The 115343-nt window shown below is 48.0% G+C and carries 88 protein-coding genes (2 of these 88 running past the window's edge); 40 read left to right on the forward strand and 48 right to left on the reverse strand.

The window, feature by feature from the left end; all coding sequences use genetic code 11:
* The 6 genes from ACJJIR_RS01980 to ACJJIR_RS02005 form a co-directional block, all read right to left on the reverse strand.
* Nucleotides 1–202 carry the 5' portion of a hypothetical protein gene (locus ACJJIR_RS01980; protein WP_444907147.1) on the reverse strand. Its footprint begins 56 nt before the window's first position, so only the first 202 of its 258 coding nucleotides appear in the window; its start codon is at nt 200–202; its stop codon lies off the left edge, out of view.
* Between the two features lie 494 nt (nt 203–696).
* Nucleotides 697–1260: a hypothetical protein gene (locus tag ACJJIR_RS01985; protein ID WP_444907148.1), complete on the reverse strand. Its 564-nt coding sequence runs from the start codon at nt 1258–1260 to the stop codon at nt 697–699.
* Between the two features lie 63 nt (nt 1261–1323).
* On the reverse strand, nt 1324–1734 hold the full coding sequence (locus ACJJIR_RS01990) for a hypothetical protein (protein ID WP_444907149.1): 411 nt from the start codon (nt 1732–1734) through the stop codon (nt 1324–1326).
* A gap of 93 nt (nt 1735–1827) precedes the next feature.
* Nucleotides 1828–2145 carry a DUF6968 family protein gene (locus tag ACJJIR_RS01995; RefSeq protein ID WP_444907150.1) on the reverse strand — a complete coding sequence of 106 codons (318 nt, stop codon included), beginning with the start codon at nt 2143–2145 and terminating at the stop codon, nt 1828–1830.
* A gap of 121 nt (nt 2146–2266) precedes the next feature.
* Nucleotides 2267–2488: a hypothetical protein gene (locus tag ACJJIR_RS02000; RefSeq protein ID WP_444907151.1), complete on the reverse strand. Its 222-nt coding sequence runs from the start codon at nt 2486–2488 to the stop codon at nt 2267–2269.
* Between the two features lie 199 nt (nt 2489–2687).
* Nucleotides 2688–3164, reverse strand: a complete 477-nt coding sequence (locus ACJJIR_RS02005; RefSeq protein ID WP_444907152.1) for a protein-tyrosine phosphatase family protein — start codon at nt 3162–3164, stop codon at nt 2688–2690.
* Nucleotides 3165–3512: 348 nt separating this feature from the next.
* Here ACJJIR_RS02005 and ACJJIR_RS02010 point away from each other — a divergent pair, with 348 nt between their 5' ends.
* Nucleotides 3513–4454, forward strand: coding sequence for an IS110 family RNA-guided transposase (locus ACJJIR_RS02010; protein WP_444907036.1), 942 nt, complete (start codon nt 3513–3515; stop codon nt 4452–4454).
* A 46-nt stretch (nt 4455–4500) separates the two neighbouring features.
* On the opposite strand, the gene ACJJIR_RS02015 is transcribed toward ACJJIR_RS02010, so the two are convergent.
* From ACJJIR_RS02015 to malT, 5 genes are all read right to left on the reverse strand, one after another.
* Nucleotides 4501–4737, reverse strand: a complete 237-nt coding sequence (locus ACJJIR_RS02015; RefSeq protein WP_444907153.1) for a hypothetical protein — start codon at nt 4735–4737, stop codon at nt 4501–4503.
* A 124-nt stretch (nt 4738–4861) separates the two neighbouring features.
* The gene (locus ACJJIR_RS02020; RefSeq protein WP_444895981.1) at nt 4862–5233 is read right to left on the reverse strand and encodes a hypothetical protein; all 372 of its coding nucleotides are present in this window, start codon (nt 5231–5233) and stop codon (nt 4862–4864) included.
* Between the two features lie 99 nt (nt 5234–5332).
* Nucleotides 5333–5593: a hypothetical protein gene (locus tag ACJJIR_RS02025; protein WP_444907154.1), complete on the reverse strand. Its 261-nt coding sequence runs from the start codon at nt 5591–5593 to the stop codon at nt 5333–5335.
* 1762 nt (nt 5594–7355) lie between these two features.
* Entirely contained in the window at nt 7356–8999 is a 1644-nt protein-coding gene (locus ACJJIR_RS02030) for an alpha-amylase family glycosyl hydrolase (RefSeq protein WP_444907155.1), read from the reverse strand.
* Between the two features lie 209 nt (nt 9000–9208).
* Nucleotides 9209–11923 (reverse strand): HTH-type transcriptional regulator MalT, encoded by a 2715-nt coding sequence (malT, locus tag ACJJIR_RS02035; RefSeq protein ID WP_444907156.1) that lies wholly within the window; start codon nt 11921–11923, stop codon nt 9209–9211.
* A 434-nt stretch (nt 11924–12357) separates the two neighbouring features.
* Between malT and ACJJIR_RS02040 the strand changes: the two genes are divergently transcribed.
* From ACJJIR_RS02040 to ACJJIR_RS02080, 9 genes are all read left to right on the forward strand, one after another.
* Nucleotides 12358–13251, forward strand: coding sequence for a hypothetical protein (locus tag ACJJIR_RS02040; protein ID WP_444907157.1), 894 nt, complete (start codon nt 12358–12360; stop codon nt 13249–13251).
* A 50-nt stretch (nt 13252–13301) separates the two neighbouring features.
* The gene (locus ACJJIR_RS02045) at nt 13302–13952 is read left to right on the forward strand and encodes an MBL fold metallo-hydrolase (protein WP_444907158.1); all 651 of its coding nucleotides are present in this window, start codon (nt 13302–13304) and stop codon (nt 13950–13952) included.
* A 55-nt stretch (nt 13953–14007) separates the two neighbouring features.
* Nucleotides 14008–14622 carry a DUF2799 domain-containing protein gene (locus tag ACJJIR_RS02050; RefSeq protein WP_444907159.1) on the forward strand — a complete coding sequence of 205 codons (615 nt, stop codon included), beginning with the start codon at nt 14008–14010 and terminating at the stop codon, nt 14620–14622.
* Nucleotides 14623–14705: 83 nt separating this feature from the next.
* Nucleotides 14706–15134, forward strand: a complete 429-nt coding sequence (locus ACJJIR_RS02055) for a hotdog fold thioesterase (protein ID WP_444892114.1) — start codon at nt 14706–14708, stop codon at nt 15132–15134.
* A 33-nt stretch (nt 15135–15167) separates the two neighbouring features.
* Nucleotides 15168–15875, forward strand: a complete 708-nt coding sequence (locus ACJJIR_RS02060; RefSeq protein ID WP_444907160.1) for a M48 family metallopeptidase — start codon at nt 15168–15170, stop codon at nt 15873–15875.
* A 41-nt stretch (nt 15876–15916) separates the two neighbouring features.
* Entirely contained in the window at nt 15917–17278 is a 1362-nt protein-coding gene (gene rlmD, locus ACJJIR_RS02065; RefSeq protein WP_444907161.1) for a 23S rRNA (uracil(1939)-C(5))-methyltransferase RlmD, read from the forward strand.
* Nucleotides 17279–17339: 61 nt separating this feature from the next.
* Nucleotides 17340–17708, forward strand: coding sequence for a DUF2750 domain-containing protein (locus ACJJIR_RS02070; RefSeq protein WP_444895989.1), 369 nt, complete (start codon nt 17340–17342; stop codon nt 17706–17708).
* 55 nt (nt 17709–17763) lie between these two features.
* Nucleotides 17764–18138: a VOC family protein gene (locus ACJJIR_RS02075; RefSeq protein ID WP_444907162.1), complete on the forward strand. Its 375-nt coding sequence runs from the start codon at nt 17764–17766 to the stop codon at nt 18136–18138.
* 23 nt (nt 18139–18161) lie between these two features.
* Nucleotides 18162–19091, forward strand: coding sequence for an SDR family oxidoreductase (locus tag ACJJIR_RS02080; protein ID WP_444907163.1), 930 nt, complete (start codon nt 18162–18164; stop codon nt 19089–19091).
* Nucleotides 19092–19097: 6 nt separating this feature from the next.
* Here ACJJIR_RS02080 and mnmH read toward each other — a convergent pair whose 3' ends face one another.
* Nucleotides 19098–20201: a tRNA 2-selenouridine(34) synthase MnmH gene (gene mnmH, locus ACJJIR_RS02085; protein WP_413663456.1), complete on the reverse strand. Its 1104-nt coding sequence runs from the start codon at nt 20199–20201 to the stop codon at nt 19098–19100.
* 351 nt (nt 20202–20552) lie between these two features.
* Between mnmH and ACJJIR_RS02090 the strand changes: the two genes are divergently transcribed.
* Complete coding sequence (locus ACJJIR_RS02090) at nt 20553–21143, forward strand: hypothetical protein (RefSeq protein ID WP_444907164.1); 591 nt, start codon at nt 20553–20555, stop codon at nt 21141–21143.
* A gap of 128 nt (nt 21144–21271) precedes the next feature.
* Nucleotides 21272–23113, forward strand: a complete 1842-nt coding sequence (locus ACJJIR_RS02095) for an SLC13 family permease (protein ID WP_444907165.1) — start codon at nt 21272–21274, stop codon at nt 23111–23113.
* Nucleotides 23114–23124: 11 nt separating this feature from the next.
* On the opposite strand, the gene ACJJIR_RS02100 is transcribed toward ACJJIR_RS02095, so the two are convergent.
* Nucleotides 23125–23571: a CBS domain-containing protein gene (locus tag ACJJIR_RS02100; RefSeq protein ID WP_282931120.1), complete on the reverse strand. Its 447-nt coding sequence runs from the start codon at nt 23569–23571 to the stop codon at nt 23125–23127.
* 550 nt (nt 23572–24121) lie between these two features.
* On the opposite strand from ACJJIR_RS02100, the gene ACJJIR_RS02105 reads away from it, so the two are divergent.
* Together ACJJIR_RS02105 and ACJJIR_RS02110 are read left to right on the forward strand one after the other, a co-directional pair.
* On the forward strand, nt 24122–24598 hold the full coding sequence (locus ACJJIR_RS02105; RefSeq protein WP_282931121.1) for a DNA binding protein: 477 nt from the start codon (nt 24122–24124) through the stop codon (nt 24596–24598).
* 169 nt (nt 24599–24767) lie between these two features.
* Nucleotides 24768–25331 carry a SixA phosphatase family protein gene (locus ACJJIR_RS02110; RefSeq protein WP_444907166.1) on the forward strand — a complete coding sequence of 188 codons (564 nt, stop codon included), beginning with the start codon at nt 24768–24770 and terminating at the stop codon, nt 25329–25331.
* On the opposite strand, the gene cobB is transcribed toward ACJJIR_RS02110, so the two are convergent.
* From cobB to ACJJIR_RS02125, 3 genes are all read right to left on the reverse strand, one after another.
* Nucleotides 25328–26038: a Sir2 family NAD+-dependent deacetylase gene (cobB, locus tag ACJJIR_RS02115; RefSeq protein ID WP_444907167.1), complete on the reverse strand. Its 711-nt coding sequence runs from the start codon at nt 26036–26038 to the stop codon at nt 25328–25330. The two genes, ACJJIR_RS02110 and cobB, sit on opposite strands and share 4 nt — an antisense overlap.
* A 196-nt stretch (nt 26039–26234) precedes the next feature.
* Nucleotides 26235–27542 (reverse strand): NAD(P)/FAD-dependent oxidoreductase, encoded by a 1308-nt coding sequence (locus tag ACJJIR_RS02120; protein WP_444892108.1) that lies wholly within the window; start codon nt 27540–27542, stop codon nt 26235–26237.
* 207 nt (nt 27543–27749) lie between these two features.
* Nucleotides 27750–30032 (reverse strand): slr1591 family oxidoreductase, encoded by a 2283-nt coding sequence (locus ACJJIR_RS02125; RefSeq protein ID WP_444907168.1) that lies wholly within the window; start codon nt 30030–30032, stop codon nt 27750–27752.
* A 258-nt stretch (nt 30033–30290) separates the two neighbouring features.
* Here ACJJIR_RS02125 and ACJJIR_RS02130 point away from each other — a divergent pair, with 258 nt between their 5' ends.
* The 3 genes from ACJJIR_RS02130 (at nt 30291) to ACJJIR_RS02140 (ending at nt 36886) form a co-directional block, all read left to right on the forward strand.
* Nucleotides 30291–35489 (forward strand): DUF748 domain-containing protein, encoded by a 5199-nt coding sequence (locus tag ACJJIR_RS02130; RefSeq protein WP_444907169.1) that lies wholly within the window; start codon nt 30291–30293, stop codon nt 35487–35489.
* 391 nt (nt 35490–35880) lie between these two features.
* Nucleotides 35881–36288 (forward strand): GFA family protein, encoded by a 408-nt coding sequence (locus tag ACJJIR_RS02135; RefSeq protein WP_413663447.1) that lies wholly within the window; start codon nt 35881–35883, stop codon nt 36286–36288.
* A 292-nt stretch (nt 36289–36580) separates the two neighbouring features.
* Complete coding sequence (locus tag ACJJIR_RS02140) at nt 36581–36886, forward strand: hypothetical protein (protein ID WP_282931129.1); 306 nt, start codon at nt 36581–36583, stop codon at nt 36884–36886.
* A 70-nt stretch (nt 36887–36956) separates the two neighbouring features.
* On the opposite strand, the gene ACJJIR_RS02145 is transcribed toward ACJJIR_RS02140, so the two are convergent.
* Nucleotides 36957–37757 (reverse strand): ABC transporter permease, encoded by an 801-nt coding sequence (locus tag ACJJIR_RS02145; RefSeq protein ID WP_444907170.1) that lies wholly within the window; start codon nt 37755–37757, stop codon nt 36957–36959.
* 528 nt (nt 37758–38285) lie between these two features.
* On the opposite strand from ACJJIR_RS02145, the gene ACJJIR_RS02150 reads away from it, so the two are divergent.
* Nucleotides 38286–40397, forward strand: a complete 2112-nt coding sequence (locus ACJJIR_RS02150; RefSeq protein WP_444907171.1) for an RHS repeat domain-containing protein — start codon at nt 38286–38288, stop codon at nt 40395–40397.
* Nucleotides 40398–41123: 726 nt separating this feature from the next.
* Here ACJJIR_RS02150 and ACJJIR_RS02155 read toward each other — a convergent pair.
* Nucleotides 41124–41726 (reverse strand): ABC transporter ATP-binding protein, encoded by a 603-nt coding sequence (locus ACJJIR_RS02155; RefSeq protein WP_444907172.1) that lies wholly within the window; start codon nt 41724–41726, stop codon nt 41124–41126.
* Between the two features lie 696 nt (nt 41727–42422).
* Between ACJJIR_RS02155 and ACJJIR_RS02160 the strand changes: the two genes are divergently transcribed.
* The 4 genes from ACJJIR_RS02160 (at nt 42423) to ACJJIR_RS02175 (ending at nt 49672) form a co-directional block, all read left to right on the forward strand.
* Entirely contained in the window at nt 42423–45470 is a 3048-nt protein-coding gene (locus ACJJIR_RS02160; protein WP_444907173.1) for a hypothetical protein, read from the forward strand.
* A gap of 293 nt (nt 45471–45763) precedes the next feature.
* Nucleotides 45764–48013 carry a DNA topoisomerase IV subunit A gene (gene parC, locus ACJJIR_RS02165; protein ID WP_282931134.1) on the forward strand — a complete coding sequence of 750 codons (2250 nt, stop codon included), beginning with the start codon at nt 45764–45766 and terminating at the stop codon, nt 48011–48013.
* 137 nt (nt 48014–48150) lie between these two features.
* A complete protein-coding gene (locus ACJJIR_RS02170) occupies nt 48151–48600 on the forward strand; it encodes a MarR family winged helix-turn-helix transcriptional regulator (protein WP_444907174.1) in 450 nt (149 codons plus the stop codon).
* Nucleotides 48593–49672, forward strand: coding sequence for an HlyD family secretion protein (locus ACJJIR_RS02175; protein WP_444907175.1), 1080 nt, complete (start codon nt 48593–48595; stop codon nt 49670–49672). Before ACJJIR_RS02170 ends, ACJJIR_RS02175 begins: the two co-directional genes overlap by 8 nt.
* Before the next feature lie 63 nt (nt 49673–49735).
* Here ACJJIR_RS02175 and ACJJIR_RS02180 read toward each other — a convergent pair whose 3' ends face one another.
* From ACJJIR_RS02180 to ACJJIR_RS02190, 3 genes are all read right to left on the reverse strand, one after another.
* Entirely contained in the window at nt 49736–50155 is a 420-nt protein-coding gene (locus ACJJIR_RS02180; protein ID WP_108734638.1) for a DUF2147 domain-containing protein, read from the reverse strand.
* Nucleotides 50156–50338: 183 nt separating this feature from the next.
* Nucleotides 50339–51862: a protein adenylyltransferase SelO gene (locus ACJJIR_RS02185; protein ID WP_444907176.1), complete on the reverse strand. Its 1524-nt coding sequence runs from the start codon at nt 51860–51862 to the stop codon at nt 50339–50341.
* A 15-nt stretch (nt 51863–51877) separates the two neighbouring features.
* On the reverse strand, nt 51878–53350 hold the full coding sequence (locus tag ACJJIR_RS02190; protein WP_444896005.1) for a Ppx/GppA phosphatase family protein: 1473 nt from the start codon (nt 53348–53350) through the stop codon (nt 51878–51880).
* A gap of 385 nt (nt 53351–53735) precedes the next feature.
* Here ACJJIR_RS02190 and ppk1 (ACJJIR_RS02195) point away from each other — a divergent pair, with 385 nt between their 5' ends.
* Both ppk1 (ACJJIR_RS02195) and ppk1 (ACJJIR_RS02200) read left to right on the forward strand, forming a co-directional pair.
* Complete coding sequence (ppk1, locus tag ACJJIR_RS02195; protein ID WP_444907177.1) at nt 53736–55784, forward strand: polyphosphate kinase 1; 2049 nt, start codon at nt 53736–53738, stop codon at nt 55782–55784.
* A 360-nt stretch (nt 55785–56144) separates the two neighbouring features.
* Nucleotides 56145–58196, forward strand: coding sequence for a polyphosphate kinase 1 (gene ppk1, locus ACJJIR_RS02200; RefSeq protein WP_444907178.1), 2052 nt, complete (start codon nt 56145–56147; stop codon nt 58194–58196).
* Nucleotides 58197–58320: 124 nt separating this feature from the next.
* On the opposite strand, the gene ACJJIR_RS02205 is transcribed toward ppk1 (ACJJIR_RS02200), so the two are convergent.
* Complete coding sequence (locus ACJJIR_RS02205; RefSeq protein WP_444907179.1) at nt 58321–58830, reverse strand: hypothetical protein; 510 nt, start codon at nt 58828–58830, stop codon at nt 58321–58323.
* A 56-nt stretch (nt 58831–58886) separates the two neighbouring features.
* The gene (gene aceK / locus ACJJIR_RS02210; protein ID WP_444907180.1) at nt 58887–60641 is read right to left on the reverse strand and encodes a bifunctional isocitrate dehydrogenase kinase/phosphatase; all 1755 of its coding nucleotides are present in this window, start codon (nt 60639–60641) and stop codon (nt 58887–58889) included.
* Nucleotides 60642–60797: 156 nt separating this feature from the next.
* Between aceK and ACJJIR_RS02215 the strand changes: the two genes are divergently transcribed.
* Nucleotides 60798–61406: a MarC family protein gene (locus ACJJIR_RS02215; protein WP_413663436.1), complete on the forward strand. Its 609-nt coding sequence runs from the start codon at nt 60798–60800 to the stop codon at nt 61404–61406.
* A 149-nt stretch (nt 61407–61555) separates the two neighbouring features.
* On the forward strand, nt 61556–62290 hold the full coding sequence (locus tag ACJJIR_RS02220; protein WP_444907181.1) for a sulfite exporter TauE/SafE family protein: 735 nt from the start codon (nt 61556–61558) through the stop codon (nt 62288–62290).
* 127 nt (nt 62291–62417) lie between these two features.
* Here the strand turns inward: ACJJIR_RS02220 and ACJJIR_RS02225 are convergent, their stop codons facing one another.
* Nucleotides 62418–62777, reverse strand: coding sequence for a putative quinol monooxygenase (locus tag ACJJIR_RS02225; RefSeq protein WP_444907182.1), 360 nt, complete (start codon nt 62775–62777; stop codon nt 62418–62420).
* A gap of 925 nt (nt 62778–63702) precedes the next feature.
* On the opposite strand from ACJJIR_RS02225, the gene ACJJIR_RS02230 reads away from it, so the two are divergent.
* Nucleotides 63703–65565 carry a sensor domain-containing diguanylate cyclase gene (locus tag ACJJIR_RS02230; protein WP_444907183.1) on the forward strand — a complete coding sequence of 621 codons (1863 nt, stop codon included), beginning with the start codon at nt 63703–63705 and terminating at the stop codon, nt 65563–65565.
* Between the two features lies 1 nt (nt 65566).
* On the opposite strand, the gene pstS is transcribed toward ACJJIR_RS02230, so the two are convergent.
* The gene (gene pstS / locus ACJJIR_RS02235) at nt 65567–66649 is read right to left on the reverse strand and encodes a phosphate ABC transporter substrate-binding protein PstS (protein ID WP_444896010.1); all 1083 of its coding nucleotides are present in this window, start codon (nt 66647–66649) and stop codon (nt 65567–65569) included.
* Nucleotides 66650–66760: 111 nt separating this feature from the next.
* Nucleotides 66761–68683: a PhoX family protein gene (locus tag ACJJIR_RS02240; protein ID WP_444907184.1), complete on the reverse strand. Its 1923-nt coding sequence runs from the start codon at nt 68681–68683 to the stop codon at nt 66761–66763.
* A 229-nt stretch (nt 68684–68912) separates the two neighbouring features.
* Here ACJJIR_RS02240 and ACJJIR_RS02245 point away from each other — a divergent pair, with 229 nt between their 5' ends.
* Entirely contained in the window at nt 68913–71516 is a 2604-nt protein-coding gene (locus ACJJIR_RS02245) for a TonB-dependent receptor (RefSeq protein ID WP_444907185.1), read from the forward strand.
* Between the two features lie 131 nt (nt 71517–71647).
* Nucleotides 71648–73528 carry a phytase gene (locus tag ACJJIR_RS02250; RefSeq protein ID WP_444907186.1) on the forward strand — a complete coding sequence of 627 codons (1881 nt, stop codon included), beginning with the start codon at nt 71648–71650 and terminating at the stop codon, nt 73526–73528.
* Here the strand turns inward: ACJJIR_RS02250 and ACJJIR_RS02255 are convergent.
* The 5 genes from ACJJIR_RS02255 to ACJJIR_RS02275 all read right to left on the reverse strand — a co-directional run bounded on the left by ACJJIR_RS02255 (nt 73506) and on the right by ACJJIR_RS02275 (nt 78200).
* On the reverse strand, nt 73506–73943 hold the full coding sequence (locus tag ACJJIR_RS02255; protein WP_444896014.1) for a VanZ family protein: 438 nt from the start codon (nt 73941–73943) through the stop codon (nt 73506–73508). The genes ACJJIR_RS02250 and ACJJIR_RS02255 overlap by 23 nt on opposite strands.
* Nucleotides 73944–74534: 591 nt before the next feature.
* Nucleotides 74535–75245: an outer membrane beta-barrel protein gene (locus ACJJIR_RS02260; RefSeq protein WP_444892092.1), complete on the reverse strand. Its 711-nt coding sequence runs from the start codon at nt 75243–75245 to the stop codon at nt 74535–74537.
* A 217-nt stretch (nt 75246–75462) separates the two neighbouring features.
* Nucleotides 75463–76173: an outer membrane beta-barrel protein gene (locus ACJJIR_RS02265; protein ID WP_444896016.1), complete on the reverse strand. Its 711-nt coding sequence runs from the start codon at nt 76171–76173 to the stop codon at nt 75463–75465.
* Between the two features lie 142 nt (nt 76174–76315).
* Nucleotides 76316–76981: a replication protein P gene (locus ACJJIR_RS02270; RefSeq protein WP_108734620.1), complete on the reverse strand. Its 666-nt coding sequence runs from the start codon at nt 76979–76981 to the stop codon at nt 76316–76318.
* Nucleotides 76893–78200, reverse strand: coding sequence for a DnaT-like ssDNA-binding domain-containing protein (locus tag ACJJIR_RS02275; protein WP_444907187.1), 1308 nt, complete (start codon nt 78198–78200; stop codon nt 76893–76895). Before ACJJIR_RS02275 ends, ACJJIR_RS02270 begins: the two co-directional genes overlap by 89 nt.
* Before the next feature lie 200 nt (nt 78201–78400).
* On the opposite strand from ACJJIR_RS02275, the gene ACJJIR_RS02280 reads away from it, so the two are divergent.
* The 4 genes from ACJJIR_RS02280 (at nt 78401) to gbpA (ending at nt 84450) form a co-directional block, all read left to right on the forward strand.
* Entirely contained in the window at nt 78401–80644 is a 2244-nt protein-coding gene (locus ACJJIR_RS02280; RefSeq protein ID WP_444892090.1) for a heavy metal translocating P-type ATPase, read from the forward strand.
* Nucleotides 80645–81013 (forward strand): cupredoxin domain-containing protein, encoded by a 369-nt coding sequence (locus ACJJIR_RS02285; protein WP_444896019.1) that lies wholly within the window; start codon nt 80645–80647, stop codon nt 81011–81013.
* Nucleotides 81014–81168: 155 nt separating this feature from the next.
* The gene (locus ACJJIR_RS02290) at nt 81169–81996 is read left to right on the forward strand and encodes a DUF417 family protein (RefSeq protein ID WP_444907188.1); all 828 of its coding nucleotides are present in this window, start codon (nt 81169–81171) and stop codon (nt 81994–81996) included.
* A 783-nt stretch (nt 81997–82779) separates the two neighbouring features.
* On the forward strand, nt 82780–84450 hold the full coding sequence (gene gbpA / locus ACJJIR_RS02295; protein WP_444907189.1) for an N-acetylglucosamine-binding protein GbpA: 1671 nt from the start codon (nt 82780–82782) through the stop codon (nt 84448–84450).
* Nucleotides 84451–84747: 297 nt separating this feature from the next.
* Here gbpA and ACJJIR_RS02300 read toward each other — a convergent pair whose 3' ends face one another.
* Together ACJJIR_RS02300 and ACJJIR_RS02305 are read right to left on the reverse strand one after the other, a co-directional pair.
* Entirely contained in the window at nt 84748–85473 is a 726-nt protein-coding gene (locus ACJJIR_RS02300; RefSeq protein ID WP_444907190.1) for a L,D-transpeptidase family protein, read from the reverse strand.
* 306 nt (nt 85474–85779) lie between these two features.
* Nucleotides 85780–86391, reverse strand: coding sequence for a TetR/AcrR family transcriptional regulator (locus ACJJIR_RS02305; RefSeq protein ID WP_444907191.1), 612 nt, complete (start codon nt 86389–86391; stop codon nt 85780–85782).
* A 134-nt stretch (nt 86392–86525) separates the two neighbouring features.
* On the opposite strand from ACJJIR_RS02305, the gene ACJJIR_RS02310 reads away from it, so the two are divergent.
* Nucleotides 86526–87596, forward strand: coding sequence for an MBL fold metallo-hydrolase (locus ACJJIR_RS02310; protein WP_444907192.1), 1071 nt, complete (start codon nt 86526–86528; stop codon nt 87594–87596).
* Between the two features lie 127 nt (nt 87597–87723).
* Here the strand turns inward: ACJJIR_RS02310 and ACJJIR_RS02315 are convergent, their stop codons facing one another.
* From ACJJIR_RS02315 to ACJJIR_RS02355, 9 genes are all read right to left on the reverse strand, one after another.
* A complete protein-coding gene (locus tag ACJJIR_RS02315; RefSeq protein ID WP_444907193.1) occupies nt 87724–88161 on the reverse strand; it encodes a hypothetical protein in 438 nt (145 codons plus the stop codon).
* Nucleotides 88162–88190: 29 nt separating this feature from the next.
* Nucleotides 88191–88811 carry a tetratricopeptide repeat protein gene (locus ACJJIR_RS02320; protein WP_444907194.1) on the reverse strand — a complete coding sequence of 207 codons (621 nt, stop codon included), beginning with the start codon at nt 88809–88811 and terminating at the stop codon, nt 88191–88193.
* A gap of 12 nt (nt 88812–88823) precedes the next feature.
* On the reverse strand, nt 88824–89300 hold the full coding sequence (locus ACJJIR_RS02325; RefSeq protein WP_444907195.1) for an alpha/beta hydrolase-fold protein: 477 nt from the start codon (nt 89298–89300) through the stop codon (nt 88824–88826).
* Between the two features lie 300 nt (nt 89301–89600).
* A complete protein-coding gene (locus ACJJIR_RS02330; protein ID WP_444907196.1) occupies nt 89601–90347 on the reverse strand; it encodes a copper resistance protein B in 747 nt (248 codons plus the stop codon).
* Nucleotides 90340–92130: a copper resistance system multicopper oxidase gene (locus ACJJIR_RS02335; protein WP_444907197.1), complete on the reverse strand. Its 1791-nt coding sequence runs from the start codon at nt 92128–92130 to the stop codon at nt 90340–90342. The genes ACJJIR_RS02330 and ACJJIR_RS02335 overlap by 8 nt, the downstream gene beginning before the upstream one ends.
* An 11-nt stretch (nt 92131–92141) precedes the next feature.
* The gene (locus ACJJIR_RS02340) at nt 92142–92630 is read right to left on the reverse strand and encodes a DUF411 domain-containing protein (protein WP_444907198.1); all 489 of its coding nucleotides are present in this window, start codon (nt 92628–92630) and stop codon (nt 92142–92144) included.
* A 108-nt stretch (nt 92631–92738) separates the two neighbouring features.
* Nucleotides 92739–93086, reverse strand: coding sequence for a hypothetical protein (locus ACJJIR_RS02345; RefSeq protein WP_444907199.1), 348 nt, complete (start codon nt 93084–93086; stop codon nt 92739–92741).
* A gap of 81 nt (nt 93087–93167) precedes the next feature.
* Nucleotides 93168–93965 (reverse strand): oxygen-binding di-iron domain-containing protein, encoded by a 798-nt coding sequence (locus ACJJIR_RS02350; protein ID WP_108734605.1) that lies wholly within the window; start codon nt 93963–93965, stop codon nt 93168–93170.
* A gap of 13 nt (nt 93966–93978) precedes the next feature.
* Nucleotides 93979–94422, reverse strand: a complete 444-nt coding sequence (locus tag ACJJIR_RS02355) for a pseudoazurin (protein ID WP_282931168.1) — start codon at nt 94420–94422, stop codon at nt 93979–93981.
* 261 nt (nt 94423–94683) lie between these two features.
* Between ACJJIR_RS02355 and radA the strand changes: the two genes are divergently transcribed.
* On the forward strand, nt 94684–96078 hold the full coding sequence (gene radA, locus ACJJIR_RS02360; protein WP_444907200.1) for a DNA repair protein RadA: 1395 nt from the start codon (nt 94684–94686) through the stop codon (nt 96076–96078).
* 83 nt (nt 96079–96161) lie between these two features.
* Here the strand turns inward: radA and ACJJIR_RS02365 are convergent, their stop codons facing one another.
* The 4 genes from ACJJIR_RS02365 to ACJJIR_RS02380 form a co-directional block, all read right to left on the reverse strand.
* Nucleotides 96162–97268: a YHYH protein gene (locus ACJJIR_RS02365; protein ID WP_444907201.1), complete on the reverse strand. Its 1107-nt coding sequence runs from the start codon at nt 97266–97268 to the stop codon at nt 96162–96164.
* A gap of 52 nt (nt 97269–97320) precedes the next feature.
* Nucleotides 97321–97575, reverse strand: coding sequence for a hypothetical protein (locus ACJJIR_RS02370; protein ID WP_413663408.1), 255 nt, complete (start codon nt 97573–97575; stop codon nt 97321–97323).
* A gap of 396 nt (nt 97576–97971) precedes the next feature.
* On the reverse strand, nt 97972–99030 hold the full coding sequence (locus ACJJIR_RS02375; protein WP_413663407.1) for an AraC family transcriptional regulator: 1059 nt from the start codon (nt 99028–99030) through the stop codon (nt 97972–97974).
* A gap of 736 nt (nt 99031–99766) precedes the next feature.
* Nucleotides 99767–101368 (reverse strand): AbgT family transporter, encoded by a 1602-nt coding sequence (locus tag ACJJIR_RS02380; protein WP_444896033.1) that lies wholly within the window; start codon nt 101366–101368, stop codon nt 99767–99769.
* 315 nt (nt 101369–101683) lie between these two features.
* Between ACJJIR_RS02380 and ACJJIR_RS02385 the strand changes: the two genes are divergently transcribed.
* Together ACJJIR_RS02385 and ACJJIR_RS02390 are read left to right on the forward strand one after the other, a co-directional pair.
* Nucleotides 101684–102385, forward strand: a complete 702-nt coding sequence (locus tag ACJJIR_RS02385) for a glutamine amidotransferase-related protein (RefSeq protein ID WP_444907202.1) — start codon at nt 101684–101686, stop codon at nt 102383–102385.
* Nucleotides 102386–102882: 497 nt separating this feature from the next.
* Entirely contained in the window at nt 102883–105756 is a 2874-nt protein-coding gene (locus tag ACJJIR_RS02390) for a TonB-dependent receptor (RefSeq protein WP_444907203.1), read from the forward strand.
* A 107-nt stretch (nt 105757–105863) separates the two neighbouring features.
* Here ACJJIR_RS02390 and ACJJIR_RS02395 read toward each other — a convergent pair whose 3' ends face one another.
* Nucleotides 105864–106181, reverse strand: a complete 318-nt coding sequence (locus ACJJIR_RS02395) for a hypothetical protein (RefSeq protein ID WP_444907204.1) — start codon at nt 106179–106181, stop codon at nt 105864–105866.
* 963 nt (nt 106182–107144) lie between these two features.
* Between ACJJIR_RS02395 and ACJJIR_RS02400 the strand changes: the two genes are divergently transcribed.
* Genes ACJJIR_RS02400 through ACJJIR_RS02410 form a run of 3 tightly spaced genes read left to right on the forward strand, consistent with a single transcriptional unit; the run spans nt 107145 to nt 113171 of the window.
* Nucleotides 107145–108329: an HlyD family secretion protein gene (locus tag ACJJIR_RS02400; protein WP_444907205.1), complete on the forward strand. Its 1185-nt coding sequence runs from the start codon at nt 107145–107147 to the stop codon at nt 108327–108329.
* A gap of 2 nt (nt 108330–108331) precedes the next feature.
* Nucleotides 108332–111064, forward strand: coding sequence for an ATP-binding cassette domain-containing protein (locus ACJJIR_RS02405; RefSeq protein WP_444907206.1), 2733 nt, complete (start codon nt 108332–108334; stop codon nt 111062–111064).
* A complete protein-coding gene (locus ACJJIR_RS02410; protein WP_444907207.1) occupies nt 111054–113171 on the forward strand; it encodes an ATP-binding cassette domain-containing protein in 2118 nt (705 codons plus the stop codon). The genes ACJJIR_RS02405 and ACJJIR_RS02410 overlap by 11 nt, the downstream gene beginning before the upstream one ends.
* A 1876-nt stretch (nt 113172–115047) precedes the next feature.
* On the opposite strand, the gene ettA is transcribed toward ACJJIR_RS02410, so the two are convergent.
* Nucleotides 115048–115343: the 3' end of an energy-dependent translational throttle protein EttA gene (ettA, locus tag ACJJIR_RS02415; RefSeq protein ID WP_444907208.1), read on the reverse strand. It continues 1369 nt past the right edge of the window; the window shows 296 of its 1665 coding nt (coding positions 1370–1665); the start codon falls outside the window, past its right edge — the gene reads right to left on this strand; its stop codon occupies nt 115048–115050.

Here is a 115343-nt window from a genome sequence, read left to right on the forward strand (position 1 = left end):
AAATCAGTATAAGTTGAATAAGTATTTCACAATAGGTTAAGTCATACGAGGCCTCACCATCCACGCTGATAAACCAATGTAAGAAAGGAATGGGGCCAACGAAGCCTTGGTAAAACCAAAGCCTCCACCAAACGATAGAAGCAACAAACAAGCCCAATAAGATCAGTAATTGTATTCCTGTATTCTTAATTCCTTTCTTCATTTAACGCCATCCATAGCGGCGCAGCCGCATTGATTTGTCCAGACAGCGAAGCTGGATTTACCACTGGGTTTTGTTATATTTCTGTGAAAGTGCCGCATGGAGTGCGCAATACACCAAAAATAAAATGCAACCAGCCACCACGCTTAGCCCCATTGCTAGTAGGATCCTGATACCAATCCAATCCAATCCCAGTCACCAGCCAAGTGCTCCGTACTCAGAATACCGGCATAGAAGTCATACACAGATAGAGCGACTCCGACTAGGAAGAGCATACAGCAAAGGATGTATCCTCCAACCTTGCTAAACAATCGAATAATAAGAAGAACGATGAGCGCCATAGCTGCCGGTGCAGCCAATATCATCCATGTCACCGCATCAATCTCCTAAAAACATAACGCCTGCATCACCAGCCGGAGGTAATTGGAGGCTTTTTTGCAGCTCTACCGCAAAAAAGGTGCAAATTGCCGGAGGTCGGGTGCATGCCCTGGTTATGTTTATTTCTCGTTCCATGCTAACCCCAATTGGGTTACCACTACAAAATCACTAAATTCTACAAAGAATAAAGTGTACTCATCACCGTCATCATCAAGAAATCTTAAAATCGTATGTTCTTGACTAATAAATCTATTCCAAGGGCCATCTTCTTGGTCTGATGTTGAGATAAGACCATAATACTCAATTAGATTCCAATCTAAATTATCCAAAGCCCTAGTTTTGGTATCCGATATTTTCTTATAAATATGATCGATGAATAATTGATAAGTAGTGTTGTAATCAGATTGTCTTTGTTCTATGAGTTTTCCAAACTCACCAATACTTTTTATTGTGTCTTCGACAATAGAGTTTAAATCAGCATTCTTTTCGACAAGTGTTGCACTAAATATCCTTTTCGGACAGTCGATCACACATCTTAATGCATTGAGGAAGCCATTCAACTCAATTACTGCAGGCTCTGCTCTATGAATTTCAAGATTATTTGTTTTAATGGAACGACCTCTCAAAAAACTTAACGCCAAGCTAAACGGCACAAAAAGTTGTGGCAAATTGAAATGTGCCATGGCTTTTTGTGTCCGGTGGAGCACCAACGGTGCAGAACGAATTTGAACGCCTTGTTATGTATATTAAGCTGAATAATTTTGATAAACCAAAAATACTAATGCACCTGCTAGAAAAACCCATGAAATATACTTACTAAAAATACCTTCTGCAGTTTGAATACTAACTTCTAAGAGTTTTTTAGATGTATTACTTGGGCTAAGCATAGGGATAGAAACAAATACACTTTCATTTGGCTTAACTAATGAAAGACTTCCATCTGAATCACACCCTATAAACTCGCCCTGAGCATCATAGTAAGAAAGATTGCAGTCAACAAAGGATAGAGCTTTTCCTCCTATGTTTTTTAGCTCAATCTGCATATCTTCTTCATATATAGTTTTTCCCTCTTCGGTTACTCCGCGAACAGGTTTAATTGCCATACCACACACTTTTATCTCAGGTGGTAATTTTTTAATCTCGATATCTTTATTCATGGTGATGCATAACGCAAAGCTTTGGGGCCGTAGTGTAGGAGCGAAGCGATGGAGCGGAGGTCCCAGCCGCAACGCGGCGACAACAGCGTATTGTTATGTATTTTTCTCTAGGCCTGTGCCCGGCTCACCCAAGAACTCAAAGGATCCACCTTTTTTGCTCACCCAATAAATAAGTTCTGACTCCATGGTTTTCATTGAAAGCTCTAATGCCTGGAAGGAATCAATGCCAACTGTGCCAAAAATATGCTCATAACTTTCTGAGCCAACCAGATAAGGACAGACATAGTCACCCTCCTCGACTTGGAAAGGCTTTCCTATTTCAACTTTTGCCACTTCACGCTTGCCTGTATTAGATATATAGATGAGTTCCCTCGTTGCTATAACTTCTTTAACATCCTTTATTTTTGTCATCACCGTGAATTTCTCTTATGCATAACGCCCAAAGTTACAGCGGGATGGTGTGGCGGCCGCTTTTCGGGTCTTTGCAAAGCGGATGACGCACCATGCCGTCTGCAACCTTTGATTGTTAAATTTAATCGCTGCCACTATCTCCGCCGCCAAAGCTAGAATTTTCGTAGGCTGTTGTCTTGCCGCCATTATCCCAGCCACTGTGCCCCTCTATATCCCCGGGCAAACCGGTACCTTTTTCGTACCTCCGATTCTCTTTCTCCGCGACATGGTCGAGGTATTTCTGAGTACAGAAAATAAACACGCCTAGAACAATAAGAATAAAAGACACAACATGTGCAATCATTGAGTACATCCAGCCTACTGGCTGGAGTCCGACACCTGCAAAAATCAAGGCTAGACCTATGTAATTTCTCGCTTCCAAGTGCAACCTCCCGGAAATTTAACGCCCTGGGTATGCGGCCGGAGCTGCGAAGCAGCGGAGGTCCGGTGGAAGCCACGCAGTGGCTGGAACGAACATCACCGACTTGTTACGTAGCGACACTTTAAACCAATCCTAACCACTCTATTTGTTCCTCTGTATCCGGTACGTGGACACCTCTGGCCTGAGATATGAGTGATAGCGCTTCTTGTGAAGTTAGGCCCGATCTTACCAGCACCGCACCGGCAATAATACCAGTGCGACCGATACCTGCTCGACAATGAATTGCGACATGTTTACCTGATGAAATCTCCTGTAGAAGTTGATCAGCTAGTTCTATCGCATCTTTTGTAATTGGAAGACCTCGATCAGGTATAGGAAAAGAAACATACTCTATCGAATTCTTTTGGCAAAGCTCTTCTTCTGATTCTAATCCAACTTCGCGCTGCTCGAATAATTCTAGAAGGCTCACAATTTTGTCAATGCCTAGACGGGCAAGCCCCTGGAATTCATCTTCGATCCATTCGCCAGACACAGGCTTTGCCATGACTGACAAAGCACCATTTCCAATATCTTTTACTTTATATGTAGTGGGTAGCATGATTTCCTTGAGCTACGTAACGCCGCCAGCAGGGGCAGCTTACCTTGTACGCGTTTAGCGCAAAAATGGGAGCGCAGCGACCAGCGCAAAACGTGTAGCCCGGAGCCATGCTGCCTGGCCTTGTATGGTTGTTCTTGATCGATTCTGATGTTGAAAATCCTTTTCGCTAACGGGTAAATTGAGACCCACCTTCGGCGGCCACCGAAGGCCTTGTTTATCACAGTTCGCTGCCTGGCCGGTTCGTAAAAGACCGATAACAAGTATGAACGCGATAAGCACTCACTAGGCATAACTCGGATAGTCATGTGGGCCTCGAGCCCGAATAGCAAGGCGGAGATAGCTTATCTTATGGAACCTCAAGAGATCAATGTCGGTATCGATACCAGCAGTAAACAACTCGATATTTATGTGAGACCTACTGGCCAATTCTTTAGTGTTGCCAATGATAAAAATGGCATTAAGGATGCCATTAAACAATTACAACCTCTTAAACCTCAAAGAGTATTAATAGAGTCTACAGGAAGACTTGAATTAGAGTTTGTTTGCGCCGCTGATAAAGCAGGATTACCTGTTGTTGTTTGCAACCCTTCACAGATAAGAAGCTTCGCTAAATCCACAGGGCGCCTCGCCAAAACTGACAAGCTAGATGCAATAGATATTGCACATTTTGGTGAGGCCATGAAGCCAAGGCTGTCGGTGCTAAAGCCAGAAAAGCTTAGGGAGATCAGTGACTTACTGGCGGTAAGAAGTCAGTGTTTAGAGATGAGTACAATGCAAAAGAATCGGCTTCAGAGAATGCCGAAATCAGTACACAAACCTATACGGACCATTCTAAACACCATCAAGAAAGAGCTACAAGGTATCGACAAGCAACTAGATAAACTGGTTAACAGTGTGTCTGAGTGGCAGCAAAGGCGCGACTTATTGTTGAGTGCTAAAGGGGTCGGAAATGTATTGGCTTATACGTTGATGAGTGAACTTCCCGAGCTAGGAAAATTGAACCGTAAAGAAATCGCTGCACTTGTCGGTATCGCCCCGATGAACCGTGATAGCGGCAGCTTCCAGGGAAAGAGATATATTCGGGGTGGAAGGCATCGTGTACGAACGGTTTTGTTTGTTTCCATCATGTCGGCCATACAGCATCATCCCAAACTAAAGCCGATGTACAAGCGATTAGTCGACGCTGGCAAACCTAAAAAGGTCGCTCTGATTGCCTGCATGAGAAAGCAGATTACGATACTGAATACGATGGTGAAAAATAACACCTACTGGGATGAAAGTATGGCTTAATAACTTGACGAACAACCATAGTCACTTGTTAGCAATTTGATAGCACTCAAGCTTCGGAACCTTGCACTAGATATGGTGTTTTAGGGAGCTTAGTACCACACCATGGGCAATACGAAATTAGATTTCCACCAATTGACCCATCCGGAACTTCAACATACCAAACGGACTTCCCCCTAAATGAACGAGTGTATTTAACTTTAACTTCGTCACCACCTTCCGCCTCTTCCACTGCATAGAAGAGGCCGATACAACAATAACTTTTTATTTTATCAATTCTTTTCATGCTACCTATTGCAAAGAAACGCCCGTCAACGCGTATTGCTAACGCCGCAATAAAAGGCGAGCGTTAGCGAGTCCAGTCCACGTTTTTTGTGGGCGATTTTTAATTGCCTTGCTAGCACTTTTCACTAGAACTCCTTGCTAAACTCTGGAAGGCCCAATTCAGTTTTCAGTTGCAAAAACCTAGCCTCCGAGAATGGCCCTTGAGTAATTTCATCCCAATTTAAGTATTTATCATCTTTTGCCCGGTCTATGTAGAAATATGAAATAGAGCCACCGCCAATTGGTTTTTGTTTTGCTACTACATACTTCTCGTTAATTCCGACAGCTATAACTTCAGCTTCAACTCGACCGATTGAGGCATTTTCACTTATCTCGTGATTAAGCGTTCGATTGTCACCCGTATCAATCCATATAACCTCATACGGCCTATCTTTCCATTCCACGCCTGAATCACAGGAACAAAGGAATGAAGTAATAATAAGTAATGCTCGTTTCATATTGAGTGCTAACGCCCGGCTCATCGGCGAGCGCAGCGAGTCCGGTGGAGGTCGAAGGCCGGAACGAAATGCAGCCGCTTGTTAGGCGAACAACCTATCTTAGCTACCATAGATGATTTCAGCATGATCCTGCTCAAGCTCTACTTGATGCAAATGGCAGTATTGAAACAACGACCATATTTCTTGGTATGTTTTGTAGCCTAGCCCATACTCACTAACGAATTTTTCCCATTCAAGTTCTTGTTTGAATTTAAGGCGACTATTTTCTTTGTTGGAGCAACAGATAGTAGCCAAAAAGTTCAAATATCTTTCTGTACCAACGAACTCTTCAAACGTTTTTCTAATATCGCTAATTTCCATTAGGGACTCAATCCTCTTGGACGCCTAACGAAAATAGATATGCGGAACCGTTAAGAAAGTTGGCAGTGCCTTTGTGCAAGCAAAGGGAATGACAACTTTTAGGTTTCCGCATAATCGGGTTGTTATTTGTTGCTCGTGGCACTGTGTACAAATCCACTACAAATATCTTTCTTTTATTGTCTACCACGATTCGGAGAGAGAAACTAGCAGCACTAGGTTCGCGGCCTTGCTTCGAAGCGGCTGCGCCGTCCGCATTAACTTCGTTATGCGAGCGTCGCTGAAGCTTCGAAGCTTACATGAAGGTCGAACCGTTGGCTATGGGCTTTCCCGCCAATACTGTTTTTTTATACAGCAACCTAATAATTACCTGCTATTCTTTATTGAACCCCCGCAAAACTGGAGCGAGCGACCAATAACGAAAATAGATATGCGGAACCGTTAAGAAAGTTGGCAGTGCCTTTGTGCAAGCAAAGGGAATGACAACTTTTAGGTTTCCGCATAATCGGGTTGTTATTTGTTGCTCGTGGCACTGTGTACAAATCCACTACAAATATCTTTCTTTTATTGTCTACCACGATTCGGAGAGAGAAACTAGCAGCACTAGGTTCGCGGCCTTGCTTCGAAGCGGCTGCGCCGTCCGCATTAACTTCGTTATGCGAGCGTCGCTGAAGCTTCGAAGCTTACATGAAGGTCGAACCGTTGGCTATGGGCTTTCCCGCCAATACTGTTTTTTTATACAGCAACCTAATAATTACCTGCTATTCTTTATTGAACCCCCGCAAAACTGGAGCGAGCGACCAATAACAGTTAATTCAAAAGAAGCGTCTTTATATCACCATTCTATATATTTCTGTTGCAGTCATCCAAGATTAACCAAAAAATATAACAATATCAGTAGGTTAGAGGCTCTGACGCAATCCTCAACAGGTAGATATATAACAGCGACTATATATCTACCTGCTTTTCTTGCTCGTGACAATAGTGTCACCCCCTTTAAAGTCAATGACTTAGCTCGCTCTATCCAGAAATAGGAGAAGCTTCTCTTGAATTCTGATATTGAAAGTAGAACAAGATATGAAATGCTGTATATAAGACAGTTTGAATAGCAATGTTATGGAAGATATTCGCGGTTAAGTACCAAGTAAGACTGAATGCTTCACGGGAGTCTCCTGGTAGCATATTTGAAATTAAGTACGGTTGTTTTAGAAAGAAGAGGTAAACTTATACTCACTGGGAGAAGCAATTCATATATTTTGTTAAGGAAACTAGTCTCACTGATAGGGTGGGAAGGTTGCGAGAAGCCTCTCTCACCTTGTACTTCAAGGAAGGACAGTCCCATTTCGAAGTAGCTAAAATATAAGTCCTATTATCGGTTTTATATAAACGTTTTGAATTTTTCAATTTTTAATTTGAAAAATCATATGACGTGACTCTCCAGTGGTAGTGCTTTAAATTGAGATTGAAGGATTCTTAACTCGATGAGTTGGTATTTTTCATTAGTTGATGATTTTGGCCTTGCATTTGGTTATTTCCAATAGCGAAGACTTACGTTGAGAGGGGAGTCACATCGAATATTTTTATCTGGCTTTTTGTATTGCAGGCAATAGATGATGAGTTATTGGAGTTAAGGAGAAAAAAGCCGGCATTGTGCCGGCGGGAAAGCAGACGTCGAAAGGAAGAGACGTTGCAGAGAGACTGTAATTCTTACTCGAATGCCCAGGCTCTAATATGAGCTGGGCATCACTTAAATATTGCTAATCAATCAGGCTTTTTTACGCAGTAGCACACAGGCATCTGCGGCAGCTAGCTCTAAGCTATTTCCTTCCGCATTGCCAGCAAACAGTGCAGGGGTAATATTGTGCGCACCGGAGAACTCGGCAGGTAATTCCAGGGTGCCACTGTTTTGCCCCAGGTTGAGAACAACCAGCATTTCTTCGCTGTTGCTGCGCCTTACAAAAGCAAATAAATCACTGCCGGTGTCGATCACTTCCTGCTCGGCTGTCGCCAACGACTGGGGTAGCTCCCGGTGCCAATCGATCAATGCGCGGAAGCGGTTGAGCATGGAGCGCTGAGTGTCTTGCTGCACGTCTACCGCTCGCAGCTGGTGCTCCGTTGAAACGGGCAGCCAGGGTTTTGCTGTAGAAAAGCCAGCGTTGTCTTCACTGGTATTGGTCCAGGGCATCGGTGTACGGCAGCCGTCGCGGCCTTTGAATTCCGGCCACAAATTAATGCCGTAGGGGTCTACCAGATCTTCATAGGCAATTTCCGCTTCCGGCAGGCCCAGTTCTTCCCCTTGATAGAGGCAGACACTGCCGCGCAGTGCCAATTGCATCAGCAGGAACAGCGGGGCTCTGGCATCGGCTTGATCGTCGTTAAAGCCTTTGTTCCAGCGGGTTATTGAGCGGGGTACATCGTGATTGCTGATCGACCAGCAGGGCCAGCCCTTGTCGATTACGTCGCGGTTTTTTTCCAGGGTTTCGCGCAGGAAGCCCGCACTGCAATCCTCGGTCAATAGATCGAAGGAATAAGCCATGTGCAGGCGTTTTTCCGTGGTGTACTCAGCCATGATCTTGTGGGTGTTGTCGTCGCCCACTTCACCCACGGTTACAGTGCCGGGATATTGATCCATTAACTGTCGTACCCGCTGGAGAAACACTAGGTTTTCCGGCTGGGATTTATCATTCTGGTGCCACTGGTAATCGTAGTGATTGACTGGTGGCAGGCCTTTCTCGTCGAGCTTGAGCGGGCGCGCCGGGTTATTGGCCAGGGCCTGCTGATGGAAAATAAAGTTGACCGCATCTAGTCGGAAACCATCTACACCCCGATCGAGCCAGAACTTCATATCGGCGAGCAACTGCTCCTGGACTTCCGGGTTGTGCACATTCAGGTCCGGCTGTTCTTTGAGGAAGTTGGCTAAATAGTACTGGCGGCGGCGGGTGCACCAGCGCCAGGAGCCTCCTCCGAATACGGAGACCCAATTGTTGGGAGGGGTGCCATCTTCTTGGGGATCAACCCAGACATACCAGTCCGCTTTGGGGTTGTCGCGGTTGGCACGACTCTCCTGGAACCAGGGGTGCTGGTCCGAGGTGTGGCTGAGGATTTGGTCGATAATCACTTTCAGACCGCGCTCGTGGGCCGCTTCGATCATCCGGTCGAAATCTTCCAGGTTGCCAAAAATAGGGTCTACATCGCGGTAGTCGGCAACGTCATAGCCAAAATCCACCATCGGCGATTTAAAAAAGGGTGAGATCCAGATGGCGTCTACGCCGAGGGATTTTACATAATCCAGTTTTTGCGTAATTCCGGGAATATCACCGATGCCATCTCCGTTGGCGTCGCAGAAGCTGCGTGGGTAAATCTGATAAATAACGCTATTGCGCCACCACTCATAGCTGTTGCCGCTCATGGATTACTGCCTTGTTTCATTATTTGAAATGTGGAGATAGTCCACCTTTAAAGGATAGGGTGAGTATGGAGCAGTCATTGGCGGGCTTCCTCCTCCCCGGCGAGGGGGGAGAGGGGGGTAAAGGGTGACCGGCCTGGGGTGGCTTGGTATCGGCGGGCGGGGATGAGGAGCATAGCGGGCACGTCCCTGTGCCGCTGGAGCAGGACTGTTTAAGGCTTGTCCTGGACTGAGCGAAGCATTTGCTCGGCCAGGGCGATGGCCTCCTGGCGATCCTTGACGTCCAGCTTTTGGTAGAGGCTGCGAATATGGGTCTTGATGGTGCTCGGCGCCACCTTAAAGTGACGGGCGATTTTCTCGTTCGACAGCCCCGAGTGAATCGCATTCAGTACCTGCCATTCCCTTGGGGTGAGTGGGGAGTGGCGCAGGAAGTCCGGCACGGCATCGCTGGCCAGTATCTCGCGGATAATGGTGTCATCCAGTTCGATGCGAATACCACCGTCCAACTCTGGCTGCTGTTGTGCCGCTTTGATCAGTAATTGAGCTTTGCTGGACTCCGCATCTCCCAGGCCATTTTCCAGGGCGGCTTTCAGGATAACGATTAAAGGTTTGCCGATCTGCAGGAAGCTGGCGCGAAAATCCCGTTCGTGGGAGAGAAGCAGGGCCTCACTAATAGCCTCCACAGATTGGGGGTATTGCTCCCGCAGCCACAGCAGGTGAGATTCCAGCACCCGGTTGCGCAGGCGATCCGTTTCCAGTCCGCACTCGTTGGCGACTTGTTTCAGGCGGCTCAATAGGCGATTGGCATCGGACCAGTGGTGCAGCTCAATCATCGCGCGCACATGGTTGCGCCCGTGGCACTGTTCAAAGTGATTGCTGGGCCTGTCGGCGACGGGAGTAGCCTGTTCCAACCAGCTGGCGATGGCCTGCTGATTGCCCAGGGCGCGCCAGGTGCGGATGCGGGTGGCATCGGCGTTGGCGATCCAGTCTCGGTGGTAGCGCCCGTCAGTGAGCAGCCGCTCGATACGCTCCAGCCACTCCAGGGACTCCTCTTTCTCTCCTCGGGCCTGGGCGATTTTTAACAGCAGGGTGTACTCCGGCAGCAGCCAGTGCTCGCCGACCCGGCGGTTGATTTGCATACCTCGGCGAGCGGATTGCTCGGCACCTTCCAGATCGCCGGACTCCCATTGCAGCTGGCCGCGCAGCCGGCACACAAATTCCGAGATGGGTAGTGTGGACAGGTGATTTTTCTGCACAAGGGTCTGCACCTTCTCCTGCAGCGTGGACGCTTTCTTCAGCAGGCCCTGGGCAAAGGCGATTTCAGTCTGTTGGCAAATGGCCCAGGCGGCGCTGGGAATATCCCGTTCGGCGATCGCCAGGGCTTCAACTTCCTGCATATAGCGGTTGGCCTCTTGCAGGGCACCCAGGCAGAAGCTGGTCTCACCGGTGACCAGCAGAGCAGAGATTCTCTCGCCCAGCTGGTCTGCGCGGAGTAGGGCCAAAGCTTCTTCGGCATACTCCTTGGCTTGCAGTGTCTGCCCTCGGGCAATGGCCACCTGGGCGCGCATGGTGGCAAAGGCGCCTTCAAAGTCGCGCCACTGTGCCGGGTCCTCCCGCTGCAGCCAGCTTTCGGAGGCCGCCAGGTTTTTCTCGCACAGGTCGTATTCAAAATTCTCCCGCGCCATTTTTGCGGACAGGAGGGTAAAGCGGGCGCTGTGTTGCAGGGCTTCGTCACCGAGCCAGTCGAGGCAGTCCCGCAGCAGGCGCGATTGCCCCGCGCGCAGAAGCTGTTCCCCCCGGTCGTTGAGCAGTTGCTTTAACCGCTCGCGGTCGCCGCCTGCCAGGGCGTGGCGCAGGGCCTCCACTGGCTGGTCTAATTCTTGCCAGGTATCACAGGCAGTGCTGTGCAGTTGCAGCAAGTGTTCGCGGTCATTGATTTGCCGCTGCAGGAAGCGGGCGAAGACCGGGTGGAAGCGGAACCACTGGCGACTTGAATCCTGCGCCTGCAGGAATAATCCGCGGCGCGCGGCTTCCTCCAGCAACTGCTGACCGTCCTGGCGACCGGTAAGGCGCTCCGCCAGTTGGGCGTTCACCCGGGTGAGGATCGATGTGCAGGAGAGGAGCTGGCGCAGTTGGGGTTCCAGCCGTTCCAGTACTTCCTCAGCCAGGTAGTCGAGAATATGGCTGTGGCCCTGCTCCAGCTCTGCCAGATAGCGATCCACTTCGTTGCTGTCGCGCACCGATAAAGTGAATAGCTGAACGGCGGGGGGCCAGCCCTCACTGAGATGATGCAGTTGGGCTGCGCGGTCGCCGTCGAGATTAAACGGCAGGCGCTGCTTGAGCAGGGTGGCGATTTCCTCAATGTTGAGGGCCAGCTCATTACTGCCCAATTCCAGTAATCGCCCTTGAACCCGCAGGGTGGCCAGGCCCAAAGGCGGTTGGCTGCGACTGGTGAGAACAATACCGACACCGGCGGGGGCGTGGCGCAACAAAAAGCGGGTGGTGTCGTGTACCTGCTGGTTGTCGATCTGGTGGTAGTCGTCCAGCACGATGCGCAGTTCGCTGGGCAGGCCGCGCAATTCCGACAGTAAGTGGCTCACCAGAGTTGAGGGGTCCGGGCGCTGGGGTGCGGACAATAGTTGGTGAGTTTGGGGGACACCATTGCCGGTCGCCCTGTGCACACTTTCCACCAGGTAGCGGCAGAATTGGCTCGGTTCATTATCGCTGGCATCCAGCGTATACCAGGCCACCGGGTTGTCCTGCTGTGAGGCCCAGGAGGTAACCAGCGTGGTCTTGCCGTATCCCGCAGGAGCTGTCACCAATAGCAGTTGATCGCTGTGGCATCGGTTCAGAACCGACAGCAGGCGCGGGCGCGATAGGGCGTGCTCGGGGCAATCCGGCAGGCTGTATTTAGAAGTTAAAAGCATCGCTGCGGGAGGGATTGTTATAAATGTTTGATTTTTATACAGCCACTATTATGCACCAGGACCCAGGTATTGTTACAGCACTGTAATAGGCCAGCTTTCTGGTGATTTGGCCTCTTGGGTGGAAAATTGGAGTGGCGCCGGTTTAGCTTTGGGCAGTATATTACTATTCGGGTTAAATCGGTCATCTCAACCCGTCGCAATGCAGTTTCTGCGGCTCACTAGTGGGTACGTTAGTTCATATTTACTGTGATGTATCCACACCGGCTCGTAAAGGGACGCATTATTGTGCAGCTTCCCCTCGCGCCACTTTCAGTATTTTTTCGATTTTTCTTTGGCAGTGAGAATGCCCCTTGTGCGGGTTTTCATCAATGTTCATTCATTTAAAAAAGCTGAGCGCTGTGAAGGCGCCGATAGAATAATAAGAAGAGGAAGCCATGGCGGATATCGTAATCCTTGCTGCTGCGGGTATGGGGGCTGTGGATAACACGTTTGCAAAGCCACTGTTTTCGGCATTGGAAACCGAGCTTGGGGAGGAGTGGTCGCGTCTCTACTGCGCTGAATTACCCGGCCTGGAGCACTTCCAGAGCAATATCGAACGCACCTTTGAGAGCTTGCAGAAGGGCGAGCTGGACTTCCTGCGTGCACGAAAATATTTACTCCTGGGGATGTCGCAGACCGCGGCGCAGTCCGGCAATGTGGATCGCCGGGATAGCAACTACGAAAAGACCCAGCGCGAGATCTATGCGGCGCTGGTCAAGGCCGCTGATCAGGTTGATGACCGGGCTCCGGTGATATTGATCAGCCATTCGGTGGGTTGTATCAATCTATCTAATTACCTCTGGGATGCCCAGCGGCCCAATGTCAGTTGCGGTGTTTGGCGTGATGGCGGTCCCGCGGGAGTTCACAGAGGGTCTGCGCGTGAGAGGTTTTTGCGCCTCAAGACCCTGAGTCATTGGTACACCCTGGGGCCGACAATGCCCCTGTGGTGCGCCGATCGACCCCGGGAGCAAATTCAAGCGGTCACCTCCAATTCCCGGGGATACAATTTTCGCTGGAAGAACTTTTATCACCCCAATGACCTGTTTGGCTGGCCCCTTAAACCCCTGAGCCCCTCCTATAACCAGGCGGTGTGCCGTGATTATGAGACTTCTTCGCTCAGCGATCACGGCGCCTTGAGTTCAGTGGCTTTTCCCTCGCCCCCTGAGGATTACTGGCGGAATCCGGTGGTTGTTGAGCAGCTGATAGAGGATGTGCGCTCCCTGCTCAAGACAGTGAATAAGCCCGCTCATCGGCATCCACAACCCTCTCAGCAGGCTCTCGCGGTATAATCCCCAATTACCTCAACAGTCTCCTGTAAAAGATGAAGGGCCGCTTTCTTATGTCGCTGCAATATCACCTGGTTCCGGTTACTCCTTTCCAGCAAAACTGCTCGTTGCTGTGGTGTGAAGACAGTAAGCGTGCGGCTGTTGTCGACCCCGGAGGCGATCTCGATAAGATTCTGGCGGCGGTGGAGGAGCGCGGGCTCAAGCTGGAAAAAATCCTGCTGACCCACGGCCACCTGGACCATGTGGGCGGTACTGCGGCGCTGTCCAAGCAGCTCCAGTTGCCGATAGAGGGGCCACATAAAGGCGATGATTTCTGGATTCAGCAGTTGCCGATGCAGTCGCAGATGTTTGGTTTTCCCGCTGCCGAGGTATTTACTCCAGACCGCTGGTTGGAGCAGGGAGATACGGTTACTGTAGGTGACCAGGAACTGGAGGTGCACCACTGCCCGGGCCATACCCCCGGCCATGTGATTTTCTTCCACCGCCCCAGCCAGTTGGCCCTGGTGGGAGATGTTTTGTTTGCCGGTTCGATCGGGCGCACAGATTTCCCCCAGGGAGATCACGATACCCTAATTCGCTCTATCAAAGAGCGCCTATGGCCGCTGGGTGATGAGGTTCAATTTGTACCGGGGCATGGCCCCATGTCCACTTTTGGCCAGGAGCGCCAAACCAATCCTTTTGTCGCCGACAAGCGCTTTGGTTAAGTGATACCTGGATTCCAATAACAGGCGGGAAGTACAGCGCCGGGAGTCCCATTTTATGTTTGCAGGAAAAATACGTCTTTTTCTCGTTTTGCTGGTGCTGGGGTTAAGCGGCTGCGCAGTAATTTCCGAAGAGGAGTGCCGCGCGGGGCTCTGGTATGAGCGGGGCCTGCAAGACGGCGCTCGCGGTCGCTCACAGTCGCTGGTGTACGATATTGCCCAAGAGTGTGACAGCTACGACATGCATGTGGATAGCGATGCATGGCTGCAGGGCCATGAAGAAGGTGTAGAGACTTACTGCACTGCAGAAAATGGCTATCACCAGGGGCGTAGGGGACGTAATTACCAAGGGGTTTGCACTGGCCCTACTGCTGATTTGTTTTTACAGAATTACGAGCGCGGTCTCGCCGAATACCGTATAGAGCAGCATTACCAGCGCCTTATGTGGCGCCGGGATAATTTAGAGCGCGAGTTGCTCTCCCTGCATTACGCCTATCGGAACACTGATAGTGAAGCCCAGGCCCAGGCATTGTACTTGCAGCGCAGCCGCCTTCGCTGGGAGCTGCGGATGTTGGATATGGAGTTGTTTCGTTACGGCTTGTTTGGCTCCACGCATTTAACACCCGGCTATTATCTCTCCGGATTTTTTTCTGCCAGATTATTTTATTGGTAAGTAAAAAAAATTTTTGATCCTGAATGTAAGTAAAGAAGTCCGGGTTAATGCTCCGGTATCACACGCACAAGAGATTTATTGTAATGGCAATTTGGCATTTAGATCCTTCACTGGAAGAACTGAACCAGGGAATATCCCAATGCATGCCCGGCTACCTGGGAATGGAAATTACGGAAATTGGCGATGATTACCTGGAAGGGACCTTACCCGTAGACCATCGCACTCGCCAGCCCTTCGGTATTTTGCATGGTGGTGCTAATGTCGTATTGTCGGAGACGCTGGGTTCCATAGGTGCCAACCTATTAGTGGATACCGATAAATTTTATTGTGTCGGTCAGGAAGTTAATGCCAATCACCTGCGCCCTGTCCCCGAGGGAGAGGTTCGCGGTCGTGCAAAACCCGTGCATATTGGGCGCAGCAGCCAGGTGTGGGAAATTCTGATCTATGCACCCAATGGGAAGCTCAGTTGTATTTCTCGCATTACCATGGCTGTTGTAGCTCATGGTGCCTAGTATTATCTCTTGGGTTGCGAGTGGAGATCCCGCTTGAAACAGGCCCAGGATTTTATTTTTGAAGATATTCCCTATCGCTTGGTGCGTTCGAGCCGGCGCAAGCGTCTGGGGCTGGTACTGTCTTCCGGTGGTGTGGAAGTGCGAATTCCACAGCGTTGTGCAGCCCGTTATGGCCATGAATTCCTGCAGGAAAATATCCAGTGGGTGAGAGCGCAGTTACTCGCAGCCGACCGGCGCGCTGCGCAGGTGCCGCAATATCAGTACGCTTTTGGTGAGAGTTTTCCCTGGCTGGGACAGCAGCTTCCCTTAGAGCGTGCAATGAGCAGTAAAAGTGCCGGTATTGGCGATGGTGCCATCGGGCTTTATACCCGCTATCTCCAGCCCGATGGCACGCAGCTGCAAACCGCTTTACAACGCCTTTACCAGCGGGAAGCATTGGCATTGTTAACGCAAAAATCCCATGTGTTGGCCGAGCAGCTGGGGTTAAGTATTTCATCAGTAAAAGTCCGTCGTACCAAAAGCAAGTGGGGTCACTGTAGTATCCGCGGTGAGCTGCAGTTTAACTGGCTTGTTTGTCTCGCTCCTGAGCCGGTGGTGGATTACCTGGTGGCCCACGAGGTCTGCCATTTGCAACACCATAACCACAGCCGCGCTTTTTGGGATTTAGTCCAAAGTGTGTGCCCCAGATTTAAAGAGTTGCGCCGCTGGTTGCGCGATAACGGTCACTGTCTGACCTTGTAACTTTTCTATTCTTTAGTTGTACTGAATTCTCCCAATTAATTATGAGTAAGAAGCCCCGTTTTATTACTGGCCGCAAGCCAGTTAAAAAAAACTTGCCGAGCCGCGCTGAAGCGACAATAGAAAAATTTAGTCACGATATGCGCGGTATTGCCCGGGTGGGTGGCAAAACGGTGTTTATTGATAGTGCCTTACCGGGAGAGCAGGTTAAATTCCGCTATACCGCACGGCGCGGCCGTTTTGATGAGGGAATTGTTGAGGAAATCCTATCGGCTTCAGCGGATCGGTGCGCGCCGCAGTGCGCCTATGTGGATTCATGTGGAGGCTGTTCGGTTCAGCACCTGGAGCCATCGGCACAAATTAGTGAAAAGCAAAAAATTCTTTTGGATCAGTTGTCGCGTTTTGGTGGTATTGAACCCGAAGAAATACTGCCGCCGTTAACTGCTGATGCCTATGGTTATCGGCGCAAGGCCCGTATCGGCATTCGCAAATTAAAAAAGTCCCAGGGTGGCGAGCTGCTTTTTGGTTTTCGAAAAAAGCACAGCAATGATTTGGTAGATATTGATGAGTGCCCGGTACTGCATACAAAAATTGCCGAACATTTAGGGTCGCTAAAAAAGCTTGTTGGTGAAAGTGAAGGCCGGGCAAACTTTTCTCATCTGGAAGTGGCGGTTGGAGATGATGTGACAGCTCTGGTGCTCCGCCATTTAAAGCCTCTGTCAGATAAGGACTTGGCGCTCTGGTTAACATTTGCTAAAAGTGCTGGTATACACCTGTATATACAAGGCGGGGGTGATGCTTCACTGGAGAGAATCTGGCCGATAGAAGGGGCCGCTTATCTAAGTTATCAGTTGCCGGAATTTGACCTGACGCTGAGATTTAAACCGCAGGATTTTGTGCAGGTTAATTTTGCGATAAATCGGCAGATGGTGAGTCGAGCCGTTGAGTTACTCGATCCGCAACCCTCCGAGCGCGTATTGGATTTATTTTGTGGGCTGGGGAATTTTACCCTGCCATTGGCGCGTCGTGCAGCGGAAGTGATCGGGGTCGAAGGTGTCGGCGCTTTAACTCAACGGGGTGTAGACAATGCCGCTTTGAACCAATTACAAAATGTGTACTTCTATTCTGCCGACCTGAACGAAAAAATGGCAGGTGCGCCTTGGGCTGAAGCAGGTTTCGATAAAATCCTGTTGGACCCACCGAGGGACGGGGCTCTGGAGGCAGTGCGCGGATTGGCGCGATTTTCTGCCAGTAGGATTGTCTATGTCTCCTGTAACCCGGCCACCCTGGCCCGGGATGCCGGTGAATTGGTGAAGTTGGGGTACCGGCTGAGTAAGGCGGGTGTCATGGATATGTTTCCCCATACCGATCATGTTGAGTCGATGGCGGTATTCGACAGAATTTAGGGCCTATTGAGGCCGGGAAAACTAACGTAAACTGCGGTAAAACCGTTTAAGCGAAGTTGTTATGCAAAGCGAAACCCTAACCGATAATTTTGAAGATAATTGCGCGCGCTTTTTGCCTGAAGCTGTAGGCCAAGGCTGCGTCTGGGCCCTGCAGGGTGAGGAGGGCTTTGCTCTTTGTGAGTCTGAAAAGCGGGCCGATACCGAGGTTATGCCCTTTTGGTCGCAAAGAGAATTTGCACAAGACCACTGCGAAGGAGACTGGGCTGACTATGAGGCAGTGGCAATTGACCTGGAAGAATTTATGGATGACTGGCTCACCGGCATGCATGAAGATGTCTTATTGGTGGGGATAAACTGGAACGCTGAACTAGAAGGGGTTGAGATGGAACCCCTGGACCTACTGGAGCAGTTGGAGCAAGAGCTGCAATAAACTGCGCCATAGTGGCCCACCCAGTGGATAAAAATTACTCAACGGGGTGTCTCAAATGGGGCAGATTCTTGGCTTGCGCAAAACAGTCTACGGAGTTGCCAACATTACCGAGGCTGTGGCCTGGTATACGCAGATACTCGAACAGAAACCCAGCTATGAAAGCGATAGCTATGCGGCGTTTAGTATTGGTGATTGCGAGCTCGGATTAAATGCCGATGCGCGCAGCGCGATCAGCCGGGCCGATGGTGTAGTTGCTTACTGGCAGGTTTTGGATTTGGCCGCGCAGATTGAGCGACTCGGTACTATGGGGGTGCGCCAGCACACGGATATAGAGGAAGTTTCTGGACGTGTGCTGATGGCGAGCTTTCTCGACCCCTATGGCAATGTTTTCGGATTGATTGAGTACCTGCAAACGCCCATTGAGAGATAGGACCATTAAACGGAGCAGTTCCTGTGGATAAGCCGCCCATTTCCAGATTTCGTTCCCCCAATCGAAGTTTTGCTGCGGAAAGCCTTGCGCAAATTGGGCGGGGTTATGTGGTTCCGGATCGAGTGGCTTTAATTACCGGCTGCTCAAGCGGTATTGGGCGGGAGCTGGCTTTGGCGCTACATCGCCGGGGAACCATAGTGATTGCCACGGCGCGCCGCCCGGAAAGTTTACAAGAGCTGGCGGACCTGGGAATTGCTACAGAGGCCTTGGATGTGAATTCCCAGGCGGATATCAATCGAGTGGTTCACGCAGTAAAAGCGGCATACGGGCGGCTCGATATTTTGGTCAATAACGCCGGTTACGGTCAGATGGGGCCATTGCTGGAACTGGACACGCGAGCACTGGAAAAGCAGTTCCGAACCAATGTATTTGCCCCTCTCGCTTTGATTAGGGCCTGTGTACCTTTAATGCGTTCGGAGCAGGGCGGAATTGTGTGTAATATCGGTTCGGTTTCCGGGGTAATGCCTACACCTTTCTCCGGTGCCTATTGTGCTTCTAAAGCGGCCCTACACTCCATTTCTGATGTTTTGCGACTCGAACTAAAACCCTTTGGCATTCGGGTAATGACGGTGCAACCCGGTGCGATCGCATCGGAATTTGGTCGCCACGCTGAGACATCCCTGCGCGGTCTTTTGCCGCCGGACTCCCTGTATAAACGGCAGGAAGAGGCGGTTAGGGCCCGAGCCCAGGAGTCCCAAAAGAATGCTACATTGGCAAGCACACTGGCTAAAAAATTGGTGCGTGAGCTGCTGCGAAAACGCGCTCGTCCTTTGGTGCGTATTGGCAACCGCAGCAGCCTGTTGCCCTGGATGGCCCGCTGGCTGCCGCGCAGTTTTAGGGACTGGTTTTTAATGCGGAGATTTAAATTAAATCGCCTAGCTCACAAAAGCTGAGGATTGTTATTCTGGTTTTTGCAGTGAGTGGTTGGACTCCTTCAACCACTGTTGCACTTCGTTGTAGTTGCCTCGATACAGAATTTTCTGTTCCGATTTCTTCATAAGATGGTCGTAGCTGCCGTCATAGTATTCCCGCAACAGTGACACCACGATAGGGATGTACACATCACTATTATTCGTTCTCAGTAATTCTTGGTTAGCTGAAGCTAAGGCTTCGTTGAGCTGCTTGTAGCGCAGCCCTCCCAGGCGTTTACTGATTTTATTGAGATTGAGATGTAATTCTTCCCCCAAAGATTCAGCTGCTGATTTTTCACTGCTTTTAAAGCGCTCTAAGCCCTCGTGAACATAATCTTGCACAATGCGCTGTGCTCGTGTTTCCAATGGCTCCTCGACAAGAACCCGGGGAGCGGCCTTCATGGCGGTTTGCAATACTGGAGGAAGTGCGCAGCGTCCAATTAGACGGCTTTCATCTTCAATCGCAATAGCACCTGCCTGCTGGGAAAGCTTCAGCAGGTCGATACTGATCTGATTTTCAAAATCGATTTGTGAAGGTTGGCTACTACTGGTGCGTCCAAAGCTAGAACCTCGATGTTTTGCGATCCCCTCAAGGTCGATATACCGCCGCGCAGCCTGGATTAATTCTGTTTTGCCACTGCCGGTGTGACCAGCAACAACGATAAAGGGCAGCTGGGTACAATGCTTTTCCAGCTTGTTTAACAGGAACTGCCGCATGGCTTTATAGCCACCCTCTACTATCGGGTATTCAATATTATTCGAGCGTAGCAGTTTTTGTGTCATTCGGGAGCGTAAACCGCCTCGGAAACAGTAGAGGTAACCTTGGGGTTGTTTACGTATAAATGCGCTCCATTGTGAAAGACATAAGCTTCGTACTTCATCTGTTGCTAAACGCCAGCCAAGGTCAATTGCTGCTTGCTGGCCTTTGTTCTTGTACTCAGTCCCGATCAGTTCACGTTGGTGGTTGTCAAGCAGGGGGTGATTTCTTGCGGAAGGGAAAGCGCCGCGAACAAACTCAACTGGGGCGCGTACGTCCATCAGCGGAATATCATTCAGGAAGATGTCCGTGTAATTCGCAGTATCGGTCCGCAAGGTAGCACTCCTGCTTATTTAGGAAATAGGTGGTATTTGATTGTATCTCCATTTTCTTTCCAGGCCTATGGCAACTGAAGAAGCTACTTGTATATGCAATATATGATGTGCTTAGCGTTAGATGACAGTTTGATATTTACACCGGAAATTAATGCTCAGTATGAGAGAATACTTTTTTAATTTATTGCTCGATAGCTCAGTGTTTACATTTACTTTTTGAACCTAATGCGATTCCAGGTCACAGAAGGTAAATCTTAGCTTCCCTGAATTATTGCAGCTGATTTAAAAATCCTGGAAGCATTTGGATTACATAATGGGCGGGTTGCTCCTGCATGTATAGAGGATAAAAACGTGGCTAAAAAATATATCTATATCCCGATAAATAGTGATGAAATGCAGGAATATGCGGAGGGGTTGGCGAAAGCCTGGGGCGTACCGGTGAATCAAATCCTGGCCAATAAAGTAACCTCCGGTTTTGGAAAAGCCATGTATCGGTGGGTGAACCAGTGTTTGAGTAAGCTGAACCCTGCCGATACCCTTTACATCGTAACCCATGGCACGGGTGCCGGGGATGGACAATTTATTGGTGCTGAGCGCTCCACGAGTAACAACAAGCAGAAAAAAGTATATGTAAACGGCATGCCTAACTGGCAAGGAGGAGAGTGGAAAACCTACACGCCTCGACAGCTAGCAGATACCTTGGTTAAAGAGGGGCTTCCTGCTAATTTCGTTAATTTACATGTTTGTGCCTGTGGTTCCGGCTACGATGGAGAAAAGTTAAGACCTTGGGCTCAACGCTTGCGCCAGGCGATGGTTGGCACCTATAGAAATATTCAGGTCACTGGATATAGAGGCTGGTTCTCCTGCAGTACTGCCAGGGTTTGTATTAAAGTAGGTACTCAGTTTTATCCATTGGAAGAGCGGGCAGTTACTTTCTCCTGAATTTTGTACCTCTAATGGAGCTGGGGTTATGGCGTAGAAGTGCGCTCCATGTAGTTTCCCGGGTATACCCTGAATAGATAGCTGAGCAGAAATCTGAGCAGCTTTTATATTCAGGGATATCTTTCTCCATGACTGTTGACCAGTTACTAATCCTGATTATTTTAAGCGTCACTATAACCCTGTTTATATGGGGGCGGTGGCGCCACGATATGGTTGCATTAGCAGCCTTATTGACTTGTGTCTTTACCGGTCTGATTCCCCCGGAAAATGCTTTTATTGGTTTTGGGCATCCAGCGGTCGTGACTGTTGCTTGTGTGTTAATCCTGAGTCGCGGTTTACAAAATACCGGTGCAATGGATGCACTTGCACAACGAGTTGTCCGCAAAAGCGGGAGTATCTCAGTATCCATATTGTTACTCATTGGGCTTGGCGCGTTTTTATCGAGCTTTATGAATAATGTCGGCGCGTTGGCTTTATTAATGCCCGTGGCTGTGGATATGGCTGAGAAACAGAAAGTGGCACTGGGGAGGGTTTTAATGCCTCTGTCTTTCGCAACGATTCTGGGGGGAATGACCACACTGATAGGTACACCGCCAAACTTGGTCGTTTCCGGTTTTCGGGCGGATTCTGGCGCCGGTAGCTACGGTATGTTTGATTTCACCCCGGTGGGTCTGGCAGTTGCGATAGCCGGAGTTTTGTTTATTGCATTTGTTGGGTGGCGCTTGGTGCCTGCACGCAACCGAACAGGGGCCTCCTCCTTTGAAACTGGCACATATTTAACAGAAGCACTTGTTGAGGAAAAAAGTGTAGCTGCCGGTAAGAATTTACGTGAAATTTCCAAGATGCTGGGAACAGAAGATGCCCAAGTTGTGGGTGTCGTACACAATGATGCCAGGGTCTCTCCCGCGACTCCCTGGCATAAAGTAAATAGCGGTGACATTTTGGTCATTGAGGCGGAGCCGGAGAGCCTTGCCACCTGCTTGTCCAATCTCAGTTTGAAAACAGTGGGAGCCCTTGGGGCAGATTCATCGGGTAAGGCTCGACAATCGGGTAGCAATAATACCGAGAGTGATTCTCAGAATAAGCCCCCAATAAAAGCGCTGGCGGATCGTACCGAAATGCAGCTGCGAGAGTTGGTTGTCATGCCAGACTCCCCCTTAGTGGGACGCCCTATGAGGTTTTCACGCCTCGCAGCGAGATACCAGATTCACTTGCTAGCACTCTCGCGCCAGGGGCGCCGCTCGGTGCGCCGGTTGCGTTCGACACCATTACTCGCCGGTGATGCTCTGTTAATGATGGGGGCCGATGAAAACCTAAACAGCTTTGCTAGGGAAAAGGGCTGTGTGCCTTTGGCCTCAAGGGATATTAGCATCCCCAACAAGGAAAAGGCGGCTATTGCCCTATTGGCTATGGTGCTTGGTGTCGCCGGTGCAGCGTTCGGCCTATTGCCGGCAGCAATCTCGTTCGCCACTTGTGTATTGGCTTTTATGGCGTTGAAGATAGTGCCGTTGCGAAATGTTTATGACTCTATCGACGGGTCCGTAGTCGTGCTATTGGGGACTTTGATTGCTGTTGCTGATGTGATGGAGTCAACAGGAGCTGCAGACTTGGTCGCTCAGGTTTTATTGGATGTCCTGGCTCAGGGTAGTGCTGTTTTGGCCCTGGGTCTGATCCTGGTGGTTACCATGACCCTGTCTGATTTTATGAATAATGTCGCTACTGCGGCTGTGATGTGTTCAATTGCCATGAGCACCGCAGAACAACTGGCGGTGAACCCGGACAGTTTCCTAATGGCTGTCGCAATTGGAGCTTCTTGCGCATTTCTGACGCCGGTTGGGCACCAAAATAACACCCTAATTCTGGGGCCGGGAGGGTTTGAATTTGGTGATTACTGGAAAATGGGGCTGCCACTAGAATTGTTGGTACTGGTTGTGAGTATCCCTATGTTGCTTTGGGTTTGGCCCTTGTAATCGCGGTGAGCTCAAGCAATAGAATCGTCTACCGGCTGGGCCAACTCTGCCATGAACTTACTACAAAAGCGCAGAATATCAGTCACAGTTACAATTCCAACCAGCTCGCCTTCCCGCATAACCAGTACAGAGCCAATACTGGTATCGGCCATAGCTAAGAGAATTTTATCCAGCGGGTCGTGGATATCTGCGATAAAGGGACGTCTGGCACATAGGTCATGTACATAGAGCTGCTGCTCTTCTAAACGGTGTCCCGGTGCATTGGCTCTTTCGATATCCCCTCGGGAAATGACCGTCTCCAAGTCGCCTGCACGAGTTACCGGCAGGTGGCGTACTTTGTGCTCCTCCATCATTGCCAGAGCATCCTCTACCGTGGCATTGATATCGATATGGTAGGGAAATGGCGTCATCAGAGCGGCCAAAGTCGGTATATGGTGGATATTATTGTGAGTGGACATAGTATGATCTGGGTATCCAATTGTATTTGGCAATATGCTCGATTACCGTTACACAGCGACTAATTTGCAATTGACGACTGCAGCTACAATATAGCTAATTGCGCTCCCTAGGGATATCCTTTTAAGATTGCAGATATGGCCGCCTTTGTTACACTTTTTAGCCCTTATTTTGAATTATTCCTATTATATTCAAAGGTAGGGACACAAATGGTTGATATTTGCCGGTGAAAGATTATTATTCGCGACCTCAGTCGAAAAATATAATCAGTGATTCGGAGTGTTTGCCGAACCGAGCTGAAATCGGCTAGTTTTTAATAATGTATTTGCCGAATATACCTAACACCAGAACTACACGATGTGTAGTGGTATCTACTCATGTATATCGGGCAATTCATAATATGCCGGACTAAACATCACTAAATTGCTTGCCATTGGCCAGCCATGATGTTTGTTGATTTTTTACACGGTATATCCGAAATAACAATCTGTGTCGCCCAGCGCCACAGATATATCTCTGTGTTTTTTAATAACCGTCGTTGAGGTTTATTGAATGTTTCAGGAATACGAACAACTTGAACAACAAATCGCCGAACATCAGGCAAGAATCGAAGAGTTACAAGAGCAAATGGCTCAGGCTGAACGCAAGAAAGATGGCGTAATTGCCTATGATAAAGCACTGGTAAACCTTGCTGCTGAATACCACATGGATGAAGAGGAGTTCTTCGTTGCCCGTGGCCAGCAAATCGTTGAGTGGTTGGTAGCACAGCTGGGTGATGAAGATCCTGCAGACTACGTACAAACCCTGAAGGCTCGCGTTGCCCGTCACCTCAAGAAGGAAGGTGACAGCCCCCGTCGCGGCCGTCGTGCAGCACCGGCAGCAAAGGCAGCAGAGCCCAAGCTGGAAACTGGTCACTATCGCAACCCGTATACCGGCGCTACTGTTGAAAAGAAAAAGCGTAATCCTAAGGCCCTGAGCCAGTGGATTGATGAGTACGGCCTGGATACCGTAAAAGAGTGGAAAATCTAATTCTGGATGACCACTAATTTGATGCCGGATATCCGGCATCAAATATTTTTTCAAAAATCGTTCGATTTTAATTCATCGCATTATTTGGCATTTTCGCCGCATCCTCTCTTTACTTACCTTATTATATTCAGCATATGTCTGCCCCGTTATTTACCTGGGAGTTTATACTGTGCTTTCAAGACTTAAGTCGTTTATTTTCTGTACACTTTTTGTTCTGGTTGGGGCTTCAAATTGGGTTTTAGCCGACTCTTCTGAGTCTCAGGTTGTTTACTTAATACGCCATGCAGAAAAAGAGAAAGGGCCCGGGGTGGGTCGCGACCCTCATTTGACTGAGGCGGGCCAGCAGCGTGCTCGGCAACTCGCCTATATTCTTGGGGGAGTGGGTATAGATGCTATCTACAGCACTGACTACAACCGCACCCGGGAAACGGTTGAGCCTCTATCAAAAGAGCTGGGGCTTGAAGTGGAAATTTATAACCCCAGAGATTTAAAAGAATTTGCTAACTCTTTGCAGCAGGCGAAAAATCGGATTTTAGTGGTTGGGCACAGCAATACCACTCCAAAACTGGCGGAATTGCTCGGCGGTGAAAAAGGGCGACCCATTCGAGAGGCCAGTGAGTTTGACCGACTCTATATCCTGGTGCGTGATAATGAGGGGGTAACCACTTTGATACAGCGCTATGGCCCGATGAAATCCTCGCAGACTGAAAATGCAGTTTCAGAGTCACCTTAATTAATAATTTCTTTTATAAAAGTATCGACTACCTGTGACGCCAGTCCGTGGCGGTGTTCCTTGAAGGCATCGCCGACACTACTGCGCTCCAGGTTCAACTCTATGGTGTGAGCTCCAGCCTGATTGGCACATTCAACAAATCCCGCTGCTGGATAGACGTTTCCAGATGTGCCAATGCTGATAAATAGGTCGCAATCGGACAACGCCTGATAGATAGTTTCCATTTCCAGGGGCATTTCTCCAAACCAGACCACATGGGGGCGAAGGTTTCCCGCCTGCTGACAACAACTACAGGTATCAGTTATCGAAAGGTCCGAATCGAGGGGATATAGTTTTCCGCTCCTACGGCACCGTGCTTTTAGTAGCTCTCCATGCATATGAATCAACTGCTCACTGCCCGCGCGCTCATGCAGGTTGTCAATATTTTGAGTAACCAGTAAGTAATCCCCTTGGAATTTCTGTTCCAGTTCGGCCAGGGCGAGATGGGCGGGGTTGGGATGGATATCTGCAGATAGCAGCTGCTGGCGGCGTTCATTGTAAAATCTATGTACCAGTGCCGGATTGCGATCAAATGCCTCTGGCGTTGCGACATCTTCCAGGCGATGGTTTTCCCACAGGCCGTCGGCACCGCGAAAAGTACCTATGCCGGATTCAGCTGAAATTCCTGCGCCGGTAAGTGCAACGATTTTTTGATACTGTTTTTTCATTTTATATTTTCACACAAGGGCATTGCCTGGATCTTCAGAGGAGCTCGCATTCAGCTCAGAGGTCTTAATTGATGGGCTGGTGTGACTCGTAATGTTACCGCCCTGGCACTTCCATGTGCAGGGTTTTATTGGTCGTGCTATTAGTTAGTTTTGCACTAACTGTCTAATATCCCCTTAGCTCCATGGGATCGATACTTTAGTGCATCTTGAGCTTCGGCTTCACAAACCGGTTCGCCTGCCCGATTAAGTAGAGCAGCATAGCTCTCGGCCAGCCGTGGATTGCCGCCAAGTGCATACGGTAGAGCGAGCGATAGGCAAGGCCAGCAAGGCGTCCTTCTACGGTAAGACTGCCTTTAACCAGCGCCCCCATCAGGTTGCCAACGGCAGTGTATTGACTGAGGGATACCAGAGAGCCTCGATCGCGATAATAAAAATGGTGCAAAGGTCTATCTTCAAATAGGGCAATAATATTGTCGCCAACCAGGGTAGCCATTTGCTGTGCTGCCTGGGCGCGCGGAGGCACTCGCTGGTGATTGCCGTCAATGCAACTGGCGCAGTCCCCCATGGCAAATATCTTTGCGTCAGTTTGGGTCTGCAAGGTAGTTTCCACTTCGATTTGATTGAGTCGGTTGGTACTGAGACCATCCAGCTGGGTGAGGAATCCCGGAGCTTTGACGCCGGCAGCCCACACTCGGATTGCGGCTGGGAGTTCCCTGCCACAGGAGGTGGTAAGTCCACGTTCGTTTGCTGAAGCAATATGGTGGCCGGTAAGGATATTAACCCCCATCTTGGCCAGTTCGCGTTCAGCATTATTTCCAATTCGTTTTGGTAGTGCTGGGAGTAGGTGCTCACCCCCTTCTATCAAGGTGATTTCCATCGCATTGGGACGAATGCGTCCATAGTTGCCGACTTGTTTTACGGCATCCACCAATTCAGCAGAGAGTTCTACACCGGTTGCACCGCCGCCAACGATTGCCACTTTTAACTTATCATCAACATGTGTCTCCAGCCGCAGGAAACGATTGAGAAGGTTTTGGTGAAATTTTTGTGCTTCGTTGCTGCTATCCAGGAAAAAGCAGTTTTCTCTGACGCCGGGGATATGAAAGTCGTTACTGTGCCCGCCGATACACAGCACTAAATAATCGTATTCCAATTCCCGTGCGGGTACTAACTCGCTACCGTCCTCATCATTAACAGGTCCGAGCCCGACTACCTGTCGTTCACGATCCAGGGACTGCAGGCTACCCAACTGAAATTCATAGCCGTGAATGCGGGCATGCACCTGATAATTCAGTGCATCCATATTGGCATCCAATGCGCCGGAGGCAACCTGGTGTAGCAGTGGTTTCCACAGGTGGGTGCGATTTCGATCGACCAGAGTAACTTGTGCAGCGGGGGACTTGCGGCGGCGCTTAAAGAAAGGGGTAAAAGAAAAATATTGACCGAGCCGCGTAGCCAAATGCAGGCCGCTGGCACCGCCGCCAATAATGACGATCTTTTTCATAGGGGTCTTCCTGTCGATTGCTAAAAGCCGACTCCCCAATCTGTGAAGACCTTTTTTGGTATCGGGAAATATGTCACCGATGTTTTTTCTAACGCCAGTATGTCGCGCTGAAAGACAGATGACAAGTTAATAAAGTCGGTGAAGGCCTCTCTCAATAGAAATCATACAAAGCTCATAACCGGCTGTTGTTCCGGTTTCGAAAAATCCTTAAACCTGGCCTGGTACTGTCTCGTTGCCCTGTGAAATTAGCGCTCGCCAGTCTGCAGACTTGCGCAAGTGTACGCTCACTTCTGGATTCTGTGAGTCTGTTACTACACCGATTATTGACGCCTGGGTGTAACCGCGTTCTAGCAGTGCGCCCACGCAGGCTTCGGCTTGGTCAATAGGAACAGCAGCGAGGAGCCCCCCGCAAGTCTGTGGATCGGTAATCAATGACCACTGTGGCAATGGCTGCCACTCCTGGGGGTTTTCTACAAAGGCGTAGGCATTGGCATTTTGCGGTTGCAGGCTGGATAGCCATCCGCGCTCGATACAAGTGGCGGCGCCGGAGATTAGCGGTAGATTCTCAGCGATTAGTGTCGCGCTTAATCCTTCAGGGCCGAGCATTTCCAATAGGTGGCCCAGCAGGCCAAAGCCCGTGACATCTGTCAGCGCATTGGCGTTGTGGCGGGCAAATATCTCTGCGGCGTCGGCATTACTATGCAACATGGTTTCCAGCGCCTGCTGCAACCATAGGCCTTTAGCCTCTCCCGCGCCCTCTGCTGCCAGGATAGTGCCTACTCCCAATGGCTTGCTCAGGATCAAGCAGTCTCCCCCGCGGGCCCCCGTTTTTTCCAGGAGCTGCTCCCGCTCGGAAAATCCATTGACGGTTAAGCCCATTAGCATTTCAGAACCTTCGGCGGTATGCCCGCCAGATAGGACACAGTGGTGCCGGTTCAGCTCGTGGATGGCTCCTGCAAGTAACTGCTGTAGGTCTCGCCGGGTAATTTCCTCTGCAGCCGTAGGCAGGGTCGCAAGGATTTGTGCGGTGGCGGGTCGAGCATTCATAGCAAATAGGTCGGATAGGGCGTGCAGAGCCGCCAGGCGACCAAATATCCACGGATCATCTACAGGTGCACGCAATTGGTCGGAGCTCTGCACTAATAAATGATTAGCTGGTAGATCCATAACTGCGGCATCATCACCGACGCCCTTTAACAGGTATTCCGAATGCTGATCCGGAAGGGTCGCCAGCGTGCGGCGCAGGATGTCGGCTCCAACTTTTGCGCCACAGCCATTACAGCGCATAGGAGATAGAGAAGAACCTGAGCGCTGGTCGACGATGTCTTTGGTTTTGGCAGTGTGATCAGCCATGTCCATTGGCAGCTCACTGAAGCGTCGCATAAATGTGCGGTCGATAGAGTCTTTCCATCGCCACATCAGACCGCTTGCAGCGGCGAAGCCATTTCGAACTGCCACAGCCCGCTTGCCACCACAGGAGAGCAGGCTGAGAAAATCTTTTTGTGGCCGGTATTGTTTTAAGCGGCGTCCGGTCAGGGAGGCGCGCAGATTGTGAAATAGAACTGGCCCCTGGCGAACGGCGTAAACTCCAGCCTTGGGTAGAGGCTCTGGGGCGAAACTGGCCACATCACCAGCTGCAAAAACGTCTTCCCGCCCCTGGGCGCGAAGTGTTTGATCCACCACCACAAAGCCTTTGTCATCGAGGGGCAGGCCCGAGTTGGCCAGCCAGGGGGGAGCGCAGGCATTGGTGGTGAGTATCACCTGATCGAGGGGCAGGCAGTCACCGCTCCCATTAACGACACCCTGTTCGGTAATTTCATTAACGGTCCAGTTATGGTGTAACTGAACCCCTAGCTCTTGCATCTCCTTTGAGATTAATTTGCGCGCTCTGACTGGATAGCCCTGGGGAATTGCGGCGGCACCATGAATCAGGTGAACCTCTACCTGCTTTTTCTTAACGGCGCCTTGTAAAGCGTGCGCCATTGCCATCGACAGCTCGCAACCTCCGGCACCGCCGCCGACAACTCCTAAGCGGAAAGGTGAGGTGTTTTCACCAACCTGTTTTTGCAGCTTTTGCCAGAAACGGTAGAAATGCCCGATAGGCTTTACCGGGATTGCCAATTCGGAGCCCGGTAACTCGCGGGCGGGAGTCGCACCGACATCCAAAGAGAGCAGGTCGTACTCTACGGGAGGTCTACCCAATAGGGATACGGTGCGATTATCGATGTCAATTTCGTGTGCACAGGCCTGTATAAAGCGGGCACCAGCGGCCCGGCAGAGCCTGGCCAGATCTATATGAGTGTCTTCCAGGGAGTAATGGCCCGCAACCATTCCGGGCAACATACCGGAGTAGGCGGTTTGCACCTGGGGAGAGACCAGGGTCAGACGCGCGCCTGGCAGAGGCTTCATGGCCCACATTTGCAGCACAATAGCATGGCTATGGCCGCCGCCGACCAAAAGGATGTCCTGGTAGTTTGGATGCTCCTGCATGTCTACTCACTGGCTGGGTAACAGAAAAAATGAGAGGCGGTAAGGATACTGGCTTCCCAAACTTCCGCGCCGCGCAAATACACCCCTGGATAAATAGTAGACAGTTCGCATTTGACTGCGAGCGAATGGACGACGCAGCTGCTTATTATCGCGAATAGCAGCGCCAAGGCAAAAAAATCCCCAGGTGCTGGTCTTTACTGTATGGGCCTAATTGCAGTTGTAGTCTGCATAAAATTCATTTTCTGGCGCTTAATTCTAATGCCCCCAGAGCCCGCTTCTCAGAGTGCCTTTTTCCGTCGCTTAATCTGGTGGCTGCTAGCTGGGCTATTGCTGGTGGAAGTTTTTCACTGGTGGGCAGCAAACTGGGTGCGGGTAAAAACTGGCGACTGGATGGAGGAGCGAGGCCTTGAATTCCATGTGGATTACTTGCGCGTATCGCTGCTGGATCTAAGTGTTATAGCGATTGATGTAAAAGCTGAGAATCGCGAAGGGCGGGGGTTCTCTGCTAATGAGGTAATGCTCGATTACAGCTGGTGGCAATTGTTATGGGGGCGAGCTCATTTACCCAAGGCATCGGTGAGCGGTGCCTATATGGACCTGCAGTCTTACCCGGGTGAACTGTACCGGGAGTGGGAGGTGGGTGGCTGGAATCTTGGAGGCGGAGCGCGGCAGGATCGCGATTTCAGGCTGCTTATCGGTCGCGCCCAGATACGGGATAGTGAACTTTGCTACCTGCACAAGCCTATTTGGAAGCAAGCTACCTGTGCAGCCATCGGCAAGCTCCAAACCGATAAATTCACGCTGGCATTATGGCGCAAAGGTGATGTTCCCCTGAACGTAGATATTGCTATTGGGGATTTACAGGTCAGTGATTTATTGGCCTGGGAGGGAGGTGAATCACGATACAACACGGTGATAGGCAGTTTGGAAGGAACTCAGGTCAATTTTTCCTGGCCGAGCCTCAATACAGATCTTAACAAGTTTACTGCGGAATACTTTATAGGATGCCCGCCACAGCGTTGGGCCGATGCAATAGCAGGGCTGCAAAGCCTGATTGGACATTGCGCCTCCGCCCGCCGGCTTGCCGCAGCAGGTGATATGAAATTCGGGTTTGGCCGCAAAGCTCGTGCCCAGTGGCGGCAGCTCAATGGTGAGAGTGTTGTACTGAGGCACAGTGATCGCCTTTGGCAGGATTGGCGGGCCGGGGTTATTAGTATCAGTGAGTTTAATTTTGAGCGCCCGAAAAAGCGCTTGGGATGGAGGCGAGGCTTTGCCCAGGCATTTGATTGGTGTCCACGACATCTGCGTAACGCTAATTCCCACCTGTGTCTGCGAGCGGCTAATTTAGACCTGCCGGAAAAAACGGTTTTCGACTGGAACGATCGCTTAAAAATAAATACAGGGGCCAGTTCAATTAATCGGGGCTACCTCTTGGATATGGCTCGATCTACCAGCCATCCCATCAGGGCTAATAATGGCGTATTTGGTCCTCTTCAGTTTTATGCCAAAACGCGAATATTATCTTTTGCCCACCTCGCGATTGAAACAGCCAATGGGTGTGTACCGGGTGGTCTGTGGCAGAAACCCGATCACTGTGTCTCTATGGTTGGTCTCAAAAGTACAGAGGAGTTTGCCTTTCAGTTCGGTTCCGCTGAACACAATATTGATTGGGGGCTTTCCAGCGGTCCTCTGCAATTGGCTCAATTTTCAATAGGTGCCAGAGGTCGTCCCAGAGCTAAACTACAGGACCTACGCTGGCGGGCCATTGATACAATAGGTCGTAACGGCCCGCTATCTGCTCAGGACTTTTTTATCCAGTCACTATCCGGGTGTTTGCCGCAGGACTTTCTCCCCTCGGATTGGCAGCCTTTGTGCGCACGTTTAAACAGCTTTTCAGGGCAGGGACATTTTGCCTGGCAGGGAGGTGAAGATGGCTATGCCATTTTGGGAAAATTGCGCCTTCACCGATTACTTCTAAATGATTCCGCGGGTGCAGGAAATGGCTTACTGATACAGCAGTTTGAAAGTGGCGATAGCTTATTTAAAAGAAAGGTTACAAATAATCCTTGGATGGCGACCAGTCAGTTACCGGGTATTCCTCAAGGAGTTGGTGATGATAACTACGGCACCGAAAAAGGAAGACTGGATCAACAAAATATTGATACGGATAAAAATCCTGACGACTTAGAACTGGCCAGCATAGAAAACCCAAACCTAGAAATAAAAAACCTTGTTTTGAAGAAACTGGCTGGCTGTCTCACTGAAGGTTGGAAAAGGTTATTTTATCGCGCCAACAAAAGCCACGAAAATCTGCCAGTTTGCTTTGATATCCGCTCATTAGAGCAAGGGGAGCCGCTCTCTATATCTTGGCAGCAGGGGATAGATCTCTCTGTAAAAAAAATCTCCGTGGTTAGTGCTGAAGCGAAGACAAAGGGAGGCAGGAAATTATTTGACTTAAAAAAGATAGAGCTACCCCTTGTCAGGCTAAGGCATAGACGTACACCAGACTCTGAATCTTATATCGCTTTGCCCGGTGCAAATGCTGAGCAGTTGAGTGGCTGTTTTCCCGGCGGTAGGCAAGTGAGTTCACTAAATATTCACTGTGTAGATGTTGACCGCCTTTCACTGGGAGATTACTCCTACGTTTATTTCAGCCAACGCAATCTAATTGCCAATATGGATGATTCAGCAATTCAATCCGTGCAGCTGAAAAACCTGTCTGGCGCGAATGTTTTTGACCTTGGGGGTGTACTTATACCAAAGCTAGAGTTGCTATGGTCCCGGGAAAAACCTACCCAGTCAAAAATTGCATTGCAGGATGTTGCTGCTGACAGAGTAACCTTGTGTCTTCCCTGGCTAGCAAAGAAGTATAAATCGATACCGACCTGTGTATTTGGGCAAGACATCCATTCGGTAGGGCATAGCGGTTGGTCGATCGAGGAAGTGGAATTTAAGGAGGACTTTGAAACTGTACCCATGTTGCAACTGGGGCGAGTATTCACTAAGAGAACGTCTTTTTCCTCCAATACTCTCGATTTTTATGGGCTCAATATCGATGATGTTCTGCTTTGTGGATTGAGGTCTTATTCTTCTGAAAATAATGAAGATATGGGGCTTGCTGATTGCATTGAGACCCCGCAAATAAGCTTTGGTGATTCCTGGGTAAAATTGGGTATAGATTCCGGCGCCCCCCGCTTGGATTTAGGGCCGTTAAAGAGTAAGCCTATCGCTTTTTGGCAAAAGGGTAGCGACTATTTAGAAGCTGGCGTGCAGGGCTTGAGTTGGAGTCGATTTATCTGGGATAGAGGTGCAGAGTTCTCAGTGTCGAATCTAAGCTTGCAGAATATCCGGGTGTGTACGCGGGATACGGGGCTTGCAGTAACTGTGGATAAGCTGAGTCGGGCCAGGGCAGGTGACTCCCACCATTGTTTTGGGGTTGATAAATTATCCATGCCGGGATTACAGAAAATCAAATTGTCAGACCCCTGGTCAGTTCAAGGTTCTGTAGAAATGGTTGGGTTATCAATACCCAGGAAAAATTTGGGGCCACTGAAAATACCAAAATTTGAAATTGATAATATTTCCTTGCAAGGGGAATCTTTGGCGAAAGCCTCTGGTGCGAGGGGATGTATGCCAGGGGGACTATTAAAAGATGAAAAGATTGCGCCCTGTTATGAATTTGGGGCCTTTAGTATTGGCAAGGCAGAAGGTATTAATGACTCTAGCGGTAGGCAGCTTATCCTTTCTGGGATAAAAATAAGTAATGTACAGTTGCATGAGCAAAATTTTCCACAGGAATTGCCACTTAAACTTTTATCTGTATCCGGTATGGGGGCCGGGCACTTAAATATCAGTCGGCAGGGAGTTGACTTCAAGGATTTACAGTTTAAGGAAATTGCAGGATGTTTTCCCAGTGGTTATCTGGATCAGGGAGATCATTGCTTCAGCTTCTCGAGTTTAATGCTGGAGGGAAACTACCGCCGTGGTCAGGGGGCAGAACTTGCTGTTGTGAGGGTCAATGGCATCACTTTGCTTTCACCTTCTGGGGAAGAGTTAGTGCACGGTGAAAGCATAACCTTGTCGCATTTGCTCTTTACCGATACCGAGTGGCGCTTTGCCAGTGGTGAGGCAATTCACTTTCATTTTTTTGAGAGAAACCCGGATAGTTTGGATTTTGATCGCCATAGATGGATGGCTGATTTTAAGTCCCTGTGGGTTGAAGGTTTGAGCTACTACCGCCCTAAGAAAACACTCACTGTTGGTTTTATCGACTTTTTGCGCCCTCGATTTATTCTCTTAAGGGATTTATCGGGGAAGTTTCCGGTGGCCCGAAAAATTAATGAGTTGCGAGGCTTTGGTGGCATTGACACGTTTGCTTTCAGGGAGGAGGGCAGCCCGCCGCTACTTTATCATCTCGGTGACCTCTACCTAAAACACGGCACTTTTAGTTGGGTAGACTATCAAGATGAATTCAGGGCCCGCTTACCGGTCCGGGATATCAACTTTAATCTCAGTGATTTAAGTAACTTGGCCGAACACCCCCCTGCGGTGATTGTTGTTAATGGAAGGCCTGGCGGATTTGGTGAAGTTCAGATAGGGGGAACTGTAGATTACTTGGGAGATAAAAAGTGGAATGCTGATCTTACCGGGTATCTCACCAGCGTAAATTTGATACCTGCTACGCCTTATATGGCCAAGTTGTTGGGTTACAAAATCCTTCAGGGGCAGGGAGATGCGGTAGTTAATATTCGGGTATTTGAAAATGAACTCGATGGCTTTGCCGATATACGACTGGAAAAACTAAAAGTTCGCCGGGTGCGGAAAGATGATCAGCTACCGGTGAAGTCCACGCTGATTCCCTTGAATATTGCTCTATGGTTACTGAAAGACGGGCGGGGGGATATCAAGTTTGGCATGCCTGTTAGCGGCAATATTCGCGACCCCAAGTTCTCCTTTAGTTTTGTATTTAGTGAGTTGCTACAAAAGGCAATTATAGATGCCTTGATAAGCTATTTAACTCCCTATGGCGTTTATTTGTTAGCACGTTATGCCTGGGGGCGTTTCAGGGCGAAATCATTTGCGTCTATTGACTTTGAGCCTGGAAGTGCAAAATTAACTAATTTAGCACTGACACAACTACAGCGTATGGTCATTGTTTTACATAAAAACCCTGACGCACGGCCAGGAGTATGCGGCATCTCTAATGCTCGGGACTGGCAAGCTCTGTACCCCTATTCTATGGCAGGTATGAGTAGAAGCGGAAGAGCCCAGGTTGCTTTTTACCGAAACCCGTCTCTGGAACTTCGTGAGGAGCTTGAAAATTTGGCAATGGAGCGCAGCCGAAATGTCGAAAAGTATTTGATTGATGCGGGAATAGAAGCTTCAGAATTAATCCCTTGCGCACCTGACTATATTGGTAAGGATTTTGGTGATCCAAGGGTGGAATTTTCGAATTAGAGTTTATTTAAAATAATTCAAGTATTGTCTGGTTACTGAGTGGGTTCTCTCGGCGAATATAGAAGTTGGCCTGAATCCCAGTAAATAAGCGCTAATGTTGCTTGATAAGGTGCACATATTTGGCTGGCTTGAAAAAATCTTAGGACTTTCATTAACTTTTTAAATGTTAGGATGAGTTTAGTGTGGTGAGCTGAATAAGCAGTGATTTATTGTTTATTGGCTGTTTATTGCGGAGTGATTATTTCTTGGGAGGTTTGTGCACTATTTCACATTGCGATATGAAGCTTACGATATTACTGATTTTGATCAATGGCTGATTAGTTTTCTATGGTAGATTCCACTCCCGATTTTGATATTGATTTTCTGAAGTAAGAAATACTTAGGTAAAAAAATGACTCAAGTACACGGAAGTTGCCTCTGTGGTTCAGTGACAATTAGCGCATCTTTACCCTCTTCAAATTTGGGGGTTTGTCACTGCGGTATGTGCAAAAAATGGGGCGGTGGTCCTCTGCTGGCGGTGGATTGTCAAACCAGTGTTGAGATTACCGGTGAGGAACATGTCAGTGTATTTGATTCATCAATTTGGGCTGAACGGGGTTTTTGTTCAAAGTGCGGTTCGCACCTCTTTTATCGCTTAAAGGAAACTTCCCAGTACTCAGTACCTGCGGGGATCTTTGATCTTCCGGCCGAGACAACAATGACCCATCAAATCTTTATCGATGAAAAGCCGGATTACTACGAATTTGCCAACGATACCCAGAAGATCACGGGGCTGGAGATAGTTACTGAGTACTCATGATAGTGAGTGCTTGCTATCTCTATGGGTATCTTTTAGTCAAGACGGAATATACGCCCGGGATTCACTTTAGGGTTACTATAGCGTCCTAGGGCTGTATCGCCGCTTCCCTCAATGGTGATTTCAGCTTAGATGGGTACCAAAAGGGTCATCAGTATGGGTTTCGCTCACTGCGGCGGCTCTTTTAGCATCTTTGCGTTGGTATCCGGATGTCTCGTTCTGGAAGCACCTAATCTTTTAAGGTGCCGAGAGCATTAAGATGTAATCGGAAGGTAATACGGACTGGCTAAATTCCATGACTGAAACCCAAATTGTAGAAATTTTCCTGGCCAACCAATGGTGGTCCATCCTGGCGTTGGTGGTAATTGTAATTGGCGTAACTTTATGCTGGTTTGGTGGCCTGATGGCTGCGTTGACGGCCTTGGGTAACAAGCGCTGGGTTTGGGGGATTGTAACGATCGTCCTCGGGCCGATTACCGGCATTCCCTATGCATTGCGTTACAAAGAGGCGGAATATGCCCGATCGCTGATGCTGCGGGGTGTATGGGCCTTGTTGGTAGGTCTGATTATCGCCGGGGCTATCTTATTCTTTGGCCGTTAAAGGTTAATAGAGCGCTGGTTTTCAGGTGTCCAGCGCTCCCTCCTTCGATCGAATCATCTCTCCACAGACTTTAGACATTTTTAATCAGGCGATCAGTGCGCAGGCGCTCCCGCTTATCAAAGAGCTGCCTTGAGGCCAGGGCAACGGCGAGAAAAGTGCCGAAACCGGTGCCTGATGCAATCGCAAAAAGAATCAGGATTTGATATTTGACGGCAATTGTAGGGGAGGTGCCTGAGAGAATCTGCCCTGTCATCATTCCCGGTAAAAATACTATCCCAGCGGCAGCCATGGAATTAATTGTCGGCATCAATCCTGCACGCATCGCATCCCGCCGAAACTCCAAGCTGGCTTGTTGCCAGGTATGCCCCAGCATCAAGCGATTCTCAATAATATCCCTGGAGCGGTGCATACTTTCTGTTAGACGGTCCAGGCTTAGGGCAACACCAGTCATTGTATTACCCAGCAACATACCTAAAAGTGGAATGGAATACTGTGGTTGGTACCAGGGAGTAGGGCCAATCAGTACGGCCAAACTCAATATGGTGATACTGAAAGCGGACACCAGCATTGATAAGGTGCCTACGGCAAAGCTCCAGCCACCGAGCAGGCGATACTTTTGTCGGGCTGCCACTTGCTGCCCGGCAAATAGCAGCATTGCCAAAGCCAGAAGTCCCACCCAAAGTAGGGTGCCAACTGCAAAAAGGGTTTCCAGTACCACTCCTACCAGGGTGAGCTGAATAGCCGTGCGTAGAGCGGCAACAATTAACGATCTACTTAGTTGTAGTCGCGCTACATGAGTGCATACGGCTAGAGCCAATACCAATCCTGCTGCCAAAGACAACTGCCACCAGGACAGGTCGATTACACTCATCGATGAATCTCCTGTTCTTTCAATTGATTATCAACAATGGCCAAGTGGCGATGAGCTACCCAAATCGTAGGCAGCTTGTGCTTTTCAATGAGCCCTGTCAGCCATTGCTCTACCTCCTGCGCAGATCTGGCGTCTAGGCTTGCCTAGAGGAAGCGCTTGGGATTTGTAGGATATGGCGCGAATATAGGCTTGTCGATGCTTCTTCAATGGTGAAAGTAGATTTTCCTGCCAGGCTGTCTCCCCATCACCTATGAAAAGATCCTTAATGTTGACATGGATCGTTTGATAATTTTGATACATTAAAAGCTTAGTTTGCTTTTAGGTATATATAATATTTCTTAGATAAAGCAAAGCTATTTAGCAAATAGAATACACATAATAACTTTTGTTTAAATTCATAATAAAATAGATAGTTATGTAATTAGATTTATCATTTTTATTTGCTGGTCTGATTGTGTGTAATTGTGTGTAATATGATATATTATATTTCTTCTCTAGAATATGCCCTCTTTTGATTTGTAATTCCATGTGGATAAATTTATGAAGGAAATTTCAGGTTTTCTAATGTCGGCTATGATAGGCCAAAGAATAAAGGATAAATTGAAGGGTTCGATTCGTAATTGTTGTTTGTTGGTTCTCTCTTTACTAATTTATGGATGTAGCGATGGAGGGGGTGGTAACTCTGATAATGAAGGAGGGGAGGAGTTATTAGTCGGTGTTCTTGTAGGTGTTGGAGAGGGCGTGTATTTCTCAACTGAGAGTTTATCTGGCTTTACGGATAGTGATGGTTCATTTAATTATAAGACAGGTGAGAATGTAGAGTTTTCTGTGGGCTCTGTTGAGCTTGGTTCATCTATAGCGAAATCACAGGTTACTTTGTTTGATTTGTTTTCGATGGAGCCGCCACTTACAGAGAAGAGTTTTCGATCGGAATTGCAAAATGAAGAAATTACTGATTTTGATAAAGTTGCGAATTTAGCTTACTTTCTGGTAGCCCTTGATGTCGATAGAAATCCGTACAACGGTGTTAGTTTGATAGGTCGCCACGAGATTTTATCAGATGTATCCATTGATTTTGATAAAGATCTATATGAATTTCCTGATTCCGGTTATCCAGGTAGTCTTTTTGAAGTTGGGTTTACTGCGGGCATTAATTTTCGCAGCGTGGATATTACAGAGCCTCTAACTTACTTTTATGATGCAATGGAAATTAAATTCCCTGTAAAAATGTTAACTGGGTATGAAGAGTATAACTCACTTGAGAGTAATACCCCACTTGTAAAATCTGAATTTGCTTATGATGACTATGGGCGATCTATCAAGTGGAAAGAGAGCGGTCCGGGACTTGGGAGAGCCGTAAATTATTATGAGTATACCTATAGTTACGATATAGCAGGGCGTCTTTCAAGTTATGAGAAAGAGCGGTCAGAAATACTTTCGGGCGTCACCACGATTATGCAGGATAAAGCATCAGTTAAATATGATGATAAGGCAAACATAATACAGTATTTGTATGAGCGCAATATTAATCGGGAATCAGGTCCTAGCTCTTCACACAAGGAGGACTATTCTTATGGTTCCTCCGGTGAAATATTGCAGATTTCCAAGCAGATAAAGGGTTTTCATGATCAGCAAACATATAGTGATTATGTACCAGAATTTGATATTAGATATAGTTATGATACGTATGGTGAACCAATATTTAAAGAGACAAGTAGTTTTGATGCATTAGCTGTGTGGTTAGATAGAAGATTGGTGTCTATTTCTCGAAAGAACTATACTTATTTTCCAGATAGGTCATTAAACTCTTTTAGTAATAAGCTTTTTTGGATTGAGGAGACTGGCACAGAACGCTTACGGGACGGTTACGACTATGTTTACGATGAGGTGGGCCGTGAGCTGAATTATGATGAGTTCGAGCTGTCATCTGATGGTGAAATTTCCAGATCATTAACTAGAGTTAGCCAGTATGATAGTGATGGAAATCGAGCCTATTCAGAGGATTTTTTTAGTAAATTTATTGATAAAAAGTATCAAATAAATGGAAACGAAGTATTGGATCACTTTGGGCGTGTAGTATCTGATACATATGAATACAAACAGGATAGTGATCTTGATGGTGTCTGGGACAATAGCTATGTTGGTTTGAAAGAGTTTGGTTATGATGATTATGGTTCACAGACTTATGATAGGCGGTCAATTGATGGTGTAGTAACTGAAGAAGTTACCTATAATTATACTTATGATTCTGATGGGCTATTATTAACTAAAACTGAAACAAATAGGGGCAGGTTAAATCAGGTTCAATTTACCTCAGTTTTCCGAGGAGATGGGACTATTATGTACTTGTACGATAATGATACCAATGCAGATGGTATAATAGATACTCATGGTAGCCTAACTTACACTTTTGACGAAGTTGGTAATTTGCTTAGCCGAGAATATGAGGGTAGAGAAAGTGATAGTCCTGATGATAAATGGGGAAGCAAGATAATACGTAGTTACACAACGTCTAACGATACGGCCGGTATATACTACTTGATTAATTTGTTTCGAGAGAGAGCTGCATATAACAGAAGTACACGTTGGTATTTTTCCGAATTATGCCCAGCGTGTAGTTATTATCAGGCTGTAGAATAACCTTTTACTTTCTTACTTTGGGTTTTAGGTTGCATTTTCTCGTGCTTGAGGGCTCTTAATGAGCCCTTTGGCTCAGGCAGTGAAAAATACTTTAACAATCCTGGTTGGGTGATTTTGTTGCCATTAGTTTTTAGTGGGTTTTTATTATGTATATTTTGAGGTTAAAGTTAATGGCTCAAAAATATAAAATTAGCTTTGTTTAGCACGTGGAGGTTTTATTTTTTTATAAGAATGCTATTTTTTATTGGAGTTTTTTTACTAATTAGTGAGGGGTCTCTTTGTAGTGCTTGGCCACTGTTGTGTCCTATAGTTTTTAAGTTTGCAGTGATTGCTTTTTGTGCTGCTTGTTAAAATGGTTGCGTCAAACCAACTGGAGCTGTTGTTACAGAGCTCCAAACACCCTTACTAGGGATATTTTTATAATAAATCTACGACAGAAGAAAATAATAATCGTTATTAACCCTACACCCTTCGTACTCCGCCGAGATTCCATCAAAGTATATCCTGGTATCAAACGGTTCTTGATGGCAGAACATATATTCTCAGTCAAACAGTACAAGGTCGGATGAAGTAAATAATATATTTCTAGCTGATTACCTAAAAGCACAAAGGCGTATTATGCTTGTGTAATCAGTATAGCTAAGCACAAATATTTGCACAGGTAGCAAGTGCTGAGACTTCCTCAGGCTAATAACAATTTCCACCAGGGTAAGTCAATCACATTCATCAGTAGACCTTCTCTTCTTTCAATTGGCAACCAACAATGGCCAAGTGGCGGTGAGCCACCCTTCGAATCTGCTCCTGGCTATGAGCTACCCAAATCGTAGGTAGCTTGTGCTCCTCAATGAGCCCTGTCAGCCATTGCTCTACCTCATGCGCAGATCTGGCGTCTAGGTTGGCCGTAGGCTCATCTAGAAGAAGTGCTTGAGGTTTGTAGGATATTGCGCGAATAAGAGCCAGGCGCTGCTTTTCTCCCGAAGAGAGTCGATTTACTTGCCACTTAACCGCTTCCTCAGGAAAGCCGAGAAGTTTAAGTGCATCATTCATAGGGGTTGCGAAGTGATCGCCGACAGTTTCTTCCCACCAGGCAGTCTGCGCGGGAACCAACATCACATGGCTTCTCCATTTGTGTGCTGGGTAAGCATTTTGAGATTTTCCACCCAGGAATATATCACCTGAGTGAGATTCCAGATCCGCTATGGCTCTAAGCAATCGGCTTTTACCTGCACCAGATGGTCCAGATATGCAGGTGATTAGGCCGGGTTCCAGGGTAAAACTTGCGCCCTGTAAGGTGCCGATAGAAATATCTTTGATTTTAAGGTCCGGCATGGATAGCCCTATAGATATTGGATACCAATAATTATCTCCGCATTGGTGCTCTGAGTGAAGTATTTATAGCTCTATTGAATGTTTATAATTTCTGCGTGGATAAGAAACCTTCATTTGGTTCTATCGTTTAAAAAATATCAATATAAGAAATTGTATTTCTTGCTTAATAAGGAACCATGTTGAGAAAATTAATTATTTTTCTGATGTTTTCCTCTGGAGTTGTGATCAAAATATGATTATTTCTTATAGGCACTACTTTGAGTTGTTCAACATAGCTGAATCGAAAATTTTATGTTCTAAGACTATCCATTATGGATTTTATGAAAATCATGTTTATAGTCAGGATAATATAGATTTTTATATGGTGAGTTGTTGAGCATTAAATTAAGTTTGTGGGTTGTGCGGTATAAGTTATAGATTTTGCATTTTTCTTAATGATGTTTCTCGGGCTATACGTGAGCCCTTCTGTAAATATATTTAACATGTATATCTGCCTCTACTATATGCGAATTTATTTAATTAATGAATTTGGTGGTAATGCGGGTTGGTGGAAAATCTTTGTAGTTGAATTAAATTAATTGCCATGTTAGAAAGCGTGCGAATTTTATCCTGTTGTATTGTTTTATTGCGGTGAACGTATGTGGATGGATGTGGCAGGCTAAAGGAATAAATTATAAAAATATAGGAAGGGAATAAATGAAATACTCGTCGAAATCGACAGCTGTTATGGGACTGGCACTAGTTGCTGGGCTGTCGTTGCACTCTCCTGCTAGAGGCGAATCTGGAGTCACAGATAAGTTGTCTGGCAGTGAATTGATAGTTGCATTAAAACTAGATGGAGCTAATGCACTGGAGTTTTCTACTGGAATTGGTACTCAAGTAGAAAGTCAGCTGCTAGTAGATGCTATTCGTAAGCAGCTTTATTATAACGAAGCTGATTCAGTAAGTGCTGAGGCAGAGGATCCACAAGGTGGGGTTTATTCTCGCGATAATGCAGCATTCCGTTATTTAGATTTAATGTATAGCTTGGATGCTAAATCTGAAGAGGTTATTAATAGCTATCTTAGCAGTATTTCTCCCAAAGAGTTTTCTGATTTATATGGCAATCCGGAGCGTGCACGTATTTCTGTTGCTGAAACTCTGATTTATGAACAGATAGAGTTATACCCCACGAATTTAGAGCTGCAACAGTCGTTGCTGGATCTTTATTACGATCGAGCGGTCGCAGAAATTGTTCACGCCAATATTGCTCTGGATAAGGCGCTGTCCAGTCGTTTGAATGGAGAGCTGGCTGCTATTGAAATTGAGCATGTCGGGAATGCCTTTACCCTGCTCAATAGTGCTTTCGTTGAGTATGTGGCTCTTGTAGAGAATACGCCCACTTATCTGCAGCAATTGACCAGTTCTCGGGGGCAAGTTAGCCCTCGATATTATGATTCCGTAACAAATACCCAAAACGATGTCGCCCCAGCCGGTGTTCTGCCCGGCGAGTACAAAGATATCACCTTGCTGTACCAGTTAATGGGTAATCTCGCGGCTGTAAAAGTACAGCAGGCAGGTTTATTGATAGAGTCAGACCAGCTTAACTCTTCCTTGTCTACTCAAATGATCGATGAGATTTTATCTTTGCATAATACTCTGGTAGCCAAGGAAGCTGAGTTACGCACTCTATTCTCCGGCACTGATTTTACTGAAGTCTCTCCGCATTCCGGTTTACCTCAGGCGGTAGAGCAGTGGCATTTTCAACTTAATCAGTTGAAAAATGCTATGTCCTGGCTTACCGGTGATACCAACTTCCTCGGTATGTCGAAGTTGGCTGTGCCACATGGCTTTAGCAGCGATACACATTTTGATTCTTTCAATATATTGAGTGAGTTCCTCGATGGGGAAGACACAGGTTTTATTGTGCAGGCGGACAGTAGTCTTGCTACTGCCAAGTTGGATTATGATAACTACCTCCATAATGCCCAGGCATTAACAGAGGCCTATTCAGGGCGCCACCAACTATTATCTAATCGTATATATAGCCTGTTGGGTGCCACATTTATCGATAACTGCTATGAAAAGAGCTGTGTCTATGTAACTGATGATACCCGGAAAAGCAGTGAAGTAGCCTCTTGGTCGCGAAATGTAGCGAATATCCAAGCTTCAATGAAGCTAAGTCTTCAGCGACTAAGTAACCGTTTGGAAACAATCCAATCGGAAGTGGAGCGCTTAGCACTGGATGCCGGTGTTGAAGATGGCTTTGAGCAAATAGTTCTGGATTATCGTTCGCAACAGGACTCGCTTGGTCTTCAAATGAGTCGCCTTCGCGAGAAGCAAGAAGCGCTCGAATCTCGTACCGTATTGTTCGAATCTTTGTCTACAGCCGCCCAGGATTATATGGATGGCAGTTGGGATGCTGTTAGTGAATTCGCAGATCGTGTGGATACGCTTAACAGCACCATTGATGCTTTGGGTGATTTTATTTTGCTGGAGGATGCGAATACTGCCCTGGCAGCTGAGCACCGTGTAAAACTCTACGATAGCAGCGGTAAAATTTTAGAAGCTGGTAGTCGTTATAGATTGGAAAGCCTATGGTTTGAAGTAAATGCCATTATTCTGGAGCTTGTACAAAGTGAGGCGACATTGGTGCAGGAATCCAAGCGTCTGCCTATTATCCTGAATCAGGCTAATCGCATGGTTGCAGATATAATCAATGATGCTCCAGAACTAGCTCAGCGCTATTTTGCGGACCTGATTCATTCACGTCGAGTCTCAAAAGCGGTCTTGAAAGCGACCAATGATTTCGATCAAGCACAAAAATGGCTTCTTTATACTGCCGAGGCCCTTGAGTACAAATGGCAAAGACCATTTGTTATTCGCAATTTAGACATTAGTAAAGAGTCTGTACTCCATCTGCGTAATGCTGAGGATATGTGGGATCTTTACGGTATCATGATGGATTTTGATTGGCCTGGTACAGCCGCTTTGGACCAGTCAACTGATACCTTTTCGATAAAAGAAGAAGTATTTGGTTACATCGATAATGTTAACGGTATTGCGCAAACCTACCTGCACCCAGATCCAAATCAACAAAGTGGTCCCCGTTTAAGTGCCAGGGAGGCTTTCCAAGAGCAGCTGAAATTACTGGCACGCACTTTCGGGTCAGACACCTGGGTAACAATCGAGTTCAGCACAGTGAAAGAACCGGTTAGTGGCAATTTCTTTACCGGTCCGATGTTCCTTGAGGAGGGAGAATCGAGCTGTTTACTTGTTGGTGGGTCCTATATGGATAAGATTGAAACAATAGGCCTCAATATCCCCACCCTGTACAGCATCAGTGGTGAATCTCAAACGCCTGCATACCTCACTTATGGCGGTGCCAGTGTTGTGCGGGACCGGTTTCCTGGTTATGAAATAACCACTGATGACGGCGCTGCTGGCGTTGAGGGAGAGTTCAATACTTACAGTGCATTATTCTGGGATACAGCCGGGCTCTCCCAGCTGGCCGCGGTTAACAATAGCTATCGTGTATCTATGAGTGCGGCTTTGGATGTATTTGGATCTGGAGCAGGCTCTATCAATACAGTTACGGATTTATTCAAAGAGCGTAGTGTTGCGGCAACAGGCTGGCGTTTATCCTTCTTATTAGAAGACATTTACGGTCCACTGGTAGATGTTGAAGCAATCAAGGATATCGAGCTGATTTTTGCGCATCGTCTCAGGTCTCGTAATTTCTCTACCTGTACGACCCCTCTGTAAAAGTCCTACTTCTTTGAGGGTATGTAAATATGAAAGGGGGATTGCGCAATTGCCGCAATCCCTTTTTGCTATAGTCACTGCGTTCCAGGCAGGAAAGGGGAGCCGACACAAGTTACCTATTCCTTCCTAATGCAATAACTGAATAGTGCCATTTTGCATAGAACTAAAGCAGTTCGAGAGTGAGGACTATGCCAATCCCCTTTGCCAGATAGTGCTTCATTACCAGCTCCCTTTGAACCTCCAGCCCCAGTCCGCCATAATCCGCCCCTTCCGAACAAAATAACGAGTGCTGTATGACCGACACCTCTGTTTATGAGGCCACAGAGCGCCTGCCGTTAAAGGAGTACACCGAAAAGGCGTACCTGGATTACTCCATGTATGTGATCCTGGACCGCGCCCTGCCGAATATCGGTGACGGCCTTAAGCCTGTACAGCGGCGTATCGTGTACGCCATGAGTGAGCTGGGCCTGAAGAATACTGCCAAGTATAAGAAGTCCGCGCGCACCGTTGGTGATGTGATCGGTAAGTACCACCCCCACGGCGATAGTGCCGTGTACGAGGCGATGGTACTGATGGCACAGCCGTTTAGTTATCGCTACCCCCTGATTGATGGCCAGGGCAACTGGGGCTCGCCGGATGATCCCAAGTCCTTTGCCGCGATGCGTTACACCGAGTCGCGCATGGGTAAATATTCGGAAGTGCTGCTGTCGGAGCTGGGTCAGGGCACTGTGGACTGGCAGCCCAACTTTGACGGCACCATGGATGAGCCCTGCGTACTGCCTGCGCGGGTGCCCAATATTCTATTGAACGGTACCACCGGTATTGCCGTGGGTATGGCTACGGATATTCCCCCGCACAACTTGCGCGAAGTGGTCAACGCGACTGTAGAGCTGCTGGAAAATCCCAAGGCCACAGTAGAAGAGCTGTGTGAGCATATTCTCGGCCCGGATATGCCCACTGAGGCAGAGATTATTACGCCGCGGGATGATATCCGTAAGATTTACACCTCCGGTCGCGGTTCTATCAAGATGCGCGCTCTGTGGAGTAAGGAAGACGGCGATATTGTCATTACTGCGCTGCCCCATCAGGTGAGCGGTGCCAAGGTGTTGGAGCAGATTGCCCAGCAGATGCAGGCGAAGAAGCTGCCCATGGTGAGCGACCTGCGTGATGAGTCGGATCACGAAAACCCGACGCGCTTGGTAATTGTGCCGAAATCCAATCGGGTGGATATGGAATCGGTGATGAATCACCTGTTTGCCACTACCGATCTTGAGCGCAACTACCGCGTCAATATGAATATGATCGGTATCGACGGGCGCCCGCAGGTGAAGTCCCTCGATAAAATCCTGCGGGAGTGGCTGACTTTCCGCGCCACTACCACCCGTCGTCGTCTGCAGTTCCGTCTGGATAAAGTTGAGAAGCGCCTGCACCTGTTGGCAGGTTTGCTGGTTGCCTTCCTCAATATTGATGAAGTGATCGAAATTATCCGTACCTGTGACGAGCCCAAGCAGGAGCTGATGGATCGCTTTGAGCTCACGGATATCCAAGCGGACTACATTCTCGATACCAAGCTGCGCCAGTTGGCACGCCTGGAAGAAATGAAGATTCGCGGTGAGCAGGCGGAGCTGGAAAAAGAGCGCGATACCCTCACCAAGACCCTGAATAGCGAGCGTCGCCTCAAGACCTTGATCAAGAAAGAGCTTCTGGCCGCAGCCAAAGAGTTTGGCGACGACCGCCGTTCCCCGATTGTGGCTCGTGAAGAGGCCAAGGCGTTTAGTGAATCTGAGCTGCTGTCTTCAGATCCCATCACCGTTATCGTTTCTGAGAAAGGTTGGATTCGCGCGGCCAAGGGCCATGAAATTGATGCGGCAGCGCTCAGTTATAAGGCAGGGGACAGTCTCGGTTTTGCCGCGCGGGGCAAGAGTAACCAGCCCGCGTTATTACTCGATAGCACTGGTCGCAGTTACTCCATTGCCTCCCATACTTTGCCTTCGGCACGGGGGCAGGGCGAACCCCTCAGCGGGCGTATCAACCCCCCCTCCGGTGCCACCTTTGAGGGCTTGTTGATGGGCCCTGATGAGCAGCGAGTGTTACTGGCTTCCGATGCGGGCTATGGCTTTATCGCCAAGCTCTCTGATTTGCAGTCGCGCAATAAGGCAGGTAAAGCCATGCTGACCCTGCCCAAGGGAGCCCAGGTGCTTTCCCCTCAATTGCTGGAGAGCCTCGATGATGTTCTGCTGGCAGCGGTGACCACCGAGGGGCGCATGTTGGTGTTCCCGGTGACTGAATTGCCGGAATTGTCCAAAGGCAAGGGTAACAAGATTATCAATATCACTTCGGCCCGAGCTGCGGCCCGCGAAGAGGTGGTCATCGGTGTTGCTGTATTGAAGGGCAGGGATCAACTGGTCGTTCACGCCGGTAAGCGCCATACCAAGATCAAGATCTCGGAGATGGATCACTATCGCGGCGAGCGTGGCCGGCGCGGCAACAAGCTGCCCCGGGGCTTCCAGAAGGTCGATAAGATTGAGGTTCTGGAGAAATAGATCCATCCCGGATGCAGGTCGAAAGGGCGGTCCTAGTGACCGCCTTTTTTAATGGGGTTTTGGGATATTGATAACTCACACATTGATGAAATAATAAGCAGGCTTATAATGAGCGGCCTTAGACAGGGAGAGCAGATATGTCCAGGGAAGATGCCGTTACTGAAATCAGTTTTGAACTACACAGTGCAGCACGGCTGCTGCGGCGAAACTTCGACCGCAGAGCCAAGGACCACGGGCTGAGTGGATCCCGCTGGCAGGTGCTTTGGCATCTACTGCGCGAGGAGGGCCTCAAGCAGGCAGAGTTGGCCGAGCGCCTGGACCTAGCACCGATCAGTCTGGCGCGCCAGCTGGATAACCTCCAGCAGGAGGGACTGGTGGAGCGGAGGCCCGATCCCGAGGACCGGCGCTGTTTCCGTATTTATCTGACGGAGCAGGCAATGCCGGCCCTTGAGTTACTGGGCGGTGTAGCCCAGCAGACCCGCAGTGAGGCACTTGTGGGCTTTTCCGCCGCAGAGGTGGATCAATTGCAGTCGCTGCTATTGCGGTTGCGCAAGAATTTGACACGTGAAGAGATTGAATGTGACTGAAAAGCTGTCCATTAAGCTAGACCGCGCCGGACAAAGAGAGTTCGCACTCTCCTTTTTCCTGGTACTGGCCGTCCTGATAGGGGGATGGAACCTGTTGCGCGGCAGCGATATTGTCGAGACAGAGAACGCTTACGTGAAAGCGGACAAGATCTCCCTGGCGCCCGAAGTTAGTGGTGTTGTCACCCAGGTGCTGGTGAGTGCCAACCAGGTAGTGGAGAAAGGGCAATTATTGATTCAGATCGATCGCACGGCCTTCGAACTGGCGGTGACAGAGGCGGAGGCGCGCCTGGCTCAGGTGCGCAACGAATTGCTCGCTCGTCGTTCGGAATATGCTGAAGCAGATGCAGCGCTGCAGCAGGCTCGCAAAGATGCGGACTTCTATCGCCGCCAGTTGGAGCGCAATGAAAAACTGAGCAAGGTGGCGTTTTCCGAGGCGGAGCTGGACAGCGCCCGTCAGCAGCTGGAGCGCGCCCGCGCCCAGATCACCATTAATGCTGAGAAGCTCTCCAGCTTGCGCGCTGAACTGGGAGGTGATCCCAGTATTGCCCTGGAAGAGCAGGCAGATTTAAAAGTGGCTCAGGCGCAACTGGATACCGCCCGCTACCAATTATCGCGCACGCGCATTATTGCTCCAGTGGATGGCACTATTGCGAATACCGTACCTAAGGTGGGGGAGATGGCCACCTTGGGCATTAACCTGCTGCAAATGATTGGTTCCACTGGCCTTTGGGTGGAGGCCAACCTGAAAGAGACCGAGCTGGGTCGCGTGCGCACGGGCCAGCAGGCGGAAGTGACCCTGGATGCCTACCCGGATTTTGAGTGGCAGGCTCAGGTGGACAGTATGAGTCCCGCCAGTGGCAGTGAGTTTGCTTCCACACCGCCGCAGAATGCCAGTGGCAAGTGGGAGAAAGTGGTGCAGCGGGTGCCAGTGCGCCTGCGTCTATACCCTCTCAAGGACTCTCCGCCTCTGCGCGCAGGTATGAGCGCCAAGGTACGAATTGATACCAGTGAAGATGAAAAAGTGGTGTCGGCCCGTGCAACGAGCGGTGAAAGCGGCAGGGTGGTGCTTTAACTGGGGTTGAGAGAGAGGGTTCTGGGCCCGATAGAACTCGGGCCCGAGAGCTGCACTAGTTGCTTATTGAACTCGGTGCCAAGTTTGGGTGCGGTAGAGGAAGCCCAGGTAGCCGCGCAGCTTAAGGGTGTTGTCATCCTCCAGCCAGACTTTAAGGTCGTAAACCTTGCCTTTTACCGGGTCGAGAATTTCCCCGTCCTCGTATTTTTTCCCTTTCTTTTCCAGCCCGCTGATGACATCCATGCCGACAATGGGCTTACCTTTCAGGTCGCCTGGGCACTTGTCGCAAACGGTGTCGTTAGGCTTCATCAGAAGATCCACTACCTTGCCGTAATACTTCCCATCCTTTTCATAGATGTTGACGATGGACTTTGTCTCTCCGGTCTCGTCATCGATAGTGCGCCAGTTGCCCAGGATATCTGCAGCACTGGCCTGCAGGGCGAACAGCAGGCCAAAGGTGGCCAGAAGCAGGTTTCTAATCATCACTTATTTTCCTATGTAAAGTAGGGTGACCCGGATATTACATCAAGTCACCTGCGAGGGCAGTGGGCTAGTCGTCATCAGGTAAAATCTAACAGTCAAAAAGTAGCATTTGGCCACATATCCCTGCCTTTTCTCTCTATTTGTCCCAATTTCGGGACCTTTGTGTGTTACCCAAAGGCACCTTTAAGAGGAACAGCTCAAGGGGATACGCTTGCCGGATTCTGGCGGTGCACTGGCCCAGACTTCCCGCTCCGGGTGCTCGGCGAAAGGGGATTGCAGTAACTGGCGCAGAGTCCGCAAAGGATGATAGTCGCCATCTTCAGCAGCCTCGATGACCTTCTGTGCCAAATAGTTGCGCAGAATGTATTTCGGGTTGACTGACAGCATGGCTAGATTGCGCTCCCGGGAGTTATTTGCCTCCCGGGTGAGGCGGCGATCGTAGTGCTCCAGCCATTGATCCAGGGCGCTGTGGTGAGTGGGTTTGAGTAACTCGTGCAAAGCGCTGGCCGGACGCTCCCCCCGGTAGTGGGCCAGGGCTCGGAAAAACAGGCTGTAGTCGGCCTGGCCGTGTTGAAGCAACTTCAGCAGTTCCGAGCAGAGGGCCTGGTCGCCATCCTCTTCTTTTTCCAGGCCCAGTTTGGCCCGCATACGTTGCGCATAGGCCTCGCTTACCACCGGCTGGAATTGCTCCAGGCATTCGCGTAGGGCGTCTACACCGACAAAGGCCGACAGTGCATGGGCGAGAGCATTCAGGTTCCACAGTACGACTCCAGGCTGTTGCTCAAAGGCGTAACGGCCGGTGTGGTCGGAGTGATTGCAGATAAAAGTGGGGTCGTAGTCGTCCAGGAAGGCGTAGGGCCCGTAGTCAAAGGTGTCGCCAATAATCGACATGTTATCGGTGTTGAGCACGCCGTGGGCAAAGCCTACGGACTGCCAGGCTGCAACTAGCTCTGCACTGCGGCGGGTGGTAAAGCGCAGCAATGCTTCAGCTTGGTCGCCCACTGCCATACCCTCTGTACCCGGTATAAAGCGTCGGCAAATAACCCCGATCAACTCCTGCAGGGCCTCCAGTTGTTTGGTGTAAAACAGGTATTCAAAGTGACCGAAACGCACGTGGCTCTCTGCCACTCGGATCAGCATGGCCCCGGTTTCAATTTTCTCACGGGTGACAGGTTCGTCGCTTCCGACAATGCACAGTGCCCGGGTGCTGGGAATACCGAGGCCGTAGAGTGCCTCACTGGCGAGGTACTCCCGTATGGTGGAGCGCAATACTGCGCGGCCATCACCAAAGCGGGAGTAGGGCGTTTGTCCTGCACCCTTTAAATGCAGTTCCCAGCGCCGGCCTTCACTCTCGATTTCACCCAACAGCAGTGCTCGCCCATCCCCCAGGTCAGGGTTGTAGACCCCGAACTGGTGACCGGTGTATTTCATCGCAAATGGGCGGCTTCCCTTAAACAGGCGGGCGCCGCAGCCCAGCTCGGCCCAGGCGGGGTCAGATTTCTCATTGGGATCTATTCCCAATAGTTGCAGCACTGAAGGGTTGGTATCGATTACCTTGGGGTGGCGAAAAGGAGTGGGTGCTATGGGGGTGCCAAAGGCTTCCCCCATATCCGCATAGTGGTGTTTGAGAGTGACTTCGCTCAGTTTCATAGCTTTTGATTGTAGGGTGAATATTCGAGTAAAACGCCAGTGTCCAGAGTGGCTCACAAGGGCCCCTGGCTCTTATATCGCCGTTATCTGTAGGGGCCGATTTTGCGAGCGCCAGTGTTGCTCTTCCTGCTCCAACAATTCTGCAATTGCCGGGCTATCCTCCAGCCACTGTTGATCGGCTTCCAGGTGATAGGCGTCTCCCTGGTCATATAGCTTTAAGCCATCCAGGCTGCGTTCGGTGCGGTCCCTGTGAATAATACATCCGAGGCGCAGGCATAACAGAAGGTCTGGGCTGGGGTGGAAGCCATAGTGCTCCCGTGGCGGTTTGATTCTTCCCCGTTGGTTGTGCACCAGATAGGCCAGGTGCTCCTGTTCACTTTTGGCAAATCCGGCCATATCGGCGTGTTTAACCATATAGGCCCCCAGCTTGCGGAAGCTACTGTGAGTTAGGGCCAGGCCGGTTTCGTGCAACTGGATAGCCCAATGCAGTCGCACCTTGCCTTCTGGTGGGTATTGGGGGCGCAACTGCTGCAGGAGCTTGAGTGAGGTGGAACTGACACGTTTAGCCTGGTTGGTATCTACCTGCCAGCGCTCTACCATGGCGGCAATCGTATCTGCACGTCGATCCCCGCCGTGCAAGCGCCCGGCCAAGTCGTGCACTATGCCCTCGCGGATTGCATAGGGTGAGACTTCCATACGCATAATGTCGAGTTCGCAGAATATTGCATGCAGTATCGCTAAGCCGGCAGCGAATACCGGCCGACGCTCTTCATCCAGGTAGGGTAAATCCAGGTCCGAGATATGTTTGGCGGAGGAAACCCGGTGCGCAAGCTGATCGATATCCCCGCGCTTGATCGCCTTTACTTCACCAACATTGCAAATCCTGGCAACCGCTTTGATAGTCCCGGAGCAACCGGTAACTTCCGCGCCTTCGGCAATATGCTGTAGCTCCTGCAATTCGGCCCGCGCTGCTCGCCGAGCGCGCTGGAAGTGGTTTACGGTGTTGCGGCTGATCAGGCCATCGGCGAAGAAACGTTTACTGTAGGAAACACAGCCTATATCCAGGCTTTCCAGTTGCTGTGGAGTATCACCACCGCGAACCAGCTCCGTAGAGCCACCGCCAATATCAATAATGCAGCGCAAGCGAGGGGGGCCATTGGCGGCGGCGAGAACCCCGGTGAAGATCAGGCGGGCCTCCTCGATACCGCTGATAATTTCCACCGGCACTCCGAGTATTGATTCCACTTCTTCCAAAAAGCCATCGGCATTGGCCGCAGCCATACGCAGAGTATTTGTACCCACGACACGTACATGGTCGAGGGGCAGTTTATCCATCACTGGTTGAAAGCGTTGCAGAGCAGCCAGGGCCCGTTCGGTTACCGCCGGGTCCAAGTGGTGGTTAATATCCAGCCCCTCGGCCAGGCGCACCATTGCTCTGTCTGTGTGCAGGCGTACCATGCGCTGATCACGAAATTCCGCCAGGAGCAGATGGAAACTGTTTGAGCCCAAATCTAGGGCGGCATAGCGTTCGTTTGGAGCTTGCATCAATATCCCGTTGAAAGCGCTAATGTATGGAGTCGGACGCTCTATTATTCATTTTGCCACTTTTCAGTCCAATAGTGGGTGCAGTCAATTTACAGCGCACCAAAAAGGCGCCACCTATAAAAGTGTTACAAAATTATTAAATATCTTTTATAAATAAAAGATATTTTTTATTTATTTGTGCCAATTTATGGACTGAAACAGTGTGGCAGAAAACTGTGAAGCCATACTAGATCGTTATATTGCTATAGGCGCTTGCTCACAGCCACATTTCAGTGGCATATTTCTTTACTTAATCTTGACCCTCAGCCCGGTGTTAAGGCTGCTTCCAGAATAATCTGGATTTTTAAACTGCCGTCAGATACTGGGTGCGTTTTATGGTTTTGCAATGTCTAACGATGTGCCTCTATTTCCCAAAGAGTTGAGCTGGCTTTCATTTAACGAGCGTGTTTTACAGGAGGTGGAAGATGAAAGTGTGCCTGTTATTGAGCGCGTACATTTTTTGGGAATCTTCTCTAATAACCTGGATGAGTTTTTCCGTGTGCATGTTGCAGCGGTACGTCGTTTAGCAGCCTTTTCCGTTGGCGGAGAAAAGAAGGAATACTACAGTAATCTATTGCAATCGATTAATAATCGAGTGTTGAGGTTACAGTTGCGCTATGCAAAGGCCTATAACAAAGCTTTAAAGGATCTGGCAAAGCATGATATCCATGTGGTTAGGGAGACTTCGCTTAGCGATAACCAGCGCCAGTTTGTAGAAAGTTACTTTCACCGGGAAGTGCTTCCGGAGTTGGAGCCATTCTTTATCGACGGGCGCAAGCCTATGCCATTGATTAATGAAACCAGTATCTATTTTGCGATAGCACTTGAATTGGATGATGGTACCGAGCGGTATGTGGCAATGGAGATTCCTACGGATACACTTCCCCGCTTTGTGGAGATTCCTCCACGGGAGGGGAAGCGGGAGAAAGTCTACATCGTTCTCGATAATATTATCCGAGGATGCCTTAAAGAAATATTTCGCCATGTGGTGCCTATCGCTAAAGCCAGCGCCTATACCTTTAAGATCAGTCGCGATGCTGAGTTGGAGTTAAGTGAAGAGGTAACCCAGAATATTCTCGATCGAATGGAGCGCTCACTAAAAAAGAGAAAGCGCGCAGATCCGGTGCGTATGGCCTACGATGGCGATATGCCTGAGGCTCTACTGGAGTTGGTGAAGAAGAAACTGAAAATGGGTCGTTATGATACCTATACCCCCGGTGGGCGTTATCACAACTCCAAAGATCTGATGAAATTCCCGGGAGAATCCGCCCGACTTCGCTATAAGCGCCTCACACCTCTGCCAGCCTTACCGAAAAATGAAAGTGTATTTTCACAGCTATGCGCAGGGGATCGGCTTTATTATTATCCCTATTATGACTTCCATGCGATTGTCAATTTCCTGGCCTCTGCCGCACTAGACCCTCAAGTTAAAGAAATTCGGATTAATCTCTACCGGGTAGCAAAGAACTCCCGTGTAGTTGCGGCTCTGGTTAATGCGGTTCGCAATAACAAAAAAGTGACTGCGGTGGTGGAGTTGCGGGCGCGCTTTGATGAAAAGGCCAATATCCATTGGTCCCATGAGTTGAGCGATGCCGGGGTGAATGTAGTGTATGGCATGCCCAACCTCAAAGTACATTGCAAGTTAATTTCTGTGCTTCGTCGCGAGGATGGCAAAGACCGTTTCTACAGCCATCTAGGCACCGGTAACTTTAATGAGAATACAGCGAAGGTCTATTGTGATTTTAGCTTATTGACCAATAACCAGGAGCTGGGTAGGGACGTGTACAATGTATTTGAGTTTATGCAGGCACCGCGTAAGCGCCCTTCTTTTAAACGTATTATCACTTCACCTTTTTTCTATCGGGATGCGATTACTACAGCGATAGATCGTGAAATTGATGCCGCCCAGGCGGGGAAGGAAGCGGCGCTATTTTTCAAGTGTAATAACCTTGTGGATAGTCAGATTATTGAGCAGCTGTATCGTGCCAGTGCCGCAGGTGTAAAAATTCGTATTATCGTTCGTGGGATGTGTGCATTGGTTTGTGAAACTCCGGGCGTATCAGACAACATTCGTATTATCAGTTTGGTAGATAAGTACCTGGAGCATGCCCGGGTCTATATTTTTCACAATGGTGGTGATGAGCTGATGTGGTTGTCTTCGGCGGACCTGATGAAACGAAACCTGGATCAGCGAGTTGAAGTCACTTTCCCGCTTATGAATCCGGAGCACCAGGCTACAGTTCGCAAAATTATGGAATTGCAGTGGAGTGATAATCAGAAGGCGCGGCTGATTGATGCCAAGCAAACAAATTCCAAGTTGGCTAATGAGGGACGAAAAGGTTGTCGATCCCAGGATGCCATCTATCGCTTTTTAAAGCAGCGTGAGGCGGAGTAGTATAGATCGCCAATAATGGACTGCAGACCTTCCTTAGACTAAATGGTGACCCTTCAGTTTGTCTGTGGGGTCACAAATACCATTTGCACTGTTAACATCACTATTCTACCCAGTTTAGGCTATCACTCTTGATAGAGTGCATCTTTTCTCTATTTATTGATCCCGCTACCAAGATAGAAACTCTACCGTTGGTTTTATAGCCGATATCACAAGGAGTTAATCCAAAAATACGCTGTCACCTTGTTCTATTATTTTATAGTTAGCCAGATTTTAAGCTCTGTACCAGTAGGGCGGATTTAGGGAGGCTGGCATCTGGATTTTGGTGATTAATAGTAGAAGCGTTGGTGAAGTGCTCTATCTATGCTGAATGATATTCCTCTATTTCCCAGCGAATTAAGCTGGCTATCTTTTAATGAGCGAGTACTGCAGGAAGCCGAGGATGAAACAGTCCCGGCTATCGAACGGGTACACTTTCTCGGAATTTTTTCCCAGAATATGGATGAGTTTTTCCGCATTAAGGTGGCTGGTGTGCGGAGGTTGGCGAGTATTGATTCTGGTGTGGGGCAGAGGGAGCACTTTTCCCAGCTATTGAAAACTATTAATGATCGTATTTTGACACTTGAAAAGCGCTATGCCGAAGCTTATGTCAAAGTGTTATCGGGATTGAAAAAACATAGTATTTATCTTGTTCGAGAAGATAGCTTAAATAGCCATCAGTTGGGATTTGTAAAAAATTACTTCCATAGCCTGGTTTTACCGGAGTTAGAGCCTTTTTTTATCGATGGCAGGTCAGCAATGCCATTGCTGAGTGACAACAATATCTATTTCGCTATCACTTTGAATTTAAAAGGGGAACCAAGCAGATATGCAGTTATGGAAATCCCCACTGCTATTCTTCCCCGGTTCCTGGAAATCCCATCGCGCCAAGGCAGGAAAGAGAAAGTTTACATCGTTCTGGATAATATTATTCGAGTGTGCCTGGAAGAAGTCTTCCGCAATGTCCTGCCTATTCTTTCTGCTAAGGCCTATATGTTCAAGATAAGTCGGGATGCAGATATTGAGCTGGGGGAGTATGTCAACAGGGATATTCTCGAACGTGTTGAACGGTCGCTTAAACAGCGTAAGCGTGCAGAGCCGGTACGTCTTGCTTACGACATGGAAATGCCTAATACACTGTTAGAGCTGATTAAGAAAAAGCTGAAGATGGGATCCAGGGATAGTTATACCCCTGGTGGGCGTTATCACAACTCCAAAGATCTTATGGGCTTTGCCCCGGATTCCAAAAGTTGTCGGTATAGAAGGCCGGCACCGCTCTTGGCTTTATCCACCAGTGAAAATATTTTTGACCAATTGCAAGACGATGATGGATTGTTCTGTTATCCGTACCATGATTTTTGGGCAATAACAAATTTCCTTGCTTCGGCCTCTATTGACCCGCAGGTAAAAGAGATACGTATTACCTTGTATCGAATGGCGAAAAACTCAAGGGTAATCGCGGCGTTAATTAATGCGGCTAGAAATAATAAAAAAGTAATTGCGGTTGTTGAATTGCGGGCGAGTTTTGATGAAAAAGCCAATATTTATTGGTCCCGTAAATTAATAGAAGCAGGAGTGTTGGTTGTTTACGGTGTTCCAGAAATGGAGGTTCATGCGAAGTTAATTTCTGTAGTTCGCCGTGAGCAGGGAAAGAATCGCTTTTATACCCAGTTGGGAACAGGGAATTTTAACGAGAGTACTGCTCGTGTCTACTGTGATTTCAGTGTATTGACTAATGATCAGGGAGTGGGGCGCGACATCTATAACTTGTTTGAATTTATGCGATTCCCCAATACAAAACAGGTTTTCAAGCATATTATCGTTTCTCCTTTCTCATTGAGAAGTTCGTTTGAGCAGGCCATAAACCGGGAAATAGAGGCTGCCCTTGCTGGGCGTAAAGCTGGCATATTCTTTAAGTGCAACAGCCTGATAGACAGCAAGCTGATTGCCCACCTTTATCGGGCGAGCGCTGCGGGAGTAGAGATTCGATTACTCGTTCGCGGTGAGTGCTCTTTGGTATGCGACACTCCTGGATTATCCGACAATATTAAGGTGATCAGTTTGGTGGATAAGTTTCTGGAGCATGCAAGGATTTATGTGTTTCATAATGGTGGCGATGAACTGATGTGGATGTCCTCTGCAAACCTGAAAAACCGCTGTCTGGATCAACGGATCGAAGTCACTTACCCGGTGACCAATTCTCGACACCTCCGAACCATTAAGAAGATCATGGAATTACAGTGGCATGATAATCAGAAGGCCCGCTTAATTGATGCCGGTCAAACCAATACCAGATTGGCTAATGAAGGGAGTAGAGGTTGTCGGGCCCAGGACGCTATTTACCGCTACTTGAAGAAGCATTCCCAGAGGTACTAAAAAAGGCAGAAGGGAATTGTACGGTGCCCAAGGGTGTATGGGCATAGATGCTTTACAGACCTAACTGGGTGTCTTCACCGCATGTCTCAAATACTGTCTATCACGCTAGAGGCAACTCTTTTCTTTAGTTGGGGCTAAATCCCACCAGTTGTCCATCACTAAATGAAAAACGATAGCCCTGGCCCACCTTCAGCCGCTGGCCGCAGGGGGATTGAATCGTAATACGGGGATATTGTGGTGTTGAGATCCAGGTCGCAAAGTCGCCTCTGGGTCCTCGTCCCAGCAGCTGGTAATAATCTCCGTAGTTACAGAAGGCTGCTGGCGTACACCTTTCCGCGCCCCAGACATAGGCAATCACGTCGAACTGTTGGGGGAGGCCGTATGACTCTACGAATGGTTGTCGCGGATTTTCGGTAAAAGTAAACACTTCATCAAAGGACAGGGTTGGAAACCCCCGAGCGGGGGTTGCGCAGCTAACCACATGGGGTTTTCCTGTGATTCGTGCGTAAGGTGGTGGGCGCTTTGCCGGCGGAAGCTTACCGGGGATGGACATCTCGCTGGGGAAATAGCCGCAACCGCTGGTCGTCAGCAGGGAAACAGTTGCGGCAACTAGAGCCCAGCGAAAAATATGCACGGATTATCCGCTCCCTTGGAAAAGTCCTCCTACCAATATAGTCATAGATTGGTCGTCTACTTTTGTTGTGCACGGTTATGGGAACGGCGCGGGAAACGCCACTTGCGTCGATAGGGGAAAGCACTCTCCACATGTCCGGCGCGAATACGATCTTGTAAGAGTTTCCAGAAGCGATAGTTGTATAAATCGCCGTGCTGCTTTTCGAATGCAGCGCGCGCGGTGGGATTGCCAGAGAAGAACAGGCGGAATTCTTCCGGGAAGACGTCGGCTTCTGCGACGGTATACCAGGGCTTGTCGGCCAGCTCCTGCTCAGAGGTATGAGCTTCGGGAATCTTGCGGAAGTTACATTCCGTCAATGGGCAGAGTTCATCGTAATCGTAGAAGACTACCCGCCCGTGACGGGTAACCCCAAAGTTTTTCAGCAACATGTCGCCTGGGAAGATATTTGCGGCTGCCAGCTGTTTGATGGCATTGCCATATTCTTCCATGGCTTCTCTAGTTTGCTCTTCATTGGCGTGTTGCAGGTAGAGGTTAAGCGGTTCCATACGCCGCTCTACATATAGATGTTTGATGATGACCCGCTTCTCATCAATGATCAGTTTTGATGGTGCCACTTCCTGCAGTTCTTTGATCAGCTCTTCACTGAAGCGATTGCGGTAGAAAATAAAGTAAGAGTACTCCTGGGTGTCAGCCATACGGCCGACCCGGTCAGAGCGGGATACGAACTTGTACTTTTCTTTTACGATCTTCTCGGTGACAGTTTTCGGCTGGTCGAACTCATCTTTAATGACTTTAAATACCACCGGGTAGGAGGGCAATGTGAATACACTCATCACCATCCCTTTAATGCCTGGTGCAATAACAAACTTGTCGTTACTGACCTTCATATGGGCGAGGATATGGCGGTAGAACTCGGTCTTACCGTGTTTGTGGAAGCCGATAGAGTTGTAAAGCTCAGACTTCTCCTTGAGCGGCATAATGGTGGACAGGAAGCGCACAAAGCGGGAGGGGATTGGCGCATCCACCATAAAGTAGGAACGGGTAAAGCTGAAAATGATACTGGCGGAGTCGTTATTGTAGATAAGGGTGTCCACAAAAATACCGCCGCGCCCGTTGTTTAGGCAGGGCAGGATCATGGGGATAACTTCGCCGTTCAGGATTATGCGCCCCACCAGATAGGCCGCTTTGTTACGGTAGAAAACCGACTCCAGCATGTCCACTCGCAAGTGTTTCTCGTTGTCCACATTGGCCAGAGGTGCACTGCGCAGGGATTCGCAGATATGGGCAATGTCGCGCTCCATATTCTCCCAGGGCGTGGAGAAGCTGAAATCCTTGAGAATATCTTCGATCATACACTCGAGGCCGTGGCGGCCGCTGTAACTGATATAGATGCTGTAATCCCGTAGCGGCTTGTCTTCCGGTGCTCGGGACGGCTTGACGAAGATATTGCTGTCGTGAATGTTGGTGTGGTGAAACTGGCTGCAAAACACCGAGTTAAAAAAGGTCTCGGCGATCTCATAATTGCTGTGATTGGCAATCAGCTGTGCATAAGTGGCGCGGGCATCACGCCACAGCTCCAGCTGGCTGGTGTCCTTGCTGGTTACCGAATGGACCAGATCCACCACTTGGGTGACCTTGGTTTTGTACAGATCGATCCGGGCTTTATTGGCCTCGTGTGCCGCTTGCCAGGAGGCGGTTTCAAAACGGGCCTTGGCGCCCAAAGTGATGTTCTGATAGTCTGCGAAATAGGCGTCAAAACCATTGAGGATGGTTTTAGCGATGCGTCGGGCGGTCGGTGAGTGATTCGTCATGCACTAGACTTTTTTTCTAAGTTACAAGTTACGCTTGCGCCAGCAGTTACCGTAGATAACGGCGTTGGACCCCCTAAGCACACCTCGCTCCGGTCCTGCCCATACTGCCTGGGGCTCTAATTAAGCGGATAGTAGCACGGCACGTCGGAGTCCCAATTGAACGATTGGATCAGTAGCTTTGTCTTTTTCTTTGCTGTGATTGACCCGGTGGGTACTCTGCCAGTGTTTATCGCAGTCACTTCACGACATGCAGAGTGGCAAAAGCGCAGGATAGCCTGGCTGGCAGTACTCGTCGCAACCGGGATCTTGTTGTTCTTTTTGGTCGCAGGGCAATTCTTCCTCGAGGCGATTGGCGTGCCCCTTTCTGCATTTCAGGTAGCCGGAGGCGTCGTCCTGTTCCTGTTTGCCTTAACCATGATATTTGGTGAGAGCAAGCCAGAGCAGGAGATAGAAATCATCCGTGAGGGGCATGAGACAGCGATTTTCCCTCTTGCGGTGCCCTCCATTGCCTCACCCGGAGCCATGCTCGCGGCTGTGGTACTCACAGATAACCATCGATTTGATGTGGTTCATCAGCTGAGTACAGCATCTGCCATGGTAGCGGTGTTGGCGATAGTGATATTGCTGCTGCTAACTGCCAACTGGATATATCGATTTATTGGTGATGCCGGGGCCAGTATCGTGAGTCGAGTTATGGGGCTGATCCTGGCCTCAGTGGCAACAACCAATGTACTTGTTGGGATTCAGCAGTTCTTTTCAATTTAGCTACTGGCATTTGGTTTTGTACTGGTTGAGCTAAGGCTGCGTTTCTTCTAGTGAAGAGAGTATTGGATTGCCGGTTAGTGTTGGAGTTGCGTCCAAGCCTGAATTTCTACTTTATTCACTGTGATTTTGGTGACTTCTGAAGCGGTAAAATGATAGAGCTATTGCTGCTGTTTTTTGGCGTCTTGATTTGGTATATCAGCACGCTTGCGGCCGGGGGCGGGGCACTGCTCCTTGTTCCAGTGATTAGCTTTATCGTTGGCCCACACCTGGTTGCACCAACGGTAACCATTGCCAAGTGCCTGGCTTCGCCCTACCGGGCACTGGTTTTCTGGTCCTATATTGATTGGCGGGTAGTACGCTGGCTTACTCCGGGAAGCTTAGTCGGGGCATTGCTAGGTGCATATTCCTATACACAGATGTCCCCAGAGTGGATACAAATAGTGGTTGGGCTTTTTTTAATGTCCACGATACTTCAGTATCGCTTTGGCCATAGGGAAAGATCTTTTCCCATGTCACTTCCCTATTTTTTACCTCTGGGATTGGTGACCGCTTTTGCTTCCGGTCTTATTGGGGCAATGGGTCCCCTTAAGAACCCTTTCTTGCTGAATTATGGTCTCGAGAAAGAATCCCTGATAGCCACTAAGGCCTTTAATGGGCTATTAATGCAGCTTGTAAAGCTGGGAACTTATATTACATTCTCGGCGGTATCCCTAGAGTTGGCATTCTATGGTGTGGCGGCTGGGCTCGGGGGGATTATTGGTGTAACCCTCGCTAAAAGGAGATTGAATCAGGTCAGCTTTAAAAAGTTTAGGAAATACACTCTATTGGTAATGTTTTTGTGTGGCTTGGTATTAGTGATAAAAGCGCTTTATGACATGGTTTAGATTTATAGGGATAGTATTTATAATTTATTGCTAGAGCTAACCGTTTGGAAAGCAAAGAATTAAAATTCGCTCTCCTAATTACAATACTATAATCATAAGAATTAGTATAATTTTTATATCCAGTTTATTAATGACTGCGCTCGAATCCTGCATAGGTGTGATACTGCTGGGGGGTTAGGCCTGCATGGCGTGCCTGAAGATCCTTGGGAAGATCGCCTAAATAGACGACGCGAGTGGGTTCTGCCGTCTTGAGCCAGCGCTCTGAATAATTCTCCCAGGTATCCACATGTTTATGCGCGGCACTTACATCCTTGAAATGCTCGTATACAATAATTTCTCCACTATCAGAAATATAGTACTGATAATTCAATGTCCCCGCTTCTTGCTGCGAGGTTATCTCTACCATTTCATCAACAATTGACTTAAAGGCCTGCTCCTGTCCGTTCTTTATTTTCGCCTCCACAAGCCAGCCAACATTATTAAACATAAGTATCTCCAATACGGTTTAAGAGGCTTTGACATAAGTGGTAGAGCAACAATTGTCCTGGAAGCATGTTGACTGATAAGCAACCTGTCGCTAAATGCCAGAGGGAGAGTAACTGCTCTACTCAGGAAGAAGATCAAGCGATGGTCCTAGATATTGTAGACGACATCGTGGCGTCTAGTTTGGTAAGGCTAGCTATTTGATAGCTCTCTAGTTGCACTGAACTTCACCAGGCTCCTTATATCAGAAACCTGCTTCAGGAGTGACTGTTGGTTCATTGTTTGGTCTAAGAGAGGGTTCAATGCTTGTGTTGTGAGATAAGCCCAATTGTATTCAGCTATTCTTTAGAGGCTCCTTAATATCTTAAGAGTGGCATGTTTTCTATATGTACTGATTGGTAAACAACGATGAGATCCCCGGATCAGCAACAATTTCTAAATTTAGCGTTCTAGAGACAATATTTAAATTTGATGTGGGTAGTCAAATGTAATCGTTAACAGGAATTTTCTCTTTGGCGTATTTAAGATTTTGTATTCTTTGTTTCTCCTAATTAATACCTGACTTTAAGGCTTAGCCCCAAGGTGTAAGACGGCGTAACAGCCTGTGTACCCTTATTTCAAGCTAAAAGGCATAAAACACATTACTTAAGCGCTTGATAAATGAAGAGTGAAACTGCCAAATAGGGGGGAGTAGAAAAAAGTTGTACCTGATAATTTAAAGTCCTTGTTAGTGTGTTTTTTGTACAGGTGCAGACTTGTAGAATTCATATATAGCTATTTTATGTAAGTATGAATTGATGACTTTCTTGTATGGAAGCTATTTCTCTGAAATACAACAAGCATCATCAATTTACTTTGGAAGTCAGTATCCATTATGGCTGATTTGATCTTTATGAAGACGGAAATTGTTGCACATCTACATAGTAAGAATGAAAAAAACAATTGGTGAATTTGAACTGTGGATTCAAAAGGGTGGCCCTAAATGGCACTACCGTTTTGTTTGTTGTGCATTGCTGATGTTTGTCATACTTCTTCCTATGCCCAGCTACCCCCATACGGTTGTGGATGTCACCTCGTTGGAGGGAGGAAGTAAACCGAGTGGCCTAAATGCAATTTGGCATGATCCATCGGGATTTGGAAACATTATTGAAGCTGAAAAAGCTTATAAAAATAAACTTTTTCTTCCCCTGGGAACTGCCGGATCTACCGGACTTAAATCCGGAGCCTTCTGGTCTCACTTCATATTAAAAAACTCCAGTAGTGAAACAGTTTATGTCTCAATTGAATATGTGGATAACCAGCTCGATGGGCTGACGGCCTTTTCTAGGATTCAGGGTGGCAGTCAACCTTATGCGGAGCTGGCAAGTCTGTCTGCGAACCAGCCTTTTTCCAGTCGGAAAATCAAGCATCATCGTTTTGCGTTCCCACTTAAAATCCCCCCCTTCGCATCAAAGGAAATGATGGTTAAATTTGATGTTGGAGTTTTAGGTGTTGCCTTTCCCAGTATGCGTATTTGGCGACCTGAACAACTTGAAAAGAGGAGTAAGGCTGAGGCCATTTTAACGTCATTTCTTTTTGGTGGTTATTTTTTGATGGCCATTCTTGCGCTGATTGGTGCTATTACTGCGCGTAAGAATATCCTGTATCTATACTCGTTATATTCCGTAACGAAAATTTGGGTGTGGGGATCTTTACTGGGATATACCCATCAATATTTGCTCCAAGAACAATTTGATTGGCGCTATCAATCGATTAGTAGTGCTGTGGCGATTCTGACCGGAATTCTTTTTGCCCGATACTTTCTTGAAACGGAAAAGTACACCCCAAGACTGGATTACTTTTTAAAGTTAATTTTACTTAATGGTTTATTCCTGATAATTTGCGTTGTGCTGCAGTGGGAAGCTCTGGCGCACATCTCTATGATGCTCGCTCTGTTTTTCTATCCTGGCGTTGTTGTTGTCGCATTGGTGCGTTGGCGACAGGGGGATACTTCTGCGGCCGTTTTTGCTTTAGCCTGGAGCGTTTTGGTGTTGGGGCTTTTGGTGCAGGCGATGAGGGATCTCGGTTATGTGGTGCACAATCCAATTAATTATTATTGGCCCCCGGTTGCCTCTTTTGTTGAGATGCTGGCAATAATGATAGCTATTGGATTACTGGTAAAACGTTTACGGCAACAAAAAGAGACTGCAGAAAAAAGGTATCTACTACACCTGGAAGCTTCGAGAACCGAGCTGGAGCAACAGGTAAAACTTCGCACACAGGAATTGGAGTACGCTAAAGCCAAGGCTGAAGAGGAGGCGCGCACAGACCCGCTAACAGGTATTTTTAATCGCCGCTGCTTTTTTGAAGAGGCCAGTAATCTAGTGGCTGTGGCAATTAATAACCAAATGCCATTGTGTGTATTAATGCTGGATATCGACAATTTTAAATCTGTTAATGATATTCATGGCCACTTAATCGGCGATCAGGCACTCTGTGCGACTGCCCGAGTAATTTCCCAACACGTACGGGATGTGGATATCTTCGGGCGTATTGGTGGGGAGGAATTCGCGCTAGTACTCAGCTCCAATGTCGAAGGAGCTATGAAGGTTGCCAATCGTATACACCGGGATATCGCTAAAATCGTGATTAAAAGTGCAGTTGGGCAAGCTCAGTTTACCGCAAGTATTGGCATCGCCCGTCTGCAGGGGCGAGAAGATATCCTGGAGCTAATGCGACGAGCAGACTCTGCGTTGTATCAGGCCAAACGCGCTGGACGTAATCGTATTGTGGAGTGCGCTGAAGCTACGTAAATTAGCGTACGTAGGTAACTGCATTGAGTACTTTTTGACGTATATTCTCCGGAAGGGGCACCAGGCCCAAGCTTCCGGCCTGGCTTTGGGATGCGTTGCTCAACATAAAGACGAGCATTTGCCGCAGTGCTTGTGCTTTTTGGTCATCCTGGTCTGCGTAGAGTAACAGCCAGGAAAAGCTGGTAATGGGATAGGCGGTTTCTCCTTTGGGGTCCCAGATCCAGGCGATTAGGTTGGGAGCTCCACTAATTGGTAATGATGCTTTTGGAAATTCAATCTCTGAAAGAGCCTCTGCTCCGCTCTTGGGGCCTGCGGCAATATAATTTCCCGCGTGGTTTTCCAGTAAAGCCACAGGCAGGTTTACCAGTTGGGCAAACCCGTGTTCGACATAGCCAATGGCCCCGACTTTCTTGCGAACCTTAGCGGCTACGCCTTGATTGCCCGGTGCTCTTTTAAATCTGGGCAACTTTGGCCAACTGGGTGTTCTGTCCAAACCAATTTTTTCGCGGAAATCCTGGCTCACGCTACTCATATGTCCAGAAAAGATATACGAGGTCCCCGAACTTTCAGAGCGGGTGACAACGGTAATCTCATCTCTGGGCAACTTGATATCGGGGTTTGCGGCTGCGATCTTGGGGTCATCCCAGTGGGTTATTTCTCCCAGGAAAATCCCCACATAAGCTTCCCTGGACAGTTTTAGCTTGTCGATCCCGGGAAGGTTAAACACCAGTACGACTTCCCCAGCAGTAACCGGTAGTACCACGCCACCGCCTTTCAGGTTGCGTAACTCATCGATCTCAATAGCGGCATCTGAGGCGGCAAAATCAACTGTATGACCGAGGAAGTCCCTGATGCCGTCACCGCTACTGCTCATCTCGTAGAAAATAAATATATTGTTTTCCCGATGGGTGAACTGCCGAAACCACTCGACATAGATTGGGTAGGGGAAACTGGCGCCGCTGCCCCGGAGATTTACAGGATTTTCTGGTACCTGGGCAGTTCCCGGTGTGGCCGCAAGGATAAAACTGGCGATTGCCAGCACAGCGGTAAGGCGGCGTATAAGGGTTGCACACCTCGATATCATAGGGACCTCGGCTTATAGGCCTCTGACAGCCTGCCTATAGGCGGGGTGAGAGGCCAAAAACTGCTTTAGATTAAAATTTTAGCAGGGTCCCTGGTTTGTCATATCAATTGCCTAGCTACCGACTATTTGGTCGTCCTCACGGTAAATGGCCAGTACTGATGGCCGAGGCGGTAACTGGGGATTATTATCTGGCCAACGGTGCAGGGGTTGGTCATAAGTGGAGTTGCGTGAATCGGCCGGATGTTGCACGGCAATAAACAGGGTTTTTCCGTCGGGAGTAAATTCCGGCCCGCACACTTCAGCTCCTTGCGGGCAGCCAAAAAAATGCTTGGGTGCAGCCCGCAAAGGCCCCTCAGTAGACATTGCCCAAAGTCCATCGTGAAATCCAAAGCGCTCACAGCCATCAGTAGCAATCCACATATTGCCCCTGGGGTCGAAAGCGACGTTATCGGGATTGGCAAACCAGCCGTGCTCAGAGATATCGTAAGGGGACTGCTGTCCATAGGCGCCCCTTTCAGCGGGGTTTTCAGCATTGGGGTTTCCACCAAGTAGAAATTGCTGCCACTGAAATTGTGCGCTTGTGTGGTCGCGGTTTCCCTTCTTCCCGGGGGGCGCTATTTCCAATACATGGCCGGCAGTATTGCGGGCGCGGGGGTTGGCGGCATCGGTATCGCTGCGCTTCTTGTTTTTGGTCAGCATTACATAGGTGCAATCATTGTGGGGGTTAGTCTCCACGTCCTCCGGCCGATCCATTGGCGTGGCTCCCAGTAGCGCGGCTGCGCGGCGCGCATCAATCATTACATCTGCTTGATTGCGAAAACCATTCTCTGCGGTCAGTGGGCCCTGGCCATATATCAGCGGCAGCCATTCGCCACCGCCATCGTCGGCAAAGCGCGCGGCATAGAGCGTGCCATTAACGAGTAGCTTTCGGTTTGTATCGGGATCTTCGGGCTGATAGTTATCTTGGGATACATAGCGATAGACAAATTGATGTTCATCATCATCGCCGCCGTAAGCAACGATCGGTTGTCCCGGTTTACAGACCAGGGTAAAGCCTTCGTGCTCAAAACGCCCCAAACTGGTCAGCTTGCGCGGTTTTGATTGGGGGTTATAGGGGTCAAACTCCACCATCCAGCCGAATCGGTTGGGCTCTTTGGGTTCTACCTGAATATCAAATCGACGGTCGTGGTCACCCCAGTTGCGATTTTCTGGTTTTATACCAAAAAGTTGATGGTTTTCGATCTCCCGGGAATCTTCGAGCTTTTTTGGGTCTCCCTGAAAAGCGCCGCCAAACCCCTCTTCGGCAATTAATACGGTTCCCCATGGAGTTTTTCCTCCTGCACAGTTACCTATGGTGCCGAGGACCTGGGTTCCGCTGGGATCTTGGCGGGTCTTTAAACGTTCGTCGCCTGCGGCGGGGCCAGTGATTTCCATTGGCGTCGTAGAAGTTATCCGCCGGTTATAGGGACTGTCAGCTACTACTTTCCAGCCCTGTTTACTTCTTCGAATTTCCACGATGGAGTGTCCGCAGGCAGCCTGTTCAATGGCCACATGCTCGGCACTCACTCCCCGGGTGGCACTGTATTCGTCGTTATAACCCGAGAACATCAGATGGGGCTGGGTGTATTCGTGATTGACACATAAAAGCCCGCGATCACTATTTTTACTTTGTATATGCAGGTACCCCAGGGTGGAACTGGTCCCCGCTGCCAAGGGCATAAATGCAATAAAATCGTTGTTGTAACCGAATCGTTGTTCCTGGCTACTGGCGCTAAGTTCTTCAGGCTGAAAAGATGTTTCCTCTTTATGTAAAGGGTCTCCCCACCTCAGCAGAACCGTGGATTTATAGCCCTCTGGTAGATGGTGTTGGTAATCCAGTCTATGGGGGATTTCTTTAAAGGTGAGGGAGTTGCGTGTGGGATTTTCACTCCCACTACAGCCGGGTAGTAAGCTGCTTACAGCACCGGTGGCGGTTACACCACCCAGGACTTTAAATAGAGAGCGGCGTGCTGGATTTTTGGGGCTTTCGTTCATGACTGCTCCATATTTGGTTTCAGTATATGACGCTTTTTACTGTTAATTGCCTTGATGGTTCCTTTTAAGGCGATTGATATCTGTGTAAATAGCAGGGCTTACATCTATCGTCGCAGTACTAATTGACTATGTGATGACAAGCTTAAAAAAAATGTCACGTAAAGTTCATAGCGGCCTTCTAGTCTGCGTTCAATTCAATTAACCACCGGCAAAGTGGGAGTGGGACGCAATGAAATACAGAACTTCAGGCTTGCGGTTACTGGGAATGCCATTGGCGGCTCTGGCGACAGCCATCATTAGCGCAAATGCTATCGCAGAAAATGAGCAGGTAATGGAAACTGTGACGGTTACCGCCCAGGCAAGTAATGCGCGCAGCGACTTGGATCGACAGCGGGACGCCAATAAGGTCGTAGCGGTGCAAACTTCTGATGCGATTGGTGAACTCCCCGATGCCAATGTCACAGAAGCGTTACAGCGAATGCCCGGTGTATTTATTGCGAGAGATCAGGGTGAGGGGCGTTTTGTTGGTGTGCGGGGTATAGACCCAAATTTGAATGCGGCAACAATTAATGGTGTGAGCCTGCCTGCACCGGAAACAAACACCCGAGCGGTAGCCCTGGATGTTATTCCATCGGACTTATTGGCGAGTTTGGAGGTATTTAAAACTCTTACGCCGGATATGAGCGCAGACTCTATTGGTGGTGCCATTGAGATAAAAAGTCTGAATGCCCTGGATTATGACAGCAATCGCTACAAGTTCAGCGTAGAGAATAGTTACAGCGAGCTTCAGGAAGAGTACAGCCCCAAAGTGGCTGCGACCATGACCAATATTTTTGAACTTGATGGAGAGCGCCGTCTCGGGGTGGCCTTAGCGCTAAGTCACCAGGAGCGGGATTTTGGCTCAGATAATATTGAGACTGATGGTAGCTGGGAAGAACTGACCGCTGAAGATGGCTCTGTAGCTAAGGGCGCGACCGAAATAGAACATCGCGATTACAGTATTACCCGGGAGCGCACAGGTCTTGCTGCCAACTTCGACCTGGACCTGGGCAGTGACTCAAGCATCTATCTCCACAGCTTGTACTCCGATTTTTCTGATCAGGAAATCCGCCAGCGCAATTCCTGGAAGCTCGATGATGAACGCGATGAGCCGGAGACTATTTCGGCCAACTCGGCAGAGTGGGAAGAGGCAGCACTGGAGAAGTCCCTGAAGGACCGCCTGGAAGAACAGGAAATTATTTCTGCGGTATTTGGCGGAGAGCATAATTTTGAGCAATGGGGATTGTCCTATGCCTTGGGATATTCCCATGCAGAGGAATCTGAACCCAATCGACGCGATACCGATTTTGTCTTGGACTCCCTGCGTTTGGGGTATGTTGAAGCTGGTGATACTCCCCGTATGGCGGTGGGAAGTGAGGATGTTGAAGCAGTATTGGACCCGGCCAGTTATCAACTCGATGAGTTGGTCATTGAAGATAACTTTACTGAAGATGAAGAAATCAGCTTCCGTATTGATATCAGTAGAGAAATTGATTGGGCTGGCAATCCTTCAGTAGTTAAATTCGGATTACATGAGCGTCAGCGAGAAAAGGCTGGTGACTTAAATGCGACTGTATATGAAGGGTTTGGTGGGGATTACACTCTGGCGGACTTTTCTCGCAATAGTATCGATTATGGTTTGGATGCATTTGGACCTGGCGTCAATGTTGGAAGCCTGAATAGTTTTATCAATGCTAACCTCAGTGATTTTGACATAGATGAGACTGAGACCGCTTTGGCATCCGCCCGTGACTACGCAATGAATGAAGACATCACGGCCTTGTATGTGATGAATTCTATTGAGTTGGACCGCTCCCAGCTGGTTTTTGGGGTTCGCTATGAGCGCACCGAATTTAATGCTGAAGGCGTGAATGTGGCAGAGTCGGAAGAGCTCCTGCCGGGTGCCGATTTAATTGCAGAGGAGGTTTATGCCACTGAGGTTAACTACGAGCGGGACTACGACAACTTCTTCCCCAGTATTAATTACAAATTTGATTACAACGATAATGTTGTTCTCCGTGCAGCCTATTCGGAGTCCTTATCGCGTCCATCATTTGGTTATTTGAACCCCTCTCCGGCCAAAATTGAATACGATGATGGGGAACTGGAGGTTGAATCTGGAAATCCAGAGTTAGACCCCTATGAATCCCGCAATATCGACCTCTCTGCCGAATACTATGCGGATGATCTGGGTATGTTCTCTGTGGGACTTTTCCATAAGAGTATCGATAACTTTATTGTCATGTCTGAAGTTTCCAGTAATACCGATTTTACCCGTTTTGTAGGGAATTTAGCGGTTGATGATGCTGAAGTATGGCAACCGATTAACGGAGACAACGCCCGTATCAGCGGTGCCGAACTGGCCTGGACCCAAGGTTTTGAAAATGGGTTCTTACTCAGGGCCAATGCAACATTTACCGATTCAGAAGCTGATCTGGGTCTCAATAGCAGTGATCGCAGTGACAAAATATCTATGCCTTCCCAGGCGGATTTTGTCGGCAACTTTATTGTAGGCTATGAGCGCGATGCCTTTAGTATGCGCCTGTCAGCAGCTTTTCGCAGTGAACGCCTGCTGGAAGTAGACCTTGAAAATGAGGCTAATGATCGCTACGAAGAAGACCATTTGCAATTGGATTTGTCGGCCCGCTACCGCTTTGATAATGGCCTTCAACTTACTTTTACTGGGGTTAACCTCACGGATGAACCTTACTATGTTCACACGTCTGGGTTTAATGGTCAGTACGAAGAATACGGTCCGACCTATGCGATTGGGCTGAGCTATAGCACTTTCTAGAATTTACACTGGAATTTTTGGATTAGTGCAATTTTTTACCCTGATAAAGCCCCTGCAATATTGTGGGGGCTTTGTTTTTGTAAAAATAATATTTTCTGTCAGTTACCGGTAAGTCCTAAGCAGGTTTTATTATGCGTTTTTCAATAGTGGGTGTTTTGTCCTGCCTTATATTACTCGGATGTGATCTTGAAAAGGATAGTCAAAGATTATCTTCACAAAAGATCATCTCTTTAAAGGGGCTGATAGCTGAACAGATTCAGCTGGTCAGTTTCCCTAAGCAGCAATACTTGTTGCTATCCAGTAAAGATAAGGGGCTAGTGCTTGTAGATGAGTCCGCAGAAATACAAGTTCAAAAGGATGGCAGAGTAGAGGCACTTGCCATTCAGCCAAGGGAAGGTGGTAGCTACCTGGTGGCGGCTTACGAAGAGCAGGAAGCGCAATTACAGCTATATCAATTATTTACTGATCTAAACGATGATTTGCAGCTTCAACTTTTAGGAAAGCTTGAGAGTGCCAAGCCTGTGAGCGCACTCTGTTTTTCACTACAAGCAGGAAGAGATCACCTGTTTGCCATTGGAGAGGACGGACGGGGGTTTGAGTACCTGCTTTCTCCCAGTGATGAGCACTGGGACTTTACCGAGATACGCCCAATATATTTGGGGGAAGAGGTTAATAGTTGTAGTGTGGATAACCGTCGGGGGCGATTACTGGTATCACAGCCGCCTGTAGGGATATTGGCATTGAATGCCGATGCAGAGCGAGATGAGGAGCGTGAGCTTTTAATCTCGGCGAAACAGCTCGGTGATGATTTCGGCAGCTTGCGACTGGGTTATCAGCAGGACCAAACCTGGATTGCAGTGGAACAGGGAGTACAGGCTTTCGACTTGTCAGGAAGTGGTAGGTCCGACCAGTCTTGGACATTGCCTGCAGAAAGCCCTGCCTCTATAGCAGTTTTTGATGATAGGTTGGCCGTATTAAATGATAATCAGAGTGAAATAACCTATTTCCCGATAAATACCAAGCTGACCAGCGTTACAGATAGTCCGCTTGAGATTATTCCCACTGTTGCCGCCAGGGGACAAACTGACCCCGTTCACTCTTATGGGGATGCTGCCGATGATCCCGCTATTTGGGTGAACTCTCATTCGCCGGCAAACAGCCTGATTTTTGCTACAGATAAAAAAAAGGGGCTCAATATCTATCATCTATCAGGCGGCTTAAAACAGCACTTTCCGGTAGGCAGGGTTAATAATGTTGATATCCGTAAAATTTCCCACCCCGATATCGATGCGATTGCCGTTGTCTCTAATCGTACTAATCCCGGTTTGGATCTATTTTCTATCAGTATAACGGGCGAGGTGGGGTATCTTGGATACCGGGGTATAGGGCTTCATGATCCCTATGGCTTGTGCCTGCAACAGGACGATAGTGGGCTTTATGCCTGGGTTTCTGACAAGGAGGCCAGCTTGCATCAGCTCAAAATCAATGTCTCTGAGTCCTCCAATGAGTTTGAGATTGAGCAGGGTATCCAGTTTGATGACTATGGACAGGTTGAAGGCTGTGTTGTGGATGACCAGTTCGGAACCCTGTTTTTTGCTGAGGAGGACCGGGGGATTTGGCGGCTGGACCTAAAGTCCTTATCAGAGGCCTCTCCAGAGTTGGTGGCAGAAGTGGATGGTGAAAAGCTGGTGGCAGATATAGAGGGATTGGCACTTTATCAGGATGGCGACAAGGGCTATCTAGTGATATCCAGTCAAGGTAATGATAGCTATGCACTATTCAGCCGTAGTGGGAATGAATTTATTACCCATTTTCGGGTTGGTATGAACCCCCAGTTAGGTGTGGATGGCAGTTCGGAGACCGATGGTTTGGCCGTTACCAGTTCAGCTTTGGGTGCGGAATATCCTCAAGGTTTGTTAGTTGTTCAGGATGGGCGCAACCGAATGCCCAGCGCAGCCCAGAATTTTAAATTGGTTGATTGGAGGGATATCAATCGTCTGTTGTCTCACTAGCGGTATCGGGGTTTTCCGGCTGGCTTAAATTGTTAATATTGCGGGCTCTCTGAACCAGGTAAACCAGAGAGCTTGCAAGTATCACTCCAACGATATCGGCGGCCAGATCAAGTAAGTCAAAAGTCCTTGAGCGAACAAATGCCTGGCTTATCTCTTCAATCAGGGCAAAGCCAAGCACTGCGATAGCACCATAGTAAATTCTAATAAAGCCGAGCTTAAAATAAGTGGCGCGGGTGGCAGGTATCAGGATAAGGCCAAAAGTACCAAACAAGGCGATATGGCCTAGTTTATCGCCATAGGGCATAGCACGGACAAGGTCAAAAAATATACTATTCGATCCGGTATTGGCTAGATAGATAATCCAAAGAATAAAGAGAAAAAATAGTAAGGCTGATGCCTTGAGAAATCTTGACATAATACTTATTGATACAGTTTTGTCTAATCTTGTGAAGCTTGGCTATTGATTTTATAGATATCTGATTGGATCGGAAAGATAGGCCGTTTGGCTATGTGAATTATCCAGAATGTGATGGCTCAGTATCAATTATTTTCGACTTACAGTCCCTACATAGGTAGGCGATACCATTAACATCTAGTGATTTACTTCTAGATCGAAACTCATAGGGCTCCATATTTTTCTTACAGTCGGTGCAAATAGGTGGGTTTTCAAGTTTTTCTTGCTCTAGTTGTTTTTTTGTTCCGAATATTAACAGCACAAACACTATAAGAATGGTCCATTGAAAATTGTCTGGCTGCCTAGAGCTTCTCGAAACGAAGATTGAGTAAATTAATAGTATAGAAACTATTGTAATGTATATAATTGAATGAGTTTTTTTGGTTTCTTTTAGCGTGTTTTCATAATCTATTTTCGCTCGATAGTCTTCTTGGTATTCCTCCAGATCTTTTTCATTCAGTATTTTATTCTTTTTGTTGTTCATTTTAGAATGTATTAGTTAATGGCTGCTTATAGAGAGGAGTTCTATCAGTATTTAACAGGGGTTTATCATTAAAAATGCATACTCCACCCCATAGTGATAGCTTCACTATCTATTTCATCCAGAAACGTATCGCCCCCAATTTTTGAAAACTGTTCCCACTCTATCCGTAGGCTCCACTTACCCCTATAGCTATAGTTAATACCAGCACCATAAGCCCAGTGGAATCCATTGCTGCTATCGGTTAATTCACCTCTGACTGGAGTTAATTGTTCTATTAAACTGCCATCTTCAAGCTGGTATAGGATAAAAACTTCACCCTTCTGAATCTCATTGGTTTCCGCGTACCAGATGCCGGTGCCAAGTTTCCCAAATAAGCTAAATGACTCTCCCAGGGGAAGATACGCCAGGGAAAATATATTGAAAAGCTGGCTATCAAAATCAGAGAAATAGTTTAAATATTCACCATCCCCATATGAGATATGGGTATTCAGCTGGTACTTATTGAAATTTTGATAGCTGGCTTCAATTGCCAGGTAAGGTGTCCATCGAATTCCTGCAAATAGTTTCCAGGCGTTATTTTTATCATCACACCGACTGAGATCCACTTGATCTAAGCTGGCGCTAATTTGTTGAACTCGCTTTTCTGCTTCGCTACACAAGTTATTGGCATGCTGGTTACCGAAAGAAATACCAGCATATTTGTGTGAGTAGAAATCGGCGCAAGCAAGGGCTGGTAAGGAAAGTAGAAAAATAATGAATAGGGGGCTAAAGCGGTTCATGGCTTGACCTTGTTTAGCTTATATGGGGGACCGCTGAAGCTGATTTTAGAGTGAAATTTTATTAAGGCAACCACCAAAATAATAACGTCTTTTAGATTGGTCGAAGGTAGGACCTACTCTATTAACTGGATTTGTCGCCTAAAGGTAGAGTTCCCAGTAATAGTTTGCGGGAACTCTATCTAATTAGTATAAAGTTATAGGTGTCAATTAACAAAGTTCAAAAAAGCCGCCCTAAACCCAGTGATAGTGTTTCTGCATTGAAGTCTACTCCAGTGGGCTCCAGTTTCTCCCACTCCAGTCTCCAAATCCAGTGATTCCTATAGACATAATTCATACCGACCCCAACTCCCCAGTGAGGGCCTTTGTGGTTTTGGGACTTGTCTTTATCGAACGTCTGAAGTTGTGCCGTGAATTGTCCATTGGATAATTGCTGGGGGAGATAAAATTGAGCGGATTGTTGCTCTGATAATTTCCCTCTCCAAGCTCCAGCCCCGACTCTGGCAAACATATTTATATTGGAATTAACAGGATAAAAACCCAATAAAAAGGCGGTCAATAAATGTGTTTCAACCTGGTATGCAGCCTTTGCATACTCTCCATTTTCATTATTGGTATAAAAGCTGCTTTGCGCAGCTGAAGGTTTTAGATAGCTGATTTCAAGGGCGAGGTATCTGTTCCAGCGCAAGCCGCCATAAAATTTAATCGTACTGCCGCTACTATTGCAATGAAAGCGTCCGTCTGTGGATCCTTGAGGAATCTGTGATTTTATCCGGGGGTTTGCAGATGAGCAAAATTGAGGATAAGAGGTTTCACCGAGGGTAGCCCCAATATATTTCCTGTTGGCAAAGTCAGCGCTGGTATTTGTAGCGAAAGTGAATATAAGGCTGGAAAAAAAGCTTATTTTTAAGGTGGTCTTAAAATTATTCATGATCTGTCCTGTGCTTTGTTTATTTTTATTTAAAGCACAGTAAAGCTAGATCAGGGCTTTTACTTAACAAGTCATTGGCGTGAGGGCCTTTAGGTATCAGGCCCTGTATTCAAAGTCAGAGTAAGCAGTTGGCTGTTAATTTCTAAATGCCAAGCTTTGCCCGCATCTCCGAGAGTCTTTTCGAATTTTCTTCCTTGGAAAGTGGTGAGCCGGGGTTTTCCTCCAGCTTTAATTGCTCTGGAGCGGTTAGCTTTTCTCCCCCCAGGACTCGTTCACATATTTTTCGATAGTGCTCGGCAAAGACCGGGTAGGCGATAGACTCGGGGTTATTGGCAAGAAAAAACCAGTTGGATTCCCGCCCCGCGTGGTAGATCGCTAAGTGGCTCCAGTTGTAATTGGTTTTGGGGCTGGGGGCATTGCAGGCCTCGCGATAGGCGGCGCGAGCTTCCGGTAAACCATTCTCCCCAGCGGCGCACAGCTGCAGCATTTTATGTACGGTGGGCAGGTACTCGCTTTGCAGGATCGCTCGCTTGGCACCCTGCATAATATCCTGGGGAGCGAAAGCAAGCAGGGCCTCCAGCCAGAGGCGCTTAGCGTGGTGAAGGGTTTCAGTGTCTGGAAACGCTGCGCTGAACTGGTTGTGATAATTCAGTTTAAACAGCGCAAATACTTCATTGATTGCGCGCTTCTTTTCGTTCAGCAGTTCCTGGCCCTGTTCACTACCAGTTTGTGTCTGTGAGTATGTCGCCGATTGACCGGTCGCGGGTGCGCTGGTTGGTGTTGTTGTGGGAGTCTTGTGGATTGCCATAAGAGTTTCCTATTGCCAGTTTGTTGCGCTCCGCCCACTGGTGGCGCGCGTGACGCACAAATACGGCGTCCCAGCTTTTACGTGCGGCATTTTGACCGCGCCAGTAAATAATAAATTCCGGAACCAGGGATAGAGCAAAGTCGCGATCTATCTCGCATTGGTTCATCAAATGACTCAGGCAGTCACCACTGGGCTGCCAGTTGCGGGAGATAGGTTTGGCCACCGGGTTTTTCTCAATACCCTGGCAGTAATAGGCCCACTCTTCCCGCGCATACTCGATAAACAGTTCACCCCAGCGGGCACTGTGGCCACCGCGCTCGGTCCATTTATAAATAAATTCCGGTAGCAATTCGGCGGCAAAGCGCGGATTGATGGCCAGGCGCTGCAACTGCTCCCAGGTGTGCTCGCTGGGCTGCCAGTCGCGGGACATAGCAGTGGGCTTGCGTTTTTCGATAAATGGCGTGTCCTGCTTCTCCCAGTCTTCCATGATCCAGTCATTGAATTCCAAATCCCAGGAAATGGACTGCTTGCCACTGGAGCGGTGGTAATCGAGAAAGCGCTGTAGGCCGCGGCTGACAAAAGTGCTGGGGACTCCCTCGTCCGCCAGCTTGCGCAGGGTCTCATCGCTGGGTTGCCAGCCGTTGGGCAGTGGCTGCTTGCGCTGAGCCGTTGCGCGAAAAGCCTCCCACTTGCTTTTAACCTGGCGCAGGAACAGGGAGCCAAAGGAGTGGCGGGGCTCGGCGCGCTCGCGCCAGTAAGTGACAAACTCCGGCAGTTGCTCCCTTACAAAGTGCTCGGGAATACCCAGCTGGGCGATACGCGCCATGGTTTCACTATCCGGCTGCCAACTGGGGGCAATGGTGTTGGCATTGCGGTTGGATGGGGTAGGGGGTGTTGCCATCGGGCGCTTGTATTCACCGGGCAGGGCGAACTTCAGAATCTCGCTACTGCCGAATGGTGCCGCCCCCAGCAGAAGGGCACCCTGGTTGCGCAAGCTGGTGGCTACCCGTTGGATATCCGCTGCCTGCCAGAAGGGCAGCAGCAGATATAGCTGCTCCCCCTCGGCGGTATACCAATCCCGGCCTCCGTAGGGCTCCAGGGAAAGGAATGGAGCCAGGTCGCCAAGTGCAGTGAGCAGCACAGCTTCCTCCAGGCCGACAGTGGCAGCTAGAGAAGGAGAGATACTCAGGGGTCTTTCGGGGAGCAGGGGATGTGTCATGGCGCGATAATAACATTCCGTCGCATCGCATGCGCGATCATTGGCGAATCCTCAGCCTTTTCCTTCCCCTGGTGCCAACCACTAAGCTGAAGGATGAATTGACTGCGAAATTTCGGCAGACGGTGCGCTGCCAACTGTTGCCTTCCCCTAGCGGTAAGGTTGTAACTTTGTCGCTGTAATTGGTGTTGCGGGAGAGCAAGATGACGAAGGAGCAACAATCTGCGCCAACGGTGTTCCGTTTGAGTGGAGTCAATTGTGCCGGTTGTATCAACAAAATTGAGACTGCGGTTAAGGCCGTAGCCGGGGTGACTGATGCCCGGGTAAACCTGTCCGATAAAATCCTGTCGGTATACGGCCCGGCGGAGGCTGAATCCTGTATCGAAGCCGTCCGAGGCGCGGGCTACGGCGCTGAACTCCTGCGAAGTAGTGAACGAGAGCAGCGCGCGGAACAGCGGGAGCAGACACAGCGGCACTACCGCCAGCAGTTGTGGCGCTCGGCATTTGCTCTGGGCGTGGGCGTGCCAATGATGGCTTGGGGGCTGATCACTGACAAGGTATCGGTGAATACCCCGGCGGAGCAGCTGGCCTGGGGTGCTATGGGGCTGATTACCCTGGCAGTGCTGGTCTTCTGTGGCGGTAACTTCTTCAGCGGTGCCTGGAAGGCACTGCGCCACCACAATGCCACTATGGATACGCTGGTGGCCCTGGGCACGGGAACGGCCTGGCTCTTCTCCATGCTTGTAGTATTGGTCCCCCATCTCTTACCGGAAGCGGCACGACATGTGTATTTTGAGGCCAGTGCCATGATTATTGGCCTGATCAGCCTCGGCCAGGCACTGGAAATTCGGGCTCGCGGGCGCACCAGTGCCGCAGTGGAGAAGCTGTTGGAGCTCCAGGATACATCCGCGCGGGTATTGAGAGACGGCCGAGAGGTGGATCTGCCTATCGAGCAGGTGCAGCAGGGAGACCAGCTGCGCGTCCGCCCCGGCGAGAAAATTCCGGTGGATGGTACTGTGCTTGAAGGGCGCAGCCTGGTAGATGAATCCATGCTCACCGGGGAACCAGTGCCGGTGAAAAAGGCGGAGGGTGACAGCCTCGCCGCCGGCACCCTGAATAAAAATGGCAGCCTGTTGTTTCGCGCAGATAAAGTGGGTTCCGACACCCGCCTCGCGCAGATTATCGAGATGGTAAAGAATGCCCAGAGCTCCCGGGTACCTATCGCGCGCTTGGCGGACAAGATTTCCGGCATCTTTGTGCCAGTGGTGATGATTATTTCCCTGGTGGCCGCACTGGTTTGGTTCAACTTGGGCCCCGATCCTCGGGTTGCCCATATGTTAGTAGTACTGACTTCGGTGCTGATTATCGCCTGTCCTTGTGCCTTGGGTTTGGCTACTCCCATGTCGGTTATGGTGGGGGTCGGCAAAGGTGCCGAGTACGGTGTATTGGTGCGCAACGGCAAGGCCCTGCAACAATCCTGCACTCTGGATGTCCTGGTTGTGGATAAAACCGGGACTCTCACCGAGGGTTCTCCGCGTCTGACAGATATCGATAGTGATGGCGACAGTGATGAACTGCTGCGTTTAGTGGCGAGCCTGGAGCAGGGCTCAGAGCACCCCTTGGCTGAAGCCATAGTGACGGCAGCTCACGATAAAAACCTTGAATTGCAGTCTCCAGCCAACTTTGAAGCCATCACAGCTCACGGTGTGAGTGGTGATATCGGTGGCAGTCACGTGCTGTTGGGGAATACCAAGTTAATGCAAAAGGAAGCCATTTCCCTGGATGTCTGGAATGAGCGGGCAGCCACGTTGGCTGCGGCGGGGCGCACGGTGATGTACGCCGCCGTGGACGGCAAGTTGCGGGGGATTATTGCCGTAGCCGATCCGATTCGCGCTGATGCGCAAGCTGCAATCGAGCGACTGAGCAAACTGGGTTTACGCATTGAAATGCTTACCGGGGACAATCACGGCAGTGCTGAAGCGGTTGCCCGGCAACTGGGCATCGATCGAGTTCACGCAGAACTATTGCCGGAAGATAAAGAGGGGATCGTCGCTGAATTGCAAAAAAAAGGCGAGCGAGTGGGTATGGTGGGTGACGGGATTAACGATGCCCCGGCCCTGGCGCGGGCCGATGTGGGCTTTGCGATAGGTGCCGGTACCGATGTTGCTATTGAGAGCGCCGATGTCACCCTGATGCGTTCCTCCCTGCACGGGGTCGCCAATGCCGTGGAGTTGTCCCGGGCCACTTTGCACAACATCAAGCAAAACTTGTTTGGAGCTTTTATTTATAACACTCTGGGTATTCCCATCGCCGCCGGTGTCCTCTACCCGATTACGGGTATGTTACTGAGCCCCATTGTTGCCGGTGGTGCTATGGCGCTTTCCTCCCTGACGGTGGTCAGTAATGCCAACCGCCTGCGCTTCTTTAAACCATCGGAGGCTCGCTAAATGGCTGAAGTTCTCGTAAATATCGTCGGTGTGCTGATGATTCTGGCTGTTATCTGGTGGTTTTGGTTGGGGCCAAAAAGAAGTGCCAGTAAGGCGACGCCGAGCAAGGATAATTTACAGATTCTGGTTAAGGATGGAGTTTACGAACCGGATCTTATCCGCCTGCCCGCCGGTCGCACAGCGACTTTGCATTTTCACCGGGAGGACCCAAGTCCCTGCTCCGAGTGGGTATTGTTTCCAGACTTGGAAGTCAGCGCTCAGCTTGCCCTGAACCAGGACACCTTGGTGGAAATACCAAAAGCCGAGCCGGGTGAATACCCGTTCAACTGCCAGATGCAAATGTATCGGGGCACATTGATACTGGAGTAACAGTAAATGTGATTCTCTATGGGGGTGTAATAATTCCCCGGGCCAAGACGACATAGATTTAACCAATACCCCAGAGCCGCCTTTCACCTGTATGGAGAGAGGGGCTCTGGTCAGGCTGGTGACTAAGCTCTAATTTGTTAAGAGGTCGTCAACAAATGTCATTCCTTCTTCGAAAACTTCCCTTCGCCCTGGTGGCCATCGCCTTTGCGCTTATTGCGGTGGCGCTTTTTTCCGGCCAATGGGGTGGTATCAAGCGCGTATTTGAATTCTACGGTGTCACTAATGAGGAGGTGCTTTCCTCTATACGTTTACTGACCGCTATTATTTTTTCAGTCGCCGCTATTTTGGGGGCACTCGCCCTTCGCTTTGAGCGGGTTGTTAAGCCCCTGGCAATCCTTCTGATTTTAATATCGCTAGTGCCCCTACTGAGTCTTCTTGGCAGCGGCCATTGGATCGACTCCCTGGGCGGCTTTCCTGCAATTGGCTCAGGACAGGGGATAATTAAGTACTTTGCCCTGTTAACCTTGGGTATTACCTGGTTGTATCGGGATTCGTTGAGTCCACTAAAGTTGATATGGCTCAATTATTTCCCTGTCGGCTTGGTATTACTCTGGATTGGTGGGATGAAATTCACAGCGCTTGAGGCTGAGGGGATTGAAGGCCTGGTAAGCACTTCGCCACTGATGTCGTGGTTATACAGTGTATTTAGCGTGCAGGTGGCCTCAAATCTTATCGGTATATATGACTTGATTGCGCTGGCTATCCTCGCCTTGGGTATTTATATCCGGCAGCTGTTTTGGCCGGGACTATTGTTTTGTGCCGCAGTATTTATAACAACCCAGACCTTCCTCTACTCCTACCCGGGCAGTTGGGTAGCTACCTGGCAACTTAGCTCCAGCGGTATTTTTATTATTAAAGACCTGTGGTTTATCGCAAATCTGATATTAATCTTGGGCTTTAGAAACTCCATGATTAAATCTTAAAGCTGATGGGGTCAAAGAGTTGTTCTGAGGCCCCAAAATATCGGTTTTGATTCATTGGGGATACTATTTGTAAGCTATCGAAAGGTGGCATTTTCTGTGGGCTCAGGGATATCTGGCCGGCGTGAATTCAGTGAGGTGAAAGCTTTAAAAAACTAATATTTTTAATTTTCATTGGAAAACCCTCTACCCGATTAGTTATAGAAGAAGTATTGGCCGTTGTTTTCTAGGTTTTTTCTATTTCAATTTTGTCGTGGGTGCACCGTGTTTTTTGCCGGTAAGCGATAGGTGGAGTTAGTTAGGGTTTCATATTGATTTCTGGGAGGATTTAAGTGTGAAATTCATAGTTCTTCCATATTTTGTTTTTATATTTTTATAAGCGGTATATTCGGATTTATACCTGGCTGCCCTTGCTGGAATAAAATACCACTAAATTTCGCTTTTGCTGATTTTATGTTGCAGTAATTGCCCGGAATTGTGGTCTTATTTTTTGTTTTGGGTCGTCATTTTTCTATTTTGTAAGAAATTATTTTGTCATTATTTATGTTTTTATTTTTGTGTTTATATGGAACTTTTAATGGGGTGGTATTTATTAAAAATTAGACTTATCTTTCGGTGACACGCTAAAAGTTGTTTGTTTAAATTATAAAAATAACAGGAACCGTGCCAATTAGTGGTGGTCCATAACTCTGTCGCTAGCGTTGCAGGATTTACATCCTCTAAAAGTAAAAACTTGTGTTCAGCTGGGGAAGGAAGTTGAGCGCAAAGTAATAAATGGGCAGAGATATGATTCTACGTAAGAAAAAATTAGCATCCGTATTTAAACAACCGATAGTCAATCGCACATTAATGGCAGTGGTATTAGCCGGTGCCAGTTCTAATGCTTTCAGTCATGGTTATGTTGAGGCCGCTGACGGTGGTGTAGCTTCTGCGCGTGGTACCCTGTGTAAATACGCATTAGATACCGGTGAAATGAACTTGAATTGCGGTGCAGTTCAGTGGGAACCACAGAGTATTGAAGGTCCTGAAGGCTTTCCCGATAGCGGCCCTGCCGATGGGCAAATTGCCAGTGGAGGAAGCAGTGCCTGGTCTGAGCTTAATGAACAGACATCTGATCGCTGGGTAAAAAATTATATTAGCTCCGGTTGGCAAACCTTCAAATGGTACTTCACCGCAAATCATGTAACTCGTGATTGGAAATACTATATTACTAAAGAAGATTGGAATCCGAATTCAGTCTTGACTCGCGATCAATTTGATCTCGACCCATTCTGTGAGATAGATGGCAATTATGAACAGCCAGATGTAAATACAACTCACGAGTGTCAGGTGCCGGATCGCGAGGGCTATCATGTAATTCTGGCTGTTTGGGATGTGGGTGATACGGTTAACGCTTTCTACAATGTTATCGATGTAGAATTCGATGGCGATAATGTCACTAATACCGAATGGAGCGCTGCGGGTACCATCAATCCGGCGCAGGACTTGAACGTTGGCGATAAAGTATATACCCGCGTATTTGATGGCTCAGGTGAAAACTCGTCTTACAGCACTGTTTTGGAAATTGCCTCCGAAGAGCAGGGCATCGCTGAAAACTGGTCACACGATTTGGCTGAGTTGATTAATGCAGAGCAGACCGATATCCGCGCCGGTGATTTCGATGGTGATAACAGCTTTGAGCCTCTGTACGGTATCAACCGCATTTATCTAAAAGATGGCAGTGGCCTGGAAAATGTCGAGATCGGTTACGAGTTGAGCGAAGAAGAGCCCAACTATGAAGTAACGGTAAGTGGCCTTGAAAGTGAATACACAATTACAGGCGGTGCTATTTCTCTAGACTTGGCTCTCAGTGCTACGGGAGATGTCAGCGTTGAGGTTACAGTGGTAAATCATGGCGGTGATACTCTATCAAGCTATAGCAATAACATTGATGATGGTGATACTGCCAGTACTAGCTTGACTCTCTCAGAGACTGTAGCAGGGCACCATATGGTTGTAGTGGTGGTAAAAGACCGCGATGGCAACATGGTTGATCAAAATACCCTGAACTTCTATCTGGTTGAAGATACCTCAGATGATGACTCCTCTAATGGGGATGATGACTCCTCGAACGGCGACGACGATAGCTCGAACGGCGATGACGACGCTTCTAATGGTGACGACGATAGCTCCAACGGCGATGACGACACCTCTAATGATGACGACGATACTTCAAACGGAGACGATGATAGCTCCAATGACGATGACCAATCCTCGAGTGATCAGGATTATGATTATGTCTTCCCTAGAGGCCATAGAAACTATGCTGCGGGCACTAAAGTCCTGGGCCGTGATGGTAATGTCTACGAGTGTAAGGACTCTGCTTACTCCCACTACTGTAAGGAAGTGAGAAGAGGTGCAAAACAGTTCGAGCCGGGTGTTGGCGGGAACTGGGAAATACTCTGGGAAAGACTGTAATTTGTTCCCGATAAAATAAAAGAGGCCCCTTTGGGGGCCTTTTTTATGAGTAAATTAGTAGGTGAAAAATGGCCTCTTAGGGCAGCGATTCAAGCCTGGTAATAACTTAAAAACATCGATTAACTATATAGGAATAGAACTATGCACTTTTATGACCCATAGTTATATTGCGGGGTTTTTGGGGCGCTATGTATCAAATCATTTGATGAGTATCAGGCAGTGATTTTTTAGCTGCTAGTAGCTTTCTGCCTGCTCGTTGGTTTATTGCCATAAATGGCAACTTTGATACTCTAAATGTTAACTTTCATTAAAGGTATACAGGCCTTCGACAACTTCTACATTGGGAGGGCGCCTATATTTGTTGAAGTAATCGTATCCTTCTTTTAGGTTCAGCCAAAAAGAATGCCATTGATTATCTTTGTATTGAGATAAGATCTCATTCTCAAGTGGAAATGGGAAGGAGTGAACCCTGACAATTCTTTGTCCTGATTCTATTGCTGAAGCAGTAAGTGCATATATTTCATTGATAAATGGATTTGTCATTGCAAAGCAGCCAATAGATACACAGTCTCCATGTATCATAAGAGCACTACCTGTTCTGCCATGGTGCCGATCATATTGATTGGGATACCCTAGATTAAATGAAAGATGATATTGGCTCCAAGGGTTTAACCGGCTAGCATTTACAAAGTAAAAACCTTCCGGGCTTTGTAGATCACCTTCTCTCAATTTTGGCCCCAGATCTCCTGAGAAAGTGCAAATATCGTAGCTTTTAAACTTAGAATATAAATTATTATCCGACTCTATCCAGACCTCTAAGATACCGGGGTTTTTAAATATGCGAATAAAAATAGGGGCGCCATACTTAAGCCCTTTTTCAGAAAGCTCCTGTTTAAGCTCCTCTTCAACACTAGATATAGATGTTTTTGCTCTAACACTTGTGGGGATGACTTCCGCTTGTAAACAAGAGCTTACTACACAGAGTAAGAATATAAATGTAGAGGCTACTTTAGGATTTCTCATGCTGGTATTTTTTTGGGTTGGCCTTCTCTTAAAGCAGTCGAGGGTATTTAGGCATATAGGATGTTGGCGGTTTTCTCTTGTTAACAATTGTTATGGGTATTAATTTATATTAATAATTAAATTTTGAAAAGCTGGTTGCGTTTGTTTTCTGGATGTTAATTTAGTGGTGATAAAAGCCAGTAGCCAGATGGGACTATGGCTTCAATTTCTGAGAGGTGTTTTTCTCGTTGGGATTTAGTAGGTCATCTGTCGGAAGCCATGAATGTAGATAGAGTGGCCAAGAAGGATTCGGCCACTATAGTAGGTCTAGGCTTGGTAATAACTTAAAAACATCGCAGCGGTGCGCTCGGCCAGTGCCTCTTGCTCGGCGGAGCTCGGTGGGCCAGAGAGTTGAAGTAACTGAGGCCAGTAGCAACCGCCTTTAATTAAGTTATGAATCTGCCCACTGGCGACCTCTATGTCGAGAGACTTTAGTCGGCCGTCAGCTACGGCAGATTTAATCCAGCGCTGCACCCCGGTCTCATGGGCCTTATATTTTTCCATTTCCTTCTGTAGTGCTTCCGGCTGGTGGAAGAAGTAGTCGAAGGCCATGCGGTTAAGCTCAATATACTGCGGGTTGCAGATCGTTTTTATTTCCTGCTCTAACAGTGTGCGGAGTTGTGATTGCATATCACTATCCGGGTTGTAGTCACAACCGGAGGGCTGGGTTGCCTGCTGCCAGAGTTCACCGATCAAATACATCACCAGGGCTTCTTTACTGGAGAAGTGGTTGTACACGGTGCGTTTTGATACCTGTGCTCGGGCTGCCAGCTCGTCCATACTCGTGCCCTGTACTCCCAGCTCCTGAAAAGCCTGCTTGGCGGCATCAATAATAGCTTGGCGTTTCAGCTCACTTCTGGTTGGTTTCTTTTCAGTCATGGGTATCTCTGTGAAATCTGGGCCGGGGGATTCCATTGCCGGCGAGTTACTTCTTACGCAAATTTTACACTATATAGTTTACTTTTATATAGTTATTTTATACACTGCACTGTATAGTTTACATGGTAAGTGAAATGAAGAAGCGCTGGTGGATTCTGGCAGGAGTGATTGTTATGTCGGTAGGTCTCTTTGGTAGCTGTACAAATCAACCCGAGAAGTTCCGCAACAGTGATACTGACTACAAAGTCAGTAGTGCCGGTATAGTTGAGATGATCGGCGCCTACATTAAGGCGGATCGTGCAGCCCCCGCACCGGTGAAGCCTATTCCATTGCGACAGATTCCCGCTGCAGAGCTGGCAGCCCCAGTCGCTGAGGGTGCCGTATATCGCCTTGGGCACTCCACAGTACTGATTCGAGTGGATGATCAGTATGTTTTGACAGATCCGGTATTTAGCAAGCGGGCATCCCCGGTTCAGTGGATGGGCCCAAAGCGCTTTCATCCATTGCCCATAGAGATTCGAGACTTGCCTTCGATTAAAGCGGTCGTTATCAGCCATGACCACTACGATCATTTAGACAAAAATAGTATTCGCGCGCTCAGGGATAAAGTAGAGCAATTTGTCGTTCCTACCGGAGTGGGAAGTCGCTTGCGTAACTGGGGTATTCCAGCAGAAAAAATTGAGGAACTAGCTTGGTGGGAATCCTTTGCCCTGGGCAGTTTGCACTTTACCGCGACGCCGGCTCAGCATTTTTCCGGGCGTGGACTTACGGATAAAGACTCAACACTGTGGGCCAGCTGGGTAATTGAAGGGCGCGAGGGCCGTATATTCTTTAGCGGTGACAGTGGCTATTTTAGTGGCTTTCGTGAAATTGGTGAGCGATTTGGTCCATTCGACCTGACACTGATGGAAACGGGTGCTTACAACAAGCTTTGGAATTCGGTTCATATGATGCCCGAAGAGAGTGTGCAGGCACATCTCGATCTCGGAGGGCGAGCAATGTTACCTATCCACAACAGTACTTTTGATCTTGCCCTGCACGATTGGTATGAACCTCTGGAGCGCGCACAGGCGGCAGCCAAAGACCAGGGTGTCACTTTGGTAACGCCTATCATTGGAGAGGCTGTTCGCCTGCAATCTCCCAAAGCAACAAAGGCTTGGTGGAAAGATGAGATGGCTACGGATTTACGCCTGGTGAGTGAGTAGAGAGGTTCTGTGAATTTGATATTAGTAGCTGTGTGCCAGATTTAGGTGTTGGTATATTTTCTGTAGGCGAGCTGGAGGTAAATGCCAGCTCGTTTTTTAGTTTTCCACCTTACTAAGTGCCCTTGACCTAAGGTTCTGAAGAGCAATTATCGTCCTCTGTGATCATATGTAAAAGATAACCTGTACTCCTAACAGATATACGTCCTTCTCTAACGCAGCTTGGAAATCCGTAATTAAAAGCAGCAGTGATTACTGTGTCAGGGGTTCCTGTTGCATCACTATAATAGCTGGTAGATAAAGTGAAGCTTCCGGGATCTATTCCTTTGAAGTTGTCTATAACGTCTTTTGGTATTTCAATTGGTGTGTTATTTAGGACAAAAACAAGGTTTTTGACGGTTTTTGTAGTATTCGAAAACTCAGGTTTTAAATATACATCAAGTCTAAGAGACCCGATTTCTGTCCGGAGAGTTTTGTAATAACTTATCCTGTCCCAACATCTTGGATTTTCCTGTGAGGTGAATGCCAACGGGGAAAAGAAAATTAGTGTGATAACTATATTTTTCATTTTTAGTAAATACAATTTTTAATCGTAAGCTAATTGAGCTTGAGTTCAGCTATTTGCCGATTTATCGCCGCCGTTTTACTTTTATCCTGATTGCGAGAAATTTCTAGTGCTTTCTTCAAAACATCAGAAGCCTCTGAAATTTCATCATTCTGTTGTAACGCCTGGGCCAAACTTTGGTGGGCATCAATAGAGTTTGGCCGATATTCCACCCACCGCCTTGCAACACTGATAGCTTCTTGGATGCGACCATCCTTTAGTAACAAACTGGTGATATAGCTTAATTTGTTAACATTTCTCCAACGTGTAGCCCTGGGTAAAATAGGAAAGCCATATTTCTGTGAGAGTGATTGGTAGAAATGATCGATATTTTGTAAGGCGTCACCAGGCTGGGATATCAATTCTCGATAATTTGCGGACCATTCTTCGTGGGGATAATTAAGCTCGATAGCCGATAACGCGGCTTTTATAAAGGCACCGTAATGGTTTTCATTGTTAATAATTTCTATTTTTAGTTTGAGGTTCTCTTTTGCGTAAGGAGAAAGTTTGGTGTTAATTTGACTTAAGATTTTTTCATAGCGCTTATCTTTACGCATATCACTGTCAGCCATGGCGAAATAAAAAGCATTGATCTTGTTTGATGAGGTCTGCATACTTGTGGTTATTTAATTAATAAAAGTACTCTCTGAAGTGGGCCCCATACCAAATATGTCAGCTGCAGATAAAAAGAAGTAAGACTGAAACAATCCAGGTTTGTTAGTTAGGGCGTAGAGAGGAAAGATACTGCTAGTTGAGACACCAATAATCATTCTATTGTTGAGTGCGCGGTAATTGCTTTCTAAATATGGGAATAGTTCTTCAGTTAGAAATTTACTATAGGTCTCAGGGTTTCCCAGGGCGCTAAACTTCTCCTCAGTGGTATGCTTCCACATTCCATGTAGGTAGGTTTCCGGTTCATCACCGCCATCATTAAGGCTGATTACAATACTTTCCGGCATACGTTCTACGCTACTTAGATGCTTTACTACCCCGGTTAAGGCGTGGAAAAATTCTTTGCCGTGAGTGCCATTAATAAAGATAACCGGGTATCTATGATGCTTGATGGAACGTTTGCGGTAAATATATGTTGATTGGTATTTCACGACTCAAGATTCTGGATGAGAAAAGAATTTCATCACCATAACTCAGGTGATTGGTCGTGCTAACAGAAGAGTGGCTCTGTGGGCTTTCAGCTTTTGCTGATAGGCCCACACACAGTAGGGAAACTGCGATTAACAGTATTCGGGGGGAAATCATATCACCGGCATCCTTGCTGAATTTAAATATTTTTAAAAAGGCGATTAAGATCTATTAGATGCTATGACAGATTGAAGAGGCGGTAAAGTTAGTTACAGCTGATGCGAAGTGGTACAACTTGTATAGATATAAGAAGTTGGATTTTGTCAAAACCAAGCTCTAAACCCCAGTACCCATACGGTTGAGTCCACATCCTCACCTTCTTCACGGGCGAAATCAGCGGCATTGCCCACTTCCCGTTCATAGTGGACGCCAATATAGGGTGAGAATTTCCTGGTGACTTCATACATGAGCCGAAAGCCGACTTCCGCTTCCGATAAGCCGGAACCGCTACCTCGGGCCTCATCGTTCTGCCCAAAAAAGTTCAGCTCGATACGTGGGACCAGATTCCAGTCCTGTGCCAACTTTATTTCATACTCGCCTTCCAGGCGAAATGCAGTACTGCCATGTTCTCCATAGAAAAATACTGCATCCATTTCGAATTTGTAGGGAGACTCTCCAGTAATACCCACAGCAGCCCAATTCCGGCTGGTAGTCTCCAGATTAAAATCGTGGCGAATTCCAATTAGGAAATTCCAGTTTGCTGAAATTGCCCGGCTATAGAGCGCCCAGAGTTCATTTTTTTCAATTTCCCCACTACTTCGTTCATAGTCGACTTCGGCAACAAACTTATTTTGCTCTCCTCCATAGCTGAAGTCTCCCTCGATTTCCCCGCCGCTATCACCTCGCAGTTCCACATAGTCGAGGCTGACTTCAGCCATGGGTTCTTCTTCGTTATCCTCGCCAGAGGACTGGTAGCTGTGGTGTTGATGCTGAGGTTCTGACTGCCCATAGCTGGCCTGGGCAGCAAGTAGCCATAGTGTTGCTGCTATCCCTGAAATATTCTTAAACAATGCGCACCTCCCGATACATACCGGGCCTCTGGTAAAGCATTTGGCTGTGTAGAGCCCAGCGGCCATAGGTGTCGGCGCTGACCAAGTAACTGATGCTTGATCCGGGTTGTGCGATTACCGTGTGCTTGCGAGGTAAATACTCTCCGTCGCCGGTTTCCAACTCACTCCAAAAACCGTGTAAGTGCATGGGCTGGGGAAGCGTAGTGTCATTGACCAGGGTAATGCGCAGGCGCTCCTGGTGCCGAAATAATAATGGGCTGGCATCGCGAAACTTTTCACCATTTATTGACCAGAGATAGCGCTCATAATTGCCGGTCAGGTGTAACTGTAATTCCCGCTGTGGCTCTCGCTGATCCTGAGTAGGCTTATTGCTGCGCAAGTCGCTGTAAGTCAGTACACGGCGGTTATAGCGATGTTTATGGTTTCTGAGTCCTACACCGGGGTCAGAGATGCCGTTTGCTGGCGTCAGCGCGCGGTGATCCACCCTGAATCCGGATTCACTTGGCTGGTGAATGATAGGGCTATTACTACCGAGCCCCGCTGCAGCGAGGTTTCCGTAAAACCATCCCCCCTCAGTTGCATCGGGCAAATAGGAATGTTTTTCGGTGTGAGCAGTCTGGGTTGTTTTAAAGTGTGTGTCTGTCTCTTCGGTTTTTCTCCCTAGTCCCAGATCTTGCCGAGTGAGCACTGGGCGGTGATCCATCGCGGGAATCTCTGCGCTCAGACGTATATCACCTGTCAGTGTGCCTCGCGCATAGCCACTGCGGTCCATGGACTGCGCAAATATACTGTAGGCCTGTTCACTCTCTGGCTCGACAATTACGTCATAGGTTTCGCCGCTGCCAATGCGAATTTCATCGACGCTAACGGGCTCGACATTTTGTCCATCGGCCGCCACCACCTTCATTTTCAGGCCGGGGATACGCAGGTCGAATAAGGTCATCGAAGCTGCGTTAATTAATCGCAGGCGAACCCTCTCACCAGGTTTAAATAATGCAGTCCAATTGGTATCGGGTGTATGCCCGTTAATCAGGTAGGTGTAAGTCTCGCCTGTGACCTGGGAGATATTGCGGTCGGAAAGCTGTTTCCAGTTCCATTGATGCCGGTCCCGCCAGGTTCGTGCGACACCTTTTGTACGCACTTCACGCCATAAATCTGTAGCCGTGCGCTGTTGCCGGTTGTAGTAGTCCGGGTCTTTTTTTAGATGGGTATAAATAGTTTGGGGAGATTCATCGCTCCAATCGGATAGGACAACAACATAATCCCGCTCGTAAGAAAATGGTTCTGGAGATATCGGATCAATGACTATTGCCCCAATTAGCCCCAGTTGTTGTTGAAACCCGGATTGGCTGTGATACCAATAAGTACCACTTTGGCGCAAAGGGAATCGGTAGCGAAATGTTTGCCCGGGTTGAATGCCGCTAAAGCTCAATCCCGGTTCGCCGTCCATATCGCTGGGTACCCTAACACCGTGCCAGTGCAGGGAGGATTTGTCGGGTAATTGGTTATGGACATTCAGGGTGACAGTTTCCCCTTCCCGCCAGCGCAAAATGGGGCCGGGTAGACTGCCATTAATGGTAAGGGCTTGTCGTTCGCGCCCGGTAAGATTTACCTGGCGGTACCCGATGGATAAATCAAAGTGGTTACCGCGCAGGGTTGTTGCCGAAGCTGTTGGCGAGTTTGGGTGCGAACTGTGGGGTAACCCCAGCAGCAGGGCTCCCGCTCCGAGACCTGTGACGAAAGTACGCCTTGATACGGCGTCGGTGCGGAAGCTATCTTTCATCGATGTCCCTTTTAAAACTGCTCCTGTGCCGTATTGATTTCGGCGTAAATTTCGCTGCTGCCATCTTTGTTAAGCAGCATTACCTGATAGGGCGTAAAACGGTCGCCCACTTCCATACCGGGGCTGCCCAGGGGCATACCTGGTACTGCGAGGCCAATGGCATTCTGCGGTGGATTTTGCAAGAAACGCTGTATCAGCTTTGCCGGTACATGCCCTTCAAAAACATAGCCCTGTTCTGACACTGTGGTGTGGCAGGATTGGTAGCGCGGAGAGATATGGTGCTGCTTTTTCACGCCGTTAAGGTCTTCGACATCCTTTGCTACGACGTCAAAGCCACTTTGTTGGGCATGCTCAACCCAAATTTTGCAGCAGCCGCAGGTGGCGGATTTGTAAGTGGTCAGGCTCACAGTTTCCTTTTTGGGGTCTGAAGATTCGGCACAGGCACTTAATGCCAGGGTTGTGAGTAGCGCCGCAATAGCGACCAAAATTGAACGATTCATATGAACTCCGATGATGAGATTAAGGGCGCACACAGGCGCGCGAGTATTTATAAAAAATATTTGGAGTAAAACTGGGGAGTACGCGTATGCCTAGGCATACGGGGCCCGTTAAATGCGGAATATGGGTGGGCGTAGTGCCATTTCCGGATCTGGAGAGGAATTAAATTCCCGGTAGGCAGTTACAAGTAGATTGCGGTTGTATACAAGGATTTTATATTGAGCGTTTACCGCAGAGCTGGTGCCTGGCCCTGCACAGCAGCTGCATTCAGCAGTGCAACTGGAGGGATGGCTGTCGTTGCAGTTCTCAAGGGTTGCCTCGTCGCAATGGCCTTTTTCTTCTGCAGCGATGGATGCCGCTGGGGGTTCGTGTGTTTCCGCACAGGATGACGCAACTGCCTGGCCGCCGAAGGCCAGTAGCAGTATGAGCAAAAATAGGCGGAAGATCCCGGTGTGCATGGCGGTATTCAGAAAACAAGCCAGCCCGCAGTGTATGGGCTGGCCTCTGCCGGTGCAACTTCCCGCTTGCGGGATGGCGGATTAAGAGCGGCCCAGGGGCAGGCGGAAGTCCTGGTGTCGCAACAGGTCCGGTCCACATTCGAGGCGCTCGAGCCAGCCCAGGAAGCGCTCTTTGACATCGCCCGAAGCAAAGTAACCGCCGTGCTGGGGCACAATCATTGCGGGGTTGAGTTCCCGAATCATCTTGGCCCAGAGGCGACAGGTCCAGTTCCCGCCCATATAGCGGCGGTGGAACCCTTCCATCGACGGCAGGTGCTCGTCGAAATCTTTGACTTCGCCCTCCTCACCACCGAGTGAGGCACCGATATCGCCGGAAAATAATATGCGGCTGACCGGATCATAAAAACTGAAGTTGCCACAGGAGTGCATAAAGTGTGCTGGCAGCGCCCAGATCTCGCTGTCGCTGAAGGGGATAATTTCTCCCTTGTCGTCCAGAGGCATGATGCGTTCCTGCCAGCGTTCAGCACCGGCACGCGAGGCGACAAAGCCGGAAACCAGGTGTGGCAAAAACCGCGACCACAGCTTCGACACTGCCACCTTACAGCGCGAATGCAGCATCCAGCGCGGCAGCGAGGCGATAATATCCGGATCCTGGTGAGAGGCCAGGATCAGGTCCAGTTCGCTCAGGTTCAAATGGCGGCTGAGCTCAATGGTGAGGTGTGTGTAAGTCAGATCGCCGCCGGGATCGATAAGCGCCCCTTTGGTGCCGCGGCGAATAACAAATTGATTGGCCTGTACCCCATCGCTGCCATTCTGCTCTTTAACCAAATCGCCGAACCGCGCAACCAGGTGGTGACCTTTTTCAAATAGGATGTCCACGCCGCGACTCCTCTTATTGGACTTGGCCGAGGTATTGAGTGAGCCTCTCCTTGTTCATGGCGATGGTGGCATTCATGCCTTCGGCATGCTTCTTGGCTTCTTCCAAGTTGGTTGCCTTACCTACCTGAATTACCCCAACCATACCCAGCGGCAGATGTGGGTCGCACTGGTATACGTAGACACCTTCCTGGTTCAAAGTGACAGTCACCTTTTCTCCCATGCTGCCATTCCAGGTAGCGCCCTCGGCAGGGGACAAAACTGAGTGAGTGTTGTGGGCCGCATCAGTGGGCAGGAAGGTGACAGAATCGCCCGGTGCTACTGCGAGAAATGCCGGTTCAAAAGTCATCATGCCGTCCTTGCCCTGGTTCAGCATCTTAACTTCGTGATCCGCAGCCAGGGCGGAGGTCGAGGCCATGGCGAGCGCCAGAATCGCGCCGCGAAGAGTAATAGACGACATACTTACTTCCTGTTCGATGGTTAGTCAGTGTTGTTCTGCGCCTCCCCATTAGTGGGTAGAGGCAGCGGCGGATGTTATCTCGGAGGGGGCTGGGTGAATTGATCTAGATCAATCGCGTAGATAGACCAATTGGAAGGAGAAGATGCCAATAGAAGGGATCCGTGTAGGAGAGTCATTTTAGACTGCTGAGCACCACCCGCCTCGGCCGGATAAGGGGTAAACTGTGCGCCGATCAATTCTGTGACTTTTCGGGAGAGTGCTTTGGCCACAAAACGTAAAACTGCCTACGTGTGTAATGAATGCGGCGCTGACTACACCAAATGGGCAGGGCAGTGTAGTGCTTGTGGCACTTGGAATAGCCTATCGGAAGTACGCCTGGGACCGGATCACAAAGACAGTCGCGCCGCGAATTTTACCGATGCACAAAGTGGTTACGCCGGTTCCGCTGGTGCTGGCAAAGTACAAAAACTATCGGAAATCGACCTCAGTGAATTGCCGCGTATTCCCACTACGGCCTCGGAACTGGATCGAGTGCTGGGCGGCGGGCTGGTGCCTGGCTCCGTCGTATTGATCGGCGGCCATCCTGGTGCGGGTAAATCCACTGTTTTACTCCAGACCCTGTGCCATCTCGCGACTTCAATGCCGGCGCTTTATATCACCGGCGAGGAATCTCTCCAGCAGGTTGCTATGCGCGCTAAGCGCTTGGGTCTGCCCACGGATTCCCTGCAATTGCTCAGCGAAACCGATGTGGAGCGTATTTGCCTGGCGGCCAAGGAAGTGAATCCTCGGGTAATGGTAGTGGACTCGATCCAGGTGATGCACATGAGCGATGTGCAATCGGCACCCGGCTCTGTGGCACAGGTGCGCGAGAGTGCGGCCTACCTGACCCGCTTTGCCAAACAGACTGGCACGGCGCTGATTCTGGTGGGGCATGTCACCAAAGATGGCAGTCTCGCGGGCCCCAAGGTGCTGGAACATATTATCGACTGCTCCATTCTCCTCGAAGGCACCCACGACTCCCGCTTCCGCACATTGCGGGCCCATAAAAATCGCTTTGGGGCCGTTAATGAACTCGGCGTGTTTGCCATGACAGAGCAGGGCCTGAAAGAGGTATCCAATCCCTCAGCCATTTTCCTGCAAAGGGCCGAGGAGATCGCGGCCGGTTCTGTGGTGACTTCGGTGTGGGAGGGCACCCGGCCGCTGTTAGTAGAGTTGCAGGCCCTGGTGGACGATAGCAGTCTTGGCAACCCCCGCCGGGTAGCGGTGGGCCTCGACCAGAACCGCTTGAACATGCTGCTCGCTGTGTTGCATCGCCACGGTGGGGTCTTGGTGGGGGACCAGGATGTCTTTATCAATGTGGTTGGCGGGGTAAAGGTGATGGAAACCAGCGCCGACCTGACACTCTTATTGGCGGTAGTCTCCAGTTTCCGCAACCGTGTCCTGCCTCGGGATCTGGTGGTATTCGGGGAGGTGGGGCTATCAGGCGAGATTCGCCCAGTGCCTTCGGGCCAGGAGCGTTTGCGCGAGGCGGCCAAACACGGTTTCCGCAAAGCCATTGTGCCTGCAGCCAACCGCCTGAAGAACGATATCGAGGGAATGGAAATGCATTCGGTCAAAACCCTGGCGGAAGCGCTGACGGTAATTGATATGAGCTGACACTCCAGCCAGGGGCGGCTATTTTGACAGGGGAATACCTTGCGGTATTCCTCTGGGGAGGTGAGCTTTCATAGCCTTCTGCGTTAGGGGCGCCTAGTTGCTCCCTTGCGCTGGTTGTTTCCGGGGCCCCGTCGAAAATCCTCTGACGGAGTGCCCTTGTAACAGCGCGGGATAATGGGCCAGTCCTCTGTTAGAAAATAGGCATAGGTGCCCTTGGGGAATTCCGGGGTGCGAACCATTCTGCCGTTGCACTCATCCAATGTGCCGGAGCCAGCCACATAGTGGTAATCATCCACAAAGGTACCATCGTAGTAGCCTCCAGGTTCTTTACTGCCCTTGGGGCGTTTCCCGGATTTCACCTGATAACTTGAAGTCATTGCCGCAATCCCGGATTTCGGTTCCCAACCATCGGCATAGGCGTACAGGGCATAAATGGGGAATCCATCGGCAGCCCAGCCAATCAGCGGCGAATGCCTTTCCTTAGATACCCCCAGGCGCTGTAATAAACCGGTGGGAATTCCGTGATAGTGATAGGCACCATTGGGCTGAACATGGGCGTAGTTATCGTCTACACCCAGCTGAATCGCGCCGGATAGGGCTTCGTAGCGCCAGCGTCCGCGATTGCCCAGGTACCATTCCGCAGCACTGGGGTCGAAAGGCACTCCATTCAGTCCGATACCAAAATTCTGCAACGGAACCGGTGTAGATTGAGCGGCAATTTGGGGGATAGCTGGAACTCGGAAACGGTAGCGCTGCACCTCGATTTCGTGGGGATTGCCGCGATTGGGGAAGGCTCCAGTCTTATGCTCAGAAATACCGTTGGCCTCAATAACGCGCCAGGGCCCCTGGATACTGATACTCACTTCACTAAAGGTAATCGGCGCTTCGGTAGCAGGGACAGTGTGCTGCAGACCATCGGATTGCACTACTGTGTGTTTGCGAGCGGTGTGGCGCCCACCAGTGGCGCCCCCTCCTGTAGAGCGCGCAGTCGGTTTGCGCTCGGGAACACAAGCTAGGCCATGTGATTGGGGGTGGTTGCGGCAGCGACCACTGACTCGGCCATTGGGCAGTTCCATTGAGCAGCTGGCGCCACTGGACAGGTTTCGACAAGCCTCCAGGGCGCTATCGGGTACGTGAGCCAGCGAGAGAGGCGCAATATTGCAAAGCCCCACAAATAACCACTTCTTCATAATGACATCTCAAGATTTACAGTACCGCTGGCCGGTTGCGATTTATTGGGAGTTACTGTTCTTCATCTTCCATGGGGCGAGGGCCGCCTTTGCCCTTGCCGCCGGCAGGTACACAGACCAGCTGCTCAATCTGCGGGGGCATACGGCAGGTGCCCTCCAATGTGCCTCTGGGTGTCTCGACAGTGCAGGCGTCTCCTTCAGCCAAGCTGCTGCAGGCATCAATCGCTTCCTGCGGAGGCTGGCGCGGCTGTGCAGATACATTTGTGGCCAGTAAGAGGGCTGCTACTGGGATAAATATTTTCTTCATCGTGTTCTCCTGTCGTAGGCACTTTGAGGGGAGTCCCTGGAGCCTCAACTTTGCTCATTGGGTTTTGACAGAGGTTATTGCTGTCGCCCGAAACTATAGACTCGGGAAATGGCGATTACCGCTCAGCGAAGGGCTGGCTTCTCGAATTGGCCTGGGACTGCCATCGAAAATAGTCGAGGAATGAGTAAGTAATGTGGATAACTTGTAAAGAAGTGTGGGGCTGGAGAGCTCACTTTACGACTAATGATCCAGAGATCTGACAGGCTCTAATTGATCAGTGGTGGAGGTGGGAATTAGGGGATGAGTAAGTAGGAAAGGCTGGGTATTTAATCAGTCGTGACACAAGCAAAAATCTGGCTTGTGTCACGACTGATTCTGTATTTTTCTGAAGGGGCTTTAACTTTCAGTTTCCAGTGCAGCTTTCGCCGCAGCTTCACTCAACAACCTGCGGCGAACTTTCATTGGAGTGGTACCAAACCAGCGGTCGCAGGCCCGGTTAAATGAGCTCTGCTCCCGATACCCCAGCATATTGGAAATCTGGGCCATAGGTGGCAACTTTCTACTGAGGTAATGTTCTGCGCGTTCGCGGCGAATACGGTCGAGAATATCCTCAAACACCAATTCCCGATCTCGCAACCTGCGCTGCAGAGTGCGCTTGTGCATCCCCAGCTGATTGGCGACTTCCTGCAAACTGCAGCGCTTTAGCGGCATCAGGCAATAGATCAGCTGTTCTACTTGGTGAATCAGGTTTGACTCACCTTGTTCCAGTACTTTGTCGATATAAGACTTTAACAGAGGCCTTAAAACCGGGTTGCACTTCTCGGTCGGTTGGGCCAACTGGCCGCTACTTAGAATCAAGGTGTCGCTATTTTGTGAAAACTGTACATTTGTACCAAAAAAGTTTTCATATTGGTCGTGGAGCGGCTGTTTGGACTTTAAATGAACCGCCTCCAGATTGAACTTTTCACCACATAATATTTGTAGTGCGACAACAGAAACCCCAAGGAGAAATTCCCGGAATAGCTCGAGAGGCAATGGAGAGTCCGAAGGTATATAACTTTCTAAATCATTTAAACAATGAAAAGTTATAAACGTTTGGAGCCCTTTAACTTCCAATTCAACTCGCAGGTTATAAGGAGGGGCGGCAAATTGCTTTACGGCAGCATTGAGGAATTCCCCGAGGGTCAACGACTGCAATACTGCTGCTCCAAGAGAACTGAGGGCGGCAGCCCCCTGGCTTTTTGCCAGTCTCAGTCCGAAATCCGCGCAATTGAGTTGTCGTGCGGCCTTTTCAACAAGGTCAGTCACTTTACTCAACGGGAGATACCCCTCGAGTTTTTCAACTTGCTCGGGGTTAATACCGGCGCTATTAAGCAGTGTTTCCGGGCAGCCATTTAGCTGGGATACTTGGTCATAAAAGCCGGTTAACAGCTTAGCTCTTATTTGTTGGGTCAATTTCTTCCAAATCCTTCCAAGAACCCAGCCTGATTTAATTATTAGGCGTGCCGGGTCGCAACTTCTATTTGAGCGGAAATATTCAACTGATAGGCGCGCCCGATAATTTTAGGAATCTACAAATAAATGCAAATTCCAGGATTACACATTCCTGGGCATTGTCTGACGGATTTGCAAAACCGTCATATTGGCGAATGCCTGTTTTATTTCGAATTCCTGATATGTATTGTGCGCTATGGATAACTGTTACTGCACTAACTACCACAAAGTGCACACGACTCATCCTGAGAAAATAATATATGAGATTAAAACAAGGCAGCCGAAACTGGCGCAATTCGCCAATCAGTCTCCGCTAAGTATTATTTCAAGGCCTATATTACTTGTTTTTTTTTGTGGATTCGAAGGGCTTTTGGCTTTTGCTCATAATTAAAATGTCACCTAATGAAAAAAAATACCAATTAAAGTTAATACATTGAAACTTTATTCCCTTATGACGGTAAAAAAATTTTTTTGTTTTATGGTGACTCCATATCTGGGAATAATAATTTTTTCTTAATTTATCCACTTTTTTACCCCTGCCTAAAGCTATCTTGAATGACTGGTGATTTCAGGAACGCTTTAACACTTTTTGGGTAGTTACCAGCGGATATAAATGACCAGTTCAAATGTACGGTCATTTTGGGGAGACAAAAAAGCCCGCATAAGCGGGCTCTAGGATTACTGATTAATCAGTGGATTAGCCACCATAGTAGGTAGCTGCACCGGGGCCGACGGGCAGTCCCAAGGCAAAAACCCAGATGAAGAACAGGGCTGTCCATCCGATAAAGAAGAAGATGGAATAGGGGATCATAGTGGCGATCAATGTACCCATGCCCAAGTCTTTCTTATAGCGCGCAGCAAAAGTAATGATCAGGCCAAAGTAACTCATCATCGGCGTGATAACGTTGGTCACAGAGTCACCGATACGGTAGGCCGCCTGGATTACTTCCGGGGCGTAGCCCAGCAGCATCAGCATGGGTACAAAAATGGGAGCTGTCACTGCCCACTGAGCAGAGGCACTGCCCAGCATTAAGTTCACAAAGCCACACATCATGATGAAGAACAGGAACAGTAGTGGCCCAGTGAGGCCGATGCTTTGTAGCGCATCAGCACCTAAAACGGCAAAAATGGTGCCCAGGTTGGTGATCTTAAAGAAGGCGACAAACTGCGCAGCAAAGAACACCAGGACAATGTACATCCCCATACTGTTCATGCTCTTGGCCATGGCATCAATGACATCTCGGTCATTCTTCATGGTGCCGACAACCTTACCGTAAACAAATCCCGGGATAGCGAAGAACACCAGGATCAGTGAGACGATACCTTTTAGGAACGGAGAGCCCGCGACCAAGCCTGTCTCGGGATTACGTAAAACACCCCACTCAGGCACCACCGTCAAAGCGAGTACTGCAGATACGCCCAAAACAGCCAAACCTGCGTACTTAAGGCCGCGCTTCTCGGCGTCGGTCAGGGTGCCAACTTTGTCTTGAGTCAGGTCGACAGATGCTTCACTGGGATCATATTTACCCAGCTTGGGTTCTACGATCTTCATGGTCACCCAGCTACCAACCCCGGTGATCAGGAAGGTACTGACAATCATAAAGAACCAGTTTACTTCCGGGCCCACGGAGTAGGTCGGGTCGATCATATGGGCTGCTGATTCTGTGATCCCCGATAGCAGCGGGTCCACCGTTCCCAGCAGCAAGTTAGCACTGTAGCCGCCAGAGACACCGGCAAACGCGGCGGCCAGGCCAGCGATAGGGTGTCGACCGAGGGAGTGGAAAATCATTGCGGCTAATGGGATCAGTACCACGTAGCCCAATTCAGAGGCGGTATTAGAGATGATACCGGCAAAAACCACTATGACAGTGACTGTGCGTTTGGAAGCCTGGAGTACCAGGCCGCGAACAGCGGCACTTAACAGGCCGGAGTGCTCGGCAATCGCAACCCCCAATAGAGCCACCAAAACTGTCCCCAGAGGAGCAAATCCGGTGAAATTCTTAACCAGACTGGTAACGATCATCCTGAGGCCATCGCCACTCATAAGGTTGAAAACCTCAATAACGCCATCTGGCGCTCGGCCAGCAGCGCCAACCGGGCGGGGGTCGGGGACAGACAGGCCAAAGTAAGAAGCGATACCACTAATGACTATCACGCTAACGGCGAATAGTGCGAACAGTGTGATTGGGTGGGGGAGAAGGTTGCCGAGCCATTCCACTGCATCTAAGAAGCGGATAAAGGCTGTCTTGCGCCCTGGGGGACTGTCCTGCCGATCACTCGGGGAGGTTGTTGTGGTCATTGTTGGTCCTCAGTCGTTACTGCAAGCGACCCTAATTGCCTCTGGGCCGCCTTGTAGCCGAAGGGTTGGCTGAAAAATGTGCTAAAGCCGAGATCATACACAAAACTACTTCAGCTAAGAATGCCCAGAGAGAAATGTTGCTCCTAGGCGGTAGGCCAAAGAGCTATCAGGCGACCCGGATAGGTAAAAGATCTATGATGAAAGATGTGCTGTTATGGCGCTTGTTACAGTGGGGCAAATCTTTCTGATTGCGGTCTCTGATGACTGGATATGCCATAATCCCAATACTATGTAGTCAATTCAGCGGTGAAAATAATGAAGATTGGAATTTTAAAAACCGATGATGTGCGCAAAGAGCTTGTCGGCGAATTTGGGGAGTACCCGGAGATGTTTGCCGACTTGTTGCGCGACCAGGACTCCAATTTGGAGTTTAACACCTACGAAGTCCAGCACGGCCAGTATCCCGACCATATAGATGAAGTAGATGCTTACCTGATTACCGGTAGCAAGACAGGCGTTTATGACGACAAACCCTGGATTGCGCCCTTAATGGATTTTGTACGCAAGTTACATGGTGAGAAAAAGCCGACCATTGGTATTTGCTTTGGTCACCAGTTAATTGCCCAGGCACTGGGAGGCCGGGCTCGTAAGTCAGATAAGGGCTGGGGGCTGGGGGTGCACACCTACGAAATGCAGGAGACGCCTAGCTGGATGTCTGAACCCGCCCCCAACTTTAGTCTCTTAGTAACGCATCAGGATCAGGTGGATCAGCTGCCGCTTGGTGGGCGAGTACTGGCTTCCAGTGAGTTCTGCCCAATGGCAATGGTGCAGGTGGATGATCATATGCTTAGCTTCCAGGCGCATCCGGAATTCACTAAGCCCTACTCGAATAGCTTAATGGAGCTTCGACGGCAGGCTTTTGGTGAAGCTGTGGTTGATAAAGGGCAGGAGTCGCTCAAGAACGATATCCATGAAAATGCAGTTGCCAGATGGATGTTGGAGTTTTTACGTAAGTAGTATTACGCCAGCTAAACTTTAAGGTGGGGTAGCCCACCTTTTTATACTTGGTTCTCCTCATACAAATATTTGATTAATACTCAATAGACTAAATTCGATGGCTGATGTTGGCATTCCCTTTCAAGTAGAAATGGCTTGTTGTTTATTAGTTTATTTCGTTTTCTTCATATTATGAGGAATATATAAGCGTTAAATATTCAGCTTTCACAGTTAGCTTTTTCGTACCACTTTCTGAATCTGTCATTCGTCTTATTTGCTTTAATGGCGTTTTAATTTTTTTCTTTATTGAGCGTGTGCATGGTCTCTATAACGCATATCAGACTTTTGTTTGATTTTTATTAAAACCCTTTAAGGTTTTGTTGTTTTTGAGAACTGATTTGCAATTTTTATGTGTGTTTTTTATTTGCAAAGTTGAGAATGAGTTTTCTCGGGATGCTTATCTCGATGTACCAGATTGCGTCCCAGTTATTTAAATAAAGATAATTTCTGGGGGTTTTATGGTTTCTATATGTAAAGTTAAGAAGGGGTTCTCTAAAAGCCTGTTGGCGATCTCTATTGGTGCCACTCTTTCGATAAGCTCAATTGTTCTGGCAGACAATACGACGGGTACGATTAGGGGGACTGTGTTAAATACTGAAAAAGCAGACAAAGTAAGAATTACAGATATTGCTCGAGGTATTTCCAAGGATGTTTCTATAGGTAATGGAGGCGAGTTCAGAGTGGGGAGCTTGCCGCCTGGAGAGTACCAGCTAGAACTTCATTCAGATGGTCAAATTACGGAATCTCGTTCAGTATCGGTGAGTTTGGGGGGGACTATTAATATTGCTCTTGGCGATACTTATGAAATGGAGGAAGTTATTGTTCAAGGGCAGAGAATTTCTCAGTTGGATACAGGGATTGCCGAATCAGGTTTGGTTATTTCATCAGATGAAATTGTTGAGCTTCCTGTAGCTCGAAATTTAGATTCTGTAACGCTTTTAGCGCCAAGTGTTTCCAGAGGCGATCGTACCTTTGATGAGTTTGGTGGTGGGACTAGTTTTGCTGGAGCATCAATTGCAGAAAATGTTAGTTATATTAACGGATTAAATACTACTAATTTTAGAAACGGATTGGGTTACTCTACAGTTCCATTTGAATTTTACGATAATATACAGATAAAAACTGGTGGCTATTCAGCCAAATTTGGCCGCTCTACGGGTGGGGTAATGAACGCCACTACCAAGAGTGGTTCTAATGAATTTAAATTTGGTAATAGTTTTTATTTTGATGAGGAGACTGAAACCGCTCCAAATACCTTCGTTTACGATAATGATCAGGATGAACTAAATGCCCGGGAGGCAAATATTTATGCTTCAGGGCCAATCATAGAAGATAGGTTGTTCTTTTATGCTCTCTATAGTGGTGTTTTAAAAAACAAAGAATACTATGGGATGACCAGTGGTCGTGGCTATAAAGAGGAAACCGAATCAGATTTTTGGGGAGTAAAAATAGATGGCTATATTACTGAAGATCATCGAATAGAGCTTACCGCCTTTAGTGATGAAAGAGATATTGTAGAAGGCATTTATAACTATGATTCCGACACAGAGCAAACAGGCGAATATATCGGAGATATTGTTTATGGAAGGGGAGGTTTTAATTGGATAGCTTCCTACATCGGGAATTTAAATGATAATATGACTTTAAGTATTTCCTATGGCGAAAACACACAGGACCGAAGTGAAATACCGGAAAATAAAGATGCTTCTACTGTTTATTGGTATAACCCGGGTCGAGTATCAATCGGTGATTGGGTTGGATCGACAGTGGAAGTTGGTGAAGATACACGGGAAATGTTCCGTGTAGATTTTTCTTGGGCTATTAATGATCACTTTGTTGAAGTTGGTATTGATAATGAGGCAAATAGTCTTACAGAAAATACCACATATTCAGGAGGAGAGGTGTGGAGGCTCTATCCAGAGCTAGGGCGGGCTCGCAACCTTATTTATGAAAATGTGGGCAGCTTTGAAACAGAGTCTACAGCTTTTTATTTGCAGGATACCTGGCAGATAACAGATGACTGGTCTGTTCAGTTGGGTTTACGGAATGAGACTTTTACCAATAAAAATGCTGCTGGAGAGAAATTTATTGATGTGAGTGATCAGTGGGCACCTCGATTTTCTACTGTGTGGGACCCAACTGGCGAAGGAAAGCAAAAGGTATTTGCAAATTTTGGCCTTTATTACCTTCCTGTGGCTTCAAATACGAATGTAAGACTTGCGGGTACAGAATTATATACCACTGAGTGGTTCGACTGGGATGGTTCTTGCCTGAATAATGACGCAACTCCGTGTAACTTAGGTGAATCTGACGGTCTTAGCTACTATGCTGATGGGAGCTTAAAGGACACCGAAAGTGTTGTAGATAAGAATATTGATCCAATGTATCAGTCTGAGTATATTCTTGGCTACGAATATATTATGGATAGTGGTATTCAGCTGGGTGTACGTGGTATTTATCGCAATTTGGAAGTCGCGTTGGAAGACTTGGCAATTGATGCTGCGGTAATTGACTACTATAACTCGTCAGGTACTTGGGATGCATCCAAAGTTGATGGAGCAAGTGTCGAAGATATATTTGGAGGCTTCCATCAGTACGTATTGACTAACCCCGGCAACAATATGCGGATTTATATCCCTGAACAGGGTGAATATATCAATTTATCGGCAGCTCAATTAAGGTATCCAGAAGCGAAGCGACAATATGGTGCAGTTGAATTTACGTTCAAGCGCCCATTTGATGGCAGGTGGTCATTAGATGCCTCGTATACTTGGGGGCATAGCTGGGGTAATAATGAAGGTTACGTTCGCTCAGATAATGGGCAAACAGATTCAGGTTTAACAACTAACTTTGATCAACCGGGATTGATACAAGGTGGGTATGGTAACTTGCCAAATGATCGCAGGCACACGGTAAAGGCATTTGGTACTTACAGCTTTGATATGGGATTGAGATTAGGGACTAATTTTATGTGGCAAACGGGTCGCCCAAAAAATTGCTTTGGAATGCATCCCACTGATGTTTTTGCCCAAGCATATGGATCTGAATCTTTTTATTGTCAAGGGGAGCTCAATTCACGGGGTAGTTTGGGAAGAACCGATGATTACTGGAACCTTGACTTAAATGCGCAATACCCGATTGAGCTTGCCGACAATCAGAGGTTGTTGGTTAGTTTGGATGTTTTTAATGTATTTAATGATGATGCTGTTTTAGAAGTAGAGGAACAAGGTGATCTTGATGGGACATCAGAGCCATATGAATACTTTGGGCGTGCTTATTATTATCAAACTCCTCGCAGTATTCGCTTAGGTTTTAGATATGATTTTAACTAGATTTGATTTTTAACTTAATGTTTATTAAGTCCAGGCAAGTAAAAACTTGCCTGGACTTATATGGTTTAATCTTTGGTTGTTTGTCTGTGCTATAAGCTTTATTCTTTTTAATTTACCCCAAAGAAAAAATCTTCTTCCAGCATAATAATTCGAACTCTAATTGGCTCTTCGATTTGAAATAATCTACGAGCGGATTCATCAATTTGAATGGCAAGACTTTGTAGGACCTGATGAGTCCTGTTGGGTTGCTTTTTGCATAATATTTCAATATAGCAGCCTGCAGGAACTGCTAAGGTGGCAGGTATGATCACAACAGCAGTATCTTCTTCTACATCAAGCTCCCGGTTTAGTAGCTCTGTTAAAAAGGATGGGGTTGAATCTGGAGATAGCTTAGACTCATCAAGATAAATTTTGCAGCTGGCCATACTTGGTTTCCGGTTTGAATTAGTTGAATTAGTATCTGTCCTAAAGTGTATTTACCGTAAATTTCTCTTGGTTGGTCATTCTTTAAGGTCTAATTTTAGCTTTTAATAAGGGGAAGTGTCTGAATAATGTAGCTGATTATAGTTTTCATAGAGTGGATTTTAATGTCTGTAAATCAAAATTTTTAAGTTGTCTGTGCATTTATATAGCGATATTTTATATATGAAATATGGTTGGTCGACTGATGAGGTTAATATATTGCTTTGGTGGAAGTTCAATTGTTAGAGAAATGTATTGCGAAATACGCAATGCCGTAAATAACTTTTAATTCGGCTTTGTGGGGGGCAAAGATGGCTGCCACTTTTATTAGGCATAAATAATAAATATGCTTTGATTTAGAGTGTTTAATGACTCGAATTAATTCCCCATATCCTTGGGTAGATCTGTTAAACGTGAAAATGATTTCCAGTTGTCGAGAAGTATAGCTTATCTAGGAGAAGTAGCTAATGTGTTGGCCATATGAATAAGATGTATGTAAGAGCGAAGTTTGTAGACTGGTTAGTTTTTCTTTTCCAGCTAAGGCTTTTGATGGAAAAACTTTTCAATAATTCTAGGGTGCTTCTGTCCGGAAATTATATTTCTATGCGGCCTAATGCAAACTTAAAATCAATATGAATGGCCTCAATATATCCTGCTTCTTATTGACTAATTCTGGTAGAGAAGCTCTGAATGAATTGATACTGGGGGCATCAGGGGGTTTTCTAAGCACACTTGTAACGAGTAGATTAGAAGTGTGAAATGATTGTTATTTGTCGAGAAATGAAGTATAGATTTTAATTGACATCCTTAATGTAAGAAATTTAAATTTAGCAAATCTAATTTTGAGTAGTTAGTTTACAATAATCTGCAAAAACAGAGATTTTCTTCTTTACCTGCCTTGCAGGTCGACTAATAGGTTTACAGCATTGTCAACGCCTTTTTCTCATACTACTAGAGCTATTGCCTCAGACTCTATCCGTGCTTTGGTTCTTGTTACCTTGTTAGGGTTTTTGCTTCTGATTGCTTGGTTAATTTGGTTTTTTACGAAAGATATTACGATCTACAGTGTAAGTGATGATGCTAGGTTGGAGCAGGAGCAAAACACAATTCATGTAAGTACCCAGAGGGTTGGCCGGGTGATCAATGTTGATGCTGAGCTAGGTGACACCCTTGAGGTCGGGGATATTCTGGTACAACTTGATACGTCTGTACTTGATTTGAGTTTAAAGGGTGATACCAAAATATCTGAAAGCCTGAAGGAGCAACTTGACTCTGTTCAGCGAGAGCGACGGTTACTAGATAAAAAATTTGGCGAAGATGAGAAAGCCCTTAGCGATCAATTGAAGATACTGGAACAAAGGTACCATCTTCAGGTTAGCAATCAAAAGATACAAGCTGAGGTAGCCGATCGTTATGAGCGATTACTGGAGAAACAACAAAGTTCAGAGTTGGATTATTTAGCAGCAAAACGTGCCTACCAGCAGATGGCAATGGCGACACTTAAAATACAAGCGGATATTCGTGCTTTGGAGGATCGAAGAGCACAGCTGATCAGTGAATATGAGTTGGAGGTGAGTACCCTCAGGCAACGAAATCAAGATATAGATGGCAAGCTTGCAGAAGTAGATACCCGTATTCAACAAAGCCACCTAGCTGTGAGTGAGCAAAAATTGCGAGCGCCAATCGCCGGTACACTTGCTGCCCTTGCAGAAATTAGGGAGGGCGAAGTTCTAGCGGCAGGTCAGCAAATAGCGACTATTCAAGCAGAGGGCCTTATCTCGATTCAGGCATTTTTTCCACCGGCACTAGCTCTGGGACATATCCAGCCCGGGCAGCAGGCTCAGGTAAAATTGGATGGTTTTTCCTGGGCCCGATATGGGCAAATGGAAGCGCGTGTGGAGCGAGTGGCCAGTGCCGTTCAACAAGGTAAAGTCCTCGTACAGCTTTCTCTACAAGGTGAAGTACCACCACAACTCCCGCTATTACATGATTTGCCAGCCAGAGTAGAAATTGCCACAGGTAAGAAGACACCTTATCAGCTGCTTTTACAGCGAGCAGGAGAAATGCTCTCAGGTAAAGCCACCGAAGAGATTATGGTGGAGGGAGCGTGACTTTGAAACAGAAATTACGCTGGTTGGTTCCTGAGGTGGTGCAAACCTCCAATATGGATTGTGGTCCGGCGTCTTTAAAATGCTTACTTGAGGGTTTTGGTGTAAGTACACACTACGGCCATTTACGTGATGCCTGCCAAACAGATGTGGATGGTACTTCCATAAATACACTGGAGAAAATTGCAGTAGAGTTGGGATTGGATGCTACTCAGATGGTGGTTCCTGTTGACCATCTATTACTAGATAATCCTGGTTACCTGCCCGGGCTGGTTGTTGTGCGGCTGCCCAATGGTAATACCCACTTTGTCGTCGCTTGGAGAAATCATCACGGTATTGTACAAGTAATGGATCCAGCAAGCGGTAGACGTTGGCCCAGCGCACGCCGTTTTTTGGATGAATTGCATGTTCACACTGCACGGGTACCCCCTCAGGGCTGGAGAAACTGGGCAGGTGGTGATGATTTTATTGTCCCGCTGAAAAAGCGTATTGCAATGTTAAAGGTTGGCAATATGGTGGCCACCTCGCTCTGTGAAAAAGCGCTAAAGGATGAGAATTGGATCTCGCTGGCATTTCTCGATGCATCCGTTCGAATGCTCGGCTCATTAGTTACATCCGGGGCGATAAAGCGCGGAACTGAAGTTAGTGGTATGTTGCAGCGGCTGTCCGTTGAGTTTTCTATGGATACCAGTCAAGCATTTTCTTTAGTACCAGAGAATTACTGGTGCGCGCTTCCACCTCACCGACCAGGAGGTGAACCTGAAGAAAAAATTGAACTTGCTCCTGAGCTATTGGAGTTTACTGGTGCGGTCATTGTAAGTGTAAAAGGCGTAGGTGATCTCAGTAAAGTAAAACCGAAATCAGAAGCGCTATCGAGGGCTTTAAGTGAACCACCGGTTAAACCTCTCCAGCAACTCTGGAGGTTTATGCGTGAAGATGGAGTAGTTGCTCCACTTACTATTTTTATCGCTCTGATTGGATCGGTGCTGGGATTAATGTTTGAAGCATTGCTTTTCCGCGGACTGATAGATATTCATAGTGAATTAGCGACAGACGTACAACGAGTTAGCACGATTGGACTGCTAATTGGCTTTATGTTCACTCTATTGCTATTACAGTTTCCCACGGCAAAAATTCAAATGATGATAGGACGCCGTTTGGAAAACCGTTTTCGTATACGTTTTCTAGCTGCACTACCTAAAATACCCGATCACTTCTTTCAAAGTCGCCCCACTTCTGATACTGCCGAGCGTGCACACCGTATTTCTGCCTTGAGAGATTTACCTGTACTTGGGACCAGTATTATTTTTAAGATTTTTACTCTGTTGGCAACTGCAATGGGAATTATCTGGCTTGTACCGACTGCTGCGCCACTAGTACTCATCATGGTTGTGTTACAGGTTGCTGTACCGTTGATATTCCATCCAGTACTGACTGATTACAGTATGCGAGTACAAACTCACGCAGGGGCTTTGGCTCGCTTTTATATGGATGCCCTATTGGGAGTAATACCAATTAGAACCCATGGGGCCAGTGAATCTGTTCGGCGAGAGCACGAAAATCTACTCGTCGAGTGGATAAAAGCTGGTTATTCCTCATTGAGTTTTCAGCTCAATAGCCAAGCGGTGCAGCTATTAGTGAATTGTAGCCTCAGTAGTGTGCTGGTGATTTATTGTGTTGCTGCTAGAGGAGCAAGCCCTGACTTACTGCTACTTATTTATTGGGTTTTGGCATTACCGCCATTGGGAGAAGAAATTGCTGGATTAATGCGTAGTTACCCACGTCAGCGAAATTTATTACTGAGGGCACTAGAGCCACTTCAGGCGGTTATGGAAACAGAAACTGATAAAGAGTTTGAGGATTGTGTTGTATTCTCCTCACTGAAACCGGTGGGAATCAAATTTGATAATGTGAGTGTGAATGCCAGTGGTCGTACTATTCTCGACAAGGTAAACCTTGAGATAAGCCCGGGTGAACAAGTTGCGGTTGTAGGGGCATCTGGAGCTGGTAAGTCGAGCTTGGCCGGATTGCTATTGGGCTGGCATAAACCTGCTAGTGGTCGTGTGATGTTAAACGGCAATGAGCTGAAAGGGGAATTTCTGAATCGTTTTCGTCTTCACTGTGCCTGGGTTGATCCTGCTATTCAACTGTGGAATAGCAGTCTTTTAGAAAATCTGAGTTACGGTAATAAGCCTGGAGCACCCCTTTATCCCGTTCTTCAACAAGCGGATTTGCTTAAATTGGTGGCAGCGTTACCGGATGGATTGCAGAGTACCTTGGGTGAAGGTGGTGCTCTGGTGAGTGGCGGTGAGGGGCAGCGTGTGCGGCTGGGGCGTGCACTTGGCCGTGAAGAAACGGCTTGTGTGATCCTGGATGAACCTTTCAGAGGTCTTGATCGTCAGCAGCGACAGAACTTGATGAGTCGCGTAAGAGAAATCTGGCACGGCATCACCTTGATTTGTATTACCCATGATATTAGTGAAACCCTGGATTTTCCACGTGTTCTAGTTGTTGATGAAGGCAAAATTATAGAAGATGGTGAGCCTGGTGAGCTTCAAACGGAGAGTGATACTCGATATGCGCAATTACTAGCAGCTGAAAGAAGCCTTTGGCAAGAGTGTTGGCAGAGTACCAGTTGGCGCCACCTGAATATGGCCAAGGGTCAACTGACGGAACTGCAAGGAGTACCTGTTACCTCACGAGCTTCTAAACTCAAGGAGGTTTCTGGTGAGCACTGAAGAATGGATTTCCTATTGCTGGCCTGCGTCACAATTAGAAGCTGCACTGCAAGCGCTAGCGAAGCGCTGTGGTTTAAATCCGTTAGTGGCAGAAAGTAAAACCCAAGGGGCTGTCTTGGAATTTAATTCCAGGTTGCAAGCGGAGGCCGAAGCCTTGGATTTACAGGTAGAGCGAGTGAACTGCAGTTATGCCGAACTGGAATCTACTCTTTTGCGAGCCGCCCCTGCACTACTGAGGATACGTTTCTGCGATGAGGACTATTTTATAGCATTGAGTGGAGGCCGCGGGCGTAAGTTATACCTGCTTACTCCGACATTAAGTATAGAGAAAATCCACGTTGAGAGTGTATTACACCAGCTGGCTTGGGAACTCGAAGAACCTCAGCGCCAGCGTATCAGTCAGTTATTGGATAGTGCAAAAATTAAAGGGCGCCGGCGTAAGGGAGCCATGGCAGCGTTGTTGCGTGAAAACCTTGCAAATGTGCGGCTGGATGATTGCTGGTTGTTGCGCCAACCGTCTCATCGCTCCTTGTGGTCGCAGCTTCGCCACCATGGGCTTTACTGGCGATTTGCCGCCATGCTTGCCTGCCACAGTATACAAATGGTTCTTTTCTTATGTGGTTGGTGGGTGATTGGTAGAGCGGTACTTGAGGGCCACATCAGTTCTGGTTGGTTGGCTGCCTGGATATTATTACTGGTTTCTCAGGTTCCCCTATCGCTGCTTACAGCCCGATTGCGCGGTGTGATTTCCGTCGAGGCAGGCGCACTTCTCAAACAGCGATTGCTCGCCAGTGCGTTGCGTGTCAGCCCCAGTCGAATTCGCCATATGGGCTCGGGTCAGGTTCTGGGTAGAGTTTACGATGCAGAGAATATTGAAGTCGGTGCATTGCAAGGTGCTTTTTTATGGTTGCTGGGCTGTGTGGAGTTGTTAATAGCAGTCTTAATATTGCTACTGGGAACAAGCGGACTTGTTTATGCTGCGATTTTTCCATTGTTTCTACTAAGTGCGCTTTTTCTGGGAAAAGCGCAATACCAAAGTTGCCGTCAGTGGACAGCACAGCGGTTGTCAATGACTCACCGTTTGATCGAAAAAATGATTGGGCACCGAACTCGACTTGTCCAGCAAGCTTCGAATGAGTGGCATCGGGGCGAAGATAGTGAATTAAATAATTATTTTGAAAGCTCCTTGCGAATGGACAACAGCATGGCACGTCTAGTGGCTCTGTTGCCGCGGCTATGGTTTCTTCTAGGAATAGTGGGATTTGCTCCAATATTTATTACTGGCGACGCTAGCAACTCACAGATTGCAATTACCTTCGGTGGCATATTGATAGGATATCGTGCAGTTTTAAAGTGTATGAGTGGTTTTAACAACGCACTGGGCACAGTAGTTTCCTGGGAAAAAGTAAACGAATTATTTTCTTTGGAGGATTGCAATGCAAAAAAAAGTGTGAGGCCGGTGATGACTGTTCCATCGGGGATGCAAAATTCGTCATTGCCGCTGTGCTATTTACGCGATGTCCGCTTTACCTATGAGGGAAAGGATCAAGCGATACTGGCAGGTTGTAATCTCAGCGTTTATCCCGGAGATCGGATTTTACTACGAGGCGCTTCTGGTTCCGGAAAGTCCACACTTGCCAATGTGTTGACTGGTGTTCAGGTGCCAGATGATGGCCTACTACTGCTTAATGGTTATGACCGAATGAGTATCGGTGCAGAACCTTGGCGTAGAATGGTGGCCTCTGCTCCACAGTTTCATGAAAACCATGTATTGGGGGACTCATTTTTATTCAACTTATTGATGGGGGATCAGTGGCCGCCCAGCCAAGAGGGCCTGATAAGAGCTTATGCTATCTGTGATGAGCTGGGGCTTACCCCATTGCTAGAAAAAATGCCTGCTGGAATTCTACAGACGGTTGGGGAGATGGGGTGGCGTCTGTCCCACGGAGAGATGAGTCGGTTATTTATTGCTCGCGCGCTTTTACAAAATGCTGAGATGGTAGTTTTGGATGAGAGTTTTGCCGCTCTTGACCCGGAAAATCTGCGTATTGGATTAGCTTGTGTTCAAAAGCATGCAAAAACATTAATTGTTATTGCTCATCCATAGCAGAGTACCTATGTGAAAGGCCCTTTCACTTTTAAGCTATTTTAATTGGTTTCACTGTCTCTTAATCGATATATTGGCTATACATTTTGCATGTTGAAATATCAGTGTTCGGCGTTTTATATATTGATGGAAAGATCTAGTTTATAGCTATTCAAGACGAAGGATTAAATAAGGAGGCTTTAATGCTATATGATTATATTTACGTTATTATATGTGTGATTGATTTTTTGTTTTTCCTTTCTTTATGATTTTTATAGCAGGTTAGATTGGAGAGTATGATTCAGGAAATAGCTAAAAGTATTTAAGTTGTTGTTGTGTTATTGAATTAATTATAATTAACAGCTTATTTTTAGCGGGAATGTGATTTTAAATTAAACTTTGTTAAAGAAAGAGAATGTTTCTTGCTATTGGTGGCACCCCCAGTCACTCTCTAGCATCTTTATTTTTGGTTATATGGTACCACTTTGGCTTGATTTGTATTCAATTGTGGCAGTTATTAATTTAATTTTATTGTTGTCTAATCTTTACGTTTTTGTCAGTATCAAGTTTTAGGTAATGTTTTTAGGGGCTGATTGATCTAATAATTTTTAGGCAGCAAAGTATGATTAAAGATAATCTCCTGCTAAATGGTTGTGTCACCTCATTCGTAAGTAATTAGGGTGGCCTACAGGGCTATGATTAATCCTTGGGTTTTATAGAGGGTAAATTTTAAGCGGATTTCTTGACACTAGGTTCCGTAGGTTCCGTAGGTTCCGTAGGTTCCGTAGGTTTATAGGGTCGTATATTTATTCGTGGTAAGCTAATTTAAACACGTTAATTGCCATCATTTGGACAGCTTTTGGTAGTTAAATATAAGGTTTTTGGGGTTTCCATCACGAATTGGATGAGAGTGTGAAAGGTGTGGGCGTCAGTTAGATATTTTTTTGATTAATCGCCCATGAAATTAAACTAGTTATGGCCAAGTTGGTCCTGTTCAGGTTAAGCTTCTAAAGGCTCGGGAGTTTATTGGCTTGAGCTGCAAAAAAAAATGTTTAAATGGAGATATATTATGAATTATGAGACCGATATCACAGCAGGTCCAGAAGCAGTTCGTCCTGATATTTCGCCAACCTAATAGGTTGCGCTAAGCGTGTGGAGTTAGGGTTCAGTCGTAGCCGACTTTATTGTTGGTTGCTGACTTGCTCTGGCTCTACCGATCTAAAGTTTAAGTTTTTCTATCTTAGTACTAAAAAGCATATTACGGTTTTGCATGATTTATCTGGTACGCTCGTATCAACTGCCGGTGTTTATTCTTATTTTGAATGTTTTCTATAATTGTGTTTAGGTTAAATGTTGATTTTGATGTTTTTTTGTGTGAGTGGCTGGGTTGCTTATTTCTGGTTCCGTATAAGTTATATATTTAATTGGTTTAAAAAGTGTGACCGAATGAATTTATGGCTGTCTTTTTCTTTTATAGAAAAATGATATCCGCTAGAGAATAGTCAATGATTTTTCTTAAGGATTGTATTGGGTTGAGAGTCTCATTTGGCGGAAGTGGTTTTTAAATTATCTTTTACTATGGTTTAAAGTTTTTACTCAAATATATTTTTTGCAAGCGACAATATAGCTCTTCTTATAAAAAGTATTTGGAAGCAGGTGCTTAGGCGAGGGTTTCGTTTATTCACAATGAAATGGTTTGTTATTATTTTCAAGATGGATCTGATTCAGAGTGGCGTTTAAGCACTAGAGCAACTTGGTATTGGGGGCAAAGTTGTTTGATAAGGCAATTTACTTACCTATATCATAATGAGCATTTTTAGGCTCAATAAAAAAGCGAGCCAATGACTCGCTTTTTATAAGGGATAAATAGCCAGTAGGCTATATAGATATCAGATGATCAAGTCTTAAGCTTCTTATAATGCATGCGATGGGGTGTTGCATCCTCACCTTTGCGCTGTACAAAGTCCTCGTGGTACTCGGTGTAGTTACCCTCGAAGAATACCGCTTCACTCTCACCCTCATAGGCGAGGATATGGGTGGCAACGCGGTCCAGGAACCAGCGATCGTGCGAGATTACCAGGGCACAGCCGGGGAAGTTGAGCAGGGCTTCTTCCAGGGCGCGCAGGGTTTCGATATCCAGATCGTTGGAGGGTTCATCCAGCAGCAGTACGTTGGCACCCTGCTTGAGGGTAT

It is taken from the genome of Microbulbifer maximicatervae (SeqCode), from assembly GCF_052467385.1.

Bases quoted from the DNA above. Each gene is read 5' to 3' on its own strand.
- ACJJIR_RS02240 (WP_444907184.1), bottom strand. From the start codon at position 68,683: ATGAACGAAAGCCCCAAAAATCCAGCACGCCGCTCTCTATTTAAAGTC.
- ACJJIR_RS02305 (WP_444907191.1), bottom strand. From the start codon at position 86,391: ATGACTGAAAAGAAACCAACCAGAAGTGAGCTGAAACGCCAAGCTATT.
- ACJJIR_RS02140 (WP_282931129.1), top strand. From the start codon at position 36,581: ATGACTGAAACCCAAATTGTAGAAATTTTCCTGGCCAACCAATGGTGG.
- ACJJIR_RS02250 (WP_444907186.1), top strand. From the start codon at position 71,648: ATGCGTTTTTCAATAGTGGGTGTTTTGTCCTGCCTTATATTACTCGGA.
- ACJJIR_RS02340 (WP_444907198.1), bottom strand. From the start codon at position 92,630: ATGAATCGTTCAATTTTGGTCGCTATTGCGGCGCTACTCACAACCCTG.
- ACJJIR_RS02255 (WP_444896014.1), bottom strand. From the start codon at position 73,943: ATGTCAAGATTTCTCAAGGCATCAGCCTTACTATTTTTTCTCTTTATT.
- ACJJIR_RS02335 (WP_444907197.1), bottom strand. From the start codon at position 92,130: ATGAAAGATAGCTTCCGCACCGACGCCGTATCAAGGCGTACTTTCGTC.
- ACJJIR_RS02145 (WP_444907170.1), bottom strand. From the start codon at position 37,757: ATGAGTGTAATCGACCTGTCCTGGTGGCAGTTGTCTTTGGCAGCAGGA.
- ACJJIR_RS02380 (WP_444896033.1), bottom strand. From the start codon at position 101,368: ATGACCACAACAACCTCCCCGAGTGATCGGCAGGACAGTCCCCCAGGG.
- ACJJIR_RS01995 (WP_444907150.1), bottom strand. From the start codon at position 2,145: ATGACAAAAATAAAGGATGTTAAAGAAGTTATAGCAACGAGGGAACTC.
- ACJJIR_RS02345 (WP_444907199.1), bottom strand. From the start codon at position 93,086: ATGCACACCGGGATCTTCCGCCTATTTTTGCTCATACTGCTACTGGCC.
- ACJJIR_RS02385 (WP_444907202.1), top strand. From the start codon at position 101,684: ATGAAGATTGGAATTTTAAAAACCGATGATGTGCGCAAAGAGCTTGTC.
- ACJJIR_RS01990 (WP_444907149.1), bottom strand. From the start codon at position 1,734: ATGAATAAAGATATCGAGATTAAAAAATTACCACCTGAGATAAAAGTG.
- ACJJIR_RS02285 (WP_444896019.1), top strand. From the start codon at position 80,645: ATGGCTGAAGTTCTCGTAAATATCGTCGGTGTGCTGATGATTCTGGCT.
- pstS (WP_444896010.1), bottom strand. From the start codon at position 66,649: ATGATATCGAGGTGTGCAACCCTTATACGCCGCCTTACCGCTGTGCTG.
- ACJJIR_RS01985 (WP_444907148.1), bottom strand. From the start codon at position 1,260: ATGGCACATTTCAATTTGCCACAACTTTTTGTGCCGTTTAGCTTGGCG.
- gbpA (WP_444907189.1), top strand. From the start codon at position 82,780: ATGATTCTACGTAAGAAAAAATTAGCATCCGTATTTAAACAACCGATA.
- ACJJIR_RS02160 (WP_444907173.1), top strand. From the start codon at position 42,423: ATGAAATACTCGTCGAAATCGACAGCTGTTATGGGACTGGCACTAGTT.
- ACJJIR_RS02290 (WP_444907188.1), top strand. From the start codon at position 81,169: ATGTCATTCCTTCTTCGAAAACTTCCCTTCGCCCTGGTGGCCATCGCC.
- ACJJIR_RS02245 (WP_444907185.1), top strand. From the start codon at position 68,913: ATGAAATACAGAACTTCAGGCTTGCGGTTACTGGGAATGCCATTGGCG.
- ppk1 (WP_444907178.1), top strand. From the start codon at position 56,145: ATGCTGAATGATATTCCTCTATTTCCCAGCGAATTAAGCTGGCTATCT.
- ACJJIR_RS02095 (WP_444907165.1), top strand. From the start codon at position 21,272: ATGACTGTTGACCAGTTACTAATCCTGATTATTTTAAGCGTCACTATA.
- parC (WP_282931134.1), top strand. From the start codon at position 45,764: ATGACCGACACCTCTGTTTATGAGGCCACAGAGCGCCTGCCGTTAAAG.
- ACJJIR_RS02120 (WP_444892108.1), bottom strand. From the start codon at position 27,542: ATGAAAAAGATCGTCATTATTGGCGGCGGTGCCAGCGGCCTGCATTTG.
- ACJJIR_RS02260 (WP_444892092.1), bottom strand. From the start codon at position 75,245: ATGAACCGCTTTAGCCCCCTATTCATTATTTTTCTACTTTCCTTACCA.
- ACJJIR_RS02365 (WP_444907201.1), bottom strand. From the start codon at position 97,268: ATGAAGAAGTGGTTATTTGTGGGGCTTTGCAATATTGCGCCTCTCTCG.
- ACJJIR_RS02220 (WP_444907181.1), top strand. From the start codon at position 61,556: ATGATAGAGCTATTGCTGCTGTTTTTTGGCGTCTTGATTTGGTATATC.
- cobB (WP_444907167.1), bottom strand. From the start codon at position 26,038: ATGAAAAAACAGTATCAAAAAATCGTTGCACTTACCGGCGCAGGAATT.
- ACJJIR_RS02315 (WP_444907193.1), bottom strand. From the start codon at position 88,161: ATGAAAAATATAGTTATCACACTAATTTTCTTTTCCCCGTTGGCATTC.
- ACJJIR_RS02070 (WP_444895989.1), top strand. From the start codon at position 17,340: ATGCAAAGCGAAACCCTAACCGATAATTTTGAAGATAATTGCGCGCGC.
- ACJJIR_RS02020 (WP_444895981.1), bottom strand. From the start codon at position 5,233: ATGAAACGAGCATTACTTATTATTACTTCATTCCTTTGTTCCTGTGAT.
- ACJJIR_RS02040 (WP_444907157.1), top strand. From the start codon at position 12,358: ATGGCGGATATCGTAATCCTTGCTGCTGCGGGTATGGGGGCTGTGGAT.
- ACJJIR_RS02225 (WP_444907182.1), bottom strand. From the start codon at position 62,777: ATGTTTAATAATGTTGGCTGGCTTGTGGAGGCGAAAATAAAGAACGGA.
- ACJJIR_RS02105 (WP_282931121.1), top strand. From the start codon at position 24,122: ATGTTTCAGGAATACGAACAACTTGAACAACAAATCGCCGAACATCAG.
- ACJJIR_RS02100 (WP_282931120.1), bottom strand. From the start codon at position 23,571: ATGTCCACTCACAATAATATCCACCATATACCGACTTTGGCCGCTCTG.
- ACJJIR_RS02015 (WP_444907153.1), bottom strand. From the start codon at position 4,737: ATGAAAAGAATTGATAAAATAAAAAGTTATTGTTGTATCGGCCTCTTC.
- ACJJIR_RS02230 (WP_444907183.1), top strand. From the start codon at position 63,703: ATGAAAAAAACAATTGGTGAATTTGAACTGTGGATTCAAAAGGGTGGC.
- ACJJIR_RS02130 (WP_444907169.1), top strand. From the start codon at position 30,291: ATGCCCCCAGAGCCCGCTTCTCAGAGTGCCTTTTTCCGTCGCTTAATC.
- ACJJIR_RS02135 (WP_413663447.1), top strand. From the start codon at position 35,881: ATGACTCAAGTACACGGAAGTTGCCTCTGTGGTTCAGTGACAATTAGC.
- ACJJIR_RS02190 (WP_444896005.1), bottom strand. From the start codon at position 53,350: ATGCAAGCTCCAAACGAACGCTATGCCGCCCTAGATTTGGGCTCAAAC.
- ppk1 (WP_444907177.1), top strand. From the start codon at position 53,736: ATGTCTAACGATGTGCCTCTATTTCCCAAAGAGTTGAGCTGGCTTTCA.
- ACJJIR_RS02170 (WP_444907174.1), top strand. From the start codon at position 48,151: ATGTCCAGGGAAGATGCCGTTACTGAAATCAGTTTTGAACTACACAGT.
- ACJJIR_RS02320 (WP_444907194.1), bottom strand. From the start codon at position 88,811: ATGCAGACCTCATCAAACAAGATCAATGCTTTTTATTTCGCCATGGCT.
- malT (WP_444907156.1), bottom strand. From the start codon at position 11,923: ATGCTTTTAACTTCTAAATACAGCCTGCCGGATTGCCCCGAGCACGCC.
- ACJJIR_RS02045 (WP_444907158.1), top strand. From the start codon at position 13,302: ATGTCGCTGCAATATCACCTGGTTCCGGTTACTCCTTTCCAGCAAAAC.
- ACJJIR_RS02275 (WP_444907187.1), bottom strand. From the start codon at position 78,200: ATGACACATCCCCTGCTCCCCGAAAGACCCCTGAGTATCTCTCCTTCT.
- ACJJIR_RS02055 (WP_444892114.1), top strand. From the start codon at position 14,706: ATGGCAATTTGGCATTTAGATCCTTCACTGGAAGAACTGAACCAGGGA.
- ACJJIR_RS02395 (WP_444907204.1), bottom strand. From the start codon at position 106,181: ATGGCCAGCTGCAAAATTTATCTTGATGAGTCTAAGCTATCTCCAGAT.
- ACJJIR_RS02300 (WP_444907190.1), bottom strand. From the start codon at position 85,473: ATGAGAAATCCTAAAGTAGCCTCTACATTTATATTCTTACTCTGTGTA.
- ACJJIR_RS02270 (WP_108734620.1), bottom strand. From the start codon at position 76,981: ATGGCAATCCACAAGACTCCCACAACAACACCAACCAGCGCACCCGCG.
- ACJJIR_RS02000 (WP_444907151.1), bottom strand. From the start codon at position 2,488: ATGATTGCACATGTTGTGTCTTTTATTCTTATTGTTCTAGGCGTGTTT.
- ACJJIR_RS02030 (WP_444907155.1), bottom strand. From the start codon at position 8,999: ATGAGCGGCAACAGCTATGAGTGGTGGCGCAATAGCGTTATTTATCAG.
- ACJJIR_RS02125 (WP_444907168.1), bottom strand. From the start codon at position 30,032: ATGCAGGAGCATCCAAACTACCAGGACATCCTTTTGGTCGGCGGCGGC.
- ACJJIR_RS02025 (WP_444907154.1), bottom strand. From the start codon at position 5,593: ATGGAAATTAGCGATATTAGAAAAACGTTTGAAGAGTTCGTTGGTACA.
- ACJJIR_RS02280 (WP_444892090.1), top strand. From the start codon at position 78,401: ATGACGAAGGAGCAACAATCTGCGCCAACGGTGTTCCGTTTGAGTGGA.
- ACJJIR_RS02265 (WP_444896016.1), bottom strand. From the start codon at position 76,173: ATGAATAATTTTAAGACCACCTTAAAAATAAGCTTTTTTTCCAGCCTT.
- ACJJIR_RS02010 (WP_444907036.1), top strand. From the start codon at position 3,513: ATGGAACCTCAAGAGATCAATGTCGGTATCGATACCAGCAGTAAACAA.
- aceK (WP_444907180.1), bottom strand. From the start codon at position 60,641: ATGACGAATCACTCACCGACCGCCCGACGCATCGCTAAAACCATCCTC.
- ACJJIR_RS02370 (WP_413663408.1), bottom strand. From the start codon at position 97,575: ATGAAGAAAATATTTATCCCAGTAGCAGCCCTCTTACTGGCCACAAAT.
- rlmD (WP_444907161.1), top strand. From the start codon at position 15,917: ATGAGTAAGAAGCCCCGTTTTATTACTGGCCGCAAGCCAGTTAAAAAA.
- ACJJIR_RS02075 (WP_444907162.1), top strand. From the start codon at position 17,764: ATGGGGCAGATTCTTGGCTTGCGCAAAACAGTCTACGGAGTTGCCAAC.
- ACJJIR_RS02050 (WP_444907159.1), top strand. From the start codon at position 14,008: ATGTTTGCAGGAAAAATACGTCTTTTTCTCGTTTTGCTGGTGCTGGGG.
- ACJJIR_RS02390 (WP_444907203.1), top strand. From the start codon at position 102,883: ATGGTTTCTATATGTAAAGTTAAGAAGGGGTTCTCTAAAAGCCTGTTG.
- ACJJIR_RS02155 (WP_444907172.1), bottom strand. From the start codon at position 41,726: ATGCCGGACCTTAAAATCAAAGATATTTCTATCGGCACCTTACAGGGC.
- ACJJIR_RS02355 (WP_282931168.1), bottom strand. From the start codon at position 94,422: ATGTCGTCTATTACTCTTCGCGGCGCGATTCTGGCGCTCGCCATGGCC.
- ACJJIR_RS02180 (WP_108734638.1), bottom strand. From the start codon at position 50,155: ATGATTAGAAACCTGCTTCTGGCCACCTTTGGCCTGCTGTTCGCCCTG.
- ACJJIR_RS02005 (WP_444907152.1), bottom strand. From the start codon at position 3,164: ATGCTACCCACTACATATAAAGTAAAAGATATTGGAAATGGTGCTTTG.
- ACJJIR_RS02310 (WP_444907192.1), top strand. From the start codon at position 86,526: ATGAAGAAGCGCTGGTGGATTCTGGCAGGAGTGATTGTTATGTCGGTA.